The following is a 107,901-nucleotide window of genomic DNA, read 5'->3' as shown; positions in this document are numbered from 1 at the left end:
AAAGCGTACCATTATTTGACTCCCAGAAATTTCATCTTAAGTTTTACATCAGAAGGAGCAAAACATGGAAAACGAAAACACAAATCCCTTCGAGACTCCCGTCTCAAAAAGCGAATTCAGCGGATTCTGGATTCCCTCACACAATGCAAAAGTTATGAAAGCTGGCTTGGATGCAAACAAAGCACCTTTCTTGCCCGACCATAATGGCAAGGTCAAGGCGGAGCCAGTCCACACGCTTTCGCAGGGCTACTGCCTTCCCGCAAGCCGCCTTATCCCAGTTCAGTTTGAGAAGATGAAGAAAGGCTATGAATCGAACATCGTGGCTACCCGTAATCAGATTAACGAAGCGGGCACCGAACTCAAAGACGGTGAGAAAGGTGTTCTTTACAATTTCAAGGGCAAAGACGAAAACTTTCACACTGCCGCCGTATTCTTCCCGGAACAGACGGAAAATCCAGGGGTTATTATGGAAATGGCAAAGGACAAAATCAATCAGCCGACAAATCTTAAAGGACTTTCGCTTACGATTGAATCTGCAGAACCTGTTGAATATCTTGGTTCCTACATCGCGGCCTGTAAATCGGGCATGAATCTTTCTGTTTCGCCTGAGATTGCAGAAGACTTCAAAAAGAACATCATGGTGAATGTGAACAATGACCTTAAAAAAGCGGAAAACCGCGACAAGAGCATTGATTCAGTCGGCAATATTCTTTTCAACGCTGACAGGAGGGGAACAGAAATCCTCAAAACGTTCGCCTTTGAACAAAACCAAAATCAGAACAGCTCTATGGCTCCCAAAAAACAGGAGCCTGAAATGGAGATGATTTTTTAGCAGATTGTCGGGTCACGACCGACAATGACAAGCAATCAATAACATTACACAGCAGTCTGCCCAGTGCTGCAATTCTCATATCTAGGAGTATGCACTCATGGCAGACACAATTACACAAACATCTACAATCTCAATGGAGATTATCAACAGCGAACAGTACAAACGAGCGAATATCCGCTTTTCGGGAATTCCGAATGAAAAAGTCCGCACGGAGCTTAAAAACGAAGGCTGGCTGTATTCACGCAATCATAATGTTTGGTATCCGCGAAACATAGCGGCAGAAAACAGCATGGAGTTTGCAAAACACATCAAAGAAGCGTATTTTCCTGAACCACACGAAGAAGTAAAAATCATTACAGAAGCAAGCGAAAAAGACGAGCTTGCGTTTATGATTCAAAGCGGCTCAACGCTCAAAGAAATTCTCTCAAAACTTTCGGATATGTACGGCGAAAATGCAGTAAACGAGGCGTTTAAAGAAGCCGGAAATCAGCTTGAAATTACAAAAGATGAACGCACAGAACTCGCCTTGCAGAAAAAAAACAGCGGGGAGGTCTTTATCATTCACAAAACCGATGATTACTGGGATTTTATGCTTTATGACCGAGACCTTTCAGACATTGACGGCGGAACTACACAGGATTCCAATTATAGTATCACAGACGATATGGACATCAAAAATGCTGCAAAAATTATTCTTGACGAATTTTTTAGTGAGGAAGATTTTTCCGTTTGGGAAGAAATTGATTACAATCAAAATGAAAGTGATGGGGATTTCTTCACTTTCTGACGCACATGAAAAACTTTTACACAGCGAGCAATTTACAGAAAAAAGTAATTCATCATCTCCAGAACAGGGCGAAATCAAATTCAACGAAGAACTTCTTTCAAAAGTCTACGATATGAACCTTGACGGCTACTATGACGCAGCCCGTGCAATCGAAATTGCAATCGCAGGAAAGCACAATATTCTGCTTGAAGGTGCACCCGGTTGTGGCAAAACGCTTCTTTCTACACGCCTAATTCCAGCCCTTACACCAGAACTTACGGTCGAAGAATCTCAAACTGTCACACGCATTCACAGCCTGGCAGGTCTGATGAGGCCAAATGACGGATTAATCAGAACCGCTCCATTCCGAATGCCTCATCAGACAGCATCGATTGAAGGAATCTGTGGCGGTGGTGCGAGGTGCAATCCGGGTGAAATATCCCTTGCCCATAACGGAACGCTTTTTTTGGATGAAGCGGCTGAATTCCGTTCCTCCGTTTTGCAGATGCTCCGAGTCCCTCTTGAATCAAAATCAATTACTCTTAGCCGTGCTGGAAGAACTACCTGTTACCCTGCAAATTTCCAGCTTGTAATGGCGACAAATCCCTGTCCCTGCGGAAACTATGGGAATACCGACAAAATCTGCCTCTGCTCCCAGCGTTCGATTGAACAGTACTGGAAGAAGTTTTCCGACCCGTTACTTGACCGTGTTGAAATCAAACAGAATGTACGCAAAGACGAGAACGACAGACGCAGAATCAGCGTTCCAGAGATGAAGCAGCATATCGAAAACGCTTTTCGGATTCAGCGTGAAAATCCCCATTACAACGCAAGCCTTAATCCACAGGAAATTGCAGAACTATGCAAGCTGGACAAAGAATGCCAGACTTATTTGAATGACAGAATCCAGAAATACGATCTCTCCCCACGCAATCAGGCAAACACTCTCAAAGTCGCCCTCACCATCGCAAACATGGAAGGTCGTACCGAGATTGGAATTGACGATTTACGGGAAGCAGTTGAACTTAACGCACCGATTTTTGAAAAGCCGAATCAGTTCAAACGAGACCAGTCAAATGTCTCTTTTGCAGGATTTAACTTCAACAGCTATTATCACAGCACTCATACCAGAGACATTTGCCATGACATCAAGCAGACCGAAAGTGCAGAGACCCGCGCAAAAGCCATAACTGAAATGGCAGCATATCTTGGTGAGCAGATTAAAAACCTGAACTCACCGCTATATCTTGTTCCCGCTCCGCAGCACACAGGAAATGCTGAATACACGCTTGAAATAGCAAATCAGATGGCTGCTGCAAACCCGAACTGCAAAATTCTGGATATCCTTAAATGCGAACCTCACGAAACGCTTTATGAACAGAAGAAAAACGGAAATAGGCAGGGAGAGCTTAACTTTTACCTTGTTGATGGGGCAGAGATCCCTGAAAACGCAAGGCTTTTCCTTGTTGATAATGTCATAAGTTCCGGCAACACATTCAATGAGGCAAACAAACTTTTTAACGGCAACCTCTTTCCGCTCGTCTATTCCGTAAGTGATTTTGCGAAGCTGGAGATGAAAAACGGCAAAGTTGTTATCACGGATACAAGAAATCCAGCAGCGGGAAAATCCGCAGAAGTTGAAACTTCAAATATATCAAATGATGTATCTAAAAATTCAATCAACACATCAGAAGAAAATAATACATCAAATGGCTTATCAGAAGTTGTGATTAACATATCTGAAAAAAAAACTGAGCCTTTGCAGCTTACTGAAGAGGACTTGGACATCTGCAAAATGGTTATTCCGCCTGAGCAGTACAGGTTCACGATTGAGCTTACACAAGGAGAAGAAGGCGAATTCTTCAAACAGAAGCTCAAAGACATTGCAGACACATTCCGTAAGATCAACACAGACGAAGAACTTAGAAACGAAAAAGACACGCACAATGTCGGCTTCCGCTATTTCCTCGGTGACACAGAAATCTATATCTCTCAGATTTACACGGACGGAATCGGCTTTGGCTACACAATTCTGAACGGCGACCTTGAAATGTCTGAGTGGGGAGATTCTTCGATTGAGGAAATCATTTCTATTCCGTTCATCGAGATGGATTATCATGTTCCAAAAGACGCAACGATCGAACAAATGCTTCACAACCGACATCCTGATTACTTCCCTGCACCTGAGACTGCAACTGAGGTTGAGGCTACGGTAGGAAGTGGGTCGAACGAAAGACAGGAAGAATCAGAGAATCCTCGTGAATTAAAACCAAGTTATCACTTCTATGTCCGCGATACCACAGAATTCGAGGCATTCCAGAGAATCGAACCAATAACTAATCTCTCTGCAAAGGAAGCCGTTGAAAAATTCCTTTCTTTTGACAATAGTGAAAACTTTGCCGGCATTGGAATCATTGTTCCTGGTAGCATTGACCACGAAGAAGAGTTTGAAGGCAGCGGAGTTGTAGAGCTGTACAGTCGTGACGGGCAATACATCATAGACGATATTTTCATGGACTCGCACCACGATATCCGTAAAAATCCAGATTATGTCACCGCTGTAAATGCTCTCATTTCTGAAATGAACGGGCATGGGAAAAATGTGTATGTCGTTGCTCAGGAAAACTATGAAAAACTGACATTACCAACCTCTGACATTGAGCAAACAACCACAGAAAGTAATATTCCAAAAACAGCTCCAACTGAAATCTCCGAGGAAATTGAAAAAAATAACCCGGAATCAGCTTCTTCAGATATATCAATTCGTGAAGAATTCCCAAAAGGCATATATTACAATGACATGGAAAGCCATGTATCAGAAAAAACGCAAAGAAGAAATCCGTTATGAAATGTCAGAAGTAGCTTCTAAAAACGGATATGCTCTTTCTTATGACACACTCTCGCGATATGTAGACGAGTTTGAAAAAGCTGTAAATGGACAGGACTGGGAAACAATCTACAGAATCTCTTACGACCTGACAAATCTGAATTTCCACACAGAAGAGTCATGGCTTTGCGAATACAAGTTTGAAGAATACAGAAAATCAATCGCAAAAGAATTTGGCCGCGAATACATGCCGAAAAAAGAAAGCCATGAATCAAAACTGTTACCAGAAGAAGAGCCGAAGAACGAACCTCTCACAAAAGGCGAAATTAAATCTATCCGTGAGCAGTGCCGTGAAATCTTGCGAAAACCTGACGGAGAAATCACAGAAGAGGATAAATCAATACTTGCTCAATACGAAGGAGCAGGTGGACTTGATGAAAAAGACCGCTCAAATTCCGGCGTTCTGAACGAGTTTTACACACCACGAAATCTTGTCGCAAAGGTGTGGGGAATCGCTGACCATTATGCACCGAATGCAGTCACTGTTCTTGAACCAAGCAGCGGAACAGGACGATTTGCAGACGGCAGACCAAAGAACAACTTCACCATGCACGAAAAGGATGAAGTGTCTGCACGTATCAACAAGATTCTTCACCCTAACGCAAATATCATTGAAGGAGCATTCCAGAAGCAGTTCTTTGACGAGAACGAACGATTCAAAAAAATCGGCTACCAGCTTCCGAAATATGACCTTGTAATTGGAAATCCGCCTTATGGAACTTATAACGACAAATACAAAGGTCTTGGGGAAGGTAAGGATTTTGGCCGCTATGAAGAATATTTCATTCAGAAAGGACTCGAATCGCTCAAAGATGAAAATTCCCTTCTCGTTTTTGTCGTTCCGAGCGGATTTTTACGCACTGTCGCCGACAAACCTAAAACCGCGATTGCCCTTACAGGAGAACTCATAGACGCATACCGTTTACCTGAAGGAACTTTCCCGACCACACAGGTTGGCACTGATATAATTGTATTAAAAAAATACAATCAGATTGATTACGCAAAACAGCTCGAAAATGCGGGCGTAGATTCTTTCACCGCCGTAAACCTTGCGATTGAGAAAACTCACAAGAATATAAATCTTCTGCAGGGGGATGAATGGTTCAAGCAGCACCCGGATAAAGTGCTTGGCGAAATAAAAGAACGTACAAATCGCTTTGGTGACAAGGAAAACTATGTTACTCCGCACGATGGTCTTACGATTCAAGATGAGCTTGATAAAATCACCGGGCTTCTCCCAGCGAAAACCGAGTCACAGACTGTCAACGAAGAAGTTTCTAATCTCGAAAGCATAAACAAACAGGCTGAAACTCTCGGTTATTACTTTGAGTATGACAATCGTGAGAATATCGTTGATATTTACGAGAATGAATCTGGTAATCTTATCGGCTCTCTTGATTCAGAAGGGAACTTTGGGTTTATCGATGATTTTGAAGGACAACTTCCAAATAAACTTAGTCAGCTTGCAACTCGTTTCCTTGAATTGTCAAAGACTTCAAAATCAGAAGAGCATGAAGCCGAAAAGGAAGTTCCTGTCGAATCAGAAAACAAAAATCCTCTGACGATTCCAGAAGATGAAGTCCGAAAGATTTACAAAGAGGCTTACCCGAAGAACCAGGAACGAGCTGCAAAAGAGGCCGAGAAATTCATCGAAGCATGGAAAGCAAAATCATTTAATGGTCTGACTTCAGGGCTTATCTATACATACCCGGAAACACTGAGATTGCGAGAGCTTTTCAACAAAACTGAAAATGTGACTCTTCCAGACGACCACACCGAATCTTTGATTTGGCTTTCAAAATATGCAGATTATGACACAGTTCCCCAACAATTTAAATTCAAGAACTGGAACGATGCCCTCCGTTATGAAGTTCTAAATGGAACAGGCATTGAAGAGGGAAAGAAGCGTGTTTACGAGTTTTTCAGAAAAAATCTTTCAAATGCTGAACGAGCGAAATTCCTTAAAGACGAGTATGGAATCGGTGGTTATGGCGGGTCAGGCTATAATCAGGATCATGATTCAAAAGGAATGAAACTCAAAGTAATCATCAAGGGCAAGGAACAGACAAGGCTTTTCTCCTGGTCTGAAGTTGCGGATGCAATCTCGCTTCTTGTGATGGACGGTGAATATTACAAACCAACAACAAAAGAAGAAAGTAAACAAAACTCAATTCAGACAGAAACAAGAGTCGAATCAGACAAAACTTACAACATCCCACAGAAAGCCGGTGTTATGACTGCACAGGAATTCTCAAAGCTTTACGGCAAGAGTTTTGACGACCTGAGCTACAGTGTCTGGAAACACGCTGATTGGGAAGGTTATATCAAACAGGAAGAACTTTCTGAGGACGAAAAAGCCTACATCGGAAAGTCAAATGATTATGTGCAGGAAAAGCCGGAAATCTGGACGCATAAAGTTCTTTTTGAATCAGGCGACATCTACAAGAAAATCGATGAGCAGGAAAAACTTCTTTCCTCTTCAAACTTCAACGAGGACAAGGAAGCGGCTGAACTTCACAAAAAGAATATCGAAGCCCTGAAAGCTGCCCGCAAAACTCCTGTAAAGCTGGACGACATACACATCGCGTTGAACTCAACTCTGGCAGAAGAGTTTACTATTCCTCACACCTATGAAAGTGGATTGGTTGAAGAGCGCAACCTTGCAGAGAGCTTCATACTCTGGGCGCAAGGTGAAACCGTTGACTCTCAGCGAAGCCGTCATTCAATGGACTACTCCACCGCCCGAATTGCCCGCGAAGACCTGCCTGACAATGTTTCGTGGTGGGACATCGTGGATTTCATTGACGGAAAGAAAGTCGTTGCAGACAAAACTTCAAGCTGGAGCTACGGCAAGACAGAAGATGAAATCAAGCATCTGCGCAAAGAACGCAAAAAGCAGGCGGACGAAAAACGCATGGCCCGTCAGGAAACCGCAAACAAGCTCTTTGACCGCTATATGCACGAAGGTCTTGATGATAAGACAAGAGAGCGGTTCCTTGCCGAATACAACCGCCGTTTTAATTCGTATGTGATTCCGAAGTATGAGAATCTTCCGCTTTACATTGACGGCATGAACGCCTACAAGGGAAAAACTGCCTTCAAACTTTACGACCAGCAGCTCAAAGGCGTTGCCCGGCTTTCCGCAAAAGGAAACGGTCTTCTAGCCTACGATGTCGGAGTCGGAAAGACCGCTACAGGAATCGTTGCGAATATCAACCAGATTCAGACAGGAAGAAGCAAGCGGCCTCTTATCATAGTTCCGAACGCCGTCTATTCAAAATGGGTGACTGACATAAAGCAGCTTTTCCCGAACCTGAAGGTGAACGAGCTTTACAATTTCTCTGACGACCACATCAAAAAGTTCCGTGACTCAGAGGACAATCACAAACTCAACATTCCCGCAAGCTCGATTTCAGTCTGCACCTATGAAGCGTTGAAGCACATCACCTTCACAGACAAATCCTGCTGCGGAGAACTGTTTGAAGATTTTTCAAAACTCCTTTCCGCTGACTTTGACGGCTCGGCAAACGAAAACGCCGCAATGGGCGAGAAAATCATGGGAACAATCGGAACGGCAAGCTGCGTGAATGACGCAAACTATGTTTTCTTTGAAAAATGTGGATTCGACAACATCACCGTAGACGAAGCTCACAACTTTAAAAATCTGTGGGTAGCACCAAAACCAAAGAACAAGGGAGATGCAAACGAGTATTCAGGAATCCCAAGCGGTCAGCCTTCAAAACGGGCAATCAAACTGTTCGCAATGACACAGCTCGTGCAGCGTCACAACGATAACCGAAATGTATTCTTGCTCACCGCAACACCGTTCACAAATTCTCCTGTGGAAGTTTATTCAATGCTCACCTACATCGGGCGGGAGCGTCTCGTTGCCAGCGGAATCTATTCCCTGCGAGATTTCATGAATCAGTTCGCGCATACAAAACTGGAACTTGGAGTAAACACTAAAGGTGAAATCGATTACCGCCAGGTTATGAAAGACTGGAAGGAACTGCCCGCATTGCAGAACCTTCTCACAGAGTTCATCGACAAGGTTGACGGAGAAGAAGCCGGAATCATCAGACCGAAAAAGTTCAGCCATGTAAAGGAACTCGATCTTTCCCCGCTCCAAAAGAAAATCATGGAAGCAGAGGAAGAGCGTATGATGAATGTGACGGAAAATTCAGGCGCAATCCTTGAAGCCATGAACAATATGCGTGTTGCCCTCGTCTCCCCTGCCCTTCTGAACAAGTTCAAATATGACGACATCGAGATACCGGAACTGAAAGACCTTGTTGAATCCTCACCAAAACTCAAATTCGTATGCGATGCAATCGTGGATATGTACAAGGAACACCCGGACATGGGGCAGTTCATGTATATGCCGCTCGGAAAGGAAGGTCACGGAATCGTTGCGGATTATCTTGAAGAGCATGGAATCCCCGGAGAGGCAATCAAGATTATCAACGGCGAAGTGAACAACACGCCCGAAAAGAAAGAGAAGATTACGGCAGAGTTCAACGATCCGAAAAATCCTCTCAAAATTATCATCGGCGGAAAGAACACGAGTGAAGGAATTGACCTTAACGGTAACTCATTCGTCATGTACAACTGCTCTCTCGGCTGGAATCCAAGCGAGACTATCCAGGCAGAAGGACGAATCTGGCGACAGGGAAATATGCAGGGGCATGTTCACATCGTCTACCCTGTTATGACTGACTCAATCGACTCTCTTTTATACCAGAAGCACGATGAGAAACGCAGCCGAATAAATGATCTCTGGACCTACAAGGGCAATATGCTCAATGTCGAGGACATAAATCCCGAAGAACTGAAATTCGACCTCATCAAAGACCCGAACAAGCGTGTTAAGCTGATTCTGGACGAAGAAACAAAAGATTTGAAGGCGAAACTCTCAAAAGTAAATCTCCGGCAGGAATCCTTTGATGAAATAATCGAAAGACGAAAAGCAGTCCTTGAAGCACTTGAACAGTCAGAAAAAGACTTTGTGGAGCATACCGAGTGGAAGAACGAGGTTATGGCAAAAGGTGAGCGTGTTCCAAATTATATGCTTGAAAGTCTCAGGGACGACAAAAAGAACATTGAAACTTACAGCCGCCAGAGAGATGTAATTGCAGAAAAACTTGCCGTAATGAACCTGCACACCGAAGAAGAAATCTTTGATTATGTGCATGTTCTGAACGAGGAAAAACATGCGGTTGAGGCAGAGATTGAGAAAGCAAAAGAAAAGCTCCCTGCCCTGCTCAAAGAGATGAAGACAAAGCTCGCTGAGCAAAAACTTATCGCACATCCGATTGAACAGCAGCGACACGAGCTTGAAGCCACAATTCTGGGAAACCTTCGCCCAATGAAAGACATCATCGACGATATGAAAAAAGACAGCGGTGCAAAAATCGAAAAGGCAGATGAGCCGTATGTAGACGCAAAAGGCGATTATTATCTTTTTGATTTGGATGACCTGGACGGAAAGGTTTCTGATAAGGCTCCAGTGTATGACAATGGCAAGACGGACGACTTGGCAATAACGCCCGCTCAGATTAAGGAATCCGAAGCGGAACGCAATAAGATTTGCCGTCCGGTTATGAATGGCGAGAAATCAGGATTATGGACAGCCTTCAAGGATTTTGAGGAGAAAGGCGTTTTCGATATACAGGGAAAGAAAGTCGCCCTCACCCCGACAGGCAGAATCTCAAAGACAGGCTGGAACCAGCTTCAGGCAGCGATGAGCATTTACCGAAGCAAAAAGTTTGAAACCTTCCGTTATGTGCTTATTGACCGCCATAACGGCGAAATCCGGGACCAGATTGCAGTCAGCTCCCACATGCCTAACACCACGATAATTTCAGACCCGAACAACCAGACTTTGAAGCAGGTTATCAGCAGAGCGGAAGAAAAAGACTGCCTTGTAGTAGCCGTACATAATCATCCGAGCGGAAATACAAGACCAAGCGATTATGACATTAAATCGACTAAGGCCCTTGAAGAAAGCATGAAACGAAAAGACGGATTCAACAGATTCGCTGGTCACATCATTCTGGATCATGACAGCTTCGCTCTTTATAAACCTCATTCTGGCTGGTTGCAAAAAGAAGTAGAAGGAGCAGCACAGACGAAAGACGAACTTATTAAGGACACCGTTCCTGAATGGGCAGAAGGCAAAGTCAGAAGTAATGTAGACCTTGTTCTAGTCGCAGAAACGCTCAACGCAAAAAACAACTGGAATGATGATTATGTTCCTGTCCTTTTCACAGATTCGGATTACAACATAAGCGGACTGAATTATGTTCACAAAGATTTGTTCTTAGAAAAATCAGAGCAGGTCAGAAGCAAATTTGAACAAATGCTGAAATCTCATGTCGAGAACAAGGCGTTTACAGATGCCGCAATCGGAACATCTGTCGTTTCATCAAAATTTGGCATAAAGCCGGGCGAAAGCTATTGTGATTCATTTTTCGCAAAAGCAAAGGATTCAGTGGAAGTTAAAGCCAATTGGAATCCAACTGTGAATCCTAATATTTTCGTTACAAAAACAGATGAAAAGCATAGGAGAGCCGCCGAAAGCGACATCGAGCGATAATTATTATTCCTGTCATCCTGAGCCTGGTTCAGAAACTTCATAGAATCAAGGTCGGGGTGACAAATCAAACATCAGATAACCGGAGTGTTACATATATGGAAAACGAAAACTCAGAAAACAAAATACCACTAGAACAGGAAAAACTTGAAGAAGCAGCAGAGAACCTAAAAAACATTCAGTTCTCTGGCGACAACTACAAAGAACTTTTGGAAATCATTAACCGCATTTCCGCTATCGCAGGAAGCAAAAAGCACGAAGAGGAAATCGAACGAGGTGAAGTATCTGAATCTCTTAAAACAGAAGAAGTTTCTGAGGATAATTCTATTCCTGAAGTCGATGAGACAGCAGAAGAAAACGCCCCTACCCCACCAAAGGATTCTGTAAATCAAGAAGCTGTAGTTTTCGGTAAAACCGTTCTACCATCATTTGCCATTATGACAGGTAAAGGACTTCGCAATTATTCAAACACAATCGTTGAGCGGTATGCAGAAGAAATCAATAGTTACATTCTCAATGACGGTAAAGAAAAAATCGTTGTTCCGGCAAAAACTTTCGAGTCCATTATGTCACCGAACACAGCTTATTCAAAAGACAAAAATATCGACAATCTTACAATCGCTGATGAAACTCCGGCAATCGTAAACGGTCAGACTATTCTTCCTGAATTCGCAATAATCACAACACCAGGACTTCAAACTTTCAAAAATCTCACCGTTCAGAATTACAATGAAGCTGAAAAATCTTATATTCTCTCAGACGGTAACAAAACTGTTACATTACCAGAGAGTAGCTTTCTTGAACTCACAAAACCTGCACGCTTTGAAAGACAGTTTGACGAGAATACACCAGCCCACAAAAAACTGCTCGAAACTCAGTATGAGCAATACTTCAAAGACCGGGACAACACCGCAAACAACTTCCGCCATAACCTTAGCGTACATTGCCGTAAGGAATGCTCTTCTCCGCTCGATGCTCTGAAAGTCGCAAAAAAAATCACAAGCCGCATGAGCCGGGAAGAACAACAGAAAACCCGCAATCTGTTAAAGCAACTTGCCCGTGAAGATGAGACAATCAACCAGGTAATTATCCGCACATATTTTGAGGCAATCAAAGAAGTTCCCCTAAACGAAAACTACATCAAGCAGAATTTCCCAGAGAAGAAAATCGCCCGCCCTTTCTACGACACAATTTCAAACACAGGTGCACTTTTAGATAAAGATTCCACACTACGAATCGGTGACACATTACACAACGTCTCATTCAATGTAGATAAAATCCTCGGCCACGGAAAAGAACCCCTCTACGAAACTCTAACCATAGTTTCAGCCAGCAAAGAAGGAAACACCGTTCTCCTCATGGACAAAAACAAATCCTATTACGAAGTACCCCACGACATGCTTCTGGAAAAGTACAACAAACTGCGTCTCAAAGAACACTGTGCTGAGCGCCATCAGCAGAAAGCAAACAGGATTGAAATAGAGAGATAGTGTGTAACAGTCTCGTTATCTTAGCTAAGACAATTTGTATTGTCACAGTTCTGTTATCAATATATGTATGTAACAATTTGGTTATCATAAAACTGTTCAAAACACAAATGGTCAGCAATGTAACACTTTCGTTATCTCGTAGAAATACTCTTATAGAAATGACAAAGTTTTTGATTAAACAGCCGCAAAGCAAAATTGTAACAGTCTAGTTATCCAAAAATGTAACACTGTCGTTATAATTATCCACAGAACGCTGTGGATAACTCTCTTTTTATGTAACAGTCTCGTTATAATTGTGGATAACCTTAAATCCTTGTATAATATAGAAAATAAATGCAGAAAAAATTATCATGTAACAATTTCGTTATAAGAATGTCACACCTTGGTTATTTCTTCTATAATATCTAATAATTAACTAATATAAATTTAAAACTAATAGTAGTAATCATAAAACTGTGGAAAACTAAAAAATAGATAACAGAATTGTTACATAGCTTTGATAACAACCCTGTTACATTCCTAAAGTTGATGAAATAAGAGCATATCTTACATCATCTTTTAGAACTGGAGCAGGACTTTTGTGTAAAGTAATTCCATTACCAGATTTATCTATTTCAACTTTTAACTCAGGATAATACTTCGCCTTTATTTCTTTTAACTGAGTAACAATTCTTGAATAATTTACATTTGCAATTTTGGGATCTGAATTTTCTCCAACAGGCATAAATTGTTCAACCAACTTATCTCTTGGAATAAAAACAGGTTTTCCTTCAACTAAACCATTATTACGGTAAACAAGCCACGCATAAATATCTTTTCCTACAGGACTTGTTATATCTTTGTAAACAGAATAATTTATTGGAACCCCATGCTGCTGGCAAAATCCTGCAAAGCTTCCTGATAAAACAATTTTGAACTTACCTATTCTTGGATTTTTTGAGTCTTCATCAATAATTTCCTGATATTGAACACCCTCTGTAAAAAGAATTGTTCCTGTTGATGTAGTTCTTACAGTAACATCTCCTTTAGGAAGTTTTTCACTATGCTGATACAAATCTTTAAATAAATAAGCTTGCTTTTGTTCTTCAATTTTCTGCTCAAAAGAAAAAGTTGCACGAGTAAAACATTCAAGTTGTTCCTGAATGTCTTTACCACGCTGTCTTGGAAGTTGCATTTCTTTTAAAAGTTGAGACATTGAATCAAATTCAATAATAACAGGCATATTTCTTTCTTTTGAAAGAACTGCATGAGTTGTAAAGACGCTTAAAAGAAGCCTTCCATATTTTCCAAAAGGAACATTTTTAGGGGAATTTAATATAAGAGATATTCCATTACTAGCCTTTCGTATAAATTCAGTGCGATTTATATTCTTGAAAGGAAGGGAGGCTGTTGTAAAAAAACTTGGTATATAACTGAGCGACTTTTTTGAATTTTGAGCTTTTATTTCGTTTAATGACTCAAAAAGTTCATTGTCTGAGTTGTCTATAGGGATAAGGTTTGTTTTGTTTTCTATTTTTTTTCCCATTTTTTACTCTACCTTTGAAATTCCACCTTTAGATATGACTATATGCCCGGCAGCGACTTCTTTTGCGAGAAATTCGAAAGAAGACTCGATATATTGAGTAACAGTTACTCCACAATTTGTACAGAAGCGTTTTATCTCATCTCTACGGCCATTTGAAAGTCTAACATTCATTACATCTGCATATTTGCCTTTTTTAGAAGATTCTTTTTGTTGAAGATATGCCTGTGAAACGATTGGATTTGTTTCAGCAGAATTTGGGATAACAGAACTGTTACTTTCTTTTTGTTCAATATTCTCCTCATCAGTATTGATAGTTAGATTTGTTTTCATTTGTTCTAAAAAATCTTGTGGTATATTTTTCTTTGCTATTGGCATTGTTTTACTCCCCTTTTTATTTTACGAGGTCTGCGAGTTTTTTTAAGGCTTCAAGAGTTTCTCTTTTTCCACCGCGCTGCTGAATTGTCTGGCGGGCAACTGTTGCGTATTTGAAATCCTGGTCTACAGGAACATAAACAACTTTAAAATCTCCGGCATTAAGACCTTCAGATATGATGTCTGTAAGTTTTATGGAGCGATTGATTTCGTTCAAAACTATTGTTTCAAATTTTGGATTTTTAACATGCTTTCGTTTTTTGAAACTTTCAAGGTTTTCTTTGAATATCTGAAGTCCATCCTGTGAATAAGCATCCGCTTTGATTACGACAATAACTTCGTCAGATGCTGTCATGATATTTTCTTCAAAATCGTCAAAAGCTGGTGATGTATCAAAAATGCAATAATCAAATCCAATCTTCTCAACTTCTTCACAGAGGTCTGCAAAAATGAAAGGTTCTTTTGATGCCTCGCTCGCACGATAGGTTTTTAATGAGCGACTTCCTTTTCTGTCGATTGAGTTTGTTGGAATAATAAAAAGATTCTCGACCGAAGTTTTTGTAACAACCTGATCGATTGTTACATCTCCGTAAAGTGTTTCTGCAAGGTCGTGGTCGAAAGATTCTAGTAAAGTACCTGTGGAGTTTCCCTGTGGGTCAGCGTCAATTAACAGAACTTTTTTTCCTTGATTTGCGAGTTCGGCTGCAAGTGACAAACTGATTGTTGTTTTTCCTACTCCACCCTTCTGAATGGCAACTGCGATTTTTTTCATTTTTTTTTCCACCTCAAAAAAATACTTTTTTGTGTATCTATATATATCTAAGCATATTTTTTAGAAAAAAGCAAATGTTTTTTCTAAGTTTTCTAAAGTTTTTAAAAAAATATTTTAGAAACTTTAGAAATACTCTAAACAATATTGTTATATAATAGATTAGATAAATATTAAACATTCTAATATTATTGTTTAGAAAGATTAGATATTTTCTAAACAATTAAAACACGCACGAGGATTGCCGTAGACGCATCTGTTTTAAAATTTTGAGTAATTATATGTCCGAGGCGTTTTGAAGCGATTTTGGGGCTTTTTTGTGAAATTTTATAAATCGGCATTTTCCCAAAATTTTCGGTATTTTTGGTTTTGAATTCGGTAAAAGTTTTTTAAAACTGGATATTATCTTTTTTCTCTACTTACTAACCTTTTATATGCACAGGGCGGAAACGGCGGTTGTAAAAGGCTGTCGGTCAGCATTTTTCATCTGGGCAGGTCATCAGTACCGGCAGGCTTTTCTGCGAACATCTGTCTTTCCGTCCTGTGTATTTTTTTGAAGTGGAGAAAACAAATTGGTTATCACGATTTCTAGTATCAAGGGTGGCGTGGGAAAATCATCAACGGTGATTCTGCTGGTGAACAATCTCGCGGCTACAAAGTTCTTGTAATCGACATGGATCTGAACAACAAAGTGATGATTTATTACACAATCGGTCTTCCGAATGTGCAGGAGCTTTGGGAACGGAAAAATATTGTGATTTCTCTTGTTCAGAATAACGCTTCTGAAAATACCGTTCATTCAAGAATCAAAAATGTTGATGTGATTCCGTCCTCGTTGAATCTTTATGACATGAGAAGTATGGACTATCACAATCTTCTGAAAGTCATTCAGCCTTTGTTCAAAGAATATGATTATATCGTGATTGATACCTCTCCGACTTTTGACAATCTTGTGAAGTCTGCGATTCATGCGGCTGATGTAATCATCAGTCCTGCGGAGGCTACGGAATACAACTGCAACATGACACTTTACCTTATGACAAAAATCCGGGAAGAGCATCCTGAAAAAATCAAAAAGACATATATTCTCTTCAACCGATGGATTGAGCATTATGAAAAATGGGAGAACAACCTGCAAAGTCAGGTTGAGCGGATGTTCAGAAAGAATTTCGCGAACATTTTGTCTGTAAAAATCCCGCAGTCGGGTTCTTTTAACAAATACACTCATTTTGATGAAAAGCTCCGGCTTGACGACAGAAACGCTAATGCTGGTCGAATGGTAAAAGCCGTTAATTCTCTTGTGGATATGATTACCGGAAAAGAACAGTCCGTGGAGTCGTTCTGATGAAAACACTGAATTTTCTTTCTGCAGGAGATAATGCGCCTCTGGCAGACGGCGGCCTTCAGTTCTCAAAAACTATGCTTACAGAAAAAATCGAAAAACACGATTTCTTTGAGAGGCTTTTCAAGATTGATGAAGGCGTCCTGGAGCGGATAGTGGCTTCCATGAGGAAAAACGGCTTTGACAACTCTCAGCCGCTTCATATCTGGCATACGGCTGTCAAAGACGGAGGCGAGCATTGGTATCTGATTGACGGTTACACTCGGTTTACGGCTTGCAAAAAAGCGGGCATAACCCGGATTCCTGTGACGGTTCATGAAGATTTTGATGATTTTAATGCGGCCTATAAATATGTGCTTTCGCTACAGGTGAACAGGCGGAACCTTACCAGCGATGAGCTTATGAAGAATGTCGCGATTATGCTTGGTTCTGATGAAGTGAGGAACTTTGAGGGCGATAAAGCTCAGATGATAGCAGAGACTCTTGGAGTTTCAAAAAGGACGGCACAGAGAGCAATTTCCCTTGAAAAGAATGCGGATGATAATCTTCTTGAATCCGTTGAGAAAGGTGAGCTTTCTGTGAATCAGGCATACAACAAAATGCAGGGTGAGCGGACGGAAAATGAAAAACGGACTGTGAAGAAATCTGTGCTTTCAGAAAAAGAGACTAAAAAGGAGAAGTCTTACAAATATACGGAAACAGAGCTTCTGAAAATCATTCATATTGCGATTGAAAAGGCGAATGAAGGACTTTCGGAAGCTGAAATCATAGAAAGAATAAAAAAGTTGAGCGAGGTAAATGAAAATGGGATTTAAGTCAGAGGTTTCGGATATGCTTTCCGATTTTGCGGTTCTGATTGAAAGACAAGTGGCCGGGTATGAGCGTAAAGAACTTCTAGAGATGATTATGTTTCTTGGCACTGACGCAAGAGGGAATCTGCCTGATTTGTTTCTGGGCGAGGATATGAAAACTGTTTATTTCAAGTTCTCAAACGGTGTTAAGGAAAAAATCACCCCGGATAATCTGAAAACCTGCATGGACTACATTATGTTTCTGAAGCATGGCATTGTGGATTCTGACAATGCCGAAAGGAGCGCGTAATGGAAACGCTTCATGGAATGTATGTGTTTACGCCTGGCGACAGGCTTACTCTTCGTGAGAAAAATGCAGAAAATTCATTTCTTGTTGTGGCGGTCAGGCAGATAAAGGACAGCGACTGTTGTTTCGGGTGCTGCTTTTATATGAAGTGCCGTGAGTATCCTGGGAACAGTCCGTTTGCCCAAGGCTGTTACAGCACGATTTTTAGAAAAGTTGATGAAGAGAAAAATAGTAGCGTAATGAAGGGGAAAAAATATGAATGCCGATAACATTCCAGACTCAAATTATATTCACATTGAACGCTGGATGTACAAGCTGGACTTGAATCTGAGCGAAATTGCGATTCTGGCTTGCATTCATGGATTTTGTCAGGACGGGGAATCTTTCTTCAAAGGTTCTGTTGAATATCTGCAAGTCTGGAGCAATTCCGGGCGTTCTACCGTATTTTCCGCTTTGAAAAAACTCGTGGAAAGAAAGCTCATCGTAAAAAAGATTTTGTCTGTGAATGGAAAACTGTACCCGGTTTATTACACGGTAAGAAGCCGCAGGTCTTATCAGGAAAATGCGGAGCGGAATAAGAAAATAAAGTCCAGTTCAGTTAGTCCAAAAAATGGACTTGAGTCCGAAACTCAGACTGAAATAGTCCAGAAATTGGACGAAAGCAGTCCAGAATCTGGACCCAATAATATAGCTTTACATGATTTAAAAAATGCAGCAGGGGAAGAAGCTGATAGCTTGCTTGCGGCTCGCCTTAATTTTATTTCTCAAAAATTACAAAAGACTTTTGGTTGCGATCCGTATTCAAAGAAATTCCGGCAGAAGCTGAATCTGCTTTTTGAATCAAAAGGTTTTGATGACGGGAGGGCAGGGGAGTTCATTCAGTTTGTTGCTGATAAGACGAGGGCGAAAAATCCTGAGAGTATTCCTGCTCTTTTCCGGAGTCTTGTGTTCGCAGAGGATGTCGTAGCTGATTTTATCATGAGAACCTATGAGCCCAAAAAAGACGAGAATCAGGAATCTAACAGTTATGTCGAATGTCCGTGTTGCGGAGAAAAAAACAAGTTAAAGGTTTTTAACTGCAAAAAATGTGACTTTACATTTGCGGACAAAGCTGATTCCCTGAAAGTCTTACAGGCAAAGCAGATTTATGAGCTTTCGCCTGAGAAGAAATCTCAGTTCGAGAGTGAAGTGAACGAAGTGATTTCAAGTTTTGATTTCAGAAAGCTGATGAATCCTGCGGAACGGATTAGGCAGAAAGATATGTTTGATCGTGTCTACAAAAAATATGGAATTGTGGTTGGTAAATAACAATTCTGTATAAGCAATAAAAACAGGAGGTGCTGATTTTCTGAAATTATTTTCTTCGCCTTTTATGAATGAGGCTGGGCGAATTTTCCGGAGGGAGCTTTGGAAGGTGTCTGTCCGTATGAAAGGCATACTTTGTTATCTTTCCTGGCATTATACATGTGTTTCTGTGATAGTGCTTGGACTTGTTGGTACGGTTTTGATTTTAATCTTCTGCAGTTGTTTTCGCTGGAATCATTATGACCCGTGGAACTGGAAGAAGAGGGCTGGAATCAGAATCGTGATGTTTTGGATCACTTTGAGTGTGGCTAGATTACTTTTGCGAGGGTATAAGTGAACAGAATTACTTTGCACGGAACAATCTGCAAGGATGCGGAATTGTTCAATGTTTATGGCGATGATGTGCCTCTGGTGTCATTTGTCGTCAAAGATTACGGAAAACCAGGGGCTTTCAATGACGAGCCTTTGACTTTACAGGTTCATTTCAAGCGTGAAATTGCGCCGCTTCTTATGCCGGAACTTGTTCATGGCAAGGAAGTTAATCTTTTCGGAAGCATGGTTCAGAAAAACTATGTTACGAGTTCCAATGAATTCAGAACGAAGATTTATATGATTGCGGATTACATTGAGTTTGTTGGAAAGAACGAAAGGCGGGAGGTTGCGGCATGAAAGAAATACCTGTGACAATAAATGTGACAGCCGAGGATGTTGACGCTTTTTCTCACATCATAGAGATGGAATCTGAGGGCAGCTTCTTAAAGCTCTTTTCCGAGCGTTTTTTGATAAGTGCGCGGAATTCATCAGAGGAAATAAAAACGGTTTTGGAAGCGGTTGATTCGTTCAATCCTTACTGTATGGAAAAAACTTCACTGATAGGGTAGGGGAGGACGGTAATGCAGAGTTTCAGAAGATACCAGAATATGCGTATTATCGACAGGGATATGAATATCGCAGAAGGCGATTATATTCTTGACGGAATTACAATCAGGACAAGGAAAGGCTATCTCAATGATACGAAAGACGAGGAAGGAAATAATCTTCCGGCTCTTGAGACTCATGACGGAAATCATGTGGAGCATTGGAAAAACGGAGTTCTTCATTATGAGGACGGTCCTGCTGTGATTGATGTTCGTGACGGCGTTGAAGAATGGTGGCTTGACGGAAAACAGGTCGAGGCGGTGAAGTCATGATGGAATCAGAAATCTCAGAAACTGAAAGAGTAGCAGAAGATTTGTCTGAAAACGATGAGGTCGAGATGCTTGTGCATGAAGATGAATCGGATTCGGAATCTTCTGATGAGGATAAAAATATAGAAGAAACTGGATTCACCTTTCAGACCGTTTCGATGGAAAGCCCGGAAGAAACGGTGGATGAAAAAATTGACAGTCTGTGCCGTTCCGTGAATGAGCTTCTTGAACGAACCGCCGACAGCGAAGACACAAGGGCGATGTATGAGGATATGGTCAGCTTCTATAATTCTTTCGGATTAAAGACCCGGGAGTTGACTGATAAACTCGACAAGGAAGTTTCTTATACCCGCTACATCGAGACTCAAATCAGTTCGAAGAGCATTGAGAAAGAATGCCTTATGCTCAAAAAGGCATTGGTTGAAGAACGTGCGCTTATGGGCGTGAAGTTCGATGAAATCAAGTCTGCTTTTGACGAGAAAATGCGGCAGCTTGAAGCGGAATCAAAGTCTGTGCAGGAAAAGCAGATGGCTCTTGTACAGGACATCGTAAAGCAGATTAAGAAATTTGCGGATATAGATTCCAAACTCACAGAAACTCTTGAGCAGTTCAGAAAGGACATGACAAAGGCTTCTGAAAACGAATACAAAATCGTACAGACACGCTGTAAGGAAAGTCTTAATGCAGCGAACTCGGATTTCGATTCGGTCAAGAAAAGCATAATTGCCTTTCTCAAAAGCTGCGAGAAACAGAACAACACTCTTATCAGTAAAATTCCGGAACAGAAAAGAAAGTTCAGCTGGAAGGATGCCGTAATTTATGCGATGTCTGCCCTGTGCATTACTGGAATGATTGTGCAGGTAATTCAGATGTTCATCTGAAGCCGATTGAAACAGAAACGGCAAACTGTGCTATAATGCGAGTGATGGATTTTTGGAACAGAGTTGAAATCTTACGAAAACAGTGTCGCACAACATACCGCCAGCTTGCCGCTATAATGGACGTTTCCGAAACGACAGTTTCTTCAATGCGCCGTGCTGGAACAGAACCGAGGGCAGGGGATGCCGTTAAAAATGCCCGTGAGTAGACCTCGGTGATTTTAGACCCATAATGTTTAACCGAGTATTACCGAATAAGAAATCCGGAAACTCGGTTAATTTTTTTTAGAGTGAACTATTTCCCTTCGTATTCTCGCTCATTGCCGGTGAGGTTTTCCGGGAGGGCAAAATCTTTTTTCTGCTGCTGTTGTTTTTTCTCGGCTTTTTCCATTACTTTGAGGGCGGTTGAATTTCCGATGTTTGCACCCTGCTGGCGTTTTTCATCATAGAACTCTTTTCGGGTCATATTTACGCTGCTCTGGGTGGCAGAATCAAATTTTGTCGCATTCTGGAAGTGCGGATTTGAAGTCTGGTTGAGTGTCCTTGAATCGTCTTTGCCAAGCTCGCGGGAAGTGTTCTGTCCACTACGCTGATGAGCCTGATTTCCGCTCATGCCACCGCCTGAACTGGCCATTCCTCGTTTTCCACCATTGCCTCCGTGAAGGAAATTGTTTCCGGCATTTTTGAACTTATCTTTCAAGTCGCCGCCTACGGTTGCGAACATTCCTTTTACGGCAGCGCTTCGTGCCTGGGAATCTGTTCCGCCGAGTTCTTTTGTACTCTGGCTTGCAGCTTTACCTGCAGCACGAACTTTTGAAAAGCCCCCACGAGTATCGACATAGCCCTGTGCGATATTTCTTGCACCTTCTTTTGTTGCGTGTGCGGTTGCCGAAGCTTCTTTTGCCAGGAGCTTTCCGCCTACTACGGCAGAACCTACCGCTTGTACAAACTCGCCCATTGAAACTTGGGGCTGTCCTGTCAGAAGTGTCATAGCGATTTTTGGTGCATTCTGAGTGAGGACGAGTGCAATCAGACTTGTGAAGCAGATTGTAGAAAAAGATACCCAGTTCATTCCACCGTTCTCAGCCATGATGTCTACGGTTTCCTGAATGAAAAGGTAGAACACAAAGAAGAGGCAGATTGTCATAACAATCATCTTTATGAAGAATCCTGTGAAAACAGGGACGAGTTTTTTAGGTAAATCCTTCGTTCCATCAAACAGAATGAACGGAATGAAGAATGCTCCGATTCCCATAACAATCGTATATTCCAAAACGGAATTATCCCTTTATACACTCTTATAAAAAACAACGGAATTATCCCCTCATACACTCTTAATATAACATAAAATTCGACAAATTTTCATATTTTTTTTTACATTTTTATTTGATTTTTATTGACATAATAATCAAGATGTATTATATTATAAACATCAGGAGGTAATAGAAATGTGAAACGAAAAAAGAAAAAACTGTGGTCAAGAGCAGACAAAATCGCCTTGCTGGTTTTTCTGCTAGAACTTCTAAAGTTCATACTTGACCTGGTTTCTAAGCTGTCTGCTTAGTTTTCCACCGTTCATAGATACCGCCAATATCTATGAACGGTTTAAAAATAATCAAATTATATAGGAGTGTCAATAATGAACAGAATGGAAAAAATACTGATAGCAATTTTAATTCTTCAAGTTTTGGATATTGCGTTAAGGTTTATAATGTAGGTGATTTTATGGAAAAAACAACACAGCACGGCGGAACAAGAGCCGGAGCAGGCAGAAAAAAAGGAAGCACAACAAATAATACAGGATATAAAAACGGACGGATTGTCATTTCCTGCCTTGAATCTGAGGAAATGGCAATAAAACAAAAAGCAAAAGAACAGAATAAAACAGTAAGCAGGTTGATTATTGATTCTGTTTTGAAAAACTAAAAAGCAGGAGGCATATATGACATTCTTTGATTTTATGATAAAGTTTCCGACTGAAAAAGCCGTTATAAAATACTTTCTCAAAATCAGATATAACGATGTTCTTATATGCCCTCACTGCGGTTCAAAAGTTCGTGTTCAGCACAGAAATGACAATCTAAAACTTTGTAACTGCCATAACTGCAATAATACATTCTCACCATTCAAAAACACAATCTTTGAAAAGTCATCAACAGACCTGCGTAAATGGTTCTATGCAATCCATTTATTTTTGAATTCTAAAAAAGGAATTTCCGGCTTGCAGTTACAGCGTGAAATCGGCGTAACATATAAAACAGCGTGGAGAATGCTCAAGCAGATACGCTCTGCAATGGGAAACACTGATATGTCAAAAGCATTTGAAGCAATGGTCGAAATTGACGAAACATATATCGGCGGTAAACCTAGAAAAATGAACGGCGAAACAGAGCCTTCAAAGCGTGGACGTGGAACTAAAAAAACTCCTGTTGTAGGTGTAAAAGAAAGAAGTTCAAGCCACGTATTCGCAAAGGTAGCACTTCCAAACGAAGAAGGCAAGAAACTTACAGGAAAGCAGCTTTTCAATATTCTTGACAGCGTATGCAAGAAAGACGCAACGGTTCTGACCGATGATTTTAGAGGCTACAATTTTATGAACCATAAAAACACAAATAAAAACAACTACTACAGAATCAGCGTAAATCATTTAGAAAGCATTTACAGCCTCGGCAACGGACTTCATACAAACGGAATTGAATCGTTCTGGGCACTGTTGAAGCGTGGAATTCTCGGAATTTATCATCACGTTTCTGTAGACTACTTGCAGGAATATGTAAACGAATTCTGTTTCCGGCAGAACAACGGAACAAGCTCATTTGATGTACTGTTAAAGCAGGGGATATTTGCGGCATAATTCAATATTGATTTAAATCCTTGAAATGTATAGTATAAAGATAAAGCCTTTCTTTTTGGCGAAAGAAAGGCTTTTGAAACGGATTATCAGATACTTTTGGGAAACGGCAATCTGATATTTATTAACAAAGGGAACAAATGTTCTCGCTTTTTGTATAATATTAAGCATTTATAAGTTATTTGTCAATATGATACAGAAAGCCTCTTAAAAGGATAAATTTAATGAGGTGTAAAAAAAATTACATTGATTTTTATGATGAACATTTTTTTGATTTAATATGGAAAGATTTTGAATTTTAGCATATAATAAAAAAACAAGAAATATAGTTTTGTCGTTTGTAATATTTCTTGTTTTTTTTAATAACTAAGAGTGTGTTAGGGGATAATTCCGTTCCAAAATTGTCATGACATACTGAATGAGCGCGAAAATACAGCAGGCTATGAGAACAATGCAGCAGAGCATGGTCATAATCATAGTCGGAACATGAGCTATTGTCGCAGTCATTTTATTGAAGCCCTTTTTCATGAAGTTGATGTTTTCTTCATCAATCTCATCAAGATCAAGGGCGTAAGCAATCTGATTTTTCTCCCACATAATCTGGCACCCTAATATTGAGACACGCAAAATTGCGGAAGGGGAGAGATAGTAGGAATCACTTCCGTCTGCGTTTTTGAGCCAGATGTCGAGGTCAATATAAGAGCTTGTAAGTACATCTCCGTTTGTTCCGTCAGGCCGTTTTTCAACAAGAATGTCTTTGATTGCCTGTAAGGTTCTTGCTCCGAAAAGACTGTGGAATTTGTTTTTCTCTCGATATTCGTTCACAAGTTCCAGTGCTTTTTTCTTTTCGCTTTTTGAGTTGAATTTCGCAGCTCCGATTTCGGCTGTCAGAGAGTCGATGTAGGAATTGTAGTTCTCAGAGTTTCCAAAGCTGGTTTCAAATGTGAAGTTCTCAAAGTTTGAGTTCAGCTCAACTTCAAGCTCATCTGCCCATTTTTCCTGCACTGCCAAATCCTGCTCAATGCTTTGTTTCATCGAAGTGAGGGAGTCGATAATTGCTTGCTTTCCTTTTCCTGCCTGAATGCCCACTCGGTTTCCTACGGCAGAAATTCCCATTGTGACAAGCGGGTAAATCGACATGAATAGAATGAATAAAAGCCATTTATAAAATGTGTCCCACCAGAAATCACGGACGCTAAATCGGCTGTTAATCAGCTTGAAAGCTGCCCAGCAAAGTCCGATTGTTCCGATTGCGAGAGCGTAGTGGCTTCCCCATTTGTAAAAAGTTGAAAGAACGCCGGAAAAATATTCGATTGCCTGAATGACAGGAATATCAATCCAGCCTGTTACTGTGTGTGTCACGAGCACCCCCTTATTTTCTGAAAGAATCTGGAACTTTGCTGTCAAAGGATTCCTGTCTCTGCTGTTCTGCTGCCATCTGGTCAGCCTCCGCCTGTTTCTCGTTTTCCTGAGCGATAAGGCGGCTTGCTTCAAGGCTTGCAAGGTCGTTCACTGATTCTTCAATCGAAAGAAGTCCGTCCACGGTCTGCTGTGAAAGATACAAGTTCGCCTCGTTTGCGGCAGAATCGGTCATATTTCCGTCTGAGTCTGTCTGTGAATATGCAGCTTCAATTACGGCATTGCTTCTGGCGACTTTCTCCTCACGGTTCAATTCGATGGCTTCATCGGTTGCTTTAGCAAGAACTTTAGAGGCTGCGTTTTTTACCTGTGCTACGGACTGCTGAACGAAAAGGTAATTTTTCGGAGAAATTCCGTATTTCCGCCAGATTGAAATTCTCTGTTTTTCGGTAAGCCCGTTTTCAATGTTCTTTATCGTGCTGCTCATAGAATCGCTCATGTAGCGTTCCATCGTTCCGACTGCGGAAAAGAAGTTGTTATCGGAACCGTTCATCCCGCAAAGGTCCGCGAGAGAATAGCGTCCATATCCGCAATCAATCGATGGCGTTGTGATTGTGTTCTTTATGATACGAGCCTGGTTCAAAAGTTTGTTCACACGGCGGTTTGCGTCCTTGATGTCGTTTCTGAGGTCGAAGTCGCCGTCAAATCTGATGTTATCCCAGTCAATGGATTTTGCTCGCTCAACTGCGTGCTGAATCTGCATGTACTGGTTTTCTATTGTCGTGATTGAGTTAATAACCATATCGTACTGCTGATAAAGCTGGTCGAGAGCGGTAAGCCATCCCGAAACATCGAAGACCGAATAGCCGGAAGCAAAAAGATTTGGTGTGGCGAAAGCAAGGCTTATAATTGCGATAGTGATTTTTTGTTTTAAACTCATGATGTATTCCTCTTGGTTTGTTGATTAACAGGCTGCAAGCATTTTCTTGTATTTCTCGAAGTTCACCTGCTTTGTGTCTTTCCCCAAATCTGCAAACTTCTTTCTTGTCTCTTCAAGAATCTCAAAGGCAAGTGGCTCTGTAGTGTTCCGGCCATGCTCTGCTTCAATCCTGTCGAGCATCTCATGGTCAGGAGAAATAAGTGCGAGCTGGAATGGGTCAAGGTCGAGCGTGAACATACGGCATCCGTTCGGATTTTTGAAATAGTAATCGCGTTTCATGGTTGCGTTTGACAATGCAAGGATTTCAGAATCCGTAAGACCGAAATAACGGTAGCTCTCAACAAGTCCCGGTGTCGTAGCAGATTCGTCTGCAAGGTAAATCTTTGTAAGACACTGCTGAGCAATCGTGTCAGAGAGCGAGCTTTTTGCGGCAGCGGCGACTTCCTGTGTTGCGAAAATGCAGAAGACCTTTTTCTTTCTGAGCGTTCTGAGCCATTCCTGAAGGAAGCCTGCGAAAATCGGGTGCTGAAGGTAAAGCCACGCTTCGTCAAGGAAAAGAAATGTGAGAGGTTGTTTTGATCCAGTCGGCAGGTTCCACAGTTTTTCAAGATAGCGGAAGATGTACATGAGGGCAGGGGCAACGGCTTTTTCTGAAAGACGCATAAGACTTCCCATTTCGATTGTAATCAGCTTTGAGAGCGGAAGAGTTGTTTCCTCTGCGTCAAAAATCGATCCGAACTGACCGCCAGAACAATATGGATCAAGTCCGATTCTGATTGTGTTCGAACCGTTTTCTGGGTCAGAATAAGTCGCATACTGCTGGAAAGTCGTAAGAGTTCTGCGGCTTTTGTCTTTCTGTGAGATAAGTCGCAGTGTCTCTGAAATCACTTTGCTCATTTCTGGGGTGATTCCGATATTCTGCTGAGCGAGCAATCCTTCGATGAACTGCTGGCACCACATAAGGCTTTCCGTGTATTCAGACGGCGTACACTCATCGGGAGATTTAAGCTCTGAAAGCGGCTGAAACGCGACTTCATCTTTTCCAGGCTCAATGTAGATTCCCCCGCCACCGACCATAATGGCACGGCTTGAAAGCTGCTTGTCGATACAGACGATGTTCGCATCCTTGTATTTTGTTGCAGATGCCATGAGGAGAGCGAGCAGGGTGGATTTTCCGGCTCCTGTCGGACCAAAGACAAAAGTGTGGCCGACATCACGGACATTAAGGTTCAGAAAGAATGGAGTTCCGTAGCTTGTTGAACAGGTGCAGAGCGGGATTGAAGAGCCGCAGGTTTCTTCTGTGAAGTCATTGTGAAGAAGCCCCTGCCAGGCGGAACTGAGAGGAATAATATTCGAGAAATTCTTTGTCGAGATGAGTGGGCGGCGTATGTTGGCGTACACATTTCCCGGCATCATTCCAAGCCATGCCTGAGTATTGTTGAAAGTCTCTTCTTTTACAGAGAATCCGCATGAGCGCACAACCTGCTGGAGTTTCCGTGCCTTCAGCTTTGCATTTTCAAACTTCTTATCCCAAACCATTAGGTTTGATGTGTAATAGCCGAGGACATATTCTCCCAGCGCGATGTCGCCCTGAATGTTAGAAGCCTGGGCTTCCATTTCAAGTGCGCCCTTGTTCTCCTTGTCAATTTCGACATTCATCGCCATTTCGGTGAAGAGCGTCATTCCTGACTTCCGTGCAGAGTAAAAACGGTTCTGATATTTCTCCGCTTCCTTCGTGGATTTTTCCTTTGAGAGTGGAATGAACCTTGTGGTCCAGCGGAACTCTGGCATTGTGCGGTTCAGAGCGTCAAAGATTGCGGGATAAGTCTTGTTCGGAAAATCCATGATTCCCATGACAGGAGCATAGTAATCCCCGATTTTGAGAGGCTGTGAGTTCTGAACATCCATGTCGCAGAGATAGTTATCAAGAAAGAAGAATGTATCTTCGGGATAAACAAGGTTCTGTCTGTTCAGAGAAACAGTGCTTTTGATGTAAGAGAAAAGTTCCGAGTCGGTGAGACGGTGAATCCACAGCTTTACCGCAAGCGTTCCCATGACTTTCTCACATTCATCAAGAAAATCCTCCGCTTCCTTCTGCATCTTAGGAAAATTGTTACCTTTTACAACCTTGTTTATGACTTTTTGATTCTTTGTCTTATTCTTGAAGAAAAAGCCTGTGGTTTTTGAATCAATGTCGCTCGGAAGCTGATAGACGAAAGTGATGTAATATTCGGTTGTGAAGTGCTCCCCGAACTTGTGATAGTTTTCCGCCCGTCTCTGGTCGATGAGCCAGCCCGCAAGGTTTGAGAAGTCTCCTGCAGGATAGTCTTTTGTCTTGTACCTCTTCACATCGAAGAACAAAGCCCAGCCTTCGTTCTGGGCAAGTGTCATTGCGCTCCTGTTGAAAAGGGATGCCATGCTTGCAATCTCTGGGGCGGACGAGGCTTCCAAATCAGGATATTCAACCTGATAGGTCGTCATAAGTGCTCCGTTTTTAAGAAGGCAAATGCCGGGACTGATGATAAAAGACCACGGAAGCACATATTTGAGTTGGTTCTGTGGTTCTTTGAATTTGAGTAAATCTAATGATGGTATTTTCAATCTGCCCTCCAGACATCAGGAGCCAGAAGCCTGTCAAAAAGCACGGTGAGTGCGTACGGGTCATTCTTGCAGACCATTCTGGCTATTACATATAGAAAGATTCCGATAATTACACACCATATGCTTACGATGTTCATAAGTACGATGGTGAGTACCATGATGAGCATTGCCGGAGTCAGCCCGATTCCAAGAAGCAGGTTCGGCTCAAGCAATACTTTGTGGACGGGAGTTGAATAATCGAATACGGAGATTTCTTCCATTGTTATTCAACTCCTTAGTGTCAAACTGCTGCGACTGGTAATAAGGCAGGGGAGGGCAGAGCCTGTGACGAAAGAGCAGAAGTCACTTCTGTATGCGGAGTGTCCGCCATTGCGATTTCAAAAGAAAGTCCGTCAAGGAAGTAAGAGCAGATGCTCAGGGCAAACGCATGTAAAAACACTTTCTGATAAAATTACAGAAAGTGTGAAATTTTAAAGGAGCCTTAAAACCGTTTGGCGGAACTGGCGGTTTTCCCGAAACCAGATCGTGCGCTTGCTTAAACTGTCCTGTTTTTTATTCTCCGGTTTTTCTGCTTGGCGTAAGATATTTAATGCAAGACGGCGCATAACTGTCATGTTTTCCGGACTATGATCCTTTCGGTGCCTTTTGTAGTCCTCATTGAAAGTCATATCAAGACACCAGTGAAGGCGGTTTTCAATTCCCCAGTGTAGGCGAATTGATTTTTTCACAAGTTCAATGTTATCAAGTGAAGTTAGAAAAAACCTGATGTCTGTGGAAGTTTTTCCATTTACAGTCCGTTCTTCCCGTGCCATGGCAACAGCCTTAAGTCCCGGCCACTCATCTTTATTCTCCAGCCACGACAGGTTCGTGCACAGGTAATACTGCCTGTTTTCAATTCGTCCATGGTCAGGATTACATTCCTTTTCGCTTTTTATAACTCCGTATTTTGCAAGCTCCTTTTCATCCATAGAGAAAAAGTCTTTTACGGCTTCGTGTGTCGTGCTTTGATTTCCTTTCAAAGAAAGAACATAGTCTGCTTTTTTTTCCTTAATTTTCTCGCAGATTTTTTTCTGGCAGCCCATTGCATCGATTGTGATTATCATTCCCCTTATATCAATCAGTTCCAGAAGCTCAGGAATTGCAGTGATTTCATTTGTACTTTTCATCTGTCTTTACCTGCCCAAGAATGAGGGACAGTTCATCTGCCCATGCACTTACAATGTGAATTCCCTTTGCTCCCGTGACCTTGTTTGAGCCGCACATCGTCTTTCCGTCGATGGCAACAATTGTTCTGTCCGGTTCAATTTTTACTTTCTCGTAAATTCCATGAGCCCACTTTATAAAAACTTTCTCGATTTTATCTGCGTTCACATTTCTGAAAACCCGGAGAATTGTGTCGGCACTTGGCGGACCGAACTCAAACTTCACCAGCCCCTTGATGGACTCTTCCGCTTCCTCCGCCCATTCAGCTATGTGCTCAATGTCCTTGATGCCGCTTAGCAGCCCGAACAAAACCAGCAGGAAAATATCAGCCAGTTCAAACTTCCTGCACCTTTTTACTCTAAAATCGTCTATTTCTTCCAGACTTTCTCTTAAAAGCATAATTCCACCCAAGGGGAATTTTACCATTTTGTGCATTTTTTAAATAGTAGTTTAGAGATTTAAACAAAAAATTTTTACATGCGTTTGCCCTGAGCAGATGCTTGAGGCTGAAAGAAGGATAATTGTTCCGATAATCCACGGAGCGAATTTCTTAATCATCTGACCGCCGCCACCCTGCTGACCTGCAAGAACCATACCGATTGCCTCAACGATAAGGGCAACGAGTAGAATTGCCTTTACCCAGCTTGACTGGAAAAGCTCAAGAATTTTGTCTGCCCAGGTGTCGAGTTCTGCGATTGACTCTCCGGAACCTGCGGCAAAAGTCGGTACGATGCACGCTGCAAAGATGAGCGCACAGGCAATAAAATGTTTTGATGTAAGAGCCGATTTTACGGTTTTAGAAAGATTGTTTTTCATACTAAGTTGTACTCCTCGTGTTGTTTTGCGGAGCGTGTTGCTCTCACTCCGCTATCTCAAGTTTTTTGTTTCCAGGATTTCATCCAGCACAGGCCCGTTTTCCGTGGGCTTCATGTGAACCAGAAGCTGAACGCTTTGCGAGACATCGGGAAGCTCCCCCGGAATCACCTCGCGAAGCAGGTCTTCTATTCGCTTAATCATTGAAAGGCAGCTGTCGGCGTGGATTGTGCTTGCGTTTCCTGTATGTCCTGTGTTCCATGCTTTTAGAACTTCATTCGTTACATCTCCGTAGCGAAGTTCTCCGAAAATGATTCTTGAGACATTACAGCGAAGTGCAATTCCTACCGCTTTGAGCGTGTCTTTTCCTGCCGCCCAGATTGGAACTCTGTCGCGGGCTTTGCACTGGATTTCTCCTGCGTCTTCTACGATGTAGAAGCGGTCGTTAGGGGTGAACTCACGCATTTTGTCTATGATTGCGTTCAGCAAAGTCGTTTTACCTGATCCTGTTTCCCCTCCGATGATGATGTTGCTCCGTTTCTGGATATGTTCTACCAGAAGGTCAAACTGTTCCTGTGTCATCCGGCCTCTTTCTACATAGCTTTCGAGCGGAAAGACTTCTGCAGGTGGGCGACGGATAAAGAACATCGGGTTTTCAGTTGCCCGTGGCGGAAGAATTCCTTCAATTCGGATCTTCCAGTTCGGAAGAACACCCTCAACAATCGGGTTGTTCGGGTCAATGGTAACTCCCAGTACGGCTGCTGAGGCATAGATGATTCTGGTTGTCGTGGCATCATCAAAGAAAATGCCAGTAAATTGCTTTCCGATGCCCATGCTCTCAACGATGAGTTCACCGCCAATTCCAATGGCAATATCTGTTACTCTTTTGTCTTCGATGAAGGGGATGACCAGATTCATATCATCTTCCAGGTTGCGTATCCATTTGTCTTGTTTAACCTGCTGTTGGAACCCGTCAATCGAAGCCATTAGTTTTCCTCCCCGGACTTCTGGTATATGTCCAAAACCATCGCTTCCAGTAATCCGCCGTGCTGCTTTTTGAGCGAGAGTGTGCTGTCGTCTAAGAATTTCTGGAATTCAAGTTCAGCGACTTCATCGCTCACGCTCTGACGGTTCGGAATCGTCTTAATCATTCTTCTTGCCATTTCCATGATGAAAATCGCAAGAAGCTCCGTCTTATTTTCAAGGAAACGCAGCTTCTGCTTGCTGTCGTTCAGCGAAGCGTAGATAAGCTGTGCGTCCGAGATTTCGTTGTTCAAATAGTCCATACAGGCAATGCGGACGATTTCAGAAAATGTAGTGTTCTTTTCCGTAGCCTTCTTTTCGATAAGCTCCACAAGCCTTGGAGTGAAGCGGACATTTTTCGTATGGTCGTGTTTTGCAAGTTCGTCTTTTCCCATTTGTTTTCCTTATGCTGTTTCTGTTCCGAACGGGTCGTAATTTGCCGGGACAAGTCGCGATATGCTAACGCTCTCGACTTCTTTGATTGTCTTTGCAATCGGGCTTTCGTCTTTGTGCTTGATTTTGTTGCTCGGAAGAGACTTCATCTGACAGCGAATCCAGTCCATGTTTGGGATTTCGAGGAAAGCCTTGTTTTTGAAGCGAGGGTCTTCGTAGTAAACGACCTTCTTTCCCTTGTATGGCGGCATTCCCTGATTCATTATGATTGCCCTGCTGAACTCCAGTTTCATAAGCTCGTCAGGATTTATGAGTGTTGTGCTTGTCTCCTGGCTTGAGCGGGAGTAGCTTGAGAATCCTGCCTGAAATTTTGTGCCGCTTGCGCTGATGTTATCCAGAAGGACGGAGCGGTTTCCGATTGATTCAGAGAAAGTCCGTGCGTCTTTGATTGAGCCTGGTGCGTAGAGGATGATTGTCTTACAGTGGTCGAGGAATGGATGGTTTTTGCTGTATACATCGACAATCTGATTGAGTGCCTGACAGACAATAAAGAAAGTGACCCCATAACCTGCCAAAATTCCAGCATTTAACGCGATGTCAGGAAAAAATCCTAGGACGGGGAATTCGTCGAGAAGGAAGAGGCAAGGAATCTTGAGCTTTACTTCGTTTGCGTTTGTCTCGCCCGCACTGAACTTTTTGATCATGAATGTGATAATCATTCTGAAGACAGGGCTGATTCGCTTTATGTGGTTGTAAGGCACGATGAGGTACAGGCTGATTCCGTTCTTTGAGTTGATGAAATCATCTACGCTGAAATCTGAATAGGCTGTTGCCTGAGCAAGAAGCGGATCCTGAAAAAGCGAGATTTTGCTGAATACGGTAGAGTAGGTGGAAGCCCGCTCCTTCGGAGTCTGAATCTTGCTTCGCTTTGCAGCTTCAACAATCAGCTGGTGAATCTTTTCGTTTCCGTGGTCAGATTTGATAAGTTCTTCGAGCATCTTGGCTCCTGGTCCGCCGTTCTCTTCGTTTTGATTCTGCGGATTTGCATTTGGGGAAGAGACTTTTTTCTCATCATCGTTTGTTGCGCTTGAGAAAATGTGAAGGACTGTCGCAAGGTTCTTTTCTTTCCACGGAATTGATTTACAGAAACGGACATGAAGCACGACTCCGAAGAAAATTTCTCCGATAGTATCCGCCCAGCCGAAAGCCTCGCTCGGTGAATCGGGGATTTCCCAAATCGGGTTGTAATGGGCTGTATTGTCGTTCGGGTCGAGAGGACGAAACGGAATTACCTTGCTGAACTTTGAGCGGTAGCCCGCAGTCGCAGCCCAGTTCTCTCCTTTTGGATCAAATATAACCATTGAACCTCGGCCTTTTATGACTTTCTTGTGGGATTTCTTGTCATAAGCCTTGTACGGAACGCCGTAGTTCAGGCAGGTCGGAATTACGGTTGAAACGCCTTTTCCGCTTCTTGTAGGAGCAATCATCAGCGTGTTTGTTCTTCCTGAATGACAGATAAGAGGTGCCGGCTTTTTGCAGTGTAGGGTGAGGGATGCCTTCTCGACATCAATCTTGTACGGAATCTTAGCTTCTGCAAGTTCCCCGCAGACAACACCATGACGCTGGAGCATTCCGTAGTTCTTCAAGTCCTTTCGTGTCGCATAGCGGGCTGTTCCGTGAATGTGCTGGTTTTTCTGATGGCAACTTAAGAGGATGCTTGTGATTACGAAAGTCAGTGCCGCAAGCGAAAGGCAGATGAAGGTCGCAGGAATCGCCTGAAAAAAATAGTACGAATATGCGTCATTGAACGCGAACTTCATCATTCCGATGAGGAACACGAGCGGATTGTAGAGCCTGTATCCGTTTTTGAAGATGAAGGCAGGATTTCCGACTACGCGCGGGTCGTAGTTCATGAGAGGTGCAAATTTCTGTGTCGTGATTATAAGCCCTGTGATTACAAGGCAGATTGGAACAACCCAGTTGAGCAGCGCAAGCCATCTGAATATGTACGAGCTGTCCGGGTCAAGTCTAGAAAATTCTTCCTTTTCTTTCAAAACAAATCCTTACCTGGGCAGGCAAGATTTTTGTTTATGAAAGGAGTATATGAGATTTTGAAAAATATTTCAATTAGTACATAATTTATCTTAGAACTAAGAGAAAAAAACAACTATTTTGGAGCCTGACTCCAAAATAGTCGGAAAGAATTAGATGTATTCAATCGGTAGGGAAACTACATCATCGCTTAAATACATTGGTTTATCACACTGACATATAATACAGCCTTGACCTACAGAAGTGCCAGCAATTTTTGAGAGTACTGGAAAATGCTTTGCCATTTCAATTCCTGGACGAGCCGATTTTTTTATTTCAATAGGGTAAAGGGTATTATCTTTTTCAATGACTAAATCTATTTCTCTTTTGTCCTTGTCGCGGTAAAAATAAATTTTTTCTGTTTCATGCCCGGCATTGTAGTATGATTTGATTATTTCGCTGACAACGAAGTTTTCAAAAAGCCCGCCAGCCATAGCTCCGTTCATTGCGACTTGTGCAGAGGTCCATCCTACAAGGAAGCAAACTAAGCCTGTGTCCATGAAATATATCTTTGGAGTCTTTACTGCCCTATTTGAAACATTCTTTTCATAAGGTTGTAAAAGTCTGATTACGCCGGAAGATTCCAGTATGCTTGTCCATTCTGCAATAGTTTTACTTGTGACACCAACATCACGGGCAAGACTATCCGCATTAAACAGTTCCCCGACACGAGCGGCTATGCATTGCATGAAGTTGTGGAATTTAACGAGATTTTTTGCGGTAATAATGTCAGCCACATCCCGGTCAAGATAAGTTCGGATATAAGACCGATAAAATGGTTCCCATTCGATAGATTCATCTGCTAGTTCAGGCATACTTCCCCGCCAGATATGATTCCACAGGTTTTCGTATGGTATTACTGATTTCTTTCGCATTTCTATATAGTCTGTTGTTGGGAGAAATTCAGTATTAAAGTCAATGTTGAATTTTTCTCGAAGAGAAAGAGCTGCCATATTGATGATGCAGACTCGGCCAGCCAAAGAATCTGCAGCTTTGCTCAACAACTTGTAACTTTGTGAACCTGTAAGAATAATTTGTCCTTTTTCTTTTGAATTGTCAGCAAGGAGCTTTATCTGGAGGAACAAATCAGGGGTACGCTGTACTTCATCAACAATGACAGGAAGAGGATGGTTCTTAAAAAATAGCGCGGGGTCATTTTGAGCGAGAGATAGCTCCGTTAAATCGTCAAGGGTTACATATTCATATTCGGGGAGTAGTTTTTCTTTCAGTAAGGTTGATTTTCCAACCTGACGAGAACCGGTAATCAGAAGTACTCGGAATTGATTTTTCATTCTGCTCAGATATGGCAGTATATGACGATTGATATACATATAGCCCCCTTTAAGTATTTCGACTAATTTGGAGTTTAACTCCAAATTAGTCGAAAGTCAATTGTTTTTTGAATTCAATGTCTCGAATATATCGTTGGTCAAATCAAGATTTTTGAGGTATTATATAAATATGAATGATCATAACTGGGGTGGAGCCAGAAAAGGGGCCGGACGAAAAGTTACTGGCAGAAATTCAACCACAATTACAATTACTCTTACGAAAGAACAGGCAGATATGTTACGGCTTTTTGCATCCGAGGAAAACAAGACCGTCAGTAAATTCATAGTCGATAAATTGCACCTTCCCAAAACTCAGATAAATAAATATGAGAAAAAAACTCCAGAAGAAAAGTCAAAATAAATGAAAAAGTGTCTTTCTAAATTATCTTGAATATTTCATTGACTTATTCAAAAACCGACATTATATTATAGGCATAAACACATAAAAATCCCGAACAGGGTAAGGAGTGCCTATGACAATAGACGAATTCAAGAAGGATTATCCGAATCTCGCGTTTGTAAAATCGAAGATACGGATAGAAGAGCTGGGCGGAATGAAAGATGAAAACTTCATTTTTGACGATGATACGCCGACTCTCGTGAAAAATGCTACAACGGTAATGCCTCTGAGCATTACGGACTTTCCCGGTGTTCTTAAATCAATGAGTGCGATGGAAGCAGGTGTTTGGGCGGTGACTAAATGCCAGGAACAAGGATGGGAAATTACAAGAGACAACATTGAATCTTGTCTTTCAAATCTTGAAATGGATTTTTAGGGAAGGAGAGTGTGGCGTATGAAAAAATCATTTGCGGCAGCTTTTGTGATGGTGCTGGTTTCGCTGACTTCCTGTGCAACAGCGAAAGGAATTTTTGGCAGAGATTACACAGTTCCGGTAACAGAATCTCTTGAAACAGTGCAGAGTAGAGCGGAAACGGAAATCAGTGACGGTTCATATCTCAGAAAGTTTAGCACAGTGGATAAGATGAACAGACATCATGAGGTAATATTCCTTGATGAGCAGTACATTTCGATTGACGGTGAGATTTATGCTTTCAAGTTCAATAATCTGATGTACTACGGTCTTGCTCTCAATTTAGGATCAGACAGAACCGTGACTTTGGATGGAACGGACAAGGTTCTTGGAATCCAGGGTTATGCGACTTCTGTGAAAAATCCTGAGCTGACAATTGGATTTATCTTTGCACGGAAACTTTTTGCACAGCCGGGCTACAGCAGTATGTACGAAGCAACCAGAATTGGTGGAGTTTCGTTCTATGCACCGAATGTAGATGACGGATATGTGGACGATTTCGGCAAATGGCACAGATATACATACTTTGATTACTTTGACAGCATCTTCAAGACTACAAAACAGGATGTTCGGACTGAAATGTACCAGGCAATCCAGCTTGAAAGGTCGTAGCTTATGATTGTTACAATAATTTCAGCGATTGTTGCAATTCCTGTATTATGCTTGCTTGCCAGGTACTGGTGGGTGCTGCTAGTTCTTGGAATATTAGCGATGGCTAGTCCGCTTGGAGCTTTGTTCCTGTAATTCAAATCAAAAAGAGGTCAGCAGAATTACGATTAGTGACTTCTTTCCTTTTCAAATCTTTCAAAAATCAATAGTTCAGATATAAATCAAAAATAGCGCAGTTGAAATTATTAAAAATGCTAAAAAAACGCAGCTTGTTTTGAATATGCTTATGAAGGAATATTAGAGTTCGCCTGAATTAACCACAGGCTTAAATCGGCAAGTTCTAAAAGGAAATAGAAAAAATAACTGTTTGACATATACACGCATAACGGTTATAATAAATGTATGATTAAAAGTTTTGCGGACAAAGAAACTGAGCTTATATATAAGCAGGAGTTTTCAAGACGCCTTCCGAATACAATTCAGAAAGTTGCCTTGCGAAAGCTCATGTTGATAGATAATGCGAAGTGTCTTGAAGATTTAAGGGTGCCTCCGAATAATCATTTGGAACAACTTGTGGGAGACAGGAAAGGGCAGCATTCTATCCGTATAAATGATCAGTGGCGTGTCTGTTTTACAGAAAAAGACGGACATTTTTACGATGTAGAAATTGTGGATTACCACTAGGAGCAAACTATGGCAGATTATATCGAAACACCTACAATGGGTGAAATTTTAAATGAAGAATTCTTTATTCCACTTGGGCTTTCTGCATATAGGGTGGCACAGGAAATTAATGTTCCTACATCTCGTATACAGGATATTCTGCACAATCGTAGAAAAATTACAGTAGACACCTCTTTGCGCCTTGCTAAATTTTTTGGCGTTTCTGATGGTTATTTTATGGCTTTACAGGATGATATAGATATAAGAAATGCAAAATTAGAGCTTGCTCCTCAGTTAGAAGAAATAAAAACTTATGCTTATGCATAGATGATTTTTAAGTTTGATAGTGCAGAATGTATATCCTGCCTAATTCTATATACTAGAAAGAAGCAGGCAGAAAAAATCATAATTTTATTGCTAGTTATCTTGTTTTAACTCTGATGCAGTTTTATATTCCTGTGGTTTTGCAGGCTTAACTAAATAAAAGAAAACCGTTAAGGCAACAACTCCGATTGCATCTAAAGTTAAAATTCTGAATGTAAGGCTTATTCTTACTGTTACATTTATTAATGAAACAAGTAATACACTTGGAGCTAATGATGCTAATATCCTGAAAATAAGATAAGAAGAAGAGTCTTGAACAAATTTTATAAAGCAGAAAATAATACAAATACCTAATGCAATAACTGCAGTAATAAGCATAGGAATATTAATGGATATATTTTTACCAATATTATTGTAAATAACGAGAGCTGCAATTATCAACAAAGTTACAATTGCTGTTATTATTATTCCAGGGACATTACACTTTGTCGTTTTCATTTTAGATTTCCTCCTGGTTTCAAACCCCTTTACAGATAAGCCTTCATCCGCAAATTTTTTCTTATACTCCTTGATACTATTTTTTTCTGCATTGGATTTATAAACATTCTGTAAAAAAATAATAACAGTATTTGGGGACTCATAATTAATTTTTTGAGAAAGTTTCTTCAAAATTTTATAGTGCTTTATTACAGTCTTAAATGTTTCCTCAATCGTTTCTAAAAGATCATTTTTCTCTGCTGGAGATAAAATTGAGGATATTTTTTCGCATATGATAGATTCAATATCAGTACAGAATATATCGCCTATACGTACTAATTCAGTAAATAATATGTTTTTTTCAATCTTTTTTGAACGACTTTGTTCAATTAAAACGTTCATTCTAGATTGATATTTAGTTCTAGCTTCATTAAAGTCCATCGATAATCTCTGATAATTCGGCAATTAAAAGACGTTCATAATTCATGTGTTCAGCCTCATTTAGATTTAGACTTGCATATGGTAGATATTTTTCAACACATTCATCGACCATATTATCTGATATATAACCGAAATGAGACTTAATCGTCTTTAATTTACCTAGAAAGTTGTATATTTCATTATCTGTTGGTTCACGATAAAAAAAATATTTTGTTTCAAGTTTTTTAATTAGTTCCTTATACATTTTATTCATCACCTACTTGTACAATTACTATCATTGAGAAATAAAGAAATAATTATTTATTTTAGATTCTGAAAATATGCTTTACGCAATAATAAATTGAGAAAGCCAAAATAATGCAATTTGTTATTTGAATACGGGGAAAAATAGCTTGCAATAGTTTTCCAGATTAGGGTATACTTAAATTTTATAATATATAGAATTAGGTAGACAGAATCCTTATTATAGGAAGTAAAGTCTAGACTTTGTGGACCGAATATCTTACGCGTCCGATTACGATAAAATCATCACTTTCTGAACTTTCAAACATTGGTTCATAAATCTTATTGTCACTGATTATGTTTACGCCGTTTTTGGTTGGCTGGAGCCGTTTTACAAATCCTTTGCTGTTGTAGATGATTGCGTAGATGCCCTCATTTCCGTCATAACCATTGGTGTCGTAGATGATTATGTCGCTGTCAAAAAATGTTGGTTCCATTGAGTCGCCACGGACATATGCTGCTCGGATATTATCGCCAAGGTATTTTAATGAATTTGGGACTGCAACATAATCTTTTGTTTCTACATAATTATCAGGAACATGCTGCCCGTGACCTGCTGAGAAATATTGTTCGCCAACCGGGATATTCCGGATTCCGTCTTTTGAAGTTAGATTTGGATAATGCTCGAATTCTTCCCATGTAAGATTTAATGTTTTTAAGATAGAAAGTGTGTCTTTTAATGAAGGAAGTCTGTCGTTATGGATATTATTTCGGAGAGTTTGCACAAGTAGCCCGGAATTAGAAGCAAGCCAGTCCTGCTTTTTATCCAGTTCTTTGAGTCGCTTTTTAACCTTTGTCCAAAATTCTGCACCTTCCATTCAAGCTACCGGATTGTATTATATATAGTGGGGAAAAAATAATCAATAAAGTTATAAGAAATACTAAAAAAAGTATATTTATTGACTAGATATTTAATTTAAATTACTATTACCTTTCACACTTTTATTGATTCATATAGGTTAGGACAAAGATGGTTGTTGGAAATTCTGTAAAAATACTTGCACAGGGTTATACATCAAAAATTAATAGCTTTAAGGATATCGATTTTGACATTTCATTTCTTGAAAAGAAGTCAGAGGAACAGAGAAAAAACGAATTTCATTTAGAACAGGAAACTTTCAACAGTGCGGAACTTTATAATAAATCGCTTCGTGATATGTCTGGCACTTTGCCCTGCTATAGCTTTCTTGATGTAAAATCTACATTTTCTACGACTACATTTATTACATATAAGTTTTCGGAAATTCGGTCTGTAAGTGAATATTTGTTAAAAGTGCTTTCTGTAATCGACTCTGTTTTGACAGGATTTGTTCAGGTTAAGAAATCATCAATGCTTTCACTGACGAGTGAACAGCATGTCTCTGAAGCAATGCGTGAATTTGAGAGATCAAAACATATGATACATGGACTTATGTCGCTTTTCTCAGATGTGCTTTGTACAGCTTCGGATTTGGAGTATGACAAAAACAATATTAGAATTGATAAAATTATTTATGAGGTAAAAGAATTCCTCAGACTTTCTGTTGCTGTCCGTTACATTCCGGATGAGGCTGTTCCTGATATAAATTCTATCTTTCCAGCGGTTACTCTTTTTCGGGCAAGTGAAATCCCATGTAGTGGATATATTAATGATTTAAGTCTTCTTTACACTGATTTTCGTAGAATAGAAGAACGCCTTATGCAAGTCCTGACCTTTTTTGTAAAAGGTCTCTTAAACCAATTTTCGTTTTATGTCACACCAGAATCTTTCCTGAATAACCCGATGGGAAGGACTATTTTTGTGATGCCTATGAGTTTATACAAGTAGTTTGGATTTCAGAACAGCGGGCTTTATAAAATGGAGTGCCCGCAATATGAAGGATTTTCTCTGGATTACATTATACGCAAGCAGAGTTCATTTCTGAACGAATTGAAAACAATTTTTGGAGATATATATGAACAATCCGAAAAACTTCTCTTCGAATCTCATGGAATTACCAACGAATTTTGTATTTGTGATTTTATAAATATGTATCTGAAAAAGCATCCATCTGAAAGATTTGACAGGATACAGACATTTGTAAAATCACCTGTTGTTTTTGAAAAATTGACAGAGGTTTTGTTGAAAAATTATTCGGACATGATAATGGAAGCAAAGTCTGGAAATAATCCTTGGATTCCAAAATATCACAGTACGGACAAACATAGGGATAAAGACTTGGTTTACTTCCTGCTTCGTTTGTATGACTTAAATCCGTGTGGGCTTAAACGCTTCCCTCAGTCAGAATTACTAAGACTCTTTAATATATTCAGCTATTCCAACCAGCCTGTTAAGTGCATGAACGCACATGTACGGAAATACTATGAAGGGAAATACAAGGTTTCAAAGAATTACGAGAAGAACTTCGGAGTAATTTTGAAAAGATAGAATTGCAAGGCAAGGGAACAAAAAATTGCTCCCCTGCCCTTTTTCGGCTTGATTTATTGTTTAAGGTTCACCGACAATATCATTCACGCTTTTGAGCGATTTTCTGATGTAGCGTTTACCTTTTCCGGTAACAATGTAATAAGTCGTGCCAAGAACTTTGAGTTTCCGAACTTCGTAGCCGTTCCGCGAAAAAAAGAAAAGTGATTCGTTCATGCGGCACCCTCCGAAACTGCGTCCTTGATGTAGGACTTGATTTCTTCGAGGAAAGAATCAGGATTTTCGGACAGTTCTTCTTCCCATCTTGTGGTTTCCGAGACATCGGCGATGTTTTTGAACGGCGTTTTAGAAAGAACTTCAAGCAGCCGTTCTCCTTGTTTAGTAACAAGAAGATTCTTGTTTTCTGCGGTGATGAACTTATTGCGGATCAGCTTCTGAATGAAGGTATGGCGGGTGGCGGAAGTTCCAAGACCTGCGAGCTTCTGATTGTCGCTGTTTTTCGGGTTTTCCATAAACGCCAGGAGACTTGCCTCATTGTAATGCTTCGGCGGTTTGGTGAATTTTTCCTTTACTTCGATTGATTTCACCGTAAGATTTTCAAGTTCGATTTCGCTCAAATCCTGTGCGTCCGATATTTCATTTCTGTTACCAAGATTTCTGGTGAATCTGCGGTAATCTTTCCAGCCGGCGTTTATGACTTTCGTTCCTCTTGTGACAAAGATATTCTCATTCACGGAAAGATGTACGGTCATGTTTTCCATTTCACAAGCTGGGGCAAAAGCAAGCATTAAGCGTTCAAGAATCAGCGAGTAGATGTTGTCATCTTCAACTGTTGCATTTTCAGGTAATGTGCTGAGAGGAATAAGTGCGTGATGTGCTTCCAGTTTTGAATCATCAAAAATCCGTTTGTTGCTTTCATTGATTTCAGCAACTGAGTGAAGCTCAAAGTATTCAGGCGAAGCACGGAGCATTTTGTCGAAAAGTTCACGGCAAAGTTCAACATTGTGACTTCCCATTACTCGGCTAGGAGTGCGGGGGTAAGAAACGCATTTGTAATTCTCGTAAAGCCTCTGGACGACTGAAAGAGTCATTTCTGCAGAGTAGCCGAAGTATGCGAATGCATCTTTCTGAAGGTCATTCAGGTTGTAAAGCTGCGGCGGATTCACAGTGCGCTTGTCGTGTTTTACGAAAACAAGTTTTGCAGTTTTGTTTTCGAGAGAGTCCAGTTTCTGGACTGTGGATTTATCGGAAAAGTGCGTAGAACCGTCTTTCTCAAAAGTTGCAGTTACGCATGATGTGTCATCTGGCGCAAGCAAGGCTGCTTCTGCTTCGTAGTATTTTTCGCGCTTGAAGCTGGAAATTTCCTCGCAGCGTCTGGCGATTTCTGAAAGGATTGCGGTCTGAACCCGGCCAACAGCAAGAACTCCCCCGCCGTTTACCCTGTTTGATACATAACGAGTTGCGTTCATTCCGATGAGCCAGTCAGCTTTCTGTCGTGCGAAGCCTTGTTTGGCAAGAAAGTCATAATCGGAAATCGGCCGGGCATTTTTGATTCCGTCCAGAATCACATCTTTTGTGAGAGCCTGAGAAACCCAAAACCTACGGATATTGTCGGAATCGGTAATTCCGGCAGCATTCAAACATTCCCGTGCGATAATCTCCCCTTCTCTGTCTGCGTCAGTCGCAATCAGGATTTCATCCGTTTTGTGATGTTTCAAAAGCGAAACGACATTTTTTGCGACATCTTTCAGATTTTCGCTTGGTTGGTAAATGAAATTTTCGGGAATGATAGGAAGATTCTTCCAGCTTTTGAAGGACGGATTGTAGGCGGCAGGTTCTGCCAGATTAAACAGATGCCCCACGCAGTTTGCGATCGTAGTTTTTCCGTCAGAACTTTTGTAGCATTTGTCTTTTGCGGAATAACTACAGCCCAGTGCCGAAGCGAAGTCTTTTGCCACGCTCGGTTTTTCGGTAAGTATAATCATTAAACCTCTTCCTGGGCAGGTCGAAGTATGATTGGATTAAGATAGTGATTTTGAGGAAGAGAATCAAGCAATTTGTGATGAGCCAGATGGCGCAAAGTGGCTAAAGTGATGAAAGTTTCTTGAACCAACTGACCACAAGATAAAAAATGTGGCACGGAGGATTCTAATTCCTTGTAATACCTAGGCAGATTTGTGGCACAGGGCATTTTCGTGTGGCACACCCCTATTTTTGCTGGCTTTCCTGCTGTCTTGACCTTTTACTCCCCGCTCCGATACATTTAATCCGACCTGCCCATATATCAATCTGATGTGCCAAGTGGGGCGCACTAAAAACGGAGCGTATATGGAGAATATCAAATCAATTTTTAATCACCCCAAAAAAGAAAATCCTGAGAAAGACACAGGGCTTTATGATTGGCGAAGACCAGCGTACAAAAAAGACGATGTTGGGAACCTGAACAGGATTTTGAAAAATCTCATTAAAACAAAAAGTGCCAGATGGCACAAATCGCAGAATGGCAGTTTTGGAAGCAGCGGTTTTCATGTAAAGTCGGAAGGCTCGGAAAACTCACGAAAGCAGAGAGTCACTTTTAAGATGTCGATTGGGCATTCAAAAGAGGCTCATCTGAAATATCTGAAAACCTATATGCCGCAGACTGAAAAATCGGAAGTCGAGGAAAAGCCTGAATTGTTCGGGACTGACCTTGCGGAATACGAAGCGAATATGGCTAAAGACCATTTCAAATGCATCATCTCGCCGGAAAGTCAGAATGTAGACTTGAAGCTTTTGACAGGAAAATTCATTGAACGGCTGGAAAATCTAACGGGCTACAAACTCTACTGGGAAAGCTGCATCCACAATAATACCGCTCACCGTCATGCACATCTTGCAATCAACGGAACAGTCAAGAACGGACGAAAGGTGTTTTTTGCAAAGGAGATGGTTAAGACGACAATGCGGGAAGTGCTTTCTGAAATGATAACTGTGATGATAGGAGAGCGAAGTTATGAGGAAATCCAAGCTACAAACGAACGGCTTCCTCTGGCGGCCAGATGGACGAGCCTTGACGACAGGTTGTTGCAATATGACGGAAAGATTTTTGCGAAGAACCTGAATCAAAGTTTACAGAATAGGCTTGCGTATTTGACAACGATAAAACTTGCACAGAACGAAGGTGCTTTTTTCACACTGAATCCTGAACCTGAATGGCAGGAAGTCTTACAGGCAAGCGGACGGTATAATTCGTTTCTTGATGAATATCTCAAGCCGTCTCCCCTGCCACTGCGTTTATTTGAAGGCGGCAGCGTTTACGGTGTAGTCGAGAAGACAATCAATTTTGATAAAGATGAAAGCTGGAATGACGCAGTGATTATCAGAACGGATAAAGAAAGAATCTATGTCCCGGTTTATCAGCTTCACAAGGAAAATCTTGAAGGAAAGACGGTATCAATTTCCGCTCCTGCAGGAGGATTAAAGAAGCAGATTTCAGAACGAAATATCCGTGTTGTTAATGATAAATCATACGGATTTGAAAGATAAATGCGATGTCATTATTGGCGGAGATTTCAAGTCAGACTTGGAATCTCCGCCAGTCGTTACAAAGTAAATTCTTTCATTTCATCTTTTGTTAGAGGGCGACCTAACTTTTTTGAAAGTATAATGGCTTCCCTAAGACGAAATACTTTTCCATCGGAAGGCTCGGTAAGTCGTGAGTCTGGCATTGCTTCTCCGAATCGTAGAGCAACATCTGGTTCTTTGAATGTAATAGTATAATTATCACAAACAACAGGTTCTCTGACGCTAATCATATATTAAGCCTCCTCTGAAAAATATTTTTTTATAAGATTGATAGCAGAGTAACTATCAATAAACATATTCTGGTCGTCAATATTCTGAGCATTTAGAGTTTCTCTGTAATGTTCAACAAGATTTGTCTTTGCCTTAAACTGAACAAAACCTTCATTTCCAACATCCCAGCTTAATTTGCAAGCGATTGCAAACAAATGAGCACCAACACCTTGATAAATACCATGGCTTCCTCTATTAGAGGGAGAAGATTCTACAACATCAACATGAGTATAAAGTTGATTACGAATATGTTTTAGTGCTATTAAGCCTTGTCTTTCATTTGTGTCTTTTAACAAAAGTTCGTAAACTTCGTATCCATTTGAGTGAGGAATGCTCCAATCAAAAAGCCAGCCAGCTATTTTCAAATTTTCTGCTTCAGCCTTTGTAATTGTTTTTGAAATAAGGCGATATTGAGTATCTTTTTCTTGTCCTGTTGCCCGTTCTACAAGGCAATTGGTTAGTCCGTCAATTTCAATATCAATTTCCATATCCGATTCCCCTAGGCTTCATTATAGCATAGAAACTGAATTTTGTCAGACTTTAAGAAGAATGTGAATGATTTATGTACTAAATGAAATATTGACTAAAAGCCCGCTTTTAGATATTCTGAAAAATGTACTGACCTGCCCAGGGAGGTACATTGAGTTCAAAAAATTTCTTGCCGAAGGGAACCAACGCAACCCCTTTCAATCCGTAGCTCCAGCACTTTGACTATATTTGCGGTCAGGTGCAGCAGGAGAATCGGATTTTGAAATTTGTGGTTATTGTGGCTACCCTTTCTTTTTTTCTTTCCATCGGAATCACCATTTTTGCTGTCAGTCGCCCAGATTCAATTCCCGTACTTGTTACGATGAATGATTTTGGCGAAACGCAGTACATCGGTCCTGTTTCCCGCAGAAACTATCAGAACTTCAATGTTCCCGAAGTTGCGATTCAGGCACAGGTCAAAGAATTCATCAGCCTTACGAACACGCTTTCCACTGATAAGATAGTGATGAAAAAATCTGTTGCAAAAACTTATCATCTTCTGACTTCAACAACAGCACAGAAGTATTCAACGCTTGTCCGTGAAAACAATCCTTTCAAAGATTTCGGGAATCGCACGAAGGAAGTTATTTTCCAGACCGAACCGTTAAAGCTTTCCGCAGACACTTATCAGGTTGATTATCAGATTATTACCCGCCAGCTTTCCGGGCAGATGATGAGCGATGAATCGTTCCGTGCGGTTATTACGGTCAAAATGCTCCAGCCTTCGGACGAGGACATCAAGGATAATCCGCTTGGAATCTACATCACAGCTTTTGATATGAAGCCGATTGAAAACACATCAACAAAAACAAAATAAGTCACAAATCAAAAAAAATACATCAAGAGGAGTACAACCAATGAAAAGAAAACTTGCATATGTGCTTATGGTAAGCGTTCTGCTTACCTCATGCACGACCACACAGAACATGGAACTTCCCAACAACTTTAAGTTGGAGTCACCAAAAGCCGCTCGTTCCATTGAGGAAGAAGAGCAGCTTAACGAAGCTGACGAAAAGAACTTTCTGACACAAGAAGAATTGAAGGTACAGGATGTTGAGGAAACAGTAGTATATGTGGACCGTCCTGTTTATGTTCCTGAACAGCACGACAATCCCGAAACTGAAAATAAAAAGCTCACGGGCTATGATGCGGTAACTGACAGCCAGAAGCGGGCTACACAGAAGCCGGAGCATTATAAAAGTGGGACATTCTTCTATCAGTTCAATGATAACTTTGTCTTCGAAGTCTACGCCCAGCCTTATCATCTTACGGACATTGTTCTGGAAGAAGGCGAAGTCGTTATTGGAACTCCCCTGCTTTCGGAGGATGAATCGGTCTGGGAGTTGACGGCGGGAGTTGCAAAAAATCCAATTACAGGAAAGGATGTGCAGCATCTTTTCGTAAAACCAGCCTATTCAAAGCAGGACTCCTCTCTTGTGATTATTACAGACCGTCGTGTTTATCATTTCCGCTTGCGTTCGTTTTCGGATACGCACATGGCTATGGTGAAGTTCTCATACCCGCTTGAAAAGAATGTCTGGGCAAAGAAGGAAGACCCGAATAAAGGTCGTGAGATTATAAGCGACTATCTGCGGGTATCAAATCCTGAGCTTCTTTCCTTCGACTACAAAATCAAATATTCGCGATTCAAAAAGCCGGAGTTTTTGCCGAACCGCATTTATGACGACGGACAGTGCACCTATATTCAAGTTGAGCCGGTTGTCCTTCAGAAAAAGCTGCCTGTTCTGTTTAATGAGAAAAACGAAATCGTGAATTACAGCGTTCATAAAAACACTTTCGTGATTCCTCGCCTTATCAACAAGATCACACTCAGACTTGGGAAAGAAAAGGTTGTGGTTGAAAAGAAAGTCACGAAGAAAACCGACTTGGAAAAGACTGAACCAACGGAAGAATCTGAGGCTGGAGGTGATGAATGAGCGAAAATGAATCACCTGAAAATCAGACAGAGGAATTGACGGCTCAAAGTGGAGAAGAAAAAGCGGATGAGCTTTTAGAAGAAGAACTGTACGCAGACGAGGACGAAGATGAGCTTATGCCTCCGGAAGAGGAAAATGAGGCTCGTATGCTCAACACCGGGACGATAATCGGTGTAATTATGGTGGGCGTTCTTGTGATTTTTCTGATTGCCTTTGTTGCGATGAACGCTGGAAGCTGGAAGCGAAAGCAGCAGGATTCAAGTGAACTCGACAAGGCTGGAACTAAGACAGTGATTGAGTTTAAGGACAAGTCGCCTGTTGATTTTTCGTCTGGAAATTCTGAAAAGTCTGATTCTAGCGAAACCGAAAAGTCGGAAAAGGAAATAGATGATATTCTAGAAACTTTGCCCGCAGAGTTCCAGCTTCCGCAGCATGGAGAAGTCGGAACCGCACCTGTTTCGTCAGTCGGAAGCAAGTCAAATTACAAATCTGACAGACCTGATACCCGTAATTCAAAATCCCCAAGAAAGATTGAAGGGCTTGCAGCTCTGGATTATTCAAGCCAGCAGCAGAACGGAAATCTTGTTTCGCAGATTATGAGCGGGAATTATGGCACGAATGCCAGCGGACAAAGAATGAGTCGTGAAGAATTCATTGCACAGCAGATGGCACAGACACAGAGCTTACAGAACTTGCTTTATGGAAACGGAGCGTTCGGAAATGGGATAGCTTCTACAGGCTCAACTACCCCCGCTACAAATGCTTACGACACCAACCGCGAAAACTTCTTCAATTCTGGAGCTGGAAGTACTGGCGGTAAGTATCTGAGCAAGGCATCTCTCTGGGACGGAGCGATTATCTCAGGCGCACTGGTTACGGCAATCAACACGGATAATCCCGGCGTGGTAATTGCCCGCGTAACCGAGAATGTGTATTCAAGCCAGGATCATTCTTTTCTTTTGATTCCAGAAGGTTCGCTCTTGATGGCAACATACAATTCATCTGTGAGCTACGGGCAGAAGGATGTTCAGGTCGCATGGAATCTGCTTATCCGTCCGGATAATTACCGGGTTCAGCTTGGAAATATGAACGGCGTAAATGCTCAGGGAGCGAGCGGTTATCGCGGAAGTGTTTCAAATCATCCGTTCGAGACGCTTAAAGCTCTCGGAATGATTGCGATGTTCAGCATTATCCAGACGGAAATTTCAAATGACATCAATTCGCAGAATAACGAGTATCTCAAAAACTCAATGACAGATGTTTACGCCGAAGCGAGCAAGATGGGAAACAAAATATTGAATAAGGCTTTGGATATAAAACCAACAATCAAAATCAAGGAGGGCACGGAAATCAAACTGATTACAAACACGCCGCTGGAGCTTCCGCCTGTGGAAATCCCTGTGGCACAGGAACGGTATGTAAGAACACGATAGTTCCAAACTAAAACGAGATTATTTTTTTACATCACGAGGAGTACTTAATGAAAATCTCAAATATAAAACTCAGGCTTGCAGGCGTTTTGTCGCTTGCAAGTTTTACTCTTGGCTTACCGTCATGTAGCTTTTTCAACAGCTTTGATGAAAGCCCTGCAGCAAAAGTAATCGAAATCAATTCGCTTTCGCTTGCAAAGACTGCTTTGGAAACGCAGATTGGGGCGATGGAATATGTTTCTGTTTCGGTAAAGCCGAGCAAGGAACAGAAAAACATCACGCTTAAATGGGATTATGACGCTTCGATTATCGAGTGCGACAAATCATCTAATTGGGGCGTTACAATCAAGGGCTTGGCAGAAGGTCAGACTTCGCTCCGTTGCTCTTACGGCGGTTATGAGGCACATTGTCTTGTTACGGTAAAGGGCTTTGCAGAAAACTACGAGGTCACGACAGAGCCGTATATCTATCCAAATTATTCAGTCTTGCAGACTTCACCGGGCGTGAGTGAAAAGGTATTTGTCTCACTTTATGGCGGCGATGTTTCGGATATTGATGGTTATACCTGGACCGTAGACAATCCTGCAGTCGCTTCGATTCAGCCGACAGGTCAGTATTGTATGATTACGGCAAAGGATGCCGGATATGCAAGAATCAAAATCACGCACACAAAGGCAGCTTATCCATATTACATGGGCGTGTATGTCTTTGCGGACGCAACCGAAGTAAGTTACATCACCACAAGCAACAACATTGTAACGATGAACCAGGACGATGGAGACAAGGCAATCTCAGTTTCACTTGTGAACGGTAAAGAAGGTTTGCTCGACAGCCAGTTTGCGTGGGAAATCATCAACGAGAAAGATGAGGAAAGCCCGATTAGTCTGAGCTTTAACGGAAATAATGCAGTAATCAGCCCTAAGCATGGTGGAAGCTGCACTTTGCGAGTAACTCACCCGGATTCAGCCTACCCGCTTGATATTCTGTGCCGTGTAATTTCAATAGTAAAAAATGTGTATATCCAGCCAAGCACAACCGTTGTCACTTTGACTGGAGTGACCGAACAGACTATAACAAGCGAGCTTGTTAATCTGAACGCCGGTGAATACAACATAGACGGTTTCAAATATATTCTTGACGATTACAATGTTGCAGAAATAGTTGGTTCTGTCGGGAATCAGGTAACGCTCAAAGGTGTGGCTAACGGTTCCTGCAAGCTGATTATTTCTCACGAAAAGAGTGAGTACAGCCGTGAAGTTCTTGTGATTGCAAATGGTCAGCTCAAAGACGCAGTGGACGCAAGTTGTTATATCACGACAAGCCAGAACTATATCAGAACAAAAGTCGGAGCAGCAGGTCAGACTATCAATATTTCGCTTAAAGGTGGAGAAGACGGCGATGAATCAGGCTTTATGTGGAGCGTAAAAAGCACCACTGCGGACGGTAGCACAGGAAAGGTTATCAACCTTGAAACTGCCAACGGCTCTGTCTTCCATACTTCCGCACGTGCCGCTGCCGCAACCTATTCTTATGGCTCAGCTTATCTTGAACCGCTTGCTGAAGGAACTGCGGTAATCACTATCACACATCCGAAAATCCTCTACCCTACTGAGATTCTGGTAAAGGTTCTGAATAAGGACGCTATTTTGGAAGAGCCGCTTTATTTTACAGGCGAAGGGCTTCTTCGTATCTTGAACGGGGAGTCAAAGGACTATACCGTACAGCTTCGTGGAAATAATAAAAATCTTTCTGATGATTCCGGTATTACCTGGAGCATTGATGATTCGCGTCTTTCTGCTACAGGAAACGGAAACATTGCAACGGTAAAAGCTCCCGCTCATGGAAGTGGAAGCACAATCAGTCATTTGAATGCACATCACAATAAGGCAGAATCAGATAAAACAGTTCTTGTTATGACGGCGGATGATGAAGAAACGCTGATGAACATGAAAGCCCTTTATGCGGACAAGCTCTATTATAACTTCACCGTTGGGAATGAAGTTACGGTAGTATGCAGTCATGCGGGATTTGAAAATGAAGGTGCATCCGAAGAAGAGTATGTGGAGTATGATTTCTCTCAGTTCAAGTGGACTATTTCTGATCCGTCAGTAATCAGCGTGACTAAAAACAATGATTATCCTCTTGCCTGTACGGTAAAAGGATTGAAGAGCGGAAAGTCAAAACTCACGGGAAGCATCATAGACAATGGAACGACCTATTCATGTGAATTCACGATGACAGTTTATCCGGAAGGAGCTGTTCAGACTGAGCCTGAGATTTATTTCACCACCACACAGAATATCGTGACTTTGGGCGGAGCGGGAAATTCAGCGAAAGTATTTGTAACCGCAATCAGTCTTCCTTCAAGCGAGTATTCTAACATCAGCTGGAAGAGCGAGAATGAGAGCGTTGCGACAGTGATTTCTAACGGAACGAGCGCGACAATTACGGCAGTCAGCGAGGGTGAGAGCGTTATAAAAGTTACACACCCGGACAGCCAGAACACGATTAAAATCTATGTCCGTGTTGGAAGTGAATATGTTATCCCGGAAGTTGAGCCTGTTGTTTATATTTCGTCTCAGGACGTTCTTACCATGCTCCGAGACGAGCCTTCACAGAAACTACAGGCAACGCTGGTAAATTATTCAGAAACAGACACAAGCGGATTCAGTTTTTCTATTGATAATGATTCCATTGCACAGATTTATGCCCAATCAGAAAGCGGAGTTGCGTACATAAAGCCGGTTTCCAGCGGTCAGGCAGAAATCACCATTACGCACATAAAGACAGACATAAGCAAGAAAGTTCTTGTTGTTGTCGGAAACAGTGCGGAAGAACTTGCGGGCTACACATATCTCACAACATCTAACAATGTTGTTGCGATTGGTGAGGGAAACACAAGAACCGTAACCGTGAGCGTGAAGAACTCTGATACCGTGATTGTTGACGGCTACACCTGGACTTCGAGCAATCCTGCTATTGCGGATGTAACTTCGAGCGGTGCAACGGCCATGTTCAAAGGAAACAAAATCGGAACTGCTATCATCACAGTAACGAACAAGAGTTGCACCTACTCTTTGCAGATTATCGCACAGGTAATAGACCCGATTGCGGCGAGTGCAAATCCGTATATCCAGCTCACATCAAGTGTAATGACGCTTACCTGCGGAACAAGCTACACTTCGATTACTGCAGAACTTGTGGGAGGAAGTGAAAGCGACAAGAGTGATTTTATCTGGCAGTCGAATGACTCAAAGATTGCTATAGTTTATGGTCAGAATGAGATAGGAAAAGTCCGTGCATTGGCAGCTGGGACAACATACATCACCGTAAGCCATCCGAAAGCCGCCTACTCTGCTCAGATTCTTGTTGTGTGTGATGAAGAGAAGAAGAGCGACTGTTACATCACCGTTCCTTCTTCGATTGTCACCATGAAGCCGACAGATTCAGCGCAGACAATTACCGCAAGTCTTGTGAACGGAGAAGCAACCGATAAATACAATTTCTCCTGGTCGCTTGATGTTTATGACATCATTGATTTCCAGTATTCAGCCAATGTCTGCACTATCACGCCGAAGCAGACCGGAAGCGTTACGATTACAATCACTCACCCCAAGGCGGCATACAATCAGCAGGTGATTGTGAATGTTCAGCAGTATTCGACATTCGCATTCCCGCAGCAGAATATGACGATTACGCATGGAGAAGTGAGCTTTGTTTCAATGCAGGTTCCGAATACGAATGTTGCGACTCACATTGAATACTCGGTTGAAAATGGCAATATCTGTTCTGTAAAAGGCACAAAGACAACAGCCCAGATAACGGCAGTGGGTGCCGAAACGACAACAGTAAAGGCTCGCCTCATCGCTTCAAGCAGCGGTGCGGAACAGGCAAGTACGGAGATGATGGTGTATGTTAAGGAAAAAGAAGTGAACGCCGTCTATATCACTGCAAGCTCTACCGTCACCACGCTCAAAAAAGGAAAATCACAGACTCTCAGCGCGACACTCACGGGAACAGGTGTTGTATCAAGCGATGTCTATAACCTCAAATGGTCTACGAGCGACAGCGACATAGTTCAGGTGACAGGAATCGGTAGTGACGGTTCTGTTATCGGACAAAGCATTTACATCACGGCATTAAAACCAGGAGAAGCTGTTATCACCTGCAGCCATCCGAAAGCCGCAAGCACATTGCAGTTCTATGTGGTGGTTCCGGGAAGTGCCGAGAAGCTGATTACCCTTAACAAAACCTACATTACGCTGGTAAAAGGCTCAAGCGGAACTCCGTTAAAGGCAAGCATTGAGAATTCAGAAAGTCAGCGGGATTATTACGATATTATCTGGACTGCCGAGGAAGTGAACGGCTCTGAAATCTGCCGCATTATGGGGAACGGTCAGAATGTTACGGTCTACCCTATTAAGCCTGGTCAGACAAGTGTAACAGCCCAGCTTCCAGATTCAGATGTAGTTGCAAAATGCACGGTCATTGTCGAAGCCGGAAAGAGCTTCGTGTTTGAATCAAGCGTTCGAAGTATTCAGCCAAAGCATACGGTAACGGTAAAATACACCGTAAGTCCGCCGGACTCAGTTCTTACATGGACAACTGCACAGACAGAAGATTTCTTTGAATATCACGATAACGGATGTGATGCAAACGGTAACGGAAGCGTTGATATTATCGGAAATGAAAGAAACAAGATTGGAAGCGGCACCCTCACCTGCATTTCAAGCGAAGGAGCAAAGGGAATGCTGAATGTCAAAGTCGCATGGGATTACGATCTCAGCATCAAAGGAGTCACTGCATTCACCATCACGCCGGATGAAAAACGCACTTTTGAATACTCGGTGAACCCTGCTGATGCAGACATCATAGTCGTTTCCAGTGAGTTGAACACCACTTTTGGCTATGAAAAGAAGGATAACGGTGACGGAAGTGGAACAATCACAATCAAACCTTTCCATGAGAATCAGCGGGAGACAACGATTGATATTATTGCGACAAATCCGAAGAATAATGACGAGGAGATTGGCAGAAAGACAATAAAGGCTCGTTTTGTGTATAAGAGCGTTGATCCAAAGATTCAGTTCCTTTCGAGTGACGGAAGATGGACTAACTGGAGCGGAGAGAACAATCTTCTTTCGATGGGAGACGGAGAAACAGCCCGACTGAAAGTCTACATTGACAATGAAAAGGCGGATGCCTCTATCACAAAAGTAGAATTTGTTCCTCAAAGCGCAAACGGAAAATCCATGACTCTTTCTCAGGAAAGTTCAGGAGCCTCCGAAAAAGTTGTGAGACTTTCACACCCGACAGATTCAATCGTCTACAACTATCGAATCGATAAACTTCTGGTTCCGTATATCGGCGGAAAAGAAATCAACTGGATGAGCAACATCACCTGGCGAGCGGATTACTGGTCTCACAGCCATACATTCTCCAGCACGACCTATGATGATTTTATCATGCTCTGTACCAAATCTGGCTATAACAGAGGAAGTCAGCCAACAGGATTCAACCAGAATGATTCGGAAGGACCCTCAAATGGAATCTACGGATATTTTATGGATGATAACGGCACATCGTTCAGTTTGACTGGAAACTGGGAGGTAAAAGAAGATGAATCATGGATAGGAAGGATTCTAACTCAGGAAGAACTGAAAAACTATGCCTGGCTCTATTTCCCGGGAACTCCAGTCGGTTATAAGAATACATTTGATTTCACATATAATGATATTGCGACAGGAGCAATAAGCCGAGGTTCTTACGGAAAAGGCGCTCTCGTTGACAGCATGGACGGCAGAATCATGACCGAAAATGTAAGCATCAGCACAGTTCCAAGCACTGATACTACCGTGCAGAGCGGTTCAGGCTTCGTAGGCTATCTGGTAGTCTATGTCCGTCACAACGGTTCGGATAAAGATACCAAAGTGTATGTGAACCTTGATATCCGCAACTGCGAGAAGGGGTACAGGTAAGCGTTAAAAAAACTGCTTGCTGAGGAATTCAAGTACATTCAGAGCCTTGTCTCCAATGCTTCTGTTGTAAGGTACGAATTCCCGGCAAGAATCATAAATCACTTGAACATCTAAAATACCCTTTTTCTCATTTTTGACAAAAAGGGATTTTGGAACTTCATAGCCACCACACAATACGGAAGATTCATAATTACTGCTTGGACTTTCTGTGCAGATGTAGTGAAAATAATCTGGTCCGGGTGTTTCTCAAACACATTATTCAGAATAGATTTGAGCGTGGTTTCATCAATACCATTCGGACTGCCAATATATGCTTCATCATTCGCAAAACAAGAGTCACATTTTTCTTCAATTTTCTTTTAGCGGTATAAACTGAGTAGCCTTCTGGGTTGAGCCGATTATGAGCGTGATGGTGATCATGTTCAACATTATGACTAATTCTACATTAAGTATCCATCGACAAACTCAAAAGCACAAGTTGTTATTCAGGCATAAAAAAGTTTTCTTATACGAATTGCGCATTACAAAAAAAGTAAGCGTCAATTTTGACGCTTACGGTTCTAATAGTCTGATAGGGCGGAAAATTGACGCTTACGAAAGTGCTATGCCTGCTGCAGATGGATTATTTGAATGATAACTTTTTTATATGTAGTTCTCATGATAAATTTTAAATAAAGTAACTCTATGGAGAACGTTTGTCATATTTTATAATAATTTAGCAAGTTGAGATTATTGTTTTGGTTTTATATTTTGAAAATATGGTAAGACACCAGATATTTTATTTGTACGAGGGTTAGTTTCTATATTATAGTTTATTTCCCAAGATATTAATTTCGGTTGTTTATTTCTCTGATTTTTTGGATATTGAATTAAATAATTATTATTTTGTTTAATAAATATACCTGATGGTAATTCATATTCATTAGGCAAAAAATTGATTGTTGTATTAAATGCCAATTCAAATAAATCCTTATTTAAATGTTGCTCATTTACTTTCTCAGCTGTCAGTTTTATATGTGGAAAAGTTGTTTGCAAACATTTAAACAACTTTTCTTGATATAAAAATATGTGAGCAATTAATTTCCTAATGATAAAATCATATGAAAAACCAGTTTGAAATCCATGCCATTTTTTATGAATATCTTGATTTGGACCAATTGATTTATCATGAAGAACAGTACCAAAATAAAAACTTGGAATAGTAAGCTAAGCCCTTTGTCCAGACATTTTGTCTGAAAAATAACGAATTTTATGCAGCCATCTTGTTGATGATTGCCGAAGGAAAACTTCCTTCCCTGTATACTTCGTCAGGAGTCTTGTAATCCAAGCCCTGATGAATTCTTTCATTGTTGAAGAACCTCACGAATTCTCCAAGCAGTTTTCGGAGTTCTTCTTCGGATCTGTAATCCCGGAGAAAAATCCATTCATATTTCAAAGTACGCCAGGTTCGCTCTACAAAGATGTTGTCCTTGCATCTTCCGATTCCGTCCATGCTGATTTCAACATTGTAGGATTTCAGAAGCCCGATGAACTCTCCGCTGGTATACTGGGAACCGCAGTCCGTGTTGAATACTGCCGGAACCCCGTATTTCTCAAAGGCTTCCCTCACGCATTCCAGGCAGAAATCTGTCCTCATGCTGTCCGAGAGCCGCCAGCTCAGAATCTTCCGGCTGTACAAATCAATCACGGCCGTAAAATACATCATGCCCCATGGAGTCTTGATGTAAGTGATGTCTGTCGCCATTACCTGGTTCGGGAACGCGATGAACTTGTTCCGCAAGAGGTACGGGAACTTTCCGTATGGCGCTTTTCCGCTTCTTGTGGTCTTGAAGACAGGCTTCTGGCCTTTGATTCCAAGTTCCTTGTACAGGTTGCGGATAAACTTTTCTCCAGCCCAGTCGTACCCGAGTCTTTTCAGATGCTTTGACATCTTTTTGTAACCATAGGTACTGTGAGTTGACCACTCATTGATTACAATTTTTGCACGATTGAACCTTGTTTTGTTTTCCCCAGCCTTCTTTTTCTGTCGTTCTGCTTCAAATCTGCGGCGCTCATAGTAAGTTGCCCGTGGAAGTTTCAGTATCCGGCACTGTTCAAGTACAGACAGCCCGACTCCATTTTTGTCATGCATATCTTTTTGAACAAGCTGCCATGATGCTAGTCCAGATGAAGCTTTTTTTTTAGCAAGTCAACCTCGAGCTGTTTCTTTCCTAATGAGGCGAGCATTTCATCCTGCTTTGCCCGTAGCCTTTCATTCTCTTCACGGAGGGCTTTCTGTTCGTCTGTCTCAAGTTTTCCTTCCAGAAACTGCTCCATCCATTCAGACAGTGTGCTTGGTGCAATGCTGTACTTTGCAGCGACCTCCGCCTCTTTAGCTCTCTTTTTAAGAGCCTCTTTTGCGACTTCGAGTTTGAACTTGTCTGAAAAATCCTTTCTTTTTCTTCCCATGAATTTGTCCTACCTTGACCTTAGCACAAATTCGTTGTTTTTTCTCCTCCGTGTCTAAATCTGAGGCTTATTATATAGCAATTTGTTTATTATATAAAAATGTAAAAGATTCAAAGTTCCATGTATTATGTTTAGTTAAGTTATTTATTTCTGATACAAATTTACTATGTGTATCAACATTACTTGTAAATATGTTTACACAATTTATTTTATTTTCCTTTAACCAGTCTTTATTATTTTTTATATTTTTTTTATTAGATGGATCAAAAAAACATTTTAATATTTCAAAACAAATATCATAAAAAGAATCAACTTGATTAAATACTTCTCTTATACATTCTTTACAATCATCATAAGATTCCTTATCAACTTCAGATAATTGTTTTAAAACTTTGTATGTATTTTTCAATGCTTTTCTTAAAGCGTCTGCAGGATGTTCTAGAATTGGATTATGAGAAGTATAAAATAAATCATTTTCAGGATATTGGCATAAAAATCTATATAGACTAGAAGAATAATCAAACTGTTTTCTTAAAGAAATATCACTCATTTTATAACAACCTCTTTTTTAATTTATATATAATAAAATATAAAAAGTTATTTACATTTATTATTTGGTATTTTTATTCATTATCAAATTTACTTTCAGCATATTAATAACTATAAGTTATTTTGTACGATCTTTTTTGCAAATCTTAAAGTTATTTTTAACATTAGCTTCCGTATATGTCGTAACTGGCTTATGAGTTCTTTTATATGTTTTTTTTACATTAACCTTTACAACATTCGTATTTTATAATAAGCCTCAGATTTAGACACGGAGGAGAAAAAACAACGAATTTGTGCTAAGGTCAAGGTAGGACAAATTCATGGGAAGAAAAAGAAAGGATTTTTCAGACAAGTTCAAACTCGAAGTCGCAAAAGAGGCTCTTAAAAAGAGAGCTAAAGAGGCGGAGGTCGCTGCAAAGTACAGCATTGCACCAAGCACACTGTCTGAATGGATGGAGCAGTTTCTGGAAGGAAAACTTGAGACAGACGAACAGAAAGCCCTCCGTGAAGAGAATGAAAGGCTACGGGCAAAGCAGGATGAAATGCTCGCCTCATTAGGAAAGAAACAGCTCGAGGTTGACTTGCTAAAAAAAAAGCTTCATCTGGACTAGCATCATGGCAGCTTGTTCAAAAAGATATGCATGACAAAAATGGAGTCGGGCTGTCTGTACTTGAACAGTGCCGGATACTGAAACTTCCACGGGCAACTTACTATGAGCGCCGCAGATTTGAAGCAGAACGACAGAAAAAGAAGGCTGGGGAAAACAAAACAAGGCTCAATCGTGCAAAAATTGTAATCAATGAGTGGTCAACTCACAGTACCTATGGTTACAAAAAGATGTCAAAGCATCTGAAAAGACTCGGGTACGACTGGGCTGGAGAAAAGTTTATCCGCAACCTGTACAAGGAACTTGGAATCAAAGGCCAGAAGCCTGTCTTCAAGACCACAAGAAGCGGAAAAGCGCCATACGGAAAGTTCCCGTACCTCTTGCGGAACAAGTTCATCGCGTTCCCGAACCAGGTAATGGCGACAGACATCACTTACATCAAGACTCCATGGGGCATGATGTATTTTACGGCCGTGATTGATTTGTACAGCCGGAAGATTCTGAGCTGGCGGCTCTCGGACAGCATGAGGACAGATTTCTGCCTGGAATGCGTGAGGGAAGCCTTTGAGAAATACGGGGTTCCGGCAGTATTCAACACGGACTGCGGTTCCCAGTATACCAGCGGAGAGTTCATCGGGCTTCTGAAATCCTACAATGTTGAAATCAGCATGGACGGAATCGGAAGATGCAAGGACAACATCTTTGTAGAGCGAACCTGGCGTACTTTGAAATATGAATGGATTTTTCTCCGGGATTACAGATCCGAAGAAGAACTCCGAAAACTGCTTGGAGAATTCGTGAGGTTCTTCAACAATGAAAGAATTCATCAGGGCTTGGATTACAAGACTCCTGACGAAGTATACAGGGAAGGAAGTTTTCCTTCGGCAATCATCAACAAGATGGCTGCATAAAATTCGTTATTTTTCAGACAAAATGTCTGGACAAAGGGCTTAGCTTAATTCTTTTTAATAAATCTTTTTCTGCCATTATTCAATCTCCATACAAAAATGCAATTATAAATATTATGATATTTATTAATAATAATATTCCTGATAAAAAACAAAGTAAACTTTGAGCTTTTATTTTTTTTACTAAGATATCATTTTTTTGTTTATTATCATTTATTATCCCAGTTATATTATCTTTAAAACTTTTTATAAACTCATCTAACTTATTATTTGGATTCGTATTTGAAGTGCTTTCTTCTCCAATCTTTAAGTATATATTCCAATTTTCACCAGATAAACTGAAATTTTGTCTTTTCTTTGGTTTATATAAAATAAAATTGTTAATGATAAATATGGTGTAAATAATTCCTAATAAAATTAAAATAAAAATATTAATATTATTTAATATTTCTATTTTAATTTTTTTGAATGCAATTTGCAGGGCAATTACATCTGCAAGAATAATTCCAATAATTGTATAAAAACCTAATGCCTTGGATTCAAGAGTATCTTTTCTTGCATTTTCTGCCTTATATTCATCGAAAAGTTTATCTAATAAAAGATTTAATATGATTTTTTTTTCTTCTTCCATTTTGATTTACCTTATATTAATTAATCTTTATCTAGTATTTGTGCTAATTCATGTAAACATCTTGCGAGTAAGAAAATTATAGTTGCTCCTATTACAACATAATTCTCTTCATTTCCAGTTAGTTTTATACCTAATTTATCGAAAACTGAATTATCTTCATTAACATCATGCGAGTCAATTATTCTCATATCATATATAATAAAAAGTGGAGATATTATATTATGTGCATTGCTATCTTTTTGACTTAATAATAATTCTAGCCGTTTTAAAGAACCTAATTTTTTGTCAGCATCGGTTGTTTGTTTTCTTAATACTGCCAAATCAAATCTTTCTGTTACATAGATATTCAAGTTCTTACATAAAGTAAAACAGTTAGATTTGGATATTGAAACAAATCTATTAATTTTACTTTTGGAAAGTTTTGAATCAGATTGTTTGAATAAATCTTCACCATACTTTTTTTGTAAGCGTTACTTGACGTTTATAAAAAAGAGAATTTTTATTTCAATATCATTCATAAAACTACCTCGCTTCAATTATCTATTTTAATGGGAAAAAATTAGTTATTTCTCCCTTATCATCTAGGAAGCCTCTAAATTTTAGCCCATTATCCAACACACCTTTAATTATTCGCCAATTTACTTTTCCATTCTAGCAGATAACTCCATTAAAGCATCTTCAATATCCAAGTTTTTATATTTGGAACCTATCTGTTTTATTGTGTTCTGATATTGTTCATTTCCAGAATAAGCTAGAATCGTAATTATATAATCAAGAATTTCTTCATTATATTTTTCAAGATTTTTTGCAATAATATCTGTATTTATTCTATTTCCTATATTTCTGTTTGTTACGGCTGTAAAGATTGCATGAAACATTGATTCAAGTACAGTGAAATCATTTTCCGAATTGCTTTCTTCTATAATATCATTACATATAGAAACAGCTTCTTCTGTTGATATATTTCCATATTCAAGTTTATCACTTAAATATTCATATTTGTTACATTTGTCATTCATTTTCTTCTAGTTCCTAGGAGTTTTTATAGGTATGTGGGTTCTATTAGCAAGTTCTTCATTATAATATGGACTGTCAATATTTGTAATACCTGGGCGTTGATATTCTAATGTTATTGGGTCGAGATATTTTTTTCCCTCTTGAATTCTTAAAACCCAGCCTTTAGAGGCATTACTACCTTTCGGTGCAGACCCATCAATACCATGGATTCGTGCACGGTATGTTTTGCCATTAGTAATCCATTTGTATTCAAAGCCTTCTGTAACTTTCCCTGCTTCTGGAATAAGCTCACGGCGGGTAGCGTTTTTGGGAATCCTTGTTAGGACTTCCTCTATAGATTTTCCTTGTAAATTTGAAAAATCTCCAATTTTTCCATTTCCTAAATAGTTTTTGTCTGCTTCATACCCAACTTTCCAAGAATAATTATTTTTTACTTCAAGATTTAATTCTTTCTCCTCAATCTGCTTCCCAGCCCATTTCTTTGAGTTAAGTCCGTTGTCAATTACAGTCCTTGTCGTCAGTCTTGCAGATGCTTTCTTTAGTCCGAACATCGACAGAAAGAAAAACAGTCCATCTACGCCGATTTTTGCTACGGCATCTCCGAAAATCTTTCCGCAGACTTTCAAATCATCTTCTGTCTTTGCGTCGTCTACCGTTGTGAAGAACTTTACAAGCTCAATTACACCCGCAAGCAGCTGTGTTCCTGACATTGCAGCCCCTGCAGCAAGTAATACAAATCCTAGAGCTTCCGCAACAGCTCCGTAGCCTGTTAGAGCTAATCCGATTAGAAAACTTGACACAATAACCATTTGAGTAACAAGAATATTTATGTCTCCGATTTCCTCTCTTATCTCATCGATTACATTAGAGTATTCCATAGCTATTCTGATTTTATCGGAGCAACTGAGGGCTGCAATATTTCTTTCTTCCGCCTCAAAATACAGCTCGCATACTTCCACAATATCAGGCCGTATTCCTGTGGTAATTGCCTGATTGAATATTGTAGCCGTTACCTTGTACCTGCCTTTCTCGGAGACCAGAAAGCTCCTGTCCCATGTGTCAAAGTCGGCGAGCGCGCGGGCTTCGTCCATTTTAGAGGCGGTTTCCTCGTATTTCCCCGTGCCGGGATTCTCCCTGTAGAAATGCCATGCGATCGAATGCGGCTCGTACCATTTATTCCCAAGTTCTGCCTTTCCTTCAACTGTAAATGTGTATGAGCCGCCCGCAGAGTATTTTCCGTCAGAGTCAGACGCTATGCGGCACTTCGATGTTTCCGGCTCATAAGTGAAGTCCTTTATCTTGCCGTAGGAATCAAGCTCGTAGCACTTTGCAAGTCTCCTGCATCCTACAAGGAGCTGTCTTATTCCCTCGTCGTTCAGCCTGTTGAATATGTAGAAGTCCATGTCCTCGGACTTGGCGAGTTTATAGAAAGCATCTATCTTAGGATTAAAGAGCTGCTGTTGGATGTCCTCCGCATATTCCCTTTTTTTCGCGCTCCTTATTTTCCTCGCGTATTCGGTGAGTATTTTCTTTATGAGCCGTTCTGCTTCTTTTCGTCTTAGTTGAGCCATTTCTCTTCCCCGCTGTTCACCTTTTCCGTAAAGTCAATGAGGTACTTCAAATACTCTTCGTCCGTCATGGATTTTTCCATTCCCTCTACTTCTTCCAGAATAGATTTGGCTATCCTATTTGCGAATTTTTTCAGCTGGCTTTCCCTCATGGTCACATATTTCCCGCGATATTTTATCGTCACATTCGGGTCTGGATTATAAACTGCCTGTTCCTCGTTCTGCTCGGCCTCTTCCTCAAGTTCTTTTCTTGTCGTGTTGCGCAGTTCCTGTTTCTTTCTGTTCTGGGCAATATGAGTGAGTTCATGTGCAAGGAGTTTCCTTCCTTCTTCCGTCTCGGGCTTGTACGCTCCGTTCCTGAAATAGATTCTGTCTGCGACTACAAGAGCCAATGCATGACGGCTCCTTGTATATTCGTTTGCACCCGGCCCGTAAATTATTTTTACGCTTTCGAGGTCTGTGTCATTTTTTTTGTTGAACCCGTTGACGATTACGCGGTCAAGCTGATGCTCGCGGTCATATCTCCAGCTTCTGATTGCGAATGGTTCCTCGTTCTGATACTCGGCAAACTCGGCTTCTTTCTTCGGAGTGGCAGTATTTTTTTTCGTCAATGGATTGCATTGCAGTTTTTCCGCTAATTCTACAGCATTCCTGACTATTTCATCTATCAATCCTGCCTCATATTGTCCGCTGTCTACAAGCTCTTGGAATGTAACTTGTCTGTCCGTATTAAAATCCGCCATTATTAAATTCCCCCATTATCTTTAAGCTGGGAATCTATCAGTCTTTCAACGCGTCTTGTGTCTCGCTTAATTTTTTCCCTGTCGCTCTCTTCCCCGCTTCCCTCTGCATGCCCCACGTCCCAGAACTGGTTCCTTGCGAACAGCGGGTCTGTCTTGGCAAGCACCGCCCTGTCATGCTCGTAATTCGCGTTCATCCTTTCAAGCCTTGCGGCCTCTTCCTGTTCGGGAGTAAGCATTTGCTTTGTTTGACCAGATACTCTCACATGATTCTTTGATGAATTTTGGTTTGTGTTTATGCCTGTATCGTTCCCTTCTATGCCATACACGGAAGAATGCGATGACCCGATTTTCGATGCTTCATTCCAGTTCTCGCTGCTTGCCAGAGCATTCTGTGTAGTTTTTTCGGTGAAAGTATCATTGCTTGCATTGTTTGCGGCGGTAGAATAAGCGGGTTCGTTTCCGATGAATGATTTTCTAGCCATACTGTCTGCTGCATTAAAACGCATATCTTCGGTATGGTGGACGGCTTCTGTTCTGACAGACAGGGAAGGTGTGCTTTCTTTGTAAAATTGGCTTTCACCTATGATGCCCGCATCGCTTCCTGCAGGAATGTCACCGGCTGCAATTTCTGCGTTATGTCTTGTGCCTGTGCCGTGCTTCTCCTGTACAGAAACATGGGATTCTGTTCCTGAATTGTAATCGGTAGGGAAAATCTGCCCACCTTTCGTATACTTTGAGACATTTGATGCAGTTATCGCTTCAGTGGTTTCCGTTAAAAACTGACTCTGAGCCTGTTGCCTTGCACTCTGATAAGGAGTCGGTGAATTCTCTGTTTTCTCAGCTTTCGGGTTTGCCAGTGTGTTGAGAGGCTTGCCGTCTCCTTTTTTGGCTGGAATATTCTGTTGTACATCTTCTCCGAATATGATACGGTTTCGCTCCCTTGCAAAATCAGCTTGGGTTACAGCCCCTGCCAGTTCCCGCGAAAGCCTTCCGTTCGCGTTTATTTCGGCGACCTTTAGGTTCCCTGCCACAGCATTGCGTTCTTTTAAAAGCCCGTCGTCCTCTTTGGTGTAGGCAGCCCTTGTATTCTCGGTTTCCTCAAGCCTCTTTGCCGTTTCCTCCGCATTCAGGGAGTGCGTGACAGGCTCGATTCTTGCGAGCAGGGCGTTTCTGCTCCGCTCCGTGCTTTCGGCGGCATAGCCCAGCTTTCTGTCCAGTTCCCTTTTCTTTGAGAAAATAACGACATTTTTATCATTTGATGGTTTTAATCCCTGTATTTTTTCTTCTTCCGATTGTACAAGATTTTCGACATCGGAAACGGAAAGACCCGTTTTCCTGAAGCTTTCGGTTTTATACCATGCTTCACGCTCCTCTTTGCTGAACAGGTTCGGAAACGCCTCGTATGTTTCTTGTGCCGTGCCTGTTTCCTTGTATGGTTTATACGTCCTAATTTCTTCTGCGTGAGCATTGCCAGTTTCGGTTTCTCTTTCTCCAGAGGGCTGCCCTTTCACGGTCGCGCTCTGTCTGCTCTCCGCAATGAGCCGCTCAACCTCAATTTCTTTTGTCGGCGGAGCAAGGTTCTTTGATTTCTCAATCAAGTCCGCTATTCTTATGTCGCTGAAAATCCTTTTGTCGCCTCCGTTCCGGGCATTGAACGGGGCGTTCATAGCCGGTGTCTGGTAGACGATTCCGCTTGCCGGCGGCACGAAGACGGCGGAGTCTTTGCCCCCGACTGTTTTTGCGGCAAGTTTTACCGCCTCTTCCGGTGTCATTCCTGTGCTCATGCGCACTGCCGAGAAATTCCGGATTATGTTGTCCACCGCAGCATCTACCTTTTTCTGCAGCTCCTGTGTCTTCTGTTCGGGAAGTTGATTGGCAAGAGCGTTATTCAACAGCCAAGTATTGTATGCACAAATCATCATATTTTATGCCGGTATATACATCCATGATTTCGAATTCATATTCGTTGCCTGTTCCAAGTTCTATTAGAGAAAAACGCTGTTCTTCTTTTGAGTCCTTGACTATTATAGTCTTGGATTTTTTTGTCTTTGAGTTTGTAATTTTTACGCTCTTTACACGGCTGTTTTTATCATAGTAGTCGGGATGATTTTTGTCTTGATAGCCGTTCATAATAACCAGTTCACTTGGATTTTTATGCTTAAATTCTTTTATAGAAATGACATCTCCTATACCTTTTCCGTTTCCGCTTGCCCAAGGGAGACCGTCTTTTTGTTTAAGGTGTTCGGGTTCGTAGGTTGTTTTGCCTTCAATTAAATACGATGTAGCGTAATACTTTTGTGTTCCAGAAATATTAATAATTCCTGTTATGAATGGATAAAAGTAGTAATCTATATGAAATAGAACTGGGATTAAAAACGCAACATTAGAAAATCCCATAAAAGCAGGAGTATTTTTTATTGAAAACTCTGTAACAATATTATCAAAATAATCCGTGAAAATGTATTCATTATTTATCTCTGAGATTGAAGTTATATCCCTATCTGTTATAAAAACTGGTATCGGCTTTGACATATCAAAAATACATTTTCTTCCAGAACCTAAATTTATATTAATTCTTTTATTTTCATATTTGATATTTATAGTGTAGTTTTTGCTGTCTGAAGTTACAGTCTTTTTTTCTTCAGAGTAATAAATATTACATATCAATCCTTTGTTATTGAACCATTTCCAGCAATTTTTTTCATGTACCATTTGTTGATGCCATGATTCCATTGAATTTTGGAAATACAAATCATAAATATTTTTATTAGTGTCAACATGAATTTTAAGATTTTCAGAGTCTAGGGAACATAAAAAGCCTTTGTCATCAAAATCTATAACTATAGTTTGCTCTTTTGACAACTCATTCTCTACAATAAGATTATTCACAGTTTTTTCTCGCAATATGGTAGTATCCATGCAAAATGCAGAAAAAACTAATATAGAAATAATACAGCCGGATATAATTCGTTTCATCTTATTTTACCTCCAATTCGATATTGCCTTTAGATTTTAAATAGTTTCTCAAGATTTCAACAATTAAATAAACATCTAAATTACTAATTCTGATACAACCATGAGTAGTTCCTTTATAATCATTTTCTCCTTTTCTAGCATCCAATTTTTCAATATTTGTTAATTTATTGATTATTCTTCCTGTACCACCATGTATTAATAAATGACCATCTTCATATAGCACATTTTCACCTTTCTCATTTTTTATTTCTTCCCAGCCAATTAAAATCTTATTTTCATCATATTTTTGTTTATAACCTACAACATATCTAATTGCATTTGTTCTTATCTTATAAGGTCCATAACCTTCGGTAAAACTTTCCTCAAAAGATTCTATAAGCCAAGTTCCTTTAGGGAATTTTCCAGGCTTATAGGGAACTACTGGTTCTGATTTATTATTTGGCATCGTGTATATGGGAGAAGATGTAAGAGTACCTCCATCTGTCGGATACTCTCTCTCTTTCTGATTATTACTAGCCTTTATCACAAAAAGATTTTCCGTTTTTCCACCTACCGTATATGTAAAGACTAATTCACCTTTATCATCATCATAAACGGCATTTACCGTAACATCTTTATAATCATTTAAATCTAAGAAATCTTTTGGAGTCATTAAATTATAGTAATCCTGCTTTCTTATCCACCCTTTTTCAATGTTTATAAATTTTGCTTGCTCTTCACTTATATATATTAAACCGGAATCTAACATTTTATTTTGAAGGTCAAAATCTGCCTGCTCTGAAAGCATTAATTTTGCGGCAGTTAATAATTTCTTTGCAAAACCTTTTCCTTCGTAATCAGTTCCAGTCATATCAATTATAGAACTTGTAGTACCATCTGAATGGATTACCTGAGCCTTTGTTTTGTCACTTCCATACTCTACATTTGCTATTTCATTTTTTTCGTTTAAATATATTTTCCAGACGGCAGCAGAAATAGAGATGTTTTCGACTGGATTACTGCAACTGATGTTTTTCAAATGATACAGCTCTGCGATTTGCTGGCTGAGCAAAAACAGCTCGTTTATACCATCGTCATCTATTCTGCTAAGACTGTCGAGGCTTCGCACGGCTTCCACGGATTCAATGAAATCGTCTGACCTGCTGAGAAGTGCGAGGGCTTCCTCTGAGTAATTTTGATGATAGGTGGCATAATCTTCCTGAAGGTTACGCATAACAGAATAAAATCCCGTCATCGTATCGGAGATGAGTTTTATCTTGTTTTCCCTTCCATCAAGATTAAGGCTCATAATCTTCCCTCCAGATAATCCTTGTAATTCAGCAGGAGCTTAAGGTAATCCCTGTCACTCATTGCATTCTCCTCCCCCTCAACCCACTCTTCAAGCCCTTTCTCAACAAGATAGTCTAGTTTCGCCTTCTGGGATTTCCTCATCCGGTAAGATTTACCGTTTATGACCTCACAGACATACGGATCGGGATTATACCGTTCGATTTCTTCCGCCTGAACAGCCTCCGCTTCAAGCTCCTCTTTCGTACGGTTGTCGGCAGTCATGTATTCTTTGTTCTGCGATATATGCTTCATTTCATGGGCAAGAAGTGCGCGTCCTTCCTCGCTCTCCGGCTTGTAGGAACCGTTCCTGAAGAAAATCGTGCTTCCTATAGTGAACGCCATTGCGTGCATAGAGCGGGCATATTCATCTGCATAAGCACCGATGTGAATTTTTACTTTCCCGATGTCTTCGTTATGCTTTGTTTCCGTTGCCGAAAGCATGACACTTTCCAAAGGAAATTCCCTATCATGCAGATAGTTCCGCATGACCATTGCGGCTGGCAGTACATATTCCACATTTCCGGAATCTTCTTGTTTCCTTTTGCCACTTTTCTTGGTCTGGTCTGTTTTCACTTCCAGTAACTGAGGATTTTCTCTTATCTTCTTTATGGCAAAATTATAAATATCAACAATTTTCTTTATATGCTTATCCTGTTCGAGAGGAATCAATCTTTTAGTACTCATTAAAATGTCCTCCGTCTAACAGGCGATTCTTTTTCTCTTCTATTTTGATTTGAGCCAATTTCGCCAACTCTCTGTCCGTTACTTCCCCACTTCCCTCTGCGTGTCCCACGTCCCAGAACTGGTTTCTTGCGAACATAGGGTCAGCCTTTGCGAGAACTGCCTTGTCATGCTCGTAGTTCGCGTTCATCCTCTCAAGCCTTGCGGCCTCTTCCTGTTCGGGAGTAAGCATTTGCTTTGTCTGACCAGATATATCTCCGCGAGGCTGTGATGGATTTTGTCCTGTTTTTTTGGCGGAACTGCCGTCCTCCCTGCTATGTACGGAAGTATATGATGCCCCGGTTTCCGCTGCGGCATTCCAGTCTTCACCGGTTGGCTGAACAGTGTACGCAGCCCTGCTTTCGTTGCTTGTCGGGGCAGCGTGAGGAGTTCCGCTTTCCTTGAAGGTATTATTGCGTGCTCCGTCTGCTGCGGCAGAATAAGAGGATTTGTTTCCGCTGAATGTACTCCTGTTTCCAGTGTGTTCCGCAGGGGAATGTACGCTTTCGGCATGGCTTCTTGTGCCGGGCGGAAAAGCCGTCTCTCCTGCAGGAACAGATGAATGAGTTTCTTCGTTGCCGTTTCCAAAGTCCGGCTTTCGAGCCGCTTCTACGCGCTCTGTCTTTGAGACGGCGCTTTCCCCATAAAACGGAGTTTCGCCGTCGATTCCAATACTGAATTCTGTAAACCTGTCGCCGCCTTTGATTTCTGCGTTACGCCCTACGCCGCTGCCGTTTTCCGTATGCCTTGAAATTCCTGAATCTGCGGCCGCATCGAGAGCGTCCGCCAGAATCTGACTCTGAGCCTGTTGCCTTGCACTCTGATAATGAGTCGGGGAATTCTCTGCTTTCTCAGCTTTCGGGTTTGCCAGTGTGTTGAGAGGCTTGCCGTCTCCTTTTTTGGCTGGAACATTCTGTTGTACATCTTCTCCGAATATGATACGGTTTCGTTCGCTTGTAAAATCAGTTTGGGTTACAGCCCCTGCCAGTTCCCGCGAAAGCCTTCCGTTCGCGTTTATTTCGGCGACCTTTAGGTTCCCTGCCACAGCATTGCGTTCTTTTAAAAGCCCGTCGTCCTCTTTGGTGTAGGCTGTCCTTGTATTCTCGGTTTCCTCAAGCCTCTTTGCCGTTTCCTCCGCATTCAGGGAGTGCGTGACAGGCTCGATTCTTGCGAGCAGGGCGTTTCTGCTCCGCTCCGTGCTTTCGGCGGCATAGCCCAGCTTTCTGTCCAGTTCCCTTTTCTTTGAGAATGTAACGACATTTTTATCAGTAGATGGTTTTAATCCCTATATTTTTTCTTCTTCCGATTGTACAAGATTTTCGACATCGGAAACGGAAAGGCCCGTTTTCCTGAAGCTTTCGGTTTTATACCAGGCCTCACGCTCCTCTTTGCTGAACAGGTTCGGAAACGACTCGTATGTTTCTTGTGCCGTGCCTGTTTTCTTGTATGGTTTATCTGCCCTGTTTGCCTCAGCGTGAATATTGCCAGTTTCGGTTTCTTTTTCTCCAGAGGGCATTCCTCTCGCGTTTTTGCTCTGTCTGCTCTCCGCAATGAGCCGCTCAACCTCAATTTCTTTTGTCGGAGGCGGAAGGTTCTTTGATTTATCAATCAAGTCCGCTATTCTTATGTCGCTGAAAATCCTTTTGTCGCCTCCGTTCCGGGCATTGAACGGGGCGTTCATAGCCGGTGTCTGGTAGACGATTCCGCTTGCCGGCGGCACGAAGACGGCGGAGTCTTTGCCCCCGACTGTTTTTGCGGCAAGTTTTACCGCGTCTTCCGGTGTCATTCCTGTGCTCATGCGCACGGCGGAGAAATTCCGGATTATGTTGTCCACCGCAGCATCAATCCATAAATGCTGGATTAAGGCTGTTGCCATACCATTTCACCCCTATCCATTCTTTCCTTTACATCGATTAATAGTTTTAAATATTCTTGACTATTTAATTCCCTTTCCTGCCCTTCAAGCCAATCCATATATTCATTCTCAATTTCCTGAATAAGCCGTTTCTTTTGAGAATTACGTATTTTTATTTTTCTATTACCAATTCTTAATTCTTCCAATGTATCAGGATTATAATAAACGGCTTTTTCAGTTAGTTCTGCCTCTTTTTCAAGTTCATCTTTAGAATTCTGATTATTAATCCTTTTTTCTGAATATTGCTGCACATGTGTCAATTCATGTGCAAGTAATGCTCTTCCCTCTTCTGTTTCGGGTTTATATTTATGAGTTTGAATGTAAATTTTATTGGCGAGTGCAAATGCAACTAGACCGTTGCTTCTTAGCATTTCGTCTGAACCGTGACCATATATAATTTTTACATTTCCGAGCTCCGTATCCCTTTCCAATTCAAACTTAGACTTTGTTACTGATTCCAAAGGAATTATACGATTATTTTCCGAAGAGTTCCTTATACTTGCTGACCTGTGTTGCAAAAATTTTACCCTTTTAGTTAGAGTAGTTTCGGAGTTATTTATTTCAATAGCTTTATTCAGACCATCTAAAAATGTGCATATTTTTTCGACTAAATCTGAAAGGTTATCTTTACTTTTTAGCATTTTTATTCCTCTTAGAAATAATTAAAATAACGACAATAACAGTCATAGAGAAAATAAAGCAGAGTAGTACTCCTTTATAAGAAAATACTTTTGGTTCGTTTTCTACATTTGCAACAGGTTTTTCACCTTGTATGGTGTGATTTAATTCAGGAATTTCCGTAGCCTCATTTTCTTCTAAGTCTTTTTTCTTTTCTGGATATGGAATCGCAACATCATCTACAGTTGCAAGGATGTTATCCTCCTCATCACACGGCAAAATGATAAGCTCTCTGTAGCCATAGTGATTGTTTTCGCTGTAATCGTCGTTTTGGTAAACAAGATAGCCGTCTTTGTCTATGCGACGGAAATAATCATCATTTTTAACAATGCCATATATATCAGACTCATGAACCTCTGTTATGAATCCGTTTACGCCGTTGGTGCTCCATACCAGTCGTTCGCTGTCATAGTTATGGCAATCAAACTCCTTTAATAAGATTCCGTGATTGTCATATATGTACTTATAGAGTTCATCTCCAGCTTTACTAAGTTTTATGACTTCAATTGAATCATCATTAAATATGAATTTATAAGGCTCGTAATCATCTACCGTGAACTCATTCCCGTTTTTCGTAATTTTCTTGCCATAGCAACGCAGCTCATTCTCTGATACATAATGCATTTCGTAAGACAGGGGTCTCCATTCATTTTCTTTTATTATCAGATTGCCGTTTTCTATTTTGAAATTCCATCGGTTATGACCACATCTGACCCCACTAATTCTATTATTTTTATAATAAACAGAGTCATAAGATTCATTTTTTTCAAAATCCATTTCTGAATCAAAAACTTTAAGGATTTTATTACCACCAGAATCAAATTCGTATTCTGCATAATGAATGCGCGAATTCTGATTAGGATTCAAAAAGAGGATTCCTCTGTTTATAAATAGATTTGAATGTTCGATAAAAGCCATATATGTTAACAGAATATCTTCCAATTTATATTCAAAACTGCATATTTTTGTTGCACATAATAAGGCTAATACCATAATGACTAATTTTTTCTTCATTCTTTTATTCTCTCAAATACTCGAAGTTCGAATATCTTTGCTTTTGTTGAATCATTTCCTGGTTCTTCGCTTGTATAATTTCTGTCTCTATCATTATTACTTGAATTCGATTTCTCATATTCTATAAAGACATTTCCATTTTTTACAGTACTAGTAATGTTTTTTATTACGACAAAATGTTCTCCGTAACCACCTCCGATTCGAGCGTGTCCTATGATATAACAGTTTTCGGGGAAAACATAATTCGCAATGTCTTTTTCTTGTACTGTCGTAACTTTATAATCTGTGTATTTTGACTTCAGGCTTTCATCATCGAGCAGACCGTTCTTGTCAACATACTGCATTACATCATTTGGAGTTATCGAATCATCGTCATACATTGCTGAGAATACTTTTGCTGTTGAAATAATTTTACAACCAGAGTTATAAACCTTATGATATAGAAGATTGTCTTTTATATTCTTTATTTTTACCTTTAAGTCTTCTATAGTTTTCTTATTCTCTTTTTTATATTTGTCTAATTGTATTGATTTATACATATGTAAAGCACTTTTTCTCTTTAACAACTCTTTTCTGTCCTGCTCACTTACAGCTTCATCACTATGGATTTCATTCATTTCTTTTTCGATTTTTTTTATTTCATTAAATCGCAAATCTTCGTTTTTCTTATTTATTTTTTCTTTTTCCGATACTAACTGATTTAATGAATATGTCAATGCACTCATAGAACTACTAATCGAATTTTCAGTTTCAAGAAAAATTAAAATTTTCTCATCAGAATAACCGAGTTCTTTTAAAGCTTCTGAAAGCTGGTTGTTTAATTCTTTGATTCTTTCTTCAGAAACATATCGCCATTTATCTCCCCAGTCTGAATTTTGCATTGTCCATACAGCTTTTGGATTCTCAGGTTCTCCTTCTTTGGCTCTATCAAAATCATTTGTACTATATGGTGTATCAACAATACAAAAGTCTTTTGATAAATTCTTCTCCAATCCTAATTCTATTGCTGATGGAAGTATCTTGCTGAGTACCATAGCGATTGCTTGGTTATTATATTCAGCAAGCTCTTTCTTTATATCATTTTTCTCAATAAGCGAAATAAATTCTTTGCCATTCTGTTGAAGATATATAGATATTTCTAAGTTATCGCAATCATTGATATTCATATCGTTAAGAGTTTCAATTTTGGAAGATAGTTTTTTTATCAATGAATTTGCCAAATCTATGGCTTCTTCGCGTGTATATTCAATCACTGTAGTGAGTCTCCACTTTTTCTTATTTCAAATTCTAATGCCATACCCTTGATTTTATTAAGTTGTTGTTTATCAAAATAACCATCTTCCCCGCTTCCCTCTGCATGACCGACATCCCAGAACTGGTTTCTTGCGAACAGCGGGTCGGCCTTTGCGAGAACGGCCTTGTCATGCTCATAGTTCGCATTGATTCTTGCCATCCTTTCTCTTTCCTGCTCTTCGGGTGTCGGCATTGGCTTTGTCTGGCTAGATGCCCTCAAATGATTCTCTGATGAATTTTGCCTTGTGTTTATGCCGGTAATTTCCCCTTCTCCGCCCTGTACGGAAGTATCGGTATGGTGGACGGCTTCTGTTCTGACAGACAGGGAAGGTGTGCTTTTTTTGTAAAATTGGCTTTCACCTATGATGCCCGCATCGCTTCCTGCAGGAATGTCACCGGTCACAATTTCTGCGTTATGTATTGTGCCTGTGCCGTGCTTCTCCTGTACAGAAACATGGGATTCTGTTCCTGAATTGTAATCGGTAGGGAAAATCTGCCCACCTTTCGTATACTTTGAGACATTTGACTCCGCTATCTCTTCGGTGGTTTCCGTTAAAAACTGACTCTGAGCCTGTTGCCTTGCACTCTGATAAGGAGTCGGGGAATTCTCTGCTTTCTCAGCTTTCGGGTTTGCCAGTGTGTTGAGAGGCTTGCCGTCTCCTTTTTTGGCTGGAACATTCTGTTGTACATCTTCTCCGAATATGATACGGTTTCGTTCGCTTGCAAAATCAGCTTGGGTTACAGCCCCTGCCAGTTCCCGCGAAAGCCTTCCGTTCGCGTTTATTTCGGCGACCTTTAGGTTCCCTGCCACAGCATTGCGTTCTTTTAAAAGCCCGTCGTCCTCTTTGGTGTAGGCAGCCCTTGTATTCTCGGTTTTCTCAAGCCTCTTTGCCGTTTCCTCCGCATTCAGGGAGTGCGTGACAGGCTCGATTCTTGCGAGCAGGGCGTTTCTGCTCCGCTCCGTGCTTTCGGCGGCATAGCCCAGCTTTCTGTCCAGTTCCCTTTTCTTTGAGAATGTAACGACATTTTTATCAGTAGATGGTTTTAATCCCTGTATTTTTTCTTCTTCCGATTGTACAAGATTTTCGACATCGGAAACGGAAAGACCTGTTTTCCTGAAGCTTTCGGTTTTATACCAGGCCTCACGCTCCTCTTTGCTGAACAGGTTCGGAAACGCCTCGTATGTTTCTTGTGCCGTGCCTGTTTCCTTGTATGGTTTATACGTCCTAATTTCTTCTGCGTGAGCATTGCCAGTTTCGGTTTCTCTTTCTCCAGAGGGCTGCCCTTTCACGGTCGCGCTCTGTCTGCTCTCCGCAATGAGCCGCTCAACCTCAATTTCTTTTGTCGGAGGCGGAAGGTTCTTAGATTTCTCAATCAAGTCCGCTATTCTTATGTCGCTGAAAATCCTTTTGTCGCCTCCGTTCCGGGCATTGAACGGGGCGTTCATAGCCGGTGTCTGGTAGACGATTCCGCTTGCCGGCGGCACGAAGACGGCGGAGTCTTTGCCCCCGACTGTTTTTGCGGCAAGTTTTACCGCCTCTTCCGGTGTCATTCCTGTGCTCATGCGCACTGCCGAGAAATTCCGGATTATGTTGTCCACCGCAGCATCTACCTTTTTCTGCAGCTCCTGTGTCTTCTGTTCGGGAAGGTTTCTTTTCGCTTCCGTGAGCTTTTCCATGACGGTACTATCTACAGGCTCTGCGCCCAGCGATTTATCAGGGTTGCTGCACAGCTCGGAGAATGTCGTTTCCACGCTGATTGCCTCGTCGGACTTCTTGCCCTGCACCACATCGGCATATACAGTGTCGAATAGCTCGAGAACCTCTTTTCCGCTTGTTTTAATCGTTTCTCGCTCCACAAGCAGGTTCAGAATGGCTCGGCTGAACAGTTCTTTTTTGTGTTCAGGTACGGCATAGTTCTGAATGATATTGAATTCTTCGTCCGTAAGCCCGCCCTCTTTTTTGTCCGCCGGATTGAATACGGAAAGGGGTATCTTCGTTTTCTCTGTCTGGATTGCCCGTATGAGTTCTTTCCCCTCTGTCCCGCTCGCCTTTACGATTGCGATTTTTTCTGAGAGGCTTCTTCCAGACTCCTCGGTTCTTTTACTTTCGGCTTTTTCTGCCAGTTCTTTCTTTGTCTTTCTGTACTCTTTGTAGCTTGCTACCTCAGCGTTGCTTTCAAGCGCTTCACCGAACAGTTTCTTATAGAATGACAGAATCCTTTCGTTTGTGATTTTCTGTCCTTTTCTTTGCCGTGAAGGGATGGCAGTTTTTTTGGCGGGGGCAGCTTCCGAGACGGATTTCTCCATAAGAAGCTGGGGGTTCAGTCTTTTTGCATCGGGTCTTATATCTCCGCCGCATACGGCCTTTATCGATTTTATGCCCATCTCGTCCATCGCCTCTTTTATGAGGGAGACGGTTTTTTCTGCATCTTCCTGTTCGACTCCGTAGATGTTGCCATCAGTAAGGAGAAAGATTCTCTCGAATGTCGAGATTAGGGAATAGTTCGGATCGTACAGGATTGCTCTGTCGCCGTCCTTCAGTATTTCAATTTCAGGAAGTTTCTCGAACCTTGCCCCTGTATAGCTCGTTTTTTCATATTCCCCCTTTCCTTCCCGCACCATAGTCCACGTGCTGGTCTCATCGTATTCACCGTGCCAGCCCTCTTTGTGCACCTCGTAGTTCGGATCCCAGCCTTTCCTTGTCCAGTCAAATCCCGACTTGTCCCTAAGTGCGTCAAGCCGGAATTTTGATTTTTCCGGGTTGTATTCGCCTGACACGCTTCCGTCCGGGTATATGTAAATTGGAACTGCGTCCGGGTTTTCTTCCAAAATATTGGAGATGGGACTTTTCGCATTGTGCGTTTTCTTGTATTCCAGGGGAAGATAGCTCTCATAGACAAAACCGTCTTGCCTCATTGCCGTCTTTGATATGACGGTCATGCTTCCCGTGGTACCCATGAATTCCCACAGGTGCTTCTGATACATATGGGCTTTGATTATTTCTTTTTCAAAAGTGCTGAGGGCGGCTCTGTTTATGTCATGTCCGTCAAAGAATTCCAGATCGATGTTTATGTATGGAACGCTTTCCGTCTTGTATCCTGATTTTTCCATATGCCATTGGCACAAGGTTCGCAGGTCGTCACGGAGTTCTTCCTTGTTCTCTGAGTCCGTTTTAAGGGCTTCGCTGTATGCGGCTGCCTTTTCTTCTATTTCTTCGACTATGTTCGTGAATCGGTTCGTTTCTATATACCATGACAATTCTTTCAGCATTTTAGCCCCCTATGGCAGGATTAGATTTCTGACATCAAATTTCTTTCATTGAATTTTCATCTTTTGCCTGTAAGATTCTTTGAATCTCATTCTCTGAATCTACAAAGCGCTGCCGTTTCTCCTCTTCATGAATTCTGTTAATTTGTGAAAGCCATTCAAATCTTTCTCTTTTTGTCATGCCCATAATGTCAGTTTTTGACCATTTGAAGTTGTATGCTATATCTGCCGCCTCACGGAATATCCCTGCCCGCGGGCGGCTTATGCTTCCCCCAGTTGTGAAATGATTCCTTCATATTTATATCCACAAGCCTTACATTCCAACGACATTCTTTTGATTACCTGATGATTTATTTCATTCATAAAGTCTACAAGAAAAGCAAAATCTACAGGCTCAAGTTTTTCGATGGTGTTTCTGTTTATTGATGTCAATGCCCCAAGTTGCGTTACACAGGGCAAACGCATGTAAAAACACTTTCTGATAAAATTACAGAAAGTGTGAAATTTTAAAGGAGCCTTAAAACCGTTTGGCGGAACTGGCGGTTTTCCCGAAACCAGATCGTGCGCTTGCTTAAACTGTCCTGTTTTTTATTCTCCGGTTTTTCTGCTTGGCGTAAGATATTTAATGCAAGACGGCGCATAACTGTCATGTTTTCCGGACTATGATCCTTTCGGTGCCTTTTGTAGTCCTCATTGAAAGTCATATCAAGACACCAGTGAAGGCGGTTTTCAATTCCCCAGTGTAGGCGAATTGATTTTTTCACAAGTTCAATGTTATCAAGTGAAGTTAGAAAAAACCTGATGTCTGTGGAAGTTTTTCCATTTACAGTCCGTTCTTCCCGTGCCATGGCAACAGCCTTAAGTCCCGGCCACTCATCTTTATTCTCCAGCCACGACAGGTTCGTGCACAGGTAATACTGCCTGTTTTCAATTCGTCCATGGTCAGGATTACATTCCTTTTCGCTTTTTATAACTCCGTATTTTGCAAGCTCCTTTTCATCCATAGAGAAAAAGTCTTTTACGGCTTCGTGTGTCGTGCTTTGATTTCCTTTCAAAGAAAGAACATAGTCTGCTTTTTTTTCCTTAATTTTCTCGCAGATTTTTTTCTGGCAGCCCATTGCATCGATTGTGATTATCATTCCCCTTATATCAATCAGTTCCAGAAGCTCAGGAATTGCAGTGATTTCATTTGACTTTTCATCTGTCTTTACCTGCCCAAGAATGAGGGACAGTTCATCTGCCCATGCACTTACAATGTGAATTCCCTTTGCTCCCGTGACCTTGTTTGAGCCGCACATCGTCTTTCCGTCGATGGCAACAATTGTTCTGTCCGGTTCAATTTTTACTTTCTCGTAAATTCCATGAGCCCACTTTATAAAAACTTTCTCGATTTTATCTGCGTTCACATTTCTGAAAACCCGGAGAATTGTGTCGGCACTTGGCGGACCGAACTCAAACTTCACCAGCCCCTTGATGGACTCTTCCGCTTCCTCCGCCCATTCAGCTATGTGCTCAATGTCCTTGATGCCGCTTAGCAGCCCGAACAAAACCAGCAGGAAAATATCAGCCAGTTCAAACTTCCTGCACCTTTTTACTCTAAAATCGTCTATTTCTTCCAGACTTTCTCTTAAAAGCATAATTCCACCCAAGGGGAATTTTACCATTTTGTGCATTTTTTAAATAGTAGTTTAGAGATTTAAAACAAAAAATTTTTACATGCGTTTGCCCTGTTGCGTTACACACCGGGACAGCATTACAACATAGTAACTGCCTGTTCCTCTTTTAACCTGTCCGTCCCTCTCTATATCAACAAGATCCTTTACCTTTATAAGCCGCATAGTTCCGCTAACTTTCCGCCCGGCATCAACTTTTATTCCAGAACCTTTTGGCAAGGTAAATCTAAATTCTGTTCTTAACTTTGGCATAATGTCATCCCCTATAATAATTCAAGATTACTGAATCTTCCGTTTTTATTTATTGGCTCAAAAGCATTCTCCGGGTCAGTTGGATTGTCTGAATCTTGCTGCTCTGGAGACTTAGGTAATTCACGCGGCTTCACACTTGTATCAGTAATAAGAACTTTTCTGTCTCCCGTATTCACATATACTAAATCGGCTTCTGTTGAAAATAGCGAAAGCTCCTGAAATTTATATTTTGTTTTTAAAAATTCTATTGCTTGGGCAAAATTATCAAATTTTGTATCAGTCTTTGAGATGGAACTAGAAGCAAGTTCCTTTTCGACATTTCCATGCCCTTCTTTCTCTGCAAGGAGCAGTGCAAGAGTATCTTTCGCAACAGTATCATCGAGATTGTCGATTGCAGCCCTTATTTGTTCAATCTTAGACATCTTAAAATCTCCTTTTTATCAGTTCTTGGGCTTCTTGCTTTTTCAGAAGTTCTATACCTTCCATCGGTGAGCAATACCTGTTTATGGAATAAGCATTAGAATAAGTGTTAATACATTCTGCATCGTCAGTTATCTCGCCAGTACAGTTTATGAATACACACGATTCTGTACATACCCCCCTTAATGGGTAGCCTTCAAAAACACAGTTTATGAAAATACAGTTCTCAAATTTTGCTCCAGAAAAGCCGTTCATTCCAGCTTCATAGGTATTTTCAAACCTGCAATTTTTAAAACAAGAATTTTTTAAGGTTGCGTAAATGCCTTCAAAATCAGAAAAATATGAATTCTGCACTATGCAGGTTGCAAAAACAGCACGCTGCATGGTGCTTTGCTTAATTGTCATATGGTTTATGCTACATTTGTTCCAGCTTGCCTTTATAAGTGTATCTCCAGAATAAGAGGTAGAGCTTATAGAACAGGAATCAAATTTTGTATTCATCAGGCTTGATCTGAAAAACATACAGTCAGAAAAGGAAATGTTATGAAATGCAGCTTCATTTATGTTCGAGTTGTTTACAGTTACCTGTTCCCAGGAATTATCGAATATTCCCATCTCATCAAGAACGCAGTTCACAATTTGCGATTCCGAGATTTTTTTTGAGCATATACGGTCTTGTAAAATATGCTTGTCGGTCAAATTACTAAGAAACATAGTAGCCTTTATTCCTGATGAAGATACCCTTATCATTATTTGTATATACTCATATCTTTATACAAATCCGCAAGTTTTATTTCAGAAATTGCTCCGCAGCTAGGACAGTGTGTTATAATTGAGGATCCGTTTTCTCCGTTTAACTGACGATATAGTAACTGCAGGTAAATAAAATCAGGTTCATATAAATCTTTGATAATATCCTCAGTTATAGGCTTTAAGCCGTCAAGTTCATCAATAACTTTGGTCATCAGAAGAATATCGCGATAGCGCGTGTTCATTCCTACTTCGTCCGCATCCTGTATTTCAAGCTCATCGCCCGTTGTTGCCAAATGTATTTTCCCATTGCGGTATGTCTTTCCATCTTTTTCGTAGCCAAATGGTAATGTGAAGCTGATTGATTCTGCCATTAGTATGCACCGCCTGTATAAACTGATGTATTGTTTTCTTCCTGCTGATAGAATTCACTTTTTTTCTCAAAACTTTTTATAATTCCAAGGCTCTCTTCAAGGTCTTTTGTCATATCAATGCAGGATTTCCCTTTTGCCCCGATTACATTGATTGTAACCTCTCCTGTATTGGAGATTGAGATTTCAAGTTCTTCTTTTTTTGACATTTTATACCATCCTTAATTCAGTGCTATTCCAGAACCTTTCAATGTCATATCTTTGCTTGCCTCAATATTTATTTCCTTGCTGGCTTTTACAGCAAAGTCTTCTGACTCTATTGAAAAACCTTTCTTCGCCGTCAATGTAATTTCCTCTTCAGCCTGTATAGTAATTGCCCCCTTTGCAGAAAATCCGATGTCTTTATCCGTTTCCATATTGACAAGTTCATTTTCGTTATCAATCTCAAAGCGGGTCTTACTGCCACTGGCAATTATCTGTATTTTTTCTTTATCTTCTGTATCATCAAGTATAATCATATTTCCTGATTTCGACTTGAAAAAGGTTAAAGAATTGTTACCATCTCCATTTAGGTCTGCATCTGTGTTTTCTCCCGTTTCTGGAGGTGTAGAGTTTGTATTCCAAAAACTTCCGAGCACAATCTGCCTGTCTCGGGATTTTCCCATTGCAAGAACTAAAACTTGGTCATCAATATCAGGCAAAGAACTAAAACCTATTCCATTTCCTGCAGCCGCAGATAAATAAGGAAGCCAATATGAAACAGATTCTTCTGCAAGTGGCACAGTAATTTTTACCCTGTTTAGATTTTCTTTATCCTTATTGTCCGTTACTTTTGCAATATAAAAAAATGAACTATTCATATCTTCACCTTAAAAATATATTTACCACTTTTTTTACCATTTGGAAATTAGGCAAGGCTTTTTTTAGGAAGAATTTTTTAATAATAAAGTTTATTCTATAAAGTTCTTATCCAAGTTTGGTATTCTTCCTGTCTAGCACATATATACTCTGACAATTTTTTGTATGACAAATCATGCAGTTGCTTGTTTGGCAATTGCAAAATTTCATTGAATTGTATTTCACATGAACGCTCTAATCTGGCTTTTTTTGAAGAAATTGATTTATCAAATAGCAACTCCTTTATCCAATCATCTTCAGTCATTTGGAGGATGCAAAAGTTTTCGGGCAACAATTGTAGCAAATAATAGAGTTTGTTGACTGTATACACTGTCATAAATCCTTTTAGTTCAATATACAGATTTTTATCTGGCAAATAAAAATCAGGCTTGTAAATACCATTTTTGTTAAAAGCCACATTAGTAATACTGAAATTCCCTTTTTCGGGAATAACATAGTTTACATTATGAGATTTCAAGAATGTTTCAAACGACAATTCATTTTTGGACATGGGAAGTCTCTTTACTATTTCTCAGTTTTAAACTTTACTTATAGCCGATTTTGCTTTTTCTAACAGATATTCCTCAATCTCTTTCTGCACATCGCTCATTTTATAGAGGCGGATATATGGCTTTTCTGCAATTTCAACCTTCACAATGAAGCAAGTGCCGTAGACTGGGTGGGCGATGAATTCTCCCTCTGGAGTCTCATCGGGATAATATTCCTCAGTTACTACTGGAATTGAACGTATAGAAGGATTTTTTATGTTCACGAACCCCAGTTTTTCCAGAGTTTCGCTATGAAGTCCTTTATAAGACCATATTGTGAAGCAAACCCAGCCGGATTCTTTATCTACATAATGTACGGATATGATTTTATCGGCCATGTCAACGGTTGGAAGCAACAGAGGGAAAACCGTCATATCATCATTTTCTTCATCCCAAGAAATGACGGTCTTTAATGATTCCTCATTTTTTAGCACCCCGGAAACAATAAAAATATTTTCATTTGAAACTTTCATTATCATCGGATACCTCAAAGATGAATAAAACTGTGTGAACTTGTTTTTGTATGTCCTGTCGGAATAATAGTCATACATACAATATTCATTCAAATATTTATTATTCTTATCGCGCATTCGTACTAGAAGTTTCCCATTTTCAAAACTATATATTACTGGCGATTTATAAAAATTTTCATTTTTCTCAGGTTGCATTGGATGAAATAAAAGCGTATCATTTTGTAAATCATATACAACATAAGTGTATCTCGTTTCATAAACTCCAGTCGCAATGTATGGAAGTAGGAAGATTTTATGCTTCTTATCTAATAAAAGTGGACTTGTGGATTCATATACTTTTGTAAAAAAAGGCATAAAACTTACATTTTTCTTAGTGCCTATATCTGCAAAATGATGTTTCAGCTCGAAAATGCTTGACCAGATTACTCCGACTTCGGGATAAGTTTTTATCCAGCCATCAATCTTTTCTTTGGGAAACTCTACGAGTGGTGTGATTTTGATTTGATTCTCTTCAGTAATCTCAAATGTGGAGAATCTCCCCCACCCGTCGATTGTTGCCAGTTTTCCTTCCTTCCACGGCTCCAGGTTGTGAAAATATTCCTTGCACTTTATCTCCTTTTTTTCCCTTAGGACTAATTCATCTATCTGCATGCTTTTTTCCTGCGAAAAAATATACGGCGAGATTAATAGCAATGTTATGGACAGAAGATGTTTGTGGTTCATTTTCCCTCGCTCAGTGCACTTTTTGCCTTTTCGAGCAGGATTTTGTCTATCTCTTTCTGCATGTCGCTCATCTTGTAGAAGTAAGCTTTATTCTTTTTTGTTTTTTTGTCCAGCATTGTGTACATAAAACACTGACCGTATATCGGATGAATAAAAAAAGATGAATTTTTCCAATATTTATACCTACCATAATAATCATCTATTATGACCAGCGGACTAAAATTCATCGGGTATTTTGAATCGAAATTCACGAAGGCATATTTGAACAGGACTTCATTATTTATTCCCTTGTAACCTTCAAGCCAGAATACTCCCCACCGGCGGTCATCCGATATGCTTTCGAGTGTTTTCATTTTTTTCCCTTTTGGAACAATTGCATCAAGCGGGAAAATCCCGAAGTCATTTTTATCTTCGCTCCATGTCATTAAGGCATAGTTCCTTTTCAGGAGACCGTTTTGATTTCTGTAAATTAAAGAAATCAGAAATCTTTTTTCTTTGTTGATAAATATTTCACTGAAAGCTTCGGGAAACACTTCTGTAAGTTTTTCTGTGAAATCATTTGACCATCTTTCCTCATTCTCTATATTATAATAAAAGTATTTACAGGTATTTTTTTTATAATCAGTTTCATACGCAAGAAATTTCTTTCCGTAAGGCTCAAGTTGAAAAAGCAGTTTCTCACTTATACGAGCAATAATGTCATCATCATTTATAAGTTTTTTTTTCTGATTGTATGTCCAATAAATATGTCTGGCATTATCCTCTACATCCCAATAATAAAAATGCATATACAAATCATTTGGAGAAAGTTCAAATGCACTGTCAAAGTAACCTTTCCAGGATTTAAGTGGAATAAAGGAATTTTTTTTCTTTGTTTTGTTATTGAAGATGTGCATCATCAAGCTCGACCACACGCAGACGGTCTGTGATTCGGGGAAAACCCAGAAATTGTTTGTCGGGGAGCATTTCGGATAATTGCACAGGGGACTCATTTTGGCATAATCCTTCCCGTTTTTATCCACTAAAAATTCTATTGTAGCAAAGCGGTTTTTGTGGTCGATTGTGACAAGCTTATTGTCTATCCACGGCTTGCAAAGCCAGAGCAAATCGATATTGAGTTCTATAGGTTCTGCCATGCTAATTTTATTTTCTAAATATCTATACGCTTCCTTTTCTTCTTGTGAAAAACACGGTAGCAGCAATGCACAGAATAAAGTCATAGCTAAAATTAATTTCTTCATTTTTTTTCAAACTCCTGTATCAGCTTTATGTTCGCCTTGTCAGTTTCTGAGAGCTTTGCATCGCTGTAATCATTGTCCGGCTTGTACCAGGCGTACTCATTGAACAGGGCCTGCAGGTCCTCGCTCTTGAATGTGCGGCCGTGCCGTGCGTACACCGCGTTGCGCCAGATTCTCAACGCCGCCTTGGAGAAGCCTTCCAGGTCCGCCGGCAGAAGCGGCCGCTCTAGCTTTGTGTAGTCTATTCCTGCCTCCGCAAAGAAGTCCGGGCTGCCGTGGATTTGCTCAAGCTCCTCGCTTGATGCGTTTTCGTCCTGAACGTATTTTTGCTGGATGCGGTCGTAGTAGAAAAATTGCCATTTATTATAATATGTAAAGAATTTAATTCCCTGTCTATTTCTATAATTTATAAATTCCATTGGTGAAAAATTTAATGGAAATGGATGTATTACAAAAAATAAATATTTATCTACAGTAAAATCTTCCATGCTGAAATGAATACCTGATCCACCCGTAGCAAAAGAGAAGAATTTATAGTTGCCATCATGGGTAAAATCATATATAAACCCTGAGGTTTGCATTACCTGAAACCTTTTAATTTGTTTTTTTAGAATGGACTCTTCATACGGAAATAAAATATTATTTTTTATTTGTGTTTCAACATAACAATCATTTGATATTATATTAATTGTTTCATCATGATTTATATCTAATATAAAAATATCCTTTTCTTCTTCATAAAAAGATTCGCATACAATCAACCAATATGTATTTATTCCAAAGTGAATGGGAAATTCCAAAGCACATATAGCATTGAAACCATTTCTTCTTGCAATGTTTAATATTTTATCTATTTCCTTTTGTGAAAAACACGGTAGCAGCAATGCACAGAATAAAGTCATAGCTAAAATTAATTTCTTCATTTTTGCTCAAACTCCTGTATCAGCTTTATGTTCGCCCTGTCTATGTCAGTCAGTTTGTCGTCGGTATACTCGTTGTCCGGCTTGTACCAGGCGTACACATTGAACAAGGACTGCAGATCCTCGCTCCTGAACGTGCGTCCGTGCCGCGCGTACACCGCGTTGCGCATCAGGCGGAGCTGAGCTTTATCAAAATTCTTCAAATCATTGTCAATAAGGCGGAAATTAAGCTTAGAAAAATCAAGACCATCATATGCAAAATAATCGTCTGGAATAATTGCATTTGCAATCTGTTTTTCCGTCACATTCTCGTTCAGCTCGTATTTGTTTGTGGAAGGATTATATTCATAGAATTCTTTTTCTATTTTTGATGAATCGTAATCGCTTGTATCTGGCCAGACTGTAAGAAAATTTCCAAAAGTATTTGTAAAAATAAATCCTCTTTTTCCTTCAAGAATGCAGAATTCAATATTTACATCTTGAATATGAGCATAGCTATCGCTGCAAAAATAAGAATCTTTATAAGATTCTGTAAAAGGACCTAATTCAATACCATTCCCCATTCCGCCTTCATAAAACCAGACATAATCTGATTCACCATCAAAATTCAAATCAACAACATAAAAAGCAAGTTCACCACATTTCTTCTTTTCAAGCTGTCTTATTATATTTGGCGGCTCTCTATAATAAAACCTGCTATACCCCTTTTCTTTTCTCCAAGAATCATCATAATAGTCAAAATAAATTGATAATGGCGAAAGAAAAGTAACTCCGTCAGAATAAAATACTTTAAGACTGCTGTCTTCAAAGTATTTTTCTTTTGCAAGCACGAGAAATCTGTCTTTGCCTGCAGAAAAAACATATTTCAGTTCAAATTTAGGTATTTCAGGAAGATCATCATAATCAGTTAATGAAAAATAAGAATCGTATGGCTTTTTTTTTGTTTGCTCTTTCTTGATTTCCTCTTTTATAAAATCCGTAGCTTCAACTTCCTCATAGGAAAAAGCCACAGAAGCAAAAGATAAAAGTAAAACAATCAATAGAATTAGTTTTTTCATTTCTTTTCAAACTCCTGTATCAGCTTTATGTTCGCCTTGTCTATGTCAGTCAGTTTGTCGTCGGTATACTCGTTGTCCGGCTTGTACCAGGCATACTCATTGAACAGGGCCTGCAGGTCCTCGCTCCTGAACGTGCGGCCGTGCCGCGCGTACACCGCGTTGCGCCAGATTCTTAGCGCCGCCTTGGAAAAGCCTTCAAGGTCGGAAGGTACAAGTGGCCGCTCTAGTTTTGCGTAGTCTATTCCTGCCTCCGCGAAGAAGTCCGGGCTGCCGTGGATCTGCTCAAGCTCCTCGCTTGTCGCGCTCTCGTCCTGAACGTATTTTTGCTGGATGCGGTCGTAGTAGTAGAAAACAAATTGTTCTCCATCAAAATATTTCAATCCCTGCCGATATTTATAATTAATAAACTCAGGAAAGAAAGAAAAAAAAGGAAAACACGAAATATCAATAGCTGTTCTAATACATTCTGACCACATATCAACTACTCCTATTTCAAAATGAATATATCCTGTAACACTATCATGAGTAAAAGATAAAATATCATCATTTCCGTCATGATTAAAATCATATTTAAATGCCACATATTCTAATATCTGAAACTTTTTTAGCTGCAAAAATAAATTTGATTTATAAAACCGCTCATTTTTTATTTCAGACAACTTTAAAGGGTCATTAAATCCTAATTCTTTTTCAACATTATCACCTTTAATTACAAGATAAAACATGAAAATTTCATTTCTTTTTTTATGAACCCAAATAACAAGAATCAAACTATAGCCAGGATATATAAATCTACATTCTTCTAATAATTTTAATTCAAATATTTCCTCATTAAAAAAAAACTGAAATTTTCTTGAATAAGAACTAATTATTTTTTTTATTTCTTCAATGCTAGTTTCCATAAATTGCCCTTCGTTATAATCCGCTGTCAGTTCCGCAAATTTCTCCAGCCGATACGAGTCCTTTTGTGAAAAACAAGGCGTCAGCAATGCACAGAATAAAGTCATAGCTAAAATTAGTTTCTTCATTTTTTTTCAAACTCCTGTATCAGCTTTATGTTCGCCCTGTCTATGTCAGTCAGTTTGTCGTCGGTATACTCGTTGTCCGGCTTGTACCAGGCGTACTCGTTGAACAGGGCCTGCAGGTCCTCACTTCTGAATGTGCGTCCGTGCCGTGCGTACACCGCGTTGCGCCAGATTCTCAACGCCGCTTTGGAAAAGCCTTCAAGGTCGGAAGGTACAAGTGGCCGCTCTAGCTTTGTGTAGTCTATTCCTGCCTCCGCGAAGAAGTCCGGGCTGCCGTGGATTTGCTCAAGCTCCTCGCTTGATGCGTTTTCGTCCTGAACGTATTTTTGCTGGATGCGGTCGTAGTAATAGAAACACCATTCGTTGTTATCCGTGGAATAATCATGTTCATACACTTTTATTCCCTGTCTTCCTTTGAACAAAATAAATTCAAAAGCTGGTTGTGTATATGGAAATACATTATTTATGGTTAGAAGCCATTTGTATTTATTATTCATAAAATCAAATGATAATATAAAATACAGAACTCCATTCCCCGCAGAAAATTTCAATATTTCATCATCTCCATCATGGTTAAAATCATAAACAAACATAGAGGATGAAAAGTATCTAAAACTATTTATCTGATAAAACAATGTAGTGTTTATATATGGAAAGACCCCATATTCATTAAATTTTTTTTGATATGTTTCTGTTAAAAATTTATAAAAAACAATTGAATTATTATGTATTCTTGCTTCATAGCAAGTTAAATATCCTTCAGTATCTAAAAAGGTTACAATAAACAACTCTCCATTAAATAAAAGAGTTCTAAGTGCTCTTATTTCAATAAATTCCATTTCTGTTTCTTCGCTAATTTTATTTTCTAAATATCTATACGCTTCTTTTTCAGTCATTATAAAAACTCCTATATAAAATTCTGCTTTATATTACAGTAAAATTTTATGTTATTTAATGAATTTTCTCCAAAGGCTGTTGAAATTTTTCTTACCTCATTGCCATGAGTATTGTTATTTTCATCTTTATAACTTCCTCCTACATGAGCAACCTTTAATGACTTCAATCCTGGATATTTTCCCTTGCAAGGTCTCACCGTAACAAAATGCGGGCTTTGATTCTTTTTTGGATTAGTTTCTAAATTCTTCCATGCCGCAATCACCACATATCCTAATTGTGCCATATAAAACGCCTGCTCAGCAGAGATTTTGCATATTCCTGTTTTTGAGGAATTTTCACTCTGTTCCTCTAAGACATCGCACCAATAATTACTCGGCTTGTACTTATATTTTTCAGTATCCGGGCATTCCGGGAAGTCTTCTTTTAACGGATCTCTGGAGATATTTTTTTTATTCGCTGTTTTTTTTGTAAAATTATTGAAATTTCCGTCAACCTTTATTATTGTTTCAAAAACAGCATGGTTGCAGAAAGTTGTGGCATAATCATGAAAGTTGTAATAGATTCCGCAATTTCCTTGCACCAACCGGAAATCTTTCATAACAAGGTTTTGAACTGAAATTAATTTTTTTGCAAAGCATCTATGCAAATTAAACAGCCAGTTTTCAAAATATGCTGGATGAAAATATATAAATTTGCCGCTGTCTGATACTTCCCTTGGAAATGAGGATGACTTTCCATCTTTGCTCCAAATGCGCATTTTCTCCCATAAATCAGAAGTCTCCTCGGGATGATCAATTGTAAATGGATTAATTTCGACTTGGCTCCATTCTGAAATATGCTGGAATGCGCATCTTATGGTAATGCTTTTATTTTTCTCCAGAAACTGCACTAATTCCATACTTGGCTCAACAGAGTCTATAACATTTTTTTCCCTCATTATTTTCTGCAAGTCAGAGCAATTCTTGACGTCATCGTCATTAGGATTATATGGCGTTAAATCTTTCTTTAAGAAGACTGCTGTGCCATCCTTAAAATCCTTCCAGTAGTTAGAGTTATATTTTATGTCATCTTTTAAAAAATAAAAGTTTTCCCCAGCTTTTTCTATTTTGACAAATTTCTTCCCTTTTGTTGATTCTAAGACTTCAATGCCATTTTCTTGTACCTTAAAGAATTGGAGACTGAACTCTTGCTTATTTTCATTCAGTTTTGAGAATATCTTTTTATCAGGCTGCATGGAATATTTTTTTAACATAACATCCCCTTTTGTAAATATGTATTTATCCCAATACTGTAATTTTTCAGGGTCTGCTTCTGTCCAAAAGGCCTGTAAATTAAACGGATCTAACGTATAAAACAGATCTTTTATATCATTGCTTTTTGTTTTTAGGTATTTTGTATAAACTAATTCGGTATCTATATTATTCGTCAAAGGATTCTTTATATCTATTTTTATCTGATTAACTATATTGTTTTCTTTGTCATGTACATTTATAACATTATCATTGACTTCTATTCTTAGCGACTTTTCTTTCTTATAATCTTCATTTATCTTTACGTGATAACTTTTTACTTTTATATGCAATGACTCTGGATATTTTTCATAATCATCTTTTGAATCATGCAATACGGAGAACTCAGTTTTTTTATTAAAATATAATTCTTCAAACGGCTGCTCTTCTTTTTTATACAAATCAAATTCATTGTTAATATTATCACAATAGTCAAAAATATCAGGCGCAGTAATATTGAAATAGCTTGAATCAGCAGTAATAAAGTATTCAAGATGAACCATATTGTTCTCACCCTCGCTTTTTCCATACTCGCCAACTTTATCATGAGGAAAAATATATTCATCATTCTTTATCTTTTTGAAATCACATAATTTTGAAAAATGCCTTATAAAGCTATAATAGCTGAACATCTCATTTTTAAAGGATATAGTATGTTTTTGTAAAATATATGATGGATTTGAAGACAATCCAATTGCCTCAAGAACTTTTTCTTGTTCATCCTTTTTCAACTTTGTAAAATCAATAGAGGATAGATTCTCATACTTTTCCGCAACTTCCGGGGGAGCCGTCAATATGATTTCGCGGACATATATAATTTTAGGCAGTTTTTCAGGATATATGCTGACAATGCTCTGGCTCTTTTTCAATATTTTCCCTACAAATGGAGAAATAACAAAGTCCTCACTGTCTTTTTTATATATATGTATTCCATTATGCCAATAGCCAGTTTTCGTAACTGGGAAAAAAATATACTTATTCTCTATAGCCATCATAAGCCTCTGGAGATTCCCTTTTTCCTTTCTACAAGAATTGTTGTAGGCTGTGAGCATTTTATATTGAAACCTTTATATATCATCTCAGAATATAACAGCCGTTTGTATAGATATTCTTTATCCTCGAAAGATATATAGTCACCAAAACTAACATTTTTAAAATCATTTACTAAAATATAATTTTGAATTGATGGTATCTCTGAATCCTTTTTATATGTTCCATCAGAAAGTTTTATTTCTTCATCACTATCAATATTTTTTATTATGATGTTATTGAATAGCTGCCCGTCTTCTGTTGCAATTCTAATATTGATTTTTGCCCCTATTTCCACCTCTGAGGATTTAACATTCTTGCATCTGTTTCCTGTAACCTCAAAAGTAAACCTAGGTTTTGCGTCCAGCCTCTCGCCGTTGTAGTGATATGTCCACTCCGCCTCTGCCTTGCCATCCTGGATGTCCGCACCTATGCTTGTGACAAGACTTCCTCTGTCGTCATAAATCCAGAAAGTAACTCCGCCCTCCATGTCCTTGGTCTCGGCATGAAGTTTTAGTGCTTCTCCTACAAGCCCCTTGTCTGCCGGCTTTCCGTCCTTGTCCCGCCATTCCGCCTTCGTTATCTCTGGACGAATGAGCTTCACTTCCAGCGCGTTGCTTGACTTTTCGAAATTGCACCATGCGCAGTGTGCTGTGAATATGAACCTCAGGTTTTCCTCAGGCGGCATGACGCTCTGGTCTGCACGGTACAGCCATTTCGCGCTCACGCTACCGCCTTTTACGGTGAGCGGAAATTTTGCGATTGCAGCGCTGTCCTCAGGCGACTGCCCCTCGCGGAAAACTTGCAGAGTGACCATGTTACCGTCTGCTATGTCCTTCACACCAGCAGAAAGCTCTATTTCCTCGCCCTCCCTGCAGCTCGTCTTTGCCCACTTTACGCCCGTGAACTTCGGCTCTTTCTTGTCCTTTTCTTCCTGCCCGCGCTTCCATTCCTCGGTGTTCAGCGGGTTCACTATCGCCGGCATCGGGATGCTCATCCCGGCCGCCATTATCACGGAGTTGTTCTGTGCCCCCACGTCATTACAGGTGCTTACCTGAGAACCAATAACCGCTGCTTCCTTGCCGTTTATCTTTACCTTAGGACTTGTACCGCCTGTAACTTTTCCTTCTTTCTTCGGATTGTTCTGGAATTTTATCGTTCCAGGCAGCTGCATGTGCATGGAGTCGTCATGCTTCGCCTTGCTGCCCTTCACGGCGGCTCCCTTGTTCCCGATTTTCACGTCTTCCGAGACCTTATCGCTTATCTTCCCGATGAATGGATGGGGAAGCGGCACTGTCGTCGTTCCGCTTCCGCTTGGCACTACCATTATGTGCGTGTCGAACCCCATCACCTTGTCGTCCTGAACGGCTATCTGCCTGCCTTCTGCTGTCACGCCCTTCGTGCCGCTCATCTTGATGTTCTTTCCTTTGAGATTAACTTCCTTGTCGCTTGTGATGTTCACATTGCCTTTTGGACTTATTTTTAATGTATCATCAGTTGTAAGTGCAAATGTTTTTTTTGTCGCAAGGTGAATTTCGCCTTCGCCTTCACATTTGAAATTCCTGCACTTTATGTTTATTCCGCCAAGCTCGTTCTCGACCTTTATCCCGCCGGACTTCCCTATGCTCACCCGCATACGGCCTTCCGCGCTTTCTATCCTTATCTCCTCGCTTCCCTCTTTGTCGATGACTTCTATCCTGTGGCTTCTTGTCTGCAGGAGCGTGCTGTCGCACCTCTTTTCGGTCCCGCTTTCCGGCGGCCGGTGCTCCCTGTCGTATATGAAGCCCAGCACATAGCCCCTGCTCCTGTCCGCCGCCGTGAACACCGCAAGGCACTGCGTTCCGATTTCCGGGAGCGTCCACATTCCTTTTCCCGTCCCACGCCCCTGCCCGATTACCGGAAGCCACGGGCTTACGCTTCCGGGCACTACGGTGTCATAGCTTATCCTTATCCGTCCGAGGCAGTCGGGGTCGCGGTTGTCCGTCACCACCCCCACCGTCGGCGGGCATCTCATGAGCAGCTTCGTCTGGTTGAACTCGCGCCTTCCGCCGGCCCCTTCCCTCGGATCCGGCTCGCTTTCGAGCAGCTTGGTTAGCTTGGCGTTTATGTCTAGCATAGGTTTATATTCTTATTTTATATAATAGGTTTTTTTGAAGACTTTATATGCACAACCTCTATAAACATTTGAACACAATTGTACAAAGCATACCAAAGCAAAATTAATGACACGCCAAACATAACATAAATATCATAGGCTTCAAATTCCAAGAAATATATTTTATCTCCATAGAATTTCTGTATATAAGTTCCTTTTAATAAGGAGAATGCTGTTAAAAAAATACTAATATATGTGCAGGAATTTAATAACAAATCTAAAAGCCAAAAATTATTTTTAAATCTGTAAAAACATATATTTGTATTATCCGTTTCATGTTTATTAAATATGGAATAACATGAAATCATCGTAAACATTAATGCTGTAAATATGAACTTTACCTTTTCAGCTTCCAAAAGGTATCTTATACAAGACATTACTGTATCCTTTAAAAAAATAAAAAGGACACATAAAAAAAATAAACAAAGCGCAACAAGCACTACTTTTTTATTCATTTTCTCTTCCCATTAAAAGCATTCACCGCAGCAGTTTCTTTAATATCCTGAGTCCGGCCAACAATTCCTCCGAGCACTCCGCCAGCCACCACACCTACAGTTCCACCCACTAGTCCAACAACTCCACCAATTGCCATAGAAAGAGCCGTTTTATTTGTTGATTTCTCAGCTTTGATCTCATCAATACTGTAGTCCATCCCTTCTACATTGAATCGCCGCTTTGGAATTCTTACAGATAATTCAGAACGTGTAGTCGAGTCTATATCTAAATAAATTTTATTTTTTGTTTTTTTATCAATAACATATAATCTCATATGATTTCCCCCATATGATTATATCACAAAAGTATGAGGTTTTGAAAATGAATTTCTAAAACCTTCATTCTGTCATAATACTGCATAAAGGTGCTTTAGTCTTGTTTTTTTTGCTGTAACTCACTTTTTCCATATATTATTAGTTGTATGGAGTTAAATTATCCGCCAGAAGCAGTCAGCTTAAAAACCGGGCTTTCCGCAGTTCCGAGCCTTGCGCCTCCATACTTTGCTTCGCAAAGTACGCCTTCGGCGCTGCTACAATCCCTTGTCCGTGCAGGCTCGCAGGGGAGAAGTTAATTTTACCTATATTAATAATGTGTAAATCCATCTGCTCCATGTGTTAACAATACTTCTGCAACTTTTTCACAACCAAAATGATGGGCAACTCCATAAAGAGTATATCCATAAGTCGGTTTATTATCTAAATCAATAATCGTATATCGTTTTGAATTTATATTTCCGTAATAAGGCAAAAGGTATTCTACAATTTCTGGATTATTACTCTGCACGGCACAAAAGAAATAGTCATATCCATCTCCAGAATGTGAAAACAAATTGACTTTATGATTCTCCAAATACCCTTTTAGTAAATCGACATACCCCGCATTGCAGATTGATGTAAGCTCGGAAAAAGTATAATCAGCCTTGTCTCCAAAGTCTTCAAATATCGTATTTCTAAAGGGATTTAAAATCAAATGAACATAGTCTTCGTGAATTTCAGCTCCATATTGCAAAAGAAGATCGACTACTTCCCTGTTCTGATACTGCAGGGCGATTAATAAAGGAGTCACACCATTTTCCAGTTTATGATTTACATCGGCTCCATTTTTTAGAAGGAGTTTGATGATTTCTTTTGAATTATTTCCCCATGTATGATTATAACTATCCCTATATATATATCCTGATTCTATATACTGCATAAGAGGTGTTATACCATTTCCACAATCAATATCAATATTAATACCATTAGAAATTAACAACTGAGCCTTTTCTTTAGAATTACATTTTGATAAAAAAGAATAATATTTAGAATTCGCAAAAACAAAATCAGAATTTTCGTAATCAGTATTTAAATATAATAAATTTATATCAATACCATTTTTAATTAATAAATCTGCTAAATCGTAAGAACCTTCTTATTCAGTTTTACACAAATATGAGAAAAATTTGGCTTCATTTTGTTTTAGAAAAGTGCAGCAATCATCTTTCTTAAGTAATTTATTTACTGTTTTGAAATCTAACATATATAATGCTTCTGTAAATCTTTCTTCTATCGACTTTTGTTTACAACTGGTAATGCTGAATACAATTATTAAAAGAAAGACTATCTTCTTCATACTTTTTTCACCCCATTAATCTTTTTTATCCTTTTTGAAATCAAAACTTCTTTGAAATCAGTACTATAATATTCTAAAAAACTTTTTGAAAAGTCTATTTTTTTAAAGTCATAATTAAAAATATCATTGTTATGCACAAATTTATCTGCAGAAAAGTTTTCAATATTTTTATATTCGTCTTTTAGATGTGCATATAAAGGAAGAAGCAAACTAGAAGTTTTTGTAATTATTAGTATAATACCCTTATTTTCATTCTTGTTTTTATAAGTAAAAAACTGTCCATTTTTACTATCTATCTGGTGCATGAAATACAAAGTCAAGGCCTTTTAATACTTCAGGGACATTTGCAATGTGAAACTCCATATGATCCATCAAATCTTCATCGGAATCTGGTAAATAAAACTCTGTTTCATAATTTATACAAACAGTATCATAATCTCTTTCTATATCAAAATAAGATGCTTTAGATTTTGGTTCTTTAAATACTTTTCCCTTCATATCTTCTTACTTATATTTTATTCTAAGTCTAAAGAAGTTGCTATTGGTTTATCAATTATAGTTTTTACATCCGTAATATCTTTTGGACGTTACTTTATCTTCGCATATTCCGGGTGATCTTTCTGCCAGTCATTGTAGATTTTTTTCAGTTGTTTTGTAAACCACAGCATTGCAGGAGTATATACTCGTTCTGATTCATTTGCGGGGAAAGTAAATCCTGTTAAATTGAAATCTAACATATCTTTAATATCTTCGTTATTTTTATAAGTAACAATTGAGGCCATTCTTAATACCGGATCTGTATATGAAATGACTGATAAAATATCACCATTGGCACTTATTTTATAATCTTCTCCTCTTCCATCTGGTGCATGAAATACAAAATCAAGACCTTTTAATATTTCAGGAACATTTGCAATGTGAAATGTGATATAGCTAAATAAGTTTTCCGGTATATCATTTGTTCTCGGAGCACCGGTAATTCCTTTTATAACCAGTTTATTGTTCTGTTGTGTGATATCAAATAATGAATATAAGTCATTTTCTTTTATTATTTTCATACCTTACCTCTATTTTATTCTAAGTCTAAATAAGTTGCTATTGGTTTATCAATTATAGTTCTTATATCAGAAATATCTTTTGGTCCTATCAAAAGTTTCTCATACACTCCTATATGATTTGTATATGTAAATGTATATTCCTTACCAGAAAATAAAGATGCTACTGATAAATAATTATCTAAAAGATCACATATCGATGCCAATACTGTTTCGCCTGCAAGTTTACCAGCTTTTAATTCTTTATATTTCTCTTCAGATGGTAAAGCTTCTTCAATCTGTTTCCATGCGGCATCAATTTCTGCTTTTGTTTTTGTATCTGTTTTGTTCAAACCATATGATTCATAGTTTTTCCTAAATCGTTTTAGATTATTTTCTATATCCCATTTATATTTTACTTTATCTATTTTAACTTTTCTATTATCCAAAGTTGTCAAACTTCCAGTTTCATATTCTTTTCCCCATTTATAATATAATTCAAAGGCTTTCCGAACATTTGCATAATTTGAGTTTACAAACATCTTTTCATAATATTCTATAACAAATACATGATCTGTTGGGGTTATCTTTATCTGATTCTTATTATACCCTATAATAATTTTTCCGTTTGTAACATTTCCCATACCTTGGAAATAGAACAAATCTGCAAAGAAGACGACAGGTTTCAGCGCAATATTATAAAGATTACCTGATGGATCCCCTGGATGTAATCTGACCATTCTTGTTGGTTTTATCATTCCGGATTTTTCCAGTTCAATAAATACATTTCTTTCATATTCCGTAAGCGGATATGAAAAATGCGGTCCGTTATCCATAGGAGGGGCATTTCTGATTCTTTCAACCATTTTTTCATCACTAAGTTTATAAAAATTATTATATTCATCTACGTGTACTTTTATGAAGGTTTCAGCAAATGGCTCTATTTTGTAAACTGCATTTTTGATGTCTTTAATATCAAAGTGGTTTTCATATTTACATAGTGCCATATCAGACTTTCCATCAAAATCTATGACATCGATTTTATTTACTACATCACCACTTTTTACAGTGTATTTGGATTCTATCTGTAAGACTTTTGTATCCGGAAAGTATTCTAATGCAGGACTTTTTGTAACTCTTACACTTCCTCCATAAAAATTAATTTGATTTACTTTATCTAAGTTATTTATAATTTCTTCTAATTTTCCAAAATAAATTGTCTTTGTTTCAGAAATTTGGCAAACTGTTTTTGAAACATTATCGCAAATCCTGCATGCTAGTTCATAATCATGGTTATCAATAAAGAGCATTGAATCAAGAGTATTTTCAATATCTATAATTGCCTGTTCAAGCAATGCAAGTTCACCTTCCTGGCAAGGAACCGAATATCCATATTCTTTTCGGAGCATTAATTCTGCTTTTGCCAAATCTTTTGATATGCCTTTCAGGAACTTTAACAATTCTTTAGGACATTTCAAAGCTTGCTCGTACTGACTCTTCATCTCGTTGAAGTTTTCTTTTGTTAATTCAATTTTTCCTTGATACCTTTTTTCTAGATTTTCTACCTGTTGTTTTATTGTTTTATAATATCCTCCAATTGTTTTTTCATATGTACTGAACTTTGCCTCTACATTTTTTACATATATTTTTTCTCCAGCATTGTACCCTTTGTAAGTTATTTTTTGAGTAAACCCTTCAAGAATTGAACCTGACAATGCAAATAATCCAGCAAAAGCTGCCTGGGTTGCTGTAAATTTAAGCCATTCTTTTCCACGTCCTTCAAATATCTGTCCGTTACCAGTTTGTTTCAGCTGAATCATAAATGGAACCGAGGTCATTACCATGCTTGTTGCAAAATTTGCAGTAGCTCCTATAAAGCATATTGCAACTTTATTTGTAATAGCCCCTGCCTTGAGCAAAGAAGAAACCCCTTTTCCGACAATTCCGAATGTCGCAAAGGAGACTACATTCATTCCAAAAGAATACGCTGTTTCACTTATAGTAGGAATTTGACCGCGATCCAAATAATTAAACAGTTGAGAAGCGCCTGTAACTAATGCCGCACTTCCTAATACTCCAACAGTCTGAGCTATTGCTACAGCCTGTGCAGTCCCGCTTAATGCCCCTGCTAAAAATCCTACAGCATAAGGAGCAACTATCATAACACCTATTCCGATGACAACCGCAAAGGCTATATCTATCCAAGCACCAGCAGACCTTCCCTGATTGATTAATTCATTTGCCTTTAATTTATAAGCCTCTATTCTATTTTGTATAATTTCAAGCTCTTTTTCCGCCTTTTTAATATCTGTTATTCGTGTAATTTTATCTAATTCATTTACTTGGCTGAAAACATCATTGAAAAAAGATTCTTCATCTATAAAAAGACTTTCTATATTTCCTATATTTACTTTTGTTTCTGCTGCTAAATAAAATAGTAAAACTGCAAGGTTATAACAATAATAACTTATATTTGCTAGTGACAGTTTTTCTGAAATTGAAGCTGTTACGGTTCCCGTCAGAGTGTCATTTATTAATTGATATTGATTAATAGTTACGTTTCTTAATTGTGTAAGTCTTAGCCTTAAACCTGTTTGAGTTCCATATTTATACTTACTAAAAATTTTATCTGCTCTTTTATTCTTTTTTATGTAATCACTTATTTGAATTTCTGAATCTTTTAATTGTTTTATGACTTGAGATAAATATTCTGTAGTACAGTTTGTAAGGGCGTCTTCATAATTTTTTTCCCCGTTTTTTTCAATATCATCAACAGCAGATTTATATTTATTATCAAGTTCTTTTGCTATCTCTTCTATTTTCTTTTTATCTTTTAATGAAGAAAAATCATTTGAATAGTTAAAAATATATTCATCTGTTATTTTTTTTTGAGTTTTTGTTCGCAATACCCCATATGAATAATCAAACATAAAACTATAATAAGATTGAACTAAATAATTGAAGTTGTCTTTACTTGAAAAATATTTAATTAAATTTCCAAAAAAACTTTCTGAAATTTTTGTAATATTTTGATAAACAAACCAGTCACTTGCATCATTACAAAGAAGGCTGTATTCATATTCAATAAAATTTAATATCTTTTGAAGTCTACCCTGTATTTCATAAAAAAGATTATTTGCAAATGACAAGGCATCTATTATTTTATCTTCCTTGGTTATCCATTCTTTAGGTAGTGTATTAATTACATATCCAATATAAGTCACGTCCCTGAAAAACATTCCTACATTTTTCATTGCCCCAGAATATTTTTCAAAAACATTTTTTTTATATTTTCCCCATGCTTTATTAACCTGAAAATCATATTTGAATGAAAGGTCATTTATAAAGAAAGTTCTGTGTGTAAATAATTCTGTATAATCCTTTTGATTATTATTTATATTTTTAAGTATCTTTTCGGTATTTTCATCAAATCTTTTCATTTGATAAAGTAAATAATTCAATCTAGGTTTTAATTGCATTAAAAGAGGTTCAAGTCTATTTAAATAATATACATTTTTATTTTCTTCTGTCATACGTCTTTTTCTCTATCCAATTAAATTATCCTGACCATAAGTTAAATCAATATCATCTGAATTATCTATTTCAACCTTATATTCTCCAGGTACCAAATCTTCATTTTTTATCAGTTTTTTTTCAGGATCAAAATTAGCTTCTATTTCTTCCCCAGAAGTAACATTAATTAATTTGAATTTCTCATTATCAAATTTATTTAACATCTTATCTTCTATGTTAATTTCAAAGACTTGTCCTATCTCCACCTCTCCACTTTCCACCATCTTGCATCTCTGCCCAGTCACCTCAAAGGTAAACTTCGGCTTGTGGTCAAGTTTCTCACCGTTCCAGTGGTAAGTCCACTCCGCTTCAGCCTTGCCGTCAGCAATGTCCGCCCCCTTAGAGAATACCTCGCGCTTGCTCTCGTCGTACACACGGAAAGTCACCCCACCATCCATGTCCTTCGTCTCGGCGAACAGTTTTATCGGCTCGTCCACAAGCCCCTTGCTCGTAGGATTCCCGTCCTTGTCCCGCCACTCTGCTTTCGTTATCTCTGGGCGTATGAGCTCCACTTCAAGCGTGTTGCTGCTCTTTTCAAAATTGCACCACGCACAGTGAGCCGTGAAAATGAATTTCGGGTTCTGCTCAGGAGGCATGACGCTCTGGTCCGCACGGTACAGCCATTTCGCGCTCACGGTCCCGCCTTTTACTGTAAGCGGAAATTTTGCGATTGCAGCGCTGTCCTCAGGCGACTGCCCCTCGCGGAAAACTTGCAGAGTGACCATGTTACCGTCTGCTATGTCCTTCACACCAGCAGAAAGCTCTATTTCCTCGCCCTCCCTGCAGCTCGTCTTTGCCCACTTCACGCCCGTGAACTTCGGCTCTTTCTTGTCCTTTTCTTCCTGCCCGCGCTTCCATTCCTCGGTGTTCAGCGGGTTCACTATCGCCGGCATCGGGATGCTCATCCCGGCCGCCATTATCACGGAGTTGTTCTGCATCCCCATGTCGTTGCATGTCGTTACCTGGCTTCCGATGACTGCGACTTCCTTTCCGTCAACCTTTACCTTGCTTACAGTCCCGCCCGTGACCTCGCCCTCTTTCTTCGGGTTGTTCTGGAATTTTATCGTTCCAGGCAGCTGCATGTGCATGGAGTCGTCATGCTTCGCCTTGCTGCCCTTCACGGCGGCTCCCTTGTTCCCGATTTTCACGTCTTCCGAGACCTTATCGCTTATCTTCCCGATGAATGGATGGGGAAGCGGCACTGTCGTCGTTCCGCTTCCGCTTGGCACTACCATTATGTGCGTGTCGAACCCCATCACCTTGTCGTCCTGAACGGCTATCTGCCTGCCTTCTGCTGTCACGCCCTTCGTGCCGCTCATCTTGATGTTCTTTCCTTTGAGATTAACTTCCTTGTCGCTTGTGATGTTCACATTGCCTTTTGGACTTATTTTTAATGTATCATCAGTTGTAAGTGCAAATGTTTTTTTTGTCGCAAGGTGAATTTCGCCTTCGCCTTCACATTTGAAATTCCTGCACTTTATGTTTATTCCGCCAAGCTCGTTCTCGACCTTTATCCCGCCGGACTTCCCTATGCTCACCCGCATACGGCCTTCCGCGCTTTCTATCCTTATCTCCTCGCTTCCCTCTTTGTCGATGACTTCTATCCTGTGGCTTCTTGTCTGCAGGAGCGTGCTGTCGCACCTCTTTTCGGTCCCGCTTTCCGGCGGCCGGTGCTCCCTGTCGTATATGAAGCCCAGCACATAGCCCCTGCTCCTGTCCGCCGCCGTGAACACCGCAAGGCACTGCGTTCCGATTTCCGGGAGCGTCCACATTCCTTTTCCCGTCCCACGCCCCTGCCCGATTACCGGAAGCCACGGGCTTACGCTTCCGGGCACTACGGTGTCATAGCTTATCCTTATCCGTCCGAGGCAGTCGGGGTCGCGGTTGTCCGTCACCACCCCCACCGTCGGCGGGCATCTCATGAGCAGCTTCGTCTGGTTGAACTCGCGCCTTCCGCCGGCCCCTTCCCTCGGATCCGGCTCGCTTTCGAGCAGCTTGGTTAGCTTCCTTGCCACTTCTAGCATGGGATATTCCTTATTTTTTACATTTCAAGTTTGCGTACGCCAGCAGTTTCATCTTCCCATGAAGAATTACTAGCTTTCTTTGCTCGGATTTTTGCCCATTCTCGAATACCTTTTATTTGGTCGCCCATTGTCTTACTTAAAGGAATCATCCCTGCAACAGTTTTTTCAAGATGCTCCTGCTTCAAATCACAACCTTCATCAAAGGCATCGTAAAGAGCAGATACTATGATTTCTTCCAATTCTGAGCCTGCAAATTCTTTTGTACTTTCTGCTAATTTCTCCAAATCAAATCCATTAGGATCACGATGCCTCTTTTCAAGATGAATCCTAAAAATATCCTTTCGTTCTTCTTTAGAAGGCAAATCCACAAAGAATATCTCATCAAATCTTCCCTTTCGCAATAATTCTGGAGGCAATTCCTTTACATTGTTGCAAGTTGCTACAACGAACACTGGCGACTTTTTTTCCTGCAACCATGTCAAAAAAGTTCCAAATACACGAGCCGTAGTTCCGCCGTCTGTCTGACCAGAGGAACTTAAACCGCTGAATCCTTTCTCCATCTCATCAAGCCAAAGAATCGAAGGAGCAATGCTTTCTGCCGTTGCAATGGCGCGTCTTACATTCTCTTCGCTTGAACCGACAAGGCTGGAAAACACTTTGCCTACATCAAGTTTTAACAAAGGCAACTGCCACATACTGCTGATTGCTTTTGCTGTAAGACTTTTTCCACAACCAGGAATACCCAAAAGAAGGATTCCGCGAGGCTCAGGAAGCCCGAACTCCCGTGCAGCAGGGCTGAATGCTTTACCACGCTTAGAAAGCCATTCCTTTAACTGTTCAAGACCTCCAACTTCCTTCATATTTTCATTCGCATGATAATACTCAAGAACACCAGACTTTCTGATTATCTGTTCTTTTTCCGCAAGAATTGTCTTTAGGTTAAAATTGCCATTCTCAACAATCGATTTTGCAAAAACATTTTCAGCTTCTTCCGCTGTAAGCCCAAGAGCTGCTTCTACAACCTTGTTCAAGAAGTCTTTGTCTTTGATTTCTTCAAGTTGCTTTTCACCGACAGTCTCAGCTATCGACTTTACAATCTGCTCCAAATCTTCCTTATCTGGAAGCTTATAATCAACTACAGAAATTTCTTTCTCCAATTCCCCTGGTATTTTCAATATAGGAGACAAGAATATAACATTCTTCATTGACAGTTTTAAACTTCGATTCAAATCGCGCAACTTTCTTATTACGACAGGATCATTCATATAGGGATGGTAATCTTTCAATATAAATAATCCGTTTACATCAAGATTTAAAATATATTCCAAAGCTCTTACAGGGTCTTTAAATTCTGTAAGATAACTTCCGTCTGGCAACAGAAGCCCTTCCGTTACAGACCATTGATAGAGCTGCTTGTTCCTGGCGGTAGCAATTTGCTTCATAGCATTACATACACGGTTTTCTTCAAATGAGACAATATATATCAGCGGGTATCTTGCCCTGATAAGTGTCTCAACAGTTCTCGCAGTTTTATTTAACATTAGCATCTCCAATTCATTTCATTTTATAGTATATCAAAAAAACCCGTTGTAGTAACTATACCATCAGGATTTATTATTATTTCACATTCACTGGAATCCTCCGTTGAGAAAGTCAAATCCGACTCTATCAAACCGTCTCTTAATTTCAGGTACCTCTGATTTCCAGACCCCGCGTATTTACAATGACTAGGCAATTCCCTTATATACGGACCATCAATAAGATAATCACAATATCTTAAAATCGAGCTACAGTCTTTTAAAAGTTCTTCATATAAAAAGCCTGTAAAAACAAGGGTATTCAATTTTTGCTCTTTTGCTGTCTTTAACAACAACTCTAAATCATTTTTTTGATAAAAAGGCTCTCCCCCTGAAACAGAGATACCATCATACTTCTTTCGATTTATAATCCGAAAGATTTCAGAAATATCCATTTCTTGCCCACCCTGCATCTTACAGGCTTCTTTATTGAAACAGCCTGGACATCCTCGTTTACACCCTTGCACCCAGATACAAAATCTGAATCCAGGGCCATTTACACAACTGCCTTCAATATAGTTGTTTATTCTCATTCTGTCATGTTTCTTTTCAAGTGAATTTTTGTAATGAACGCACCACCGAATAGTCAAATACATTAGACTTTTTTAGCACATCCTCAAGGATAATAGCGGTTTTGCAATTTTGAAACATCAGGAAGTTTTTCTCCGATGATGATTTCTTCAACCTCACCACTCGGATATGAAAGTTTTTGATACACAAGATAACCGTTGTTATCGGTTTTGCGTTCTAGGTTTGCGACCATCACGAATTTTCCGTTCACCTTTTTTTGATACTCTCCCTTTCCGTTTGTGGTCGTGTAGCGATACAGAATACCGTCCAATGATTCTTCCATAAGTATTTTGTTTTGATACTTCATATACGTTACGCCATCACTCTTGAACTCTAACACATCATCACTTTGATATATCTCCCAATACAGTTCCTTTGAGCCGTCACTGCTCCACTCATTAATATCTCGACGGTCTTTCTTTTCTAGGAGTTCGTATTCACTCCCCCATTTAAAATTATGTGCAGTGTCGCCCTCAATGCTTCCGCCATTTATTTTGTAAAACAGCGTTACTGGATTTTCTTTTCGCGAGAGATTTACAACCTGAAGTTTAGTTCCTTTAAGCAAGAATTCGAGCCACGGTCTTTCGTTTGACTTTCCTTTATACAAATCCACCGCTTTTACCGAAGAAATCATTCCGTCAATAAAATCATACTCTGTCGCATTTGCAAGAAAATCATTGTCACCATAATCAACGATACCATTTTTATAATCCGAATATGTGATTTTAGAAACATAGACTTTTTTGTGCTTCGGATTAAAATTTAAACACAGTTCTTGATTCGTTTTCATCATCACAAGCAAATTTATATTTTCTTTTTGATTCTGCGTTAAATTTGATTTTGCAAATATTGTAAAAAATGAAAAAATGACACATATAAAAGATAAAATTTTCTTTGTTTTCATATTAGTTTCCCTTTCTTTCTATTGAGTATACTTCAATTTTATTAATATAGGCTTTTTTAGTATCTGTAGCAAAACTTGAATTAGACCTAAAAACTCTACCAGCATCATTTTTACTTGACGGTACAATTTTATATTCGATTACACCATTCCCTAAAACCGTATAATCCTCAATATTAACCCAATGTTGTCCAAGCCCACCTCCAATATATGCTCTTCCTAAAATATAATGAATATATTTAGAATCTTTCTTCAAATTCTTTAGAGTTGATTCATTCAACTGTTTTTCAAAATAATCAGATTTTACAACGATATTCGAGTTAGCTTTTTTTATAGCACTCATTATTGCAGATTGAGAAAGATTTCCATTACCGTCAACAATCTTATTTTTTTTATCAGTAAATCTATTTGGGGTAAATTTATTATTTTTAGAAATCGTACAAACAAGTCTTGCAGCGGAAACAACCTTGCATCCGTGTATCTCCATTGTATCCCCAGCAGCATTAGATAACTTTTCATCCTTCCATTCATCATCTTGTTGTTTCCAGTCTCTATATGGTGCTGCTATCTTTCCAAAATCATATAATATTTCTTCATTATTATCCGCTACAATTGAATTATTGTTATTTGCCTGAGAATTTTCTGCTGCTGAAGTCTGAGTATTATTTTCTACAGCAGATGTTTCTTCTGAATTATTCTGTTCTTCAGTCTGGCTCGCGTTCATAGGGATTACCGAAGCATTTCCTTCTCGTGCATTCGCAGACTGATTGCTTGCCATCTCACTATCAATCGTGCTCGCTTCTTTGTGTATCGAAGTCTCGCAGAAATTCCTTTTCAAGTGAATTTTTGTAATGAACGCACCACCGACAGACAAGTCATGCTCTACCCTATCCGCAATATATTCACCAGAGAATTTTTTCCCGACATACTTTATATTTACCCGCATACCAGGGTGAATTCTATAATCGCCCTCACATTTTACCGTTCCAGTCTGATATGCGAACGAGCTTTCTATCAATTTTCCTATAGCACGTTCTTTCGCATCATCATTATCGTGCAAATTCTCTTCCACAAATGTGCTAGTCCATTTGCCACCTGCACCATTTGAATTGTCCTCCCAGCTTTTGCTTCCACCGACCTTGACAGGAATTTCTTTTAACGACGCATTTCCGCTAATTGCCTCGCAATTGTTCTCATCCCAACCCGTAAATGCACAACTAGAAAGCTGACCTTTAAGATGTTCTTGTGCAGTAAAACTAATCAAACTCTTTCCCCATTCAAGGATTATGTCATCATCCCTAACTGTCACTTCATTCTTGACATACACTTTCGATTCGTATGCATACACCGTCTTGCCATATTTTCTGGCATTTTCAATCAAGAAATCAAAGTCCGTAGCACACAATTCAACCTGATAATCCTTCGTTGCACCAAAATCATCTATTTCGCTCTGGAGAGAATACGAGTCAACAATACCTCGCAATATATCAGACAATCTCTTTGACTCAAATGATGTTGATTTATGCGCATTCTGCATTTTATACAGACAGTTCCGGCATGTGATTAAAAGCTGTTCATGTCCATACTCATTACATTGTACCTCAAAATCCGTAACTTCACCCGAAAACACCTGTTCACAGTCATCTTTATACCCCATGTGTACGGAAACAACGCTCTCTAAGGTGAATGTTCCTTTTTCTGCAATTTTTACTGCGGATGTATCAAACTCAAGTATACATGCTCCCACATCATTAAGGACATCATCCATGTGTATTCGCTGCAATGCTCCCTCATGCTCCGTATCAAGACGCTTTCCGTCAACATACACTATCCAAACCGGAGTCAAATGCTTATCTTCTCTATCTCCCATGCTTTACTCCATACCTATATTTTTTATAGTGATGTATAATCATAATAAAATCAAGAGTTTTGCTATAATGAAGTTTTTGCAAAAGTTTCAAACAAGACAGAGGTCTTATCTATCATATAATTTTCCATTTTTCAATTTCGCTTCGTATTTTTGCAGCCTTTTTTTTATCTACATTTTCAATTATTTTCAAAAAATCGGAATCAGCAGTTAAAAAATTATACCCATTCGTCTGCATAAAAATTTGTGAATCTATTATATCATTCTTGTTTATTTTTTTGTTTTTATCTAATAAATATTTATTCATAATAAGCCTAAGATATTCAACAAAATAATTATTTGTATCTTTACATAATATTTCTTTGTATTCATCAAAAGCTTGTTCTATATCAATATTATATTCACTTATAAGTGCTTTACCTTTTCTTTTTGTTGGAATTTTTTCTTCTTCTTTCATTTTTTTTAACAAATTTTTTGTTAATTCTTCAGATTGTAATGTTTCTAATATTTTTTGACTATTTTCTAAACTGTATTTTTTTGAATCGGTTGGCAAATCTGAAATTGTAGAATTATTAATAGCACAAGAATAATTTATTAATAGTGTATAAAAATTAGTAAAGTAAATCGAATTTATTGAACTTTTTAAAGTAACTTCATCTTCTGTTTTATAAAATTCCTCTAAAGCATTCTTTAATGATTCAACAACAAACCCGTCGGCTTCTCTTATTGAATAAACCAAGGCTTCAAATTGTCTATAAAACTTATAAAATTTTTCATCCCTGAGATTTGGTTCTTTGTAGTATAAATAAGAACCGATAATTGCAATTAAGTTAACCAACCACCATGATAAAAATTCACTTTCAAATTTTAATTTTTTTTCAAAAGCACTATTACATATCCTATTAAATATATTGTCGTTTTGTATTAATTCATTCAGTTCATCTGTCAAGATTGAATATTCTGGCTTAAAATATCGTATTATTCCAATATGTTTATCTGATAAGAATGTATATAGTTTTCTAACAGAATTTTTATCATTTCTAAAATGTACCAAAGCTTCTAATAGAGAAAGTTCAGATATAAATGGGGTTCCATATTTTGAAATTGTTTCTTGAATCTTCGAAATATCATAATTCGAGGAACTTACATTTGCCCAATAATATAATATATTCGTATCTAAAATTACTTTTTTACACATAATTTCATTTCCTTTAAACCATATTTAACTAAACTAAGTCCCAGATTAATAAATAAGATTTTTCATAAAAAAAATAAACATATATATCAGAAATTATTTTTTGGAATATATGTCTCCCCTATCACTAATTTCTGTTTAAATCTATCTTTATAAACATAGTTTACAAAATAGTATTTACTCCTTTCATCACATAACGGCTTGAGGGAATCATCATCAATATAATATGGTATTAATCTATATTGTCCATTTAAATCAATGTTTGCTGTTGAAAAGAAAAAGCATAGTTTATTTTGATATATAC

General features: G+C 39.7%; 105 protein-coding genes (1 of these 105 cut by a window edge). 32 read left to right on the top strand and 73 right to left on the bottom strand.

Features of this window, described 5'->3' with window-relative positions:
* Positions 1-64: 64 nt before the first annotated feature.
* The 5 genes from TRESU_RS13910 to TRESU_RS13890 all read left to right on the top strand — a co-directional run bounded on the left by TRESU_RS13910 (position 65) and on the right by TRESU_RS13890 (position 12,567).
* Positions 65-832 (top strand): ArdC-like ssDNA-binding domain-containing protein, encoded by a 768-nt coding sequence (locus tag TRESU_RS13910; protein WP_013702820.1) that lies wholly within the window; start codon positions 65-67, stop codon positions 830-832.
* 97 nt (positions 833-929) lie between these two features.
* Positions 930-1,619 carry an LPD16 domain-containing protein gene (locus TRESU_RS15270; protein ID WP_013702819.1) on the top strand — a complete coding sequence of 230 codons (690 nt, stop codon included), beginning with the start codon at positions 930-932 and terminating at the stop codon, positions 1,617-1,619.
* Complete coding sequence (locus tag TRESU_RS14515) at positions 1,573-4,446, top strand: ATP-binding protein (protein WP_245535744.1); 2,874 nt, start codon at positions 1,573-1,575, stop codon at positions 4,444-4,446. Before TRESU_RS15270 ends, TRESU_RS14515 begins: the two co-directional genes overlap by 47 nt.
* Positions 4,394-11,080, top strand: coding sequence for an SNF2-related protein (locus TRESU_RS13895; protein WP_148228352.1), 6,687 nt, complete (start codon positions 4,394-4,396; stop codon positions 11,078-11,080). Before TRESU_RS14515 ends, TRESU_RS13895 begins: the two co-directional genes overlap by 53 nt.
* A gap of 95 nt (positions 11,081-11,175) precedes the next feature.
* Positions 11,176-12,567: a hypothetical protein gene (locus TRESU_RS13890; protein WP_013702817.1), complete on the top strand. Its 1,392-nt coding sequence runs from the start codon at positions 11,176-11,178 to the stop codon at positions 12,565-12,567.
* 511 nt (positions 12,568-13,078) lie between these two features.
* Here the strand turns inward: TRESU_RS13890 and TRESU_RS13885 are convergent.
* The 3 genes from TRESU_RS13885 to TRESU_RS13875 are packed head-to-tail and all read right to left on the bottom strand — an operon-like array spanning position 13,079 to position 15,236.
* Positions 13,079-14,092 carry a replication initiation protein gene (locus tag TRESU_RS13885; protein ID WP_013702816.1) on the bottom strand — a complete coding sequence of 338 codons (1,014 nt, stop codon included), beginning with the start codon at positions 14,090-14,092 and terminating at the stop codon, positions 13,079-13,081.
* A 3-nt stretch (positions 14,093-14,095) separates the two neighbouring features.
* Positions 14,096-14,467 (bottom strand): hypothetical protein, encoded by a 372-nt coding sequence (locus TRESU_RS13880; RefSeq protein WP_013702815.1) that lies wholly within the window; start codon positions 14,465-14,467, stop codon positions 14,096-14,098.
* A 16-nt stretch (positions 14,468-14,483) separates the two neighbouring features.
* Positions 14,484-15,236 (bottom strand): ParA family protein, encoded by a 753-nt coding sequence (locus TRESU_RS13875; protein WP_013702814.1) that lies wholly within the window; start codon positions 15,234-15,236, stop codon positions 14,484-14,486.
* A 610-nt stretch (positions 15,237-15,846) separates the two neighbouring features.
* Between TRESU_RS13875 and TRESU_RS13870 the strand changes: the two genes are divergently transcribed.
* The 10 genes from TRESU_RS13870 to TRESU_RS15265 all read left to right on the top strand — a co-directional run bounded on the left by TRESU_RS13870 (position 15,847) and on the right by TRESU_RS15265 (position 21,252).
* Positions 15,847-16,578 (top strand): ParA family protein, encoded by a 732-nt coding sequence (locus TRESU_RS13870; RefSeq protein WP_342612610.1) that lies wholly within the window; start codon positions 15,847-15,849, stop codon positions 16,576-16,578.
* Complete coding sequence (locus TRESU_RS13865) at positions 16,578-17,390, top strand: ParB/RepB/Spo0J family partition protein (RefSeq protein WP_013702812.1); 813 nt, start codon at positions 16,578-16,580, stop codon at positions 17,388-17,390. The genes TRESU_RS13870 and TRESU_RS13865 overlap by 1 nt, the downstream gene beginning before the upstream one ends.
* Complete coding sequence (locus tag TRESU_RS13860; RefSeq protein ID WP_013702811.1) at positions 17,380-17,676, top strand: hypothetical protein; 297 nt, start codon at positions 17,380-17,382, stop codon at positions 17,674-17,676. The genes TRESU_RS13865 and TRESU_RS13860 overlap by 11 nt, the downstream gene beginning before the upstream one ends.
* Positions 17,676-17,942, top strand: a complete 267-nt coding sequence (locus tag TRESU_RS13855) for a hypothetical protein (RefSeq protein WP_013702810.1) — start codon at positions 17,676-17,678, stop codon at positions 17,940-17,942. The genes TRESU_RS13860 and TRESU_RS13855 overlap by 1 nt, the downstream gene beginning before the upstream one ends.
* Positions 17,929-18,981, top strand: coding sequence for a hypothetical protein (locus TRESU_RS14510; RefSeq protein WP_013702809.1), 1,053 nt, complete (start codon positions 17,929-17,931; stop codon positions 18,979-18,981). Before TRESU_RS13855 ends, TRESU_RS14510 begins: the two co-directional genes overlap by 14 nt.
* Before the next feature lie 330 nt (positions 18,982-19,311).
* Positions 19,312-19,647, top strand: coding sequence for a single-stranded DNA-binding protein (locus tag TRESU_RS13840; RefSeq protein ID WP_013702808.1), 336 nt, complete (start codon positions 19,312-19,314; stop codon positions 19,645-19,647).
* Positions 19,644-19,859 (top strand): hypothetical protein, encoded by a 216-nt coding sequence (locus TRESU_RS13835; RefSeq protein ID WP_013702807.1) that lies wholly within the window; start codon positions 19,644-19,646, stop codon positions 19,857-19,859. The genes TRESU_RS13840 and TRESU_RS13835 overlap by 4 nt, the downstream gene beginning before the upstream one ends.
* A 12-nt stretch (positions 19,860-19,871) precedes the next feature.
* Positions 19,872-20,168 carry a hypothetical protein gene (locus TRESU_RS13830; RefSeq protein ID WP_013702806.1) on the top strand — a complete coding sequence of 99 codons (297 nt, stop codon included), beginning with the start codon at positions 19,872-19,874 and terminating at the stop codon, positions 20,166-20,168.
* Positions 20,168-21,046, top strand: coding sequence for a hypothetical protein (locus TRESU_RS13825; protein WP_169309784.1), 879 nt, complete (start codon positions 20,168-20,170; stop codon positions 21,044-21,046). Before TRESU_RS13830 ends, TRESU_RS13825 begins: the two co-directional genes overlap by 1 nt.
* 44 nt (positions 21,047-21,090) lie before the next feature.
* A complete protein-coding gene (locus tag TRESU_RS15265; protein WP_169309783.1) occupies positions 21,091-21,252 on the top strand; it encodes a helix-turn-helix domain-containing protein in 162 nt (53 codons plus the stop codon).
* An 86-nt stretch (positions 21,253-21,338) separates the two neighbouring features.
* Here TRESU_RS15265 and TRESU_RS13820 read toward each other — a convergent pair whose 3' ends face one another.
* Positions 21,339-22,316, bottom strand: a complete 978-nt coding sequence (locus TRESU_RS13820; RefSeq protein WP_013702804.1) for a TrbL/VirB6 family protein — start codon at positions 22,314-22,316, stop codon at positions 21,339-21,341.
* Between the two features lie 323 nt (positions 22,317-22,639).
* Here TRESU_RS13820 and TRESU_RS13815 point away from each other — a divergent pair, with 323 nt between their 5' ends.
* Together TRESU_RS13815 and TRESU_RS13810 are read left to right on the top strand one after the other, a co-directional pair.
* Positions 22,640-22,969 carry a hypothetical protein gene (locus tag TRESU_RS13815; protein ID WP_013700534.1) on the top strand — a complete coding sequence of 110 codons (330 nt, stop codon included), beginning with the start codon at positions 22,640-22,642 and terminating at the stop codon, positions 22,967-22,969.
* A gap of 16 nt (positions 22,970-22,985) precedes the next feature.
* Positions 22,986-23,897 (top strand): IS1595 family transposase, encoded by a 912-nt coding sequence (locus TRESU_RS13810; protein WP_013700533.1) that lies wholly within the window; start codon positions 22,986-22,988, stop codon positions 23,895-23,897.
* 363 nt (positions 23,898-24,260) lie between these two features.
* On the opposite strand, the gene TRESU_RS13805 is transcribed toward TRESU_RS13810, so the two are convergent.
* The 11 genes from TRESU_RS13805 to TRESU_RS13760 form a co-directional block, all read right to left on the bottom strand.
* Positions 24,261-25,256 carry a hypothetical protein gene (locus tag TRESU_RS13805; RefSeq protein WP_148228351.1) on the bottom strand — a complete coding sequence of 332 codons (996 nt, stop codon included), beginning with the start codon at positions 25,254-25,256 and terminating at the stop codon, positions 24,261-24,263.
* Positions 25,257-25,266: 10 nt separating this feature from the next.
* The gene (locus tag TRESU_RS13800; protein ID WP_013702802.1) at positions 25,267-26,193 is read right to left on the bottom strand and encodes a hypothetical protein; all 927 of its coding nucleotides are present in this window, start codon (positions 26,191-26,193) and stop codon (positions 25,267-25,269) included.
* Between the two features lie 24 nt (positions 26,194-26,217).
* Positions 26,218-28,794, bottom strand: a complete 2,577-nt coding sequence (locus TRESU_RS13795; RefSeq protein WP_013702801.1) for a VirB4 family type IV secretion/conjugal transfer ATPase — start codon at positions 28,792-28,794, stop codon at positions 26,218-26,220.
* The gene (locus TRESU_RS13790) at positions 28,791-29,054 is read right to left on the bottom strand and encodes a VirB3 family type IV secretion system protein (RefSeq protein WP_013702800.1); all 264 of its coding nucleotides are present in this window, start codon (positions 29,052-29,054) and stop codon (positions 28,791-28,793) included. The genes TRESU_RS13795 and TRESU_RS13790 overlap by 4 nt, the downstream gene beginning before the upstream one ends.
* Before the next feature lie 210 nt (positions 29,055-29,264).
* The gene (locus TRESU_RS15850; protein WP_052299645.1) at positions 29,265-29,960 is read right to left on the bottom strand and encodes an ISAs1 family transposase; all 696 of its coding nucleotides are present in this window, start codon (positions 29,958-29,960) and stop codon (positions 29,265-29,267) included.
* Positions 29,944-30,423 carry an ISAs1 family transposase gene (locus tag TRESU_RS15845; protein ID WP_281054717.1) on the bottom strand — a complete coding sequence of 160 codons (480 nt, stop codon included), beginning with the start codon at positions 30,421-30,423 and terminating at the stop codon, positions 29,944-29,946. The genes TRESU_RS15850 and TRESU_RS15845 overlap by 17 nt, the downstream gene beginning before the upstream one ends.
* 24 nt (positions 30,424-30,447) lie before the next feature.
* On the bottom strand, positions 30,448-30,813 hold the full coding sequence (locus TRESU_RS13780; protein WP_013702799.1) for a TrbC/VirB2 family protein: 366 nt from the start codon (positions 30,811-30,813) through the stop codon (positions 30,448-30,450).
* Between the two features lie 51 nt (positions 30,814-30,864).
* Complete coding sequence (locus TRESU_RS13775; RefSeq protein WP_245535743.1) at positions 30,865-31,728, bottom strand: ATPase, T2SS/T4P/T4SS family; 864 nt, start codon at positions 31,726-31,728, stop codon at positions 30,865-30,867.
* Between the two features lie 68 nt (positions 31,729-31,796).
* Complete coding sequence (locus TRESU_RS13770; RefSeq protein ID WP_013702797.1) at positions 31,797-32,228, bottom strand: hypothetical protein; 432 nt, start codon at positions 32,226-32,228, stop codon at positions 31,797-31,799.
* A gap of 9 nt (positions 32,229-32,237) precedes the next feature.
* Positions 32,238-34,280 carry a type IV secretory system conjugative DNA transfer family protein gene (locus TRESU_RS13765; RefSeq protein ID WP_013702796.1) on the bottom strand — a complete coding sequence of 681 codons (2,043 nt, stop codon included), beginning with the start codon at positions 34,278-34,280 and terminating at the stop codon, positions 32,238-32,240.
* Between the two features lie 150 nt (positions 34,281-34,430).
* Entirely contained in the window at positions 34,431-35,648 is a 1,218-nt protein-coding gene (locus TRESU_RS13760; protein ID WP_013702795.1) for an ATP-binding protein, read from the bottom strand.
* A gap of 130 nt (positions 35,649-35,778) precedes the next feature.
* Here TRESU_RS13760 and TRESU_RS13755 point away from each other — a divergent pair, with 130 nt between their 5' ends.
* The 5 genes from TRESU_RS13755 to TRESU_RS13735 all read left to right on the top strand — a co-directional run bounded on the left by TRESU_RS13755 (position 35,779) and on the right by TRESU_RS13735 (position 38,059).
* Positions 35,779-36,009, top strand: coding sequence for a hypothetical protein (locus TRESU_RS13755; RefSeq protein ID WP_013702794.1), 231 nt, complete (start codon positions 35,779-35,781; stop codon positions 36,007-36,009).
* Between the two features lie 112 nt (positions 36,010-36,121).
* On the top strand, positions 36,122-36,424 hold the full coding sequence (locus tag TRESU_RS13750; RefSeq protein ID WP_013702793.1) for a hypothetical protein: 303 nt from the start codon (positions 36,122-36,124) through the stop codon (positions 36,422-36,424).
* A gap of 18 nt (positions 36,425-36,442) precedes the next feature.
* Complete coding sequence (locus tag TRESU_RS13745) at positions 36,443-37,072, top strand: hypothetical protein (protein ID WP_013702792.1); 630 nt, start codon at positions 36,443-36,445, stop codon at positions 37,070-37,072.
* Between the two features lie 399 nt (positions 37,073-37,471).
* A complete protein-coding gene (locus TRESU_RS13740; RefSeq protein ID WP_013702791.1) occupies positions 37,472-37,753 on the top strand; it encodes a type II toxin-antitoxin system RelE/ParE family toxin in 282 nt (93 codons plus the stop codon).
* 9 nt (positions 37,754-37,762) lie between these two features.
* Positions 37,763-38,059 (top strand): HigA family addiction module antitoxin, encoded by a 297-nt coding sequence (locus tag TRESU_RS13735; protein ID WP_013702790.1) that lies wholly within the window; start codon positions 37,763-37,765, stop codon positions 38,057-38,059.
* A gap of 90 nt (positions 38,060-38,149) precedes the next feature.
* Here the strand turns inward: TRESU_RS13735 and TRESU_RS13730 are convergent, their stop codons facing one another.
* The 3 genes from TRESU_RS13730 to TRESU_RS13720 form a co-directional block, all read right to left on the bottom strand.
* Positions 38,150-38,974: a hypothetical protein gene (locus tag TRESU_RS13730; RefSeq protein WP_013702789.1), complete on the bottom strand. Its 825-nt coding sequence runs from the start codon at positions 38,972-38,974 to the stop codon at positions 38,150-38,152.
* On the bottom strand, positions 38,964-39,218 hold the full coding sequence (locus TRESU_RS13725) for a hypothetical protein (protein ID WP_013702788.1): 255 nt from the start codon (positions 39,216-39,218) through the stop codon (positions 38,964-38,966). The genes TRESU_RS13730 and TRESU_RS13725 overlap by 11 nt, the downstream gene beginning before the upstream one ends.
* Positions 39,219-39,453: 235 nt before the next feature.
* Entirely contained in the window at positions 39,454-40,074 is a 621-nt protein-coding gene (locus tag TRESU_RS13720) for a S24 family peptidase (protein WP_013702787.1), read from the bottom strand.
* 152 nt (positions 40,075-40,226) lie between these two features.
* Here TRESU_RS13720 and TRESU_RS13715 point away from each other — a divergent pair, with 152 nt between their 5' ends.
* Together TRESU_RS13715 and TRESU_RS13710 are read left to right on the top strand one after the other, a co-directional pair.
* Positions 40,227-41,063, top strand: a complete 837-nt coding sequence (locus tag TRESU_RS13715; RefSeq protein WP_013702786.1) for a hypothetical protein — start codon at positions 40,227-40,229, stop codon at positions 41,061-41,063.
* A gap of 30 nt (positions 41,064-41,093) precedes the next feature.
* Positions 41,094-41,663 carry a hypothetical protein gene (locus TRESU_RS13710; protein WP_013702785.1) on the top strand — a complete coding sequence of 190 codons (570 nt, stop codon included), beginning with the start codon at positions 41,094-41,096 and terminating at the stop codon, positions 41,661-41,663.
* A 60-nt stretch (positions 41,664-41,723) separates the two neighbouring features.
* Here TRESU_RS13710 and TRESU_RS15260 read toward each other — a convergent pair whose 3' ends face one another.
* Positions 41,724-41,876: a hypothetical protein gene (locus TRESU_RS15260; RefSeq protein ID WP_013702784.1), complete on the bottom strand. Its 153-nt coding sequence runs from the start codon at positions 41,874-41,876 to the stop codon at positions 41,724-41,726.
* Positions 41,873-43,645 (bottom strand): DNA topoisomerase, encoded by a 1,773-nt coding sequence (locus TRESU_RS13705; RefSeq protein WP_013702783.1) that lies wholly within the window; start codon positions 43,643-43,645, stop codon positions 41,873-41,875. The genes TRESU_RS15260 and TRESU_RS13705 overlap by 4 nt, the downstream gene beginning before the upstream one ends.
* A gap of 343 nt (positions 43,646-43,988) precedes the next feature.
* Here TRESU_RS13705 and TRESU_RS13700 point away from each other — a divergent pair, with 343 nt between their 5' ends.
* Positions 43,989-45,185, top strand: coding sequence for a hypothetical protein (locus TRESU_RS13700; RefSeq protein ID WP_013702782.1), 1,197 nt, complete (start codon positions 43,989-43,991; stop codon positions 45,183-45,185).
* Positions 45,186-45,241: 56 nt separating this feature from the next.
* Here TRESU_RS13700 and TRESU_RS13695 read toward each other — a convergent pair whose 3' ends face one another.
* Together TRESU_RS13695 and TRESU_RS13690 are read right to left on the bottom strand one after the other, a co-directional pair.
* Positions 45,242-45,454 (bottom strand): hypothetical protein, encoded by a 213-nt coding sequence (locus TRESU_RS13695; RefSeq protein WP_013702781.1) that lies wholly within the window; start codon positions 45,452-45,454, stop codon positions 45,242-45,244.
* A 3-nt stretch (positions 45,455-45,457) separates the two neighbouring features.
* A complete protein-coding gene (locus tag TRESU_RS13690; protein WP_013702780.1) occupies positions 45,458-45,982 on the bottom strand; it encodes a hypothetical protein in 525 nt (174 codons plus the stop codon).
* Positions 45,983-46,221: 239 nt separating this feature from the next.
* On the opposite strand from TRESU_RS13690, the gene TRESU_RS13685 reads away from it, so the two are divergent.
* From TRESU_RS13685 to TRESU_RS13670, 4 genes are read left to right on the top strand one after another with little or no spacing between them, the layout of a single operon-like run.
* Positions 46,222-46,839, top strand: coding sequence for a VirB8 family type IV secretion system protein (locus tag TRESU_RS13685; protein WP_281054716.1), 618 nt, complete (start codon positions 46,222-46,224; stop codon positions 46,837-46,839).
* Between the two features lie 40 nt (positions 46,840-46,879).
* Positions 46,880-47,959, top strand: coding sequence for a TrbG/VirB9 family P-type conjugative transfer protein (locus TRESU_RS13680; protein ID WP_013702779.1), 1,080 nt, complete (start codon positions 46,880-46,882; stop codon positions 47,957-47,959).
* Entirely contained in the window at positions 47,956-49,392 is a 1,437-nt protein-coding gene (locus TRESU_RS13675) for a TraB/TrbI/VirB10 family type IV secretion system protein (RefSeq protein WP_013702778.1), read from the top strand. Before TRESU_RS13680 ends, TRESU_RS13675 begins: the two co-directional genes overlap by 4 nt.
* Before the next feature lie 47 nt (positions 49,393-49,439).
* A complete protein-coding gene (locus TRESU_RS13670) occupies positions 49,440-55,367 on the top strand; it encodes an Ig-like domain-containing protein (RefSeq protein WP_013702777.1) in 5,928 nt (1,975 codons plus the stop codon).
* A gap of 729 nt (positions 55,368-56,096) precedes the next feature.
* Here the strand turns inward: TRESU_RS13670 and TRESU_RS13660 are convergent.
* From TRESU_RS13660 to TRESU_RS13645, 4 genes are all read right to left on the bottom strand, one after another.
* Positions 56,097-56,402 (bottom strand): hypothetical protein, encoded by a 306-nt coding sequence (locus TRESU_RS13660; RefSeq protein WP_148228350.1) that lies wholly within the window; start codon positions 56,400-56,402, stop codon positions 56,097-56,099.
* Positions 56,403-56,616: 214 nt separating this feature from the next.
* On the bottom strand, positions 56,617-57,498 hold the full coding sequence (locus TRESU_RS13655) for an IS3 family transposase (RefSeq protein ID WP_013702776.1): 882 nt from the start codon (positions 57,496-57,498) through the stop codon (positions 56,617-56,619).
* A 26-nt stretch (positions 57,499-57,524) separates the two neighbouring features.
* Positions 57,525-57,815 carry a transposase gene (locus tag TRESU_RS15745; RefSeq protein ID WP_013702691.1) on the bottom strand — a complete coding sequence of 97 codons (291 nt, stop codon included), beginning with the start codon at positions 57,813-57,815 and terminating at the stop codon, positions 57,525-57,527.
* Between the two features lie 70 nt (positions 57,816-57,885).
* Positions 57,886-58,365, bottom strand: coding sequence for a hypothetical protein (locus tag TRESU_RS13645; RefSeq protein ID WP_041612512.1), 480 nt, complete (start codon positions 58,363-58,365; stop codon positions 57,886-57,888).
* Positions 58,366-58,684: 319 nt separating this feature from the next.
* Here TRESU_RS13645 and TRESU_RS15740 point away from each other — a divergent pair, with 319 nt between their 5' ends.
* Positions 58,685-58,975 carry a transposase gene (locus TRESU_RS15740; RefSeq protein ID WP_013702691.1) on the top strand — a complete coding sequence of 97 codons (291 nt, stop codon included), beginning with the start codon at positions 58,685-58,687 and terminating at the stop codon, positions 58,973-58,975.
* A 26-nt stretch (positions 58,976-59,001) separates the two neighbouring features.
* A complete protein-coding gene (locus TRESU_RS13635) occupies positions 59,002-59,883 on the top strand; it encodes an IS3 family transposase (protein WP_013702715.1) in 882 nt (293 codons plus the stop codon).
* A gap of 79 nt (positions 59,884-59,962) precedes the next feature.
* Here the strand turns inward: TRESU_RS13635 and TRESU_RS13630 are convergent, their stop codons facing one another.
* The 35 genes from TRESU_RS13630 to TRESU_RS13465 form a co-directional block, all read right to left on the bottom strand.
* Complete coding sequence (locus tag TRESU_RS13630; RefSeq protein ID WP_013702775.1) at positions 59,963-60,511, bottom strand: hypothetical protein; 549 nt, start codon at positions 60,509-60,511, stop codon at positions 59,963-59,965.
* A gap of 20 nt (positions 60,512-60,531) precedes the next feature.
* Entirely contained in the window at positions 60,532-60,831 is a 300-nt protein-coding gene (locus tag TRESU_RS13625; RefSeq protein WP_041612511.1) for a hypothetical protein, read from the bottom strand.
* A gap of 318 nt (positions 60,832-61,149) precedes the next feature.
* Positions 61,150-61,530, bottom strand: coding sequence for a hypothetical protein (locus TRESU_RS13620; RefSeq protein ID WP_013702773.1), 381 nt, complete (start codon positions 61,528-61,530; stop codon positions 61,150-61,152).
* Positions 61,531-61,536: 6 nt separating this feature from the next.
* Positions 61,537-63,099, bottom strand: a complete 1,563-nt coding sequence (locus TRESU_RS13615; RefSeq protein ID WP_013702772.1) for a polymorphic toxin type 30 domain-containing protein — start codon at positions 63,097-63,099, stop codon at positions 61,537-61,539.
* Positions 63,087-63,839 (bottom strand): eCIS core domain-containing protein, encoded by a 753-nt coding sequence (locus TRESU_RS13610; RefSeq protein ID WP_013702771.1) that lies wholly within the window; start codon positions 63,837-63,839, stop codon positions 63,087-63,089. Before TRESU_RS13610 ends, TRESU_RS13615 begins: the two co-directional genes overlap by 13 nt.
* Before the next feature lie 2 nt (positions 63,840-63,841).
* A complete protein-coding gene (locus TRESU_RS15735; protein ID WP_245535742.1) occupies positions 63,842-65,758 on the bottom strand; it encodes a hypothetical protein in 1,917 nt (638 codons plus the stop codon).
* The gene (locus tag TRESU_RS13600; RefSeq protein ID WP_013702769.1) at positions 65,724-66,815 is read right to left on the bottom strand and encodes an NADase-type glycan-binding domain-containing protein; all 1,092 of its coding nucleotides are present in this window, start codon (positions 66,813-66,815) and stop codon (positions 65,724-65,726) included. Before TRESU_RS13600 ends, TRESU_RS15735 begins: the two co-directional genes overlap by 35 nt.
* Position 66,816: 1 nt before the next feature.
* Positions 66,817-68,103, bottom strand: coding sequence for a hypothetical protein (locus TRESU_RS13595; RefSeq protein WP_013702768.1), 1,287 nt, complete (start codon positions 68,101-68,103; stop codon positions 66,817-66,819).
* Positions 68,100-68,828 carry an eCIS core domain-containing protein gene (locus tag TRESU_RS13590; protein WP_013702767.1) on the bottom strand — a complete coding sequence of 243 codons (729 nt, stop codon included), beginning with the start codon at positions 68,826-68,828 and terminating at the stop codon, positions 68,100-68,102. Before TRESU_RS13590 ends, TRESU_RS13595 begins: the two co-directional genes overlap by 4 nt.
* A complete protein-coding gene (locus TRESU_RS15730) occupies positions 68,818-69,909 on the bottom strand; it encodes a hypothetical protein (protein ID WP_013702766.1) in 1,092 nt (363 codons plus the stop codon). Before TRESU_RS15730 ends, TRESU_RS13590 begins: the two co-directional genes overlap by 11 nt.
* A 240-nt stretch (positions 69,910-70,149) precedes the next feature.
* Positions 70,150-70,740: a hypothetical protein gene (locus tag TRESU_RS15725; protein ID WP_013702765.1), complete on the bottom strand. Its 591-nt coding sequence runs from the start codon at positions 70,738-70,740 to the stop codon at positions 70,150-70,152.
* Positions 70,725-71,420, bottom strand: a complete 696-nt coding sequence (locus TRESU_RS13575; RefSeq protein ID WP_013702764.1) for an eCIS core domain-containing protein — start codon at positions 71,418-71,420, stop codon at positions 70,725-70,727. The genes TRESU_RS15725 and TRESU_RS13575 overlap by 16 nt, the downstream gene beginning before the upstream one ends.
* Positions 71,407-72,471: a hypothetical protein gene (locus TRESU_RS13570; protein ID WP_013702763.1), complete on the bottom strand. Its 1,065-nt coding sequence runs from the start codon at positions 72,469-72,471 to the stop codon at positions 71,407-71,409. The genes TRESU_RS13575 and TRESU_RS13570 overlap by 14 nt, the downstream gene beginning before the upstream one ends.
* Positions 72,468-73,724 carry a hypothetical protein gene (locus tag TRESU_RS13565; RefSeq protein WP_013702762.1) on the bottom strand — a complete coding sequence of 419 codons (1,257 nt, stop codon included), beginning with the start codon at positions 73,722-73,724 and terminating at the stop codon, positions 72,468-72,470. The genes TRESU_RS13570 and TRESU_RS13565 overlap by 4 nt, the downstream gene beginning before the upstream one ends.
* Complete coding sequence (locus TRESU_RS15720; protein ID WP_013702761.1) at positions 73,721-77,035, bottom strand: hypothetical protein; 3,315 nt, start codon at positions 77,033-77,035, stop codon at positions 73,721-73,723. The genes TRESU_RS13565 and TRESU_RS15720 overlap by 4 nt, the downstream gene beginning before the upstream one ends.
* A 34-nt stretch (positions 77,036-77,069) precedes the next feature.
* The gene (locus TRESU_RS15255; protein ID WP_169309782.1) at positions 77,070-77,213 is read right to left on the bottom strand and encodes a hypothetical protein; all 144 of its coding nucleotides are present in this window, start codon (positions 77,211-77,213) and stop codon (positions 77,070-77,072) included.
* A gap of 80 nt (positions 77,214-77,293) precedes the next feature.
* On the bottom strand, positions 77,294-77,497 hold the full coding sequence (locus TRESU_RS15250; protein ID WP_052299642.1) for a hypothetical protein: 204 nt from the start codon (positions 77,495-77,497) through the stop codon (positions 77,294-77,296).
* Positions 77,498-77,538: 41 nt separating this feature from the next.
* Positions 77,539-78,696, bottom strand: a complete 1,158-nt coding sequence (locus TRESU_RS13550) for an ISAs1 family transposase (RefSeq protein ID WP_245535656.1) — start codon at positions 78,694-78,696, stop codon at positions 77,539-77,541.
* Positions 78,697-78,744: 48 nt separating this feature from the next.
* Positions 78,745-78,957 (bottom strand): hypothetical protein, encoded by a 213-nt coding sequence (locus tag TRESU_RS13545; protein WP_052299639.1) that lies wholly within the window; start codon positions 78,955-78,957, stop codon positions 78,745-78,747.
* An 11-nt stretch (positions 78,958-78,968) separates the two neighbouring features.
* On the bottom strand, positions 78,969-79,379 hold the full coding sequence (locus TRESU_RS13540) for a hypothetical protein (RefSeq protein ID WP_013702759.1): 411 nt from the start codon (positions 79,377-79,379) through the stop codon (positions 78,969-78,971).
* Position 79,380: 1 nt separating this feature from the next.
* Positions 79,381-80,091 carry a pentapeptide repeat-containing protein gene (locus TRESU_RS13535; RefSeq protein WP_041612510.1) on the bottom strand — a complete coding sequence of 237 codons (711 nt, stop codon included), beginning with the start codon at positions 80,089-80,091 and terminating at the stop codon, positions 79,381-79,383.
* Positions 80,092-80,126: 35 nt separating this feature from the next.
* Positions 80,127-80,501, bottom strand: coding sequence for a hypothetical protein (locus TRESU_RS13530; RefSeq protein WP_013702757.1), 375 nt, complete (start codon positions 80,499-80,501; stop codon positions 80,127-80,129).
* Positions 80,501-80,707, bottom strand: a complete 207-nt coding sequence (locus tag TRESU_RS13525) for a DUF2997 domain-containing protein (protein WP_013702756.1) — start codon at positions 80,705-80,707, stop codon at positions 80,501-80,503. The genes TRESU_RS13530 and TRESU_RS13525 overlap by 1 nt, the downstream gene beginning before the upstream one ends.
* Before the next feature lie 12 nt (positions 80,708-80,719).
* On the bottom strand, positions 80,720-81,358 hold the full coding sequence (locus tag TRESU_RS13520) for a phage baseplate assembly protein V (RefSeq protein ID WP_013702755.1): 639 nt from the start codon (positions 81,356-81,358) through the stop codon (positions 80,720-80,722).
* Between the two features lie 95 nt (positions 81,359-81,453).
* Positions 81,454-81,906, bottom strand: coding sequence for a hypothetical protein (locus tag TRESU_RS13515; protein ID WP_041612509.1), 453 nt, complete (start codon positions 81,904-81,906; stop codon positions 81,454-81,456).
* 27 nt (positions 81,907-81,933) lie between these two features.
* A complete protein-coding gene (locus tag TRESU_RS13510; protein ID WP_041612508.1) occupies positions 81,934-83,067 on the bottom strand; it encodes a hypothetical protein in 1,134 nt (377 codons plus the stop codon).
* Between the two features lie 68 nt (positions 83,068-83,135).
* Positions 83,136-84,380 carry a hypothetical protein gene (locus TRESU_RS13505; protein WP_013702753.1) on the bottom strand — a complete coding sequence of 415 codons (1,245 nt, stop codon included), beginning with the start codon at positions 84,378-84,380 and terminating at the stop codon, positions 83,136-83,138.
* Positions 84,377-84,865, bottom strand: coding sequence for a YARHG domain-containing protein (locus TRESU_RS15715; protein WP_245535746.1), 489 nt, complete (start codon positions 84,863-84,865; stop codon positions 84,377-84,379). Before TRESU_RS15715 ends, TRESU_RS13505 begins: the two co-directional genes overlap by 4 nt.
* Before the next feature lie 431 nt (positions 84,866-85,296).
* Positions 85,297-86,355 (bottom strand): YARHG domain-containing protein, encoded by a 1,059-nt coding sequence (locus TRESU_RS15710; RefSeq protein ID WP_013702751.1) that lies wholly within the window; start codon positions 86,353-86,355, stop codon positions 85,297-85,299.
* Positions 86,352-87,257 (bottom strand): YARHG domain-containing protein, encoded by a 906-nt coding sequence (locus TRESU_RS13490; protein ID WP_041612506.1) that lies wholly within the window; start codon positions 87,255-87,257, stop codon positions 86,352-86,354. The genes TRESU_RS15710 and TRESU_RS13490 overlap by 4 nt, the downstream gene beginning before the upstream one ends.
* 122 nt (positions 87,258-87,379) lie before the next feature.
* On the bottom strand, positions 87,380-88,276 hold the full coding sequence (locus tag TRESU_RS13485; RefSeq protein WP_013702749.1) for a YARHG domain-containing protein: 897 nt from the start codon (positions 88,274-88,276) through the stop codon (positions 87,380-87,382).
* A gap of 11 nt (positions 88,277-88,287) precedes the next feature.
* Positions 88,288-90,558, bottom strand: coding sequence for a hypothetical protein (locus tag TRESU_RS13480; RefSeq protein WP_013702748.1), 2,271 nt, complete (start codon positions 90,556-90,558; stop codon positions 88,288-88,290).
* Positions 90,558-92,711, bottom strand: coding sequence for a phage baseplate assembly protein V (locus TRESU_RS14495; protein ID WP_013702747.1), 2,154 nt, complete (start codon positions 92,709-92,711; stop codon positions 90,558-90,560). The genes TRESU_RS13480 and TRESU_RS14495 overlap by 1 nt, the downstream gene beginning before the upstream one ends.
* A 17-nt stretch (positions 92,712-92,728) precedes the next feature.
* Entirely contained in the window at positions 92,729-93,205 is a 477-nt protein-coding gene (locus TRESU_RS13470; RefSeq protein WP_013702746.1) for a hypothetical protein, read from the bottom strand.
* Complete coding sequence (locus TRESU_RS13465; protein WP_013702745.1) at positions 93,202-93,519, bottom strand: hypothetical protein; 318 nt, start codon at positions 93,517-93,519, stop codon at positions 93,202-93,204. The genes TRESU_RS13470 and TRESU_RS13465 overlap by 4 nt, the downstream gene beginning before the upstream one ends.
* 147 nt (positions 93,520-93,666) lie before the next feature.
* Here TRESU_RS13465 and TRESU_RS15245 point away from each other — a divergent pair, with 147 nt between their 5' ends.
* On the top strand, positions 93,667-93,816 hold the full coding sequence (locus TRESU_RS15245; RefSeq protein WP_169309781.1) for a hypothetical protein: 150 nt from the start codon (positions 93,667-93,669) through the stop codon (positions 93,814-93,816).
* A gap of 11 nt (positions 93,817-93,827) precedes the next feature.
* Here the strand turns inward: TRESU_RS15245 and TRESU_RS13460 are convergent, their stop codons facing one another.
* The 12 genes from TRESU_RS13460 to TRESU_RS13400 all read right to left on the bottom strand — a co-directional run.
* Positions 93,828-94,499, bottom strand: a complete 672-nt coding sequence (locus TRESU_RS13460; RefSeq protein ID WP_013702744.1) for an ankyrin repeat domain-containing protein — start codon at positions 94,497-94,499, stop codon at positions 93,828-93,830.
* Between the two features lie 353 nt (positions 94,500-94,852).
* Positions 94,853-95,161 carry a hypothetical protein gene (locus TRESU_RS13450; RefSeq protein ID WP_013702743.1) on the bottom strand — a complete coding sequence of 103 codons (309 nt, stop codon included), beginning with the start codon at positions 95,159-95,161 and terminating at the stop codon, positions 94,853-94,855.
* Positions 95,145-95,354 (bottom strand): hypothetical protein, encoded by a 210-nt coding sequence (locus tag TRESU_RS13445; protein ID WP_013702742.1) that lies wholly within the window; start codon positions 95,352-95,354, stop codon positions 95,145-95,147. The genes TRESU_RS13450 and TRESU_RS13445 overlap by 17 nt, the downstream gene beginning before the upstream one ends.
* 89 nt (positions 95,355-95,443) lie before the next feature.
* A complete protein-coding gene (locus TRESU_RS13440; RefSeq protein WP_013702741.1) occupies positions 95,444-95,914 on the bottom strand; it encodes a hypothetical protein in 471 nt (156 codons plus the stop codon).
* Positions 95,915-95,928: 14 nt separating this feature from the next.
* Positions 95,929-99,423, bottom strand: coding sequence for a hypothetical protein (locus TRESU_RS13435; protein ID WP_013702740.1), 3,495 nt, complete (start codon positions 99,421-99,423; stop codon positions 95,929-95,931).
* 12 nt (positions 99,424-99,435) lie between these two features.
* Positions 99,436-101,487 (bottom strand): phage baseplate assembly protein V, encoded by a 2,052-nt coding sequence (locus tag TRESU_RS14490; protein WP_013702739.1) that lies wholly within the window; start codon positions 101,485-101,487, stop codon positions 99,436-99,438.
* Positions 101,488-101,504: 17 nt separating this feature from the next.
* Positions 101,505-103,028 (bottom strand): AAA family ATPase, encoded by a 1,524-nt coding sequence (locus TRESU_RS13425; protein ID WP_013702738.1) that lies wholly within the window; start codon positions 103,026-103,028, stop codon positions 101,505-101,507.
* A gap of 23 nt (positions 103,029-103,051) precedes the next feature.
* Positions 103,052-103,660, bottom strand: coding sequence for a 4Fe-4S cluster-binding domain-containing protein (locus TRESU_RS14485; RefSeq protein ID WP_052299636.1), 609 nt, complete (start codon positions 103,658-103,660; stop codon positions 103,052-103,054).
* 20 nt (positions 103,661-103,680) lie between these two features.
* Positions 103,681-104,538, bottom strand: coding sequence for a hypothetical protein (locus tag TRESU_RS13415; protein WP_013702736.1), 858 nt, complete (start codon positions 104,536-104,538; stop codon positions 103,681-103,683).
* A gap of 1 nt (position 104,539) precedes the next feature.
* Positions 104,540-106,405, bottom strand: coding sequence for a phage late control D family protein (locus TRESU_RS13410; RefSeq protein WP_013702735.1), 1,866 nt, complete (start codon positions 106,403-106,405; stop codon positions 104,540-104,542).
* A gap of 112 nt (positions 106,406-106,517) precedes the next feature.
* Positions 106,518-107,600, bottom strand: coding sequence for a hypothetical protein (locus TRESU_RS13405; RefSeq protein WP_013702734.1), 1,083 nt, complete (start codon positions 107,598-107,600; stop codon positions 106,518-106,520).
* An 86-nt stretch (positions 107,601-107,686) separates the two neighbouring features.
* On the bottom strand, positions 107,687-107,901 hold the 3' portion of the coding sequence (locus TRESU_RS13400) for a hypothetical protein (protein ID WP_013702733.1). 496 nt of this gene lie beyond the right edge of the window; 215 of the gene's 711 nt are visible here — the last part of the coding sequence; its start codon lies beyond the right edge, outside the window; it ends in the stop codon at positions 107,687-107,689.

It is taken from the genome of Treponema succinifaciens DSM 2489, from assembly GCF_000195275.1.
GTDB lineage: Bacteria > Spirochaetota > Spirochaetia > Treponematales > Treponemataceae > Treponema_D > Treponema_D succinifaciens.
Note: the sequence above shows the minus strand (reverse complement) of the source record. Positions and strands in the feature narration are given on the sequence as shown.

Bases quoted from the DNA above. Each gene is read 5' to 3' on its own strand.
- TRESU_RS13910 (WP_013702820.1), top strand. From the start codon at position 65: ATGGAAAACGAAAACACAAATCCCTTCGAGACTCCCGTCTCAAAAAGC.
- TRESU_RS15270 (WP_013702819.1), top strand. From the start codon at position 930: ATGGCAGACACAATTACACAAACATCTACAATCTCAATGGAGATTATC.
- TRESU_RS13895 (WP_148228352.1), top strand. From the start codon at position 4,394: ATGACATGGAAAGCCATGTATCAGAAAAAACGCAAAGAAGAAATCCGT.
- TRESU_RS13890 (WP_013702817.1), top strand. From the start codon at position 11,176: ATGGAAAACGAAAACTCAGAAAACAAAATACCACTAGAACAGGAAAAA.
- TRESU_RS13885 (WP_013702816.1), bottom strand. From the start codon at position 14,092: ATGGGAAAAAAAATAGAAAACAAAACAAACCTTATCCCTATAGACAAC.
- TRESU_RS13880 (WP_013702815.1), bottom strand. From the start codon at position 14,467: ATGCCAATAGCAAAGAAAAATATACCACAAGATTTTTTAGAACAAATG.
- TRESU_RS13875 (WP_013702814.1), bottom strand. From the start codon at position 15,236: ATGAAAAAAATCGCAGTTGCCATTCAGAAGGGTGGAGTAGGAAAAACA.
- TRESU_RS13865 (WP_013702812.1), top strand. From the start codon at position 16,578: ATGAAAACACTGAATTTTCTTTCTGCAGGAGATAATGCGCCTCTGGCA.
- TRESU_RS13860 (WP_013702811.1), top strand. From the start codon at position 17,380: ATGGGATTTAAGTCAGAGGTTTCGGATATGCTTTCCGATTTTGCGGTT.
- TRESU_RS13855 (WP_013702810.1), top strand. From the start codon at position 17,676: ATGGAAACGCTTCATGGAATGTATGTGTTTACGCCTGGCGACAGGCTT.
- TRESU_RS14510 (WP_013702809.1), top strand. From the start codon at position 17,929: ATGAATGCCGATAACATTCCAGACTCAAATTATATTCACATTGAACGC.
- TRESU_RS13835 (WP_013702807.1), top strand. From the start codon at position 19,644: ATGAAAGAAATACCTGTGACAATAAATGTGACAGCCGAGGATGTTGAC.
- TRESU_RS13830 (WP_013702806.1), top strand. From the start codon at position 19,872: ATGCAGAGTTTCAGAAGATACCAGAATATGCGTATTATCGACAGGGAT.
- TRESU_RS13825 (WP_169309784.1), top strand. From the start codon at position 20,168: ATGGAATCAGAAATCTCAGAAACTGAAAGAGTAGCAGAAGATTTGTCT.
- TRESU_RS15265 (WP_169309783.1), top strand. From the start codon at position 21,091: ATGGATTTTTGGAACAGAGTTGAAATCTTACGAAAACAGTGTCGCACA.
- TRESU_RS13815 (WP_013700534.1), top strand. From the start codon at position 22,640: ATGAACGGTTTAAAAATAATCAAATTATATAGGAGTGTCAATAATGAA.
- TRESU_RS13810 (WP_013700533.1), top strand. From the start codon at position 22,986: ATGACATTCTTTGATTTTATGATAAAGTTTCCGACTGAAAAAGCCGTT.
- TRESU_RS13800 (WP_013702802.1), bottom strand. From the start codon at position 26,193: ATGAGTTTAAAACAAAAAATCACTATCGCAATTATAAGCCTTGCTTTC.
- TRESU_RS13790 (WP_013702800.1), bottom strand. From the start codon at position 29,054: ATGGAAGAAATCTCCGTATTCGATTATTCAACTCCCGTCCACAAAGTA.
- TRESU_RS15850 (WP_052299645.1), bottom strand. From the start codon at position 29,960: ATGAAAAGTACAAATGAAATCACTGCAATTCCTGAGCTTCTGGAACTG.
- TRESU_RS15845 (WP_281054717.1), bottom strand. From the start codon at position 30,423: ATGGTAAAATTCCCCTTGGGTGGAATTATGCTTTTAAGAGAAAGTCTG.
- TRESU_RS13780 (WP_013702799.1), bottom strand. From the start codon at position 30,813: ATGAAAAACAATCTTTCTAAAACCGTAAAATCGGCTCTTACATCAAAA.
- TRESU_RS13775 (WP_245535743.1), bottom strand. From the start codon at position 31,728: ATGAATCTGGTCATCCCCTTCATCGAAGACAAAAGAGTAACAGATATT.
- TRESU_RS13770 (WP_013702797.1), bottom strand. From the start codon at position 32,228: ATGGGAAAAGACGAACTTGCAAAACACGACCATACGAAAAATGTCCGC.
- TRESU_RS13760 (WP_013702795.1), bottom strand. From the start codon at position 35,648: ATGTATATCAATCGTCATATACTGCCATATCTGAGCAGAATGAAAAAT.
- TRESU_RS13755 (WP_013702794.1), top strand. From the start codon at position 35,779: ATGAATGATCATAACTGGGGTGGAGCCAGAAAAGGGGCCGGACGAAAA.
- TRESU_RS13750 (WP_013702793.1), top strand. From the start codon at position 36,122: ATGACAATAGACGAATTCAAGAAGGATTATCCGAATCTCGCGTTTGTA.
- TRESU_RS13745 (WP_013702792.1), top strand. From the start codon at position 36,443: ATGAAAAAATCATTTGCGGCAGCTTTTGTGATGGTGCTGGTTTCGCTG.
- TRESU_RS13740 (WP_013702791.1), top strand. From the start codon at position 37,472: ATGATTAAAAGTTTTGCGGACAAAGAAACTGAGCTTATATATAAGCAG.
- TRESU_RS13735 (WP_013702790.1), top strand. From the start codon at position 37,763: ATGGCAGATTATATCGAAACACCTACAATGGGTGAAATTTTAAATGAA.
- TRESU_RS13730 (WP_013702789.1), bottom strand. From the start codon at position 38,974: ATGGACTTTAATGAAGCTAGAACTAAATATCAATCTAGAATGAACGTT.
- TRESU_RS13725 (WP_013702788.1), bottom strand. From the start codon at position 39,218: ATGTATAAGGAACTAATTAAAAAACTTGAAACAAAATATTTTTTTTAT.
- TRESU_RS13720 (WP_013702787.1), bottom strand. From the start codon at position 40,074: ATGGAAGGTGCAGAATTTTGGACAAAGGTTAAAAAGCGACTCAAAGAA.
- TRESU_RS13715 (WP_013702786.1), top strand. From the start codon at position 40,227: ATGGTTGTTGGAAATTCTGTAAAAATACTTGCACAGGGTTATACATCA.
- TRESU_RS13710 (WP_013702785.1), top strand. From the start codon at position 41,094: ATGGAGTGCCCGCAATATGAAGGATTTTCTCTGGATTACATTATACGC.
- TRESU_RS15260 (WP_013702784.1), bottom strand. From the start codon at position 41,876: ATGAACGAATCACTTTTCTTTTTTTCGCGGAACGGCTACGAAGTTCGG.
- TRESU_RS13705 (WP_013702783.1), bottom strand. From the start codon at position 43,645: ATGATTATACTTACCGAAAAACCGAGCGTGGCAAAAGACTTCGCTTCG.
- TRESU_RS13700 (WP_013702782.1), top strand. From the start codon at position 43,989: ATGGAGAATATCAAATCAATTTTTAATCACCCCAAAAAAGAAAATCCT.
- TRESU_RS13695 (WP_013702781.1), bottom strand. From the start codon at position 45,454: ATGATTAGCGTCAGAGAACCTGTTGTTTGTGATAATTATACTATTACA.
- TRESU_RS13690 (WP_013702780.1), bottom strand. From the start codon at position 45,982: ATGGAAATTGATATTGAAATTGACGGACTAACCAATTGCCTTGTAGAA.
- TRESU_RS13680 (WP_013702779.1), top strand. From the start codon at position 46,880: ATGAAAAGAAAACTTGCATATGTGCTTATGGTAAGCGTTCTGCTTACC.
- TRESU_RS13675 (WP_013702778.1), top strand. From the start codon at position 47,956: ATGAGCGAAAATGAATCACCTGAAAATCAGACAGAGGAATTGACGGCT.
- TRESU_RS13670 (WP_013702777.1), top strand. From the start codon at position 49,440: ATGAAAATCTCAAATATAAAACTCAGGCTTGCAGGCGTTTTGTCGCTT.
- TRESU_RS13655 (WP_013702776.1), bottom strand. From the start codon at position 57,498: ATGCATGACAAAAATGGAGTCGGGCTGTCTGTACTTGAACAGTGCCGG.
- TRESU_RS15745 (WP_013702691.1), bottom strand. From the start codon at position 57,815: ATGGGAAGAAAAAGAAAGGATTTTTCAGACAAGTTCAAACTCGAAGTC.
- TRESU_RS13645 (WP_041612512.1), bottom strand. From the start codon at position 58,365: ATGAGTGATATTTCTTTAAGAAAACAGTTTGATTATTCTTCTAGTCTA.
- TRESU_RS15740 (WP_013702691.1), top strand. From the start codon at position 58,685: ATGGGAAGAAAAAGAAAGGATTTTTCAGACAAGTTCAAACTCGAAGTC.
- TRESU_RS13635 (WP_013702715.1), top strand. From the start codon at position 59,002: ATGCATGACAAAAATGGAGTCGGGCTGTCTGTACTTGAACAGTGCCGG.
- TRESU_RS13630 (WP_013702775.1), bottom strand. From the start codon at position 60,511: ATGGAAGAAGAAAAAAAAATCATATTAAATCTTTTATTAGATAAACTT.
- TRESU_RS13620 (WP_013702773.1), bottom strand. From the start codon at position 61,530: ATGAATGACAAATGTAACAAATATGAATATTTAAGTGATAAACTTGAA.
- TRESU_RS13615 (WP_013702772.1), bottom strand. From the start codon at position 63,099: ATGGCTCAACTAAGACGAAAAGAAGCAGAACGGCTCATAAAGAAAATA.
- TRESU_RS13610 (WP_013702771.1), bottom strand. From the start codon at position 63,839: ATGGCGGATTTTAATACGGACAGACAAGTTACATTCCAAGAGCTTGTA.
- TRESU_RS15735 (WP_245535742.1), bottom strand. From the start codon at position 65,758: ATGATTTGTGCATACAATACTTGGCTGTTGAATAACGCTCTTGCCAAT.
- TRESU_RS13600 (WP_013702769.1), bottom strand. From the start codon at position 66,815: ATGAAACGAATTATATCCGGCTGTATTATTTCTATATTAGTTTTTTCT.
- TRESU_RS13595 (WP_013702768.1), bottom strand. From the start codon at position 68,103: ATGAGCCTTAATCTTGATGGAAGGGAAAACAAGATAAAACTCATCTCC.
- TRESU_RS13590 (WP_013702767.1), bottom strand. From the start codon at position 68,828: ATGAGTACTAAAAGATTGATTCCTCTCGAACAGGATAAGCATATAAAG.
- TRESU_RS15725 (WP_013702765.1), bottom strand. From the start codon at position 70,740: ATGGCAACAGCCTTAATCCAGCATTTATGGATTGATGCTGCGGTGGAC.
- TRESU_RS13575 (WP_013702764.1), bottom strand. From the start codon at position 71,420: ATGCTAAAAAGTAAAGATAACCTTTCAGATTTAGTCGAAAAAATATGC.
- TRESU_RS13570 (WP_013702763.1), bottom strand. From the start codon at position 72,471: ATGAAGAAAAAATTAGTCATTATGGTATTAGCCTTATTATGTGCAACA.
- TRESU_RS15720 (WP_013702761.1), bottom strand. From the start codon at position 77,035: ATGCTGAAAGAATTGTCATGGTATATAGAAACGAACCGATTCACGAAC.
- TRESU_RS15255 (WP_169309782.1), bottom strand. From the start codon at position 77,213: ATGACAAAAAGAGAAAGATTTGAATGGCTTTCACAAATTAACAGAATT.
- TRESU_RS15250 (WP_052299642.1), bottom strand. From the start codon at position 77,497: ATGCGTTTGCCCTGTGTAACGCAACTTGGGGCATTGACATCAATAAAC.
- TRESU_RS13550 (WP_245535656.1), bottom strand. From the start codon at position 78,696: ATGGTAAAATTCCCCTTGGGTGGAATTATGCTTTTAAGAGAAAGTCTG.
- TRESU_RS13545 (WP_052299639.1), bottom strand. From the start codon at position 78,957: ATGCCAAAGTTAAGAACAGAATTTAGATTTACCTTGCCAAAAGGTTCT.
- TRESU_RS13540 (WP_013702759.1), bottom strand. From the start codon at position 79,379: ATGTCTAAGATTGAACAAATAAGGGCTGCAATCGACAATCTCGATGAT.
- TRESU_RS13535 (WP_041612510.1), bottom strand. From the start codon at position 80,091: ATGTTTCTTAGTAATTTGACCGACAAGCATATTTTACAAGACCGTATA.
- TRESU_RS13530 (WP_013702757.1), bottom strand. From the start codon at position 80,501: ATGGCAGAATCAATCAGCTTCACATTACCATTTGGCTACGAAAAAGAT.
- TRESU_RS13525 (WP_013702756.1), bottom strand. From the start codon at position 80,707: ATGTCAAAAAAAGAAGAACTTGAAATCTCAATCTCCAATACAGGAGAG.
- TRESU_RS13520 (WP_013702755.1), bottom strand. From the start codon at position 81,358: ATGAATAGTTCATTTTTTTATATTGCAAAAGTAACGGACAATAAGGAT.
- TRESU_RS13515 (WP_041612509.1), bottom strand. From the start codon at position 81,906: ATGTCCAAAAATGAATTGTCGTTTGAAACATTCTTGAAATCTCATAAT.
- TRESU_RS13510 (WP_041612508.1), bottom strand. From the start codon at position 83,067: ATGCAGATAGATGAATTAGTCCTAAGGGAAAAAAAGGAGATAAAGTGC.
- TRESU_RS13505 (WP_013702753.1), bottom strand. From the start codon at position 84,380: ATGAAGAAATTAATTTTAGCTATGACTTTATTCTGTGCATTGCTGCTA.
- TRESU_RS15715 (WP_245535746.1), bottom strand. From the start codon at position 84,865: ATGGAAGATTTTACTGTAGATAAATATTTATTTTTTGTAATACATCCA.
- TRESU_RS15710 (WP_013702751.1), bottom strand. From the start codon at position 86,355: ATGAAAAAACTAATTCTATTGATTGTTTTACTTTTATCTTTTGCTTCT.
- TRESU_RS13490 (WP_041612506.1), bottom strand. From the start codon at position 87,257: ATGGAAACTAGCATTGAAGAAATAAAAAAAATAATTAGTTCTTATTCA.
- TRESU_RS13485 (WP_013702749.1), bottom strand. From the start codon at position 88,276: ATGACTGAAAAAGAAGCGTATAGATATTTAGAAAATAAAATTAGCGAA.
- TRESU_RS13480 (WP_013702748.1), bottom strand. From the start codon at position 90,558: ATGGCTATAGAGAATAAGTATATTTTTTTCCCAGTTACGAAAACTGGC.
- TRESU_RS14495 (WP_013702747.1), bottom strand. From the start codon at position 92,711: ATGCTAGACATAAACGCCAAGCTAACCAAGCTGCTCGAAAGCGAGCCG.
- TRESU_RS13470 (WP_013702746.1), bottom strand. From the start codon at position 93,205: ATGAATAAAAAAGTAGTGCTTGTTGCGCTTTGTTTATTTTTTTTATGT.
- TRESU_RS13465 (WP_013702745.1), bottom strand. From the start codon at position 93,519: ATGAGATTATATGTTATTGATAAAAAAACAAAAAATAAAATTTATTTA.
- TRESU_RS15245 (WP_169309781.1), top strand. From the start codon at position 93,667: ATGGAGTTAAATTATCCGCCAGAAGCAGTCAGCTTAAAAACCGGGCTT.
- TRESU_RS13450 (WP_013702743.1), bottom strand. From the start codon at position 95,161: ATGCACCAGATAGATAGTAAAAATGGACAGTTTTTTACTTATAAAAAC.
- TRESU_RS13445 (WP_013702742.1), bottom strand. From the start codon at position 95,354: ATGAAGGGAAAAGTATTTAAAGAACCAAAATCTAAAGCATCTTATTTT.
- TRESU_RS13440 (WP_013702741.1), bottom strand. From the start codon at position 95,914: ATGAAAATAATAAAAGAAAATGACTTATATTCATTATTTGATATCACA.
- TRESU_RS13435 (WP_013702740.1), bottom strand. From the start codon at position 99,423: ATGACAGAAGAAAATAAAAATGTATATTATTTAAATAGACTTGAACCT.
- TRESU_RS14490 (WP_013702739.1), bottom strand. From the start codon at position 101,487: ATGCTAGAAGTGGCAAGGAAGCTAACCAAGCTGCTCGAAAGCGAGCCG.
- TRESU_RS13425 (WP_013702738.1), bottom strand. From the start codon at position 103,028: ATGTTAAATAAAACTGCGAGAACTGTTGAGACACTTATCAGGGCAAGA.
- TRESU_RS14485 (WP_052299636.1), bottom strand. From the start codon at position 103,660: ATGTATTTGACTATTCGGTGGTGCGTTCATTACAAAAATTCACTTGAA.
- TRESU_RS13415 (WP_013702736.1), bottom strand. From the start codon at position 104,538: ATGAAAACAAAGAAAATTTTATCTTTTATATGTGTCATTTTTTCATTT.
- TRESU_RS13410 (WP_013702735.1), bottom strand. From the start codon at position 106,405: ATGGGAGATAGAGAAGATAAGCATTTGACTCCGGTTTGGATAGTGTAT.
- TRESU_RS13405 (WP_013702734.1), bottom strand. From the start codon at position 107,600: ATGTGTAAAAAAGTAATTTTAGATACGAATATATTATATTATTGGGCA.